This window comes from Hymenobacter miniatus, from assembly GCF_016427455.1.
In the GTDB taxonomy this organism is placed as follows: Bacteria; Bacteroidota; Bacteroidia; order Cytophagales; family Hymenobacteraceae; genus Hymenobacter; species Hymenobacter armeniacus.
Genome location: NZ_JAELXR010000003.1, coordinates 1 through 115,343 on the forward strand (window position 1 = coordinate 1; position 115,343 = coordinate 115,343).

General features: G+C 63.1%; 79 protein-coding genes and 3 tRNA genes. 38 read left to right on the forward strand and 44 right to left on the reverse strand.

Annotated features, from left to right (window positions below; translation table 11 throughout):
• The 4 genes from JAO73_RS05340 to JAO73_RS05355 all read right to left on the reverse strand — a co-directional run.
• Nucleotides 1-487, reverse strand: a 487-nt coding sequence (locus JAO73_RS05340; RefSeq protein ID WP_198976122.1) for a TMEM175 family protein, incomplete at its 3' end; no start/stop codon positions are given.
• A gap of 105 nt (nt 488-592) precedes the next feature.
• On the reverse strand, nt 593-1,318 hold the full coding sequence (locus JAO73_RS05345) for a DUF4142 domain-containing protein (protein ID WP_198976123.1): 726 nt from the start codon (nt 1,316-1,318) through the stop codon (nt 593-595).
• 224 nt (nt 1,319-1,542) lie between these two features.
• Nucleotides 1,543-2,136, reverse strand: a complete 594-nt coding sequence (locus JAO73_RS05350; RefSeq protein ID WP_198976124.1) for a DUF4142 domain-containing protein — start codon at nt 2,134-2,136, stop codon at nt 1,543-1,545.
• 74 nt (nt 2,137-2,210) lie between these two features.
• The gene (locus JAO73_RS05355) at nt 2,211-2,819 is read right to left on the reverse strand and encodes a DUF4142 domain-containing protein (protein ID WP_198976125.1); all 609 of its coding nucleotides are present in this window, start codon (nt 2,817-2,819) and stop codon (nt 2,211-2,213) included.
• A 185-nt stretch (nt 2,820-3,004) separates the two neighbouring features.
• On the opposite strand from JAO73_RS05355, the gene JAO73_RS05360 reads away from it, so the two are divergent.
• Nucleotides 3,005-3,859, forward strand: a complete 855-nt coding sequence (locus JAO73_RS05360) for a hypothetical protein (protein WP_198976126.1) — start codon at nt 3,005-3,007, stop codon at nt 3,857-3,859.
• 179 nt (nt 3,860-4,038) lie between these two features.
• Here JAO73_RS05360 and JAO73_RS05365 read toward each other — a convergent pair whose 3' ends face one another.
• The 3 genes from JAO73_RS05365 to queA form a co-directional block, all read right to left on the reverse strand.
• Nucleotides 4,039-4,839, reverse strand: a complete 801-nt coding sequence (locus JAO73_RS05365; RefSeq protein ID WP_198976430.1) for an enoyl-CoA hydratase-related protein — start codon at nt 4,837-4,839, stop codon at nt 4,039-4,041.
• A gap of 70 nt (nt 4,840-4,909) precedes the next feature.
• Complete coding sequence (locus JAO73_RS05370; RefSeq protein ID WP_198976127.1) at nt 4,910-5,647, reverse strand: 2-C-methyl-D-erythritol 4-phosphate cytidylyltransferase; 738 nt, start codon at nt 5,645-5,647, stop codon at nt 4,910-4,912.
• A gap of 83 nt (nt 5,648-5,730) precedes the next feature.
• The gene (queA, locus tag JAO73_RS05375; RefSeq protein ID WP_190925969.1) at nt 5,731-6,780 is read right to left on the reverse strand and encodes a tRNA preQ1(34) S-adenosylmethionine ribosyltransferase-isomerase QueA; all 1,050 of its coding nucleotides are present in this window, start codon (nt 6,778-6,780) and stop codon (nt 5,731-5,733) included.
• A gap of 258 nt (nt 6,781-7,038) precedes the next feature.
• Between queA and JAO73_RS05380 the strand changes: the two genes are divergently transcribed.
• Together JAO73_RS05380 and JAO73_RS05385 are read left to right on the forward strand one after the other, a co-directional pair.
• Nucleotides 7,039-8,298 carry an ABC transporter permease gene (locus tag JAO73_RS05380; RefSeq protein ID WP_190925374.1) on the forward strand — a complete coding sequence of 420 codons (1,260 nt, stop codon included), beginning with the start codon at nt 7,039-7,041 and terminating at the stop codon, nt 8,296-8,298.
• 78 nt (nt 8,299-8,376) lie between these two features.
• On the forward strand, nt 8,377-9,495 hold the full coding sequence (locus tag JAO73_RS05385; protein ID WP_198976128.1) for a mechanosensitive ion channel family protein: 1,119 nt from the start codon (nt 8,377-8,379) through the stop codon (nt 9,493-9,495).
• Nucleotides 9,496-9,675: 180 nt separating this feature from the next.
• Here the strand turns inward: JAO73_RS05385 and JAO73_RS23195 are convergent, their stop codons facing one another.
• A complete protein-coding gene (locus tag JAO73_RS23195) occupies nt 9,676-10,572 on the reverse strand; it encodes a TerB family tellurite resistance protein (protein WP_198976129.1) in 897 nt (298 codons plus the stop codon).
• A 248-nt stretch (nt 10,573-10,820) separates the two neighbouring features.
• Between JAO73_RS23195 and JAO73_RS05395 the strand changes: the two genes are divergently transcribed.
• Nucleotides 10,821-10,895: transfer RNA gene (locus JAO73_RS05395), tRNA-Val, on the forward strand.
• Nucleotides 10,896-10,995: 100 nt separating this feature from the next.
• Nucleotides 10,996-11,070, forward strand: a tRNA-Val gene (locus JAO73_RS05400).
• 561 nt (nt 11,071-11,631) lie between these two features.
• Here JAO73_RS05400 and JAO73_RS05405 read toward each other — a convergent pair.
• From JAO73_RS05405 to JAO73_RS05420, 4 genes are all read right to left on the reverse strand, one after another.
• On the reverse strand, nt 11,632-13,245 hold the full coding sequence (locus JAO73_RS05405) for a RagB/SusD family nutrient uptake outer membrane protein (RefSeq protein ID WP_198976130.1): 1,614 nt from the start codon (nt 13,243-13,245) through the stop codon (nt 11,632-11,634).
• Nucleotides 13,246-13,268: 23 nt separating this feature from the next.
• The gene (locus tag JAO73_RS05410) at nt 13,269-16,499 is read right to left on the reverse strand and encodes a TonB-dependent receptor (RefSeq protein ID WP_198976131.1); all 3,231 of its coding nucleotides are present in this window, start codon (nt 16,497-16,499) and stop codon (nt 13,269-13,271) included.
• Nucleotides 16,500-16,843: 344 nt separating this feature from the next.
• Nucleotides 16,844-17,884: a FecR family protein gene (locus JAO73_RS05415; protein ID WP_198976132.1), complete on the reverse strand. Its 1,041-nt coding sequence runs from the start codon at nt 17,882-17,884 to the stop codon at nt 16,844-16,846.
• Nucleotides 17,885-18,008: 124 nt separating this feature from the next.
• Nucleotides 18,009-18,548, reverse strand: coding sequence for an RNA polymerase sigma factor (locus JAO73_RS05420; RefSeq protein ID WP_198976133.1), 540 nt, complete (start codon nt 18,546-18,548; stop codon nt 18,009-18,011).
• Nucleotides 18,549-19,548: 1,000 nt separating this feature from the next.
• On the opposite strand from JAO73_RS05420, the gene JAO73_RS05425 reads away from it, so the two are divergent.
• On the forward strand, nt 19,549-19,929 hold the full coding sequence (locus JAO73_RS05425) for a hypothetical protein (protein WP_198976134.1): 381 nt from the start codon (nt 19,549-19,551) through the stop codon (nt 19,927-19,929).
• An 80-nt stretch (nt 19,930-20,009) separates the two neighbouring features.
• On the opposite strand, the gene JAO73_RS05430 is transcribed toward JAO73_RS05425, so the two are convergent.
• Nucleotides 20,010-28,418 carry an FG-GAP-like repeat-containing protein gene (locus JAO73_RS05430; protein ID WP_198976135.1) on the reverse strand — a complete coding sequence of 2,803 codons (8,409 nt, stop codon included), beginning with the start codon at nt 28,416-28,418 and terminating at the stop codon, nt 20,010-20,012.
• 137 nt (nt 28,419-28,555) lie between these two features.
• A complete protein-coding gene (locus JAO73_RS05435) occupies nt 28,556-29,017 on the reverse strand; it encodes a hypothetical protein (RefSeq protein WP_198976136.1) in 462 nt (153 codons plus the stop codon).
• Between the two features lie 159 nt (nt 29,018-29,176).
• Here JAO73_RS05435 and JAO73_RS23200 point away from each other — a divergent pair, with 159 nt between their 5' ends.
• Nucleotides 29,177-32,641: a class I SAM-dependent DNA methyltransferase gene (locus JAO73_RS23200; protein ID WP_198976137.1), complete on the forward strand. Its 3,465-nt coding sequence runs from the start codon at nt 29,177-29,179 to the stop codon at nt 32,639-32,641.
• Between the two features lie 170 nt (nt 32,642-32,811).
• Here the strand turns inward: JAO73_RS23200 and JAO73_RS05445 are convergent, their stop codons facing one another.
• Nucleotides 32,812-34,746, reverse strand: a complete 1,935-nt coding sequence (locus JAO73_RS05445; RefSeq protein WP_198976138.1) for a hypothetical protein — start codon at nt 34,744-34,746, stop codon at nt 32,812-32,814.
• Between the two features lie 427 nt (nt 34,747-35,173).
• Here JAO73_RS05445 and JAO73_RS05450 point away from each other — a divergent pair, with 427 nt between their 5' ends.
• From JAO73_RS05450 to JAO73_RS05480, 7 genes are all read left to right on the forward strand, one after another.
• Nucleotides 35,174-36,298, forward strand: a complete 1,125-nt coding sequence (locus JAO73_RS05450; protein ID WP_198976139.1) for an efflux RND transporter periplasmic adaptor subunit — start codon at nt 35,174-35,176, stop codon at nt 36,296-36,298.
• A 182-nt stretch (nt 36,299-36,480) separates the two neighbouring features.
• A complete protein-coding gene (locus JAO73_RS05455) occupies nt 36,481-39,672 on the forward strand; it encodes an efflux RND transporter permease subunit (protein ID WP_198976140.1) in 3,192 nt (1,063 codons plus the stop codon).
• Nucleotides 39,665-41,119: a TolC family protein gene (locus JAO73_RS05460; protein WP_198976141.1), complete on the forward strand. Its 1,455-nt coding sequence runs from the start codon at nt 39,665-39,667 to the stop codon at nt 41,117-41,119. The genes JAO73_RS05455 and JAO73_RS05460 overlap by 8 nt, the downstream gene beginning before the upstream one ends.
• A gap of 190 nt (nt 41,120-41,309) precedes the next feature.
• The gene (locus JAO73_RS05465; RefSeq protein ID WP_198976142.1) at nt 41,310-41,771 is read left to right on the forward strand and encodes a hypothetical protein; all 462 of its coding nucleotides are present in this window, start codon (nt 41,310-41,312) and stop codon (nt 41,769-41,771) included.
• A gap of 76 nt (nt 41,772-41,847) precedes the next feature.
• Nucleotides 41,848-42,414, forward strand: a complete 567-nt coding sequence (locus JAO73_RS05470) for a 2'-5' RNA ligase family protein (RefSeq protein ID WP_198976143.1) — start codon at nt 41,848-41,850, stop codon at nt 42,412-42,414.
• A gap of 135 nt (nt 42,415-42,549) precedes the next feature.
• Nucleotides 42,550-42,852, forward strand: a complete 303-nt coding sequence (locus JAO73_RS05475) for a hypothetical protein (RefSeq protein ID WP_198976144.1) — start codon at nt 42,550-42,552, stop codon at nt 42,850-42,852.
• Between the two features lie 630 nt (nt 42,853-43,482).
• Nucleotides 43,483-44,652, forward strand: coding sequence for a hypothetical protein (locus JAO73_RS05480; RefSeq protein WP_198976145.1), 1,170 nt, complete (start codon nt 43,483-43,485; stop codon nt 44,650-44,652).
• Nucleotides 44,653-44,747: 95 nt separating this feature from the next.
• On the opposite strand, the gene tamL is transcribed toward JAO73_RS05480, so the two are convergent.
• Entirely contained in the window at nt 44,748-47,108 is a 2,361-nt protein-coding gene (tamL, locus tag JAO73_RS05485) for a translocation and assembly module lipoprotein TamL (protein ID WP_198976146.1), read from the reverse strand.
• Between the two features lie 14 nt (nt 47,109-47,122).
• Entirely contained in the window at nt 47,123-52,342 is a 5,220-nt protein-coding gene (locus JAO73_RS05490) for a translocation/assembly module TamB domain-containing protein (protein WP_198976147.1), read from the reverse strand.
• Between the two features lie 364 nt (nt 52,343-52,706).
• On the opposite strand from JAO73_RS05490, the gene JAO73_RS05495 reads away from it, so the two are divergent.
• The 3 genes from JAO73_RS05495 to JAO73_RS05505 all read left to right on the forward strand — a co-directional run bounded on the left by JAO73_RS05495 (nt 52,707) and on the right by JAO73_RS05505 (nt 65,030).
• A complete protein-coding gene (locus JAO73_RS05495; protein ID WP_198976148.1) occupies nt 52,707-55,532 on the forward strand; it encodes a 4-alpha-glucanotransferase in 2,826 nt (941 codons plus the stop codon).
• A gap of 914 nt (nt 55,533-56,446) precedes the next feature.
• Nucleotides 56,447-63,961, forward strand: coding sequence for a T9SS type A sorting domain-containing protein (locus JAO73_RS05500; protein ID WP_198976149.1), 7,515 nt, complete (start codon nt 56,447-56,449; stop codon nt 63,959-63,961).
• Between the two features lie 148 nt (nt 63,962-64,109).
• Nucleotides 64,110-65,030: an NAD(P)/FAD-dependent oxidoreductase gene (locus JAO73_RS05505; protein ID WP_233168747.1), complete on the forward strand. Its 921-nt coding sequence runs from the start codon at nt 64,110-64,112 to the stop codon at nt 65,028-65,030.
• Nucleotides 65,031-65,036: 6 nt separating this feature from the next.
• Here the strand turns inward: JAO73_RS05505 and JAO73_RS05510 are convergent, their stop codons facing one another.
• Nucleotides 65,037-65,591 carry an RNA polymerase sigma factor gene (locus JAO73_RS05510; RefSeq protein WP_198976151.1) on the reverse strand — a complete coding sequence of 185 codons (555 nt, stop codon included), beginning with the start codon at nt 65,589-65,591 and terminating at the stop codon, nt 65,037-65,039.
• Nucleotides 65,592-65,949: 358 nt separating this feature from the next.
• Here JAO73_RS05510 and JAO73_RS05515 point away from each other — a divergent pair, with 358 nt between their 5' ends.
• Entirely contained in the window at nt 65,950-66,660 is a 711-nt protein-coding gene (locus tag JAO73_RS05515; protein ID WP_198976152.1) for an alpha/beta fold hydrolase, read from the forward strand.
• A gap of 9 nt (nt 66,661-66,669) precedes the next feature.
• Here JAO73_RS05515 and JAO73_RS05520 read toward each other — a convergent pair whose 3' ends face one another.
• Nucleotides 66,670-68,979 (reverse strand): patatin-like phospholipase family protein, encoded by a 2,310-nt coding sequence (locus JAO73_RS05520; RefSeq protein ID WP_198976153.1) that lies wholly within the window; start codon nt 68,977-68,979, stop codon nt 66,670-66,672.
• A gap of 178 nt (nt 68,980-69,157) precedes the next feature.
• Nucleotides 69,158-69,532 carry a DMT family protein gene (locus tag JAO73_RS05525; protein WP_190925506.1) on the reverse strand — a complete coding sequence of 125 codons (375 nt, stop codon included), beginning with the start codon at nt 69,530-69,532 and terminating at the stop codon, nt 69,158-69,160.
• Nucleotides 69,533-69,633: 101 nt separating this feature from the next.
• On the opposite strand from JAO73_RS05525, the gene JAO73_RS05530 reads away from it, so the two are divergent.
• Nucleotides 69,634-70,545 carry an ion channel gene (locus tag JAO73_RS05530; protein ID WP_198976154.1) on the forward strand — a complete coding sequence of 304 codons (912 nt, stop codon included), beginning with the start codon at nt 69,634-69,636 and terminating at the stop codon, nt 70,543-70,545.
• 27 nt (nt 70,546-70,572) lie between these two features.
• Here JAO73_RS05530 and JAO73_RS05535 read toward each other — a convergent pair whose 3' ends face one another.
• From JAO73_RS05535 to ruvX, 3 genes are all read right to left on the reverse strand, one after another.
• Entirely contained in the window at nt 70,573-71,508 is a 936-nt protein-coding gene (locus JAO73_RS05535) for a zinc dependent phospholipase C family protein (protein ID WP_317191204.1), read from the reverse strand.
• 194 nt (nt 71,509-71,702) lie between these two features.
• On the reverse strand, nt 71,703-72,311 hold the full coding sequence (gene def, locus JAO73_RS05540) for a peptide deformylase (RefSeq protein WP_190925511.1): 609 nt from the start codon (nt 72,309-72,311) through the stop codon (nt 71,703-71,705).
• 105 nt (nt 72,312-72,416) lie between these two features.
• Nucleotides 72,417-72,842: a Holliday junction resolvase RuvX gene (gene ruvX, locus JAO73_RS05545; RefSeq protein ID WP_190925513.1), complete on the reverse strand. Its 426-nt coding sequence runs from the start codon at nt 72,840-72,842 to the stop codon at nt 72,417-72,419.
• A gap of 415 nt (nt 72,843-73,257) precedes the next feature.
• Between ruvX and JAO73_RS05550 the strand changes: the two genes are divergently transcribed.
• The 3 genes from JAO73_RS05550 to JAO73_RS05560 all read left to right on the forward strand — a co-directional run bounded on the left by JAO73_RS05550 (nt 73,258) and on the right by JAO73_RS05560 (nt 76,898).
• Entirely contained in the window at nt 73,258-74,934 is a 1,677-nt protein-coding gene (locus tag JAO73_RS05550; protein ID WP_198976155.1) for a S41 family peptidase, read from the forward strand.
• Between the two features lie 157 nt (nt 74,935-75,091).
• The gene (locus JAO73_RS05555; RefSeq protein ID WP_198976156.1) at nt 75,092-76,297 is read left to right on the forward strand and encodes a homogentisate 1,2-dioxygenase; all 1,206 of its coding nucleotides are present in this window, start codon (nt 75,092-75,094) and stop codon (nt 76,295-76,297) included.
• 76 nt (nt 76,298-76,373) lie between these two features.
• Nucleotides 76,374-76,898 carry a hypothetical protein gene (locus JAO73_RS05560; RefSeq protein ID WP_190925519.1) on the forward strand — a complete coding sequence of 175 codons (525 nt, stop codon included), beginning with the start codon at nt 76,374-76,376 and terminating at the stop codon, nt 76,896-76,898.
• 79 nt (nt 76,899-76,977) lie between these two features.
• On the opposite strand, the gene JAO73_RS05565 is transcribed toward JAO73_RS05560, so the two are convergent.
• The 3 genes from JAO73_RS05565 to JAO73_RS05575 all read right to left on the reverse strand — a co-directional run bounded on the left by JAO73_RS05565 (nt 76,978) and on the right by JAO73_RS05575 (nt 80,175).
• On the reverse strand, nt 76,978-77,712 hold the full coding sequence (locus JAO73_RS05565; protein WP_198976157.1) for a hypothetical protein: 735 nt from the start codon (nt 77,710-77,712) through the stop codon (nt 76,978-76,980).
• Between the two features lie 130 nt (nt 77,713-77,842).
• Nucleotides 77,843-78,580, reverse strand: coding sequence for a hypothetical protein (locus tag JAO73_RS05570; protein WP_198976158.1), 738 nt, complete (start codon nt 78,578-78,580; stop codon nt 77,843-77,845).
• 32 nt (nt 78,581-78,612) lie between these two features.
• Nucleotides 78,613-80,175 carry a hydroxymethylglutaryl-CoA reductase gene (locus tag JAO73_RS05575; protein WP_198976159.1) on the reverse strand — a complete coding sequence of 521 codons (1,563 nt, stop codon included), beginning with the start codon at nt 80,173-80,175 and terminating at the stop codon, nt 78,613-78,615.
• Between the two features lie 510 nt (nt 80,176-80,685).
• Here JAO73_RS05575 and JAO73_RS05580 point away from each other — a divergent pair.
• From JAO73_RS05580 to JAO73_RS05590, 3 genes are all read left to right on the forward strand, one after another.
• Nucleotides 80,686-81,501, forward strand: coding sequence for a phytanoyl-CoA dioxygenase family protein (locus JAO73_RS05580; protein WP_198976160.1), 816 nt, complete (start codon nt 80,686-80,688; stop codon nt 81,499-81,501).
• 93 nt (nt 81,502-81,594) lie between these two features.
• On the forward strand, nt 81,595-82,374 hold the full coding sequence (locus JAO73_RS05585; RefSeq protein WP_198976161.1) for an SDR family NAD(P)-dependent oxidoreductase: 780 nt from the start codon (nt 81,595-81,597) through the stop codon (nt 82,372-82,374).
• A gap of 154 nt (nt 82,375-82,528) precedes the next feature.
• Nucleotides 82,529-82,711, forward strand: coding sequence for a hypothetical protein (locus JAO73_RS05590; RefSeq protein ID WP_198976162.1), 183 nt, complete (start codon nt 82,529-82,531; stop codon nt 82,709-82,711).
• Nucleotides 82,712-82,785: 74 nt separating this feature from the next.
• Here the strand turns inward: JAO73_RS05590 and JAO73_RS05595 are convergent, their stop codons facing one another.
• Nucleotides 82,786-83,670: an alpha/beta fold hydrolase gene (locus tag JAO73_RS05595; RefSeq protein ID WP_198976163.1), complete on the reverse strand. Its 885-nt coding sequence runs from the start codon at nt 83,668-83,670 to the stop codon at nt 82,786-82,788.
• Between the two features lie 198 nt (nt 83,671-83,868).
• Here JAO73_RS05595 and JAO73_RS05600 point away from each other — a divergent pair, with 198 nt between their 5' ends.
• Nucleotides 83,869-84,639, forward strand: coding sequence for a tetratricopeptide repeat protein (locus tag JAO73_RS05600; RefSeq protein WP_198976164.1), 771 nt, complete (start codon nt 83,869-83,871; stop codon nt 84,637-84,639).
• An 82-nt stretch (nt 84,640-84,721) separates the two neighbouring features.
• The gene (locus JAO73_RS05605) at nt 84,722-85,462 is read left to right on the forward strand and encodes a hypothetical protein (protein WP_198976165.1); all 741 of its coding nucleotides are present in this window, start codon (nt 84,722-84,724) and stop codon (nt 85,460-85,462) included.
• Nucleotides 85,463-85,544: 82 nt separating this feature from the next.
• On the opposite strand, the gene JAO73_RS05610 is transcribed toward JAO73_RS05605, so the two are convergent.
• Both JAO73_RS05610 and JAO73_RS05615 read right to left on the reverse strand, forming a co-directional pair.
• Nucleotides 85,545-88,007 (reverse strand): M4 family metallopeptidase, encoded by a 2,463-nt coding sequence (locus tag JAO73_RS05610; protein WP_198976166.1) that lies wholly within the window; start codon nt 88,005-88,007, stop codon nt 85,545-85,547.
• A gap of 221 nt (nt 88,008-88,228) precedes the next feature.
• Nucleotides 88,229-89,563: an amidohydrolase gene (locus tag JAO73_RS05615; protein WP_198976167.1), complete on the reverse strand. Its 1,335-nt coding sequence runs from the start codon at nt 89,561-89,563 to the stop codon at nt 88,229-88,231.
• 169 nt (nt 89,564-89,732) lie between these two features.
• On the opposite strand from JAO73_RS05615, the gene JAO73_RS23325 reads away from it, so the two are divergent.
• Complete coding sequence (locus JAO73_RS23325; RefSeq protein ID WP_198976168.1) at nt 89,733-90,410, forward strand: phosphatase PAP2-related protein; 678 nt, start codon at nt 89,733-89,735, stop codon at nt 90,408-90,410.
• Nucleotides 90,411-91,275: 865 nt separating this feature from the next.
• On the opposite strand, the gene JAO73_RS05625 is transcribed toward JAO73_RS23325, so the two are convergent.
• The 6 genes from JAO73_RS05625 to JAO73_RS05650 all read right to left on the reverse strand — a co-directional run bounded on the left by JAO73_RS05625 (nt 91,276) and on the right by JAO73_RS05650 (nt 97,193).
• Entirely contained in the window at nt 91,276-91,890 is a 615-nt protein-coding gene (locus tag JAO73_RS05625; protein ID WP_198976169.1) for a cupin domain-containing protein, read from the reverse strand.
• 77 nt (nt 91,891-91,967) lie between these two features.
• The gene (locus JAO73_RS05630; protein WP_198976170.1) at nt 91,968-92,798 is read right to left on the reverse strand and encodes a helix-turn-helix domain-containing protein; all 831 of its coding nucleotides are present in this window, start codon (nt 92,796-92,798) and stop codon (nt 91,968-91,970) included.
• A gap of 602 nt (nt 92,799-93,400) precedes the next feature.
• Complete coding sequence (locus JAO73_RS05635) at nt 93,401-93,892, reverse strand: methylated-DNA--[protein]-cysteine S-methyltransferase (RefSeq protein WP_198976171.1); 492 nt, start codon at nt 93,890-93,892, stop codon at nt 93,401-93,403.
• Between the two features lie 52 nt (nt 93,893-93,944).
• Nucleotides 93,945-95,144 carry an amine oxidase gene (locus JAO73_RS05640; protein WP_198976172.1) on the reverse strand — a complete coding sequence of 400 codons (1,200 nt, stop codon included), beginning with the start codon at nt 95,142-95,144 and terminating at the stop codon, nt 93,945-93,947.
• Between the two features lie 102 nt (nt 95,145-95,246).
• Nucleotides 95,247-96,185, reverse strand: coding sequence for a cation diffusion facilitator family transporter (locus JAO73_RS05645; protein ID WP_198976173.1), 939 nt, complete (start codon nt 96,183-96,185; stop codon nt 95,247-95,249).
• A gap of 75 nt (nt 96,186-96,260) precedes the next feature.
• Nucleotides 96,261-97,193: a cation diffusion facilitator family transporter gene (locus JAO73_RS05650; RefSeq protein ID WP_198976174.1), complete on the reverse strand. Its 933-nt coding sequence runs from the start codon at nt 97,191-97,193 to the stop codon at nt 96,261-96,263.
• Between the two features lie 115 nt (nt 97,194-97,308).
• Between JAO73_RS05650 and JAO73_RS05655 the strand changes: the two genes are divergently transcribed.
• Complete coding sequence (locus JAO73_RS05655) at nt 97,309-98,712, forward strand: APC family permease (RefSeq protein ID WP_198976175.1); 1,404 nt, start codon at nt 97,309-97,311, stop codon at nt 98,710-98,712.
• Nucleotides 98,713-98,779: 67 nt separating this feature from the next.
• Here the strand turns inward: JAO73_RS05655 and JAO73_RS05660 are convergent, their stop codons facing one another.
• From JAO73_RS05660 to JAO73_RS05695, 8 genes are all read right to left on the reverse strand, one after another.
• A complete protein-coding gene (locus tag JAO73_RS05660; RefSeq protein ID WP_198976176.1) occupies nt 98,780-99,868 on the reverse strand; it encodes a glycosyltransferase family 4 protein in 1,089 nt (362 codons plus the stop codon).
• 148 nt (nt 99,869-100,016) lie between these two features.
• The gene (locus JAO73_RS05665) at nt 100,017-101,018 is read right to left on the reverse strand and encodes an NAD-dependent epimerase/dehydratase family protein (protein ID WP_198976177.1); all 1,002 of its coding nucleotides are present in this window, start codon (nt 101,016-101,018) and stop codon (nt 100,017-100,019) included.
• Nucleotides 101,019-101,174: 156 nt separating this feature from the next.
• Nucleotides 101,175-101,681 carry a GNAT family N-acetyltransferase gene (locus tag JAO73_RS05670; RefSeq protein ID WP_198976178.1) on the reverse strand — a complete coding sequence of 169 codons (507 nt, stop codon included), beginning with the start codon at nt 101,679-101,681 and terminating at the stop codon, nt 101,175-101,177.
• A gap of 12 nt (nt 101,682-101,693) precedes the next feature.
• The gene (gene hemB, locus JAO73_RS05675) at nt 101,694-102,680 is read right to left on the reverse strand and encodes a porphobilinogen synthase (protein ID WP_198976179.1); all 987 of its coding nucleotides are present in this window, start codon (nt 102,678-102,680) and stop codon (nt 101,694-101,696) included.
• 102 nt (nt 102,681-102,782) lie between these two features.
• Nucleotides 102,783-103,046, reverse strand: a complete 264-nt coding sequence (locus tag JAO73_RS05680) for a hypothetical protein (protein ID WP_198976180.1) — start codon at nt 103,044-103,046, stop codon at nt 102,783-102,785.
• Between the two features lie 341 nt (nt 103,047-103,387).
• Complete coding sequence (locus JAO73_RS05685; RefSeq protein WP_198976181.1) at nt 103,388-104,527, reverse strand: NAD(P)/FAD-dependent oxidoreductase; 1,140 nt, start codon at nt 104,525-104,527, stop codon at nt 103,388-103,390.
• Nucleotides 104,528-104,596: 69 nt separating this feature from the next.
• Nucleotides 104,597-105,850, reverse strand: a complete 1,254-nt coding sequence (gene rocD / locus JAO73_RS05690; protein ID WP_198976182.1) for an ornithine--oxo-acid transaminase — start codon at nt 105,848-105,850, stop codon at nt 104,597-104,599.
• A gap of 65 nt (nt 105,851-105,915) precedes the next feature.
• On the reverse strand, nt 105,916-106,416 hold the full coding sequence (locus tag JAO73_RS05695; protein ID WP_198976183.1) for a hypothetical protein: 501 nt from the start codon (nt 106,414-106,416) through the stop codon (nt 105,916-105,918).
• A gap of 81 nt (nt 106,417-106,497) precedes the next feature.
• On the opposite strand from JAO73_RS05695, the gene JAO73_RS05700 reads away from it, so the two are divergent.
• The 9 genes from JAO73_RS05700 to JAO73_RS05740 all read left to right on the forward strand — a co-directional run bounded on the left by JAO73_RS05700 (nt 106,498) and on the right by JAO73_RS05740 (nt 113,897).
• Nucleotides 106,498-106,680, forward strand: coding sequence for a C1orf53 family protein (locus tag JAO73_RS05700; RefSeq protein WP_190925576.1), 183 nt, complete (start codon nt 106,498-106,500; stop codon nt 106,678-106,680).
• A gap of 85 nt (nt 106,681-106,765) precedes the next feature.
• Nucleotides 106,766-107,005, forward strand: a complete 240-nt coding sequence (gene rpmB, locus JAO73_RS05705; RefSeq protein WP_196285946.1) for a 50S ribosomal protein L28 — start codon at nt 106,766-106,768, stop codon at nt 107,003-107,005.
• A 199-nt stretch (nt 107,006-107,204) separates the two neighbouring features.
• The gene (locus tag JAO73_RS05710) at nt 107,205-108,905 is read left to right on the forward strand and encodes an aminopeptidase P family protein (RefSeq protein WP_198976184.1); all 1,701 of its coding nucleotides are present in this window, start codon (nt 107,205-107,207) and stop codon (nt 108,903-108,905) included.
• A gap of 165 nt (nt 108,906-109,070) precedes the next feature.
• Complete coding sequence (gene rpmG, locus JAO73_RS05715; protein WP_046245291.1) at nt 109,071-109,253, forward strand: 50S ribosomal protein L33; 183 nt, start codon at nt 109,071-109,073, stop codon at nt 109,251-109,253.
• A gap of 8 nt (nt 109,254-109,261) precedes the next feature.
• A complete protein-coding gene (locus tag JAO73_RS05720) occupies nt 109,262-109,426 on the forward strand; it encodes a DUF4295 domain-containing protein (protein ID WP_196295226.1) in 165 nt (54 codons plus the stop codon).
• Nucleotides 109,427-109,515: 89 nt separating this feature from the next.
• Nucleotides 109,516-110,487 carry a signal recognition particle-docking protein FtsY gene (ftsY, locus tag JAO73_RS05725; RefSeq protein WP_190925584.1) on the forward strand — a complete coding sequence of 324 codons (972 nt, stop codon included), beginning with the start codon at nt 109,516-109,518 and terminating at the stop codon, nt 110,485-110,487.
• Nucleotides 110,488-110,622: 135 nt separating this feature from the next.
• Nucleotides 110,623-111,072 carry a Rieske (2Fe-2S) protein gene (locus JAO73_RS05730; protein WP_198976185.1) on the forward strand — a complete coding sequence of 150 codons (450 nt, stop codon included), beginning with the start codon at nt 110,623-110,625 and terminating at the stop codon, nt 111,070-111,072.
• A 110-nt stretch (nt 111,073-111,182) separates the two neighbouring features.
• Nucleotides 111,183-111,256: transfer RNA gene (locus JAO73_RS05735), tRNA-Asn, on the forward strand.
• Nucleotides 111,257-111,716: 460 nt separating this feature from the next.
• The gene (locus JAO73_RS05740; RefSeq protein WP_198976186.1) at nt 111,717-113,897 is read left to right on the forward strand and encodes a bifunctional alpha,alpha-trehalose-phosphate synthase (UDP-forming)/trehalose-phosphatase; all 2,181 of its coding nucleotides are present in this window, start codon (nt 111,717-111,719) and stop codon (nt 113,895-113,897) included.
• A gap of 42 nt (nt 113,898-113,939) precedes the next feature.
• Here JAO73_RS05740 and JAO73_RS05745 read toward each other — a convergent pair whose 3' ends face one another.
• Nucleotides 113,940-115,331 (reverse strand): chloride channel protein, encoded by a 1,392-nt coding sequence (locus JAO73_RS05745; protein ID WP_198976187.1) that lies wholly within the window; start codon nt 115,329-115,331, stop codon nt 113,940-113,942.
• Between the last annotated feature and the right edge of the window lie 12 nt (nt 115,332-115,343).

Genomic DNA, 115,343 nt, shown 5'->3' on the forward strand with positions numbered 1-115,343 from the left:
GGGAGCGGGCCTCGGGGTGCACGTAGCCGCGCCTGGGGTTGGCTAGGCTGCGCTGCATCAGCAGCTGGAGCAGGCCCGTAGCGATGACGCTGGAGCAATACAGTACAAACGGCACGTGTAGCTGCGGGTACTCGCCGTAGTACGCCGACGTGAACGGCATGAGCACGATGCTGAGCAGAAAAAAGACGTTCAGCCATATCAGGCCATCGTCGTAGCGCCGCACAAACCGGAAGATGCGGTGGTGCGCGGCCCAGTAGGTGGCAATGACAAAAAAGCCAATAAAAAAGCCCACGAACTTGGGAATCAGCCGCAGCAGCGATACCAGTGCCGCGTGGTTGGTGCGGTCGTGCAGCTCCGGTACCTTGATTTCGATGATGAGCAACGTGATGGCGATGGCAAACACGGCATCTGAAAACAAGATGATGCGCTCCAACTGAAATTCGGTACGGTCGTGGTGGTCGAGGGCGGTATCGGTGTGGGTCGACATAGGTATATTTCGATGGGTACCAGATTCTGGAACTCAAGAAACGCAAAAAAGCCCATCCGCGCGGGCGGATGGGCTTTGGGGCTAGCTGTGGGCCAGGGCCCGGAACTACATCTTCATGTCGGAGCTTTTCATGGCCATGCCGAGGTGCTGCTCCACCACGGGCACGGTTTTGCCGATGAAAGCCTTCAGGTCGGGGTCCTGGGTCATTTTTTCGTGGGCGCGCATGGTGTTGGCCGTCTTCTGGTGGTCGGCCTGCATCCGCGAGATGTACTTGGCTTCAAATTCCTTGCCCGAGAGCTTTTCCATGGCGGGCGCCATGGCCTTGTGCTCGGCGTCCATATCGGTGGGTAGCGTCACGCCTTTTTTGGCGGCAATGGCTTTCAGGTCATTCGTCGACTTGGTGTGGTCGGCAATCATCTTGTTGGCCATGTCCTTGGCCATGCCGGTCACGCCCTTGGCCAGGGCCATTTTGCTTTGCTGAATCTCATTCTGGTCGCTGTGGGCGGCCGTCATCATAAATTCTTTGTCGTCTTTGTGAGGGCCGGTGGGGCCGTTGGGGTCGCCCATGGCCTGGCCGCTGCTCGCCGATTCGGTGCCGTTCATGGCGCCGTTGCCATTGTCGCTTTTGGCCGAGCCGGCCGCGCCGGGCTGGTTTTCGGGGTTTTCGGAGCCGGCCGGCATGGTGGCCGACACGGTGTCGCCGCCCGTGGCCGAGCTGGTCATGGTGTTGTCGCTGGCGTTGCCGTTTTCGGCGCTGGCGCCTTTGTTATCGCCGCACGAGGCCAGCGCAAACAGGCCCGTGGCCAGCAAAGGAAAGAGGATGCGTTTCATGGAAGGGGAGTTGGATGTGGAAAGGAAGATGAGTCTGCCCCGGATACCTGGGAAGAGGACCCGGGCAGGTGGAAGTGCAAGTAATACGGGGCGTTACGGGCAAGTTGTTGCGCGCTGGCCCGTATTTTATCCGCCGCGGTTAGTTAAGCAGAACCGTTGCCGGGCGTAAAAAAAGCCCGCTTTGGGAAGCGGGCTTTCAAGGCGCGGTCGGCGGTGGGGCCGGCTTATTTGCGGGCGTCCACAGCTGGCTTCATTTTGGTCACCATGTCGAGGTGCATTTGCAGCACGGGCACGTTCTTGGCCGCGAAGGCCTTGATGTCGGGGTCGGAGGCTTTGATGGAAGCGTCGGTGAATTCCTTCACGTCTTCCTGGTGGTCTTTCAGCATCTCCTTCAGGTATTCCTGGTCCATTTTGATGCCTTTTTCCTCGGTCACATCCTTCAGCACCTTGGCGTGGTCGTCGCCGAGAGCAGTGGGCAGGGTGAGGTTCTTTTTGGTGGCCAGGGCCATCAGCTCGGCGTTCGATTTGGTGTGGTCCGACACCATTTGCTGCGCAAACTGCTTGGCTTCGGGCGTGAGGGCACGGGCGGCCACCTGCTTGCCCAGCTCCACTTCCAGCATGCCGCCGCTGGCAGCCTTGGTGAGGAATTCGGAGTCGTAGTTCATGTTTTTCTCTTCCAACTTGCCGGTTTCGGTGGCGGCCGTGGCGGCGTCGGCCTTGGCTTCGTTGGCTTGTTGGGCCTGCTTCACCGAGTCATTGGAGTTGCAAGCCGTGACGGTGAGCAGTGTGGCGCTGAGCAACACAAGGAACTGTTTCATGGCGAGGAAAGGGTTCGTGAATAGGCAAAGAGCAAGCGCTGAGTGAAATGCAGATGAAGCGCCCCGCGCAGGCGCTAGGGCTGCTTGTCCACGGCGTCGGCCACGTCCTTGGCGCGGTCCAACAGTTCTTCCACCGCCGGGTGGTACTTGGCCGCAAAGCCGCGAATGTCGCCGTCGTACGCGTCGTCCTTCATGTCGTCGAAAGCGTCCTCGTCCTGGCCCTGGGCTTTCACCAGCAGCGCCACGGCGCGCTTCTCAAGCTGCGCGCCCGGCTGGGCGCTGGCCTCGTGGTAGGCGGCCTGCTCGTCGCCGCCCAGGGCCGGCGGCACGGCCAGCTTTTTGGTGGCCGCCAGCGCGCGCAGGGCCGTCAGCAGCTCCAGGCGCTGCTGCACAATGGCGGCGCCGTAGGCCCGCGCGGCCGGCACCGTGGCCCGGGCCTGCAGCAGCTTGCCCAGCTCCACTTCCAGGAGCGAGCTACTGGTGGCGCGCACCAGAAACTCGGCGTCGGCCTCTTGTTTTTCGGTGGTGTCGGCGGCGTCAATTTTCTGTTCGTTCTGCGCCGTTGCGGAGTTCACGGCGTCTTCGCTGCCCGAGGGCGAAGAGCAGCTCACGCCGAGCATCGGCAGGGCCAGGCCCAAAAAAAGCCGCCGCAGGGGCGCTAAAGCAAATGGCAGCGTGAGCATGACGAACGGGTGAGGTGTAGTGGTTGAATACCAGTGGCCCGCTATACGAGGGCTTGTGGGTCAGGTTCTTTTACGCCGCGACCGATTTTTTTTGCAGGCCATTTAAACTTGTGCCCCCGCGGTTCTTCCAACCGGCCAAACACGCAGTTCACATATTTAATATTCCTATTTTTCTCACCTTCGCCATGCGTACTTTTTCATTCCGCTCCCTCACGTTGGCCTGCCTGGCCAGCGGCCTGCTCCTCACCGCCGGCTGCAATCGGAAATCCGACGACGCCACCCCCGACGACATCACCACCGCCGAAGACCGCAGCGAAGACAACATCGAAACCGCCATCAGCACCGATGCCATGAACCTGGCCGGTCCGGCCGATTTCAGCTCCACCGCTCCCGCCTTCGCCATTCCCGACGCCGACTTCCGCGCCCGCTTTGGCTCCTGCGCCACCCGCACCTACGACGCCCAGGCCCGCGTGCTGACCATTGACTTTGGCACCACCAACTGCCTGTGCGCCGACGGCCGCTACCGCCGCGGCCAGATTCGGGTGGCCTTCACCACCGACGTGCTCAAGCGCCGCGCCGGCGCCGTGGTGACCCGCGTCAACTACTTCGTGAACGACAACCAGCACACCGCCACCCGCACCTTCACCGACCTGGGCCAGGGCTCTTTCTCCGTTGACGTGACCGGCGCCAGCATCATCCGCGCCAACAACGGCGGCACCCACTCCTGGACCGCCAACTGGACCTTCACCCAAACGGCGGGCTACGGCACCGCCACCTTCGCCGACGACGTGTTCACGGTGACGGGCTCGGCCGCCGGCACCAACCGCAAAAGCGTGGGCTACACCACCACCATCGACACGAATAACCCGCTCATCAAGCGCGGCGACTGCCCCAAATACTACGTGCAAGGCAGCATGACCCTGACCAATACCAACGGCAAAACGCTGGTGCTGAACTACGACCCCAGCGGTACCCACGACTGCGACAAGATTGCCAGCGTGACCGTGAACGGCCGCACCCGCACCATTACCCTGCGGTAATGTCTGAACCACGGATTCGTGCGGATTTTCCGGATTGCACGGGTTTTGTGGACGATTGCAGTCGCAGAAACAAAAAAGGCCACTCTCCCGAGTGGCCTTTTTTATGCGTAGCGTGCAATGCAGTCGACCGCGCCATTCACAAAATCCGTGGAATCCGAAAAATCCGCCGAATCCGTGGTTCAGACACCCTTGAACGCCGGCTTCCGCTTCTCACTGAAGGCTTTAACCCCTTCTTGATAGTCCGCCGACTCGCCGGCAATCTGTTGGCAATGGGCTTCGTAGTCCAGCATCTCGTCCAGGGTGGCGGCGCCGGCTTTGTTCAGCATCTGCTTGATGAGGCCAATGGATTTGGTGGGCGCCGAGGCGTAGCGAGCTGCCAGCGCATAGGCGGCTTCGTCGAGTTGCTCCGCCGGCACTACCTGGTTTACCAGCCCCAGGCGCAAGGCTTCGTCGGCCGGCACTTTCGAGCCCAGGCTGCACAGCTCAAAGGCCTTGAGCGTGCCCACCAGCCGCGGCAAAAACCACGACGAGCCCGAGTCCGGCACCAGCCCAATGTTGATGAACACCTCAATCAGCGAAGCCTCGCTGCTGGCCACAATGGCGTCGCAGGCCAGCGCCAGCGAGCATCCCGCGCCCGCCGCCACCCCGTTGAGCCGGCAAATAATGGGCTTGGGCAGCCCGCGCATGGCCCGGATGATGGGGTTGTAGCGCTGGTGCAGCGAGTCGTAGAAGGAGCGGGGCTTGCCTTCGGCGGCAGCGGCTTCTTGCGCCGCTTTCAGGTCCTGGCCCGAGCAGAAGGCCCGGCCGGCACCCGTGAGCACCACGGCCCGCACGGCGGCATCGCGGCCCACTTGCTTCAGGGCATCCTGCAGCTCGTAGCTCATGGGGTCGTTGAAGGCGTTGAACACCTCCGGACGGTTCAGGGTGATGGTGGCGACGCCGTTGGGGCGCATGTCGTAAAGCAGGCTGGTGTATTCCATCGGGTGGGTTAGCGGAATAATGGAGTGGTGCTGCAAATAACGCAGGTACGGATAGGTTGGGAACAATTCACTAACCCGCTGCCCCACCGCCCAGCAGGGCTTCGGCCACCACCAAGTCTTCCGGCGTCGTGATTTTCAGGTTGCGGTAGTCGCCGTCCACCAGTTGCACGCGGCACAGGTCGTCCACCACCGTGGCGTCGTCGGTGAACGACGCCAGCTCGGGCATGGCGTAGGCGCGGCGCAAGAGGTCGATTTCAAACGTCTGAGGCGTTTGCATCAGGCGCAAGCGGTTGCGGTTCTGGGCCGCCGAGCCGTGTTGCGACACCAGCCGCACCGAGTCTTTGGGCATGACGGCGGCGGCGGCGGCGGCGTGGGTGGCCGCGGCGGCGTAAGTGCGCTCCACCACCTGGCGCGACACCAGCGGGCGCACGCCGTCGTGCACGGCCACCAGCCCCTCCGGGTACTCGCTCAGCGCGGCCAGGCCGGCCTTTACCGAGGCCCAACGCGTGGCCCCGCCCGCCACCAGCCGGTGCGGAATGCTCACCCGGAACTCGGCGCACAGTTGCTGCCAGGTGGCCAGTTGGTCGGCCGGCAGCACCAGCACTGTTTCGTGCACGCCCAGCGCCGGCTCGGCAAAGCGGCGCAGGGTGTGCAGCAGCACGGGCTCGCCACGCAGCAGCAGAAACTGCTTGGGCCGGTCGGCGCCCATGCGGGTGCCGCTGCCGCCCGCCACCAGAATGGCGAGCCGCGGCGCCTGGGGGCCGGGAAGTTCGGGGGCTTGGCGCTTGGGAAGGGTAGGGGCTTTCATTGGCGCGAAGTTCTGTTAAAAAAGAACGCCGGAACCCCTGACAAGGAATTCCGGCGTTCGCGAAGCCTGACGGCTTGAACTGCTTACAGAATCAGCATGGCGTCGCCGTAGCTGAAGAATTTGTACTTCTCTTTAATGGCTTCCTTATAAGCTTCCATCAGCAAGGGGTAGCCGGCGAAGGCCGAGGCCAGCATGATGAGCGTGCTCTCCGGCATGTGGAAGTTGGTGAGCATGCAGTTGGCGATTTTGAAGTCGTGGGGCGGGAAGATGAACCGGTCAATCCAGCCCTGCGTGGGCTTCATGCGGGCATTGGCCGACACCGAGGCCTCCATGGCACGGATGGTGGTGGTGCCCACGGCGCACACTTTCTTCTTGGCGTCGAGGGCCTTGTTCACCACTTCGCAGGCCGGAGCCGTCACGATGAAGTTCTCCGAGTCCATCTTGTGCTTGGTCAGGTCTTCCACGTCCACGGTGCGGAAGGTGCCCAGGCCCACGTGCAACGTCACAAACGCCGGCTCCACGCCCTTGATTTCCATGCGCTTCATCACCTCGCGGGTGAAGTGCAGGCCGGCCGAGGGAGCCGCCACCGCGCCGATGTGCTCGGCGTAGATGGTCTGGTACCGCTCTTTGTCGGCGGGTTCGGTTTCGCGGTTGATGACTTCTTTCGGAATCGGGGTTTCGCCCAGCTCGTAGAGCGCCTTGCGGAACTCCTCGTCGGTGCCATCAAACAGGAACTTGATGGTGCGGCCGCGCGACGTGGTGTTGTCAATCACCTCGGCCACCATGTCCGACTCGCCGAAGTACAGCTTGTTGCCCACGCGGATTTTGCGGGCGGGGTCCACCAGCACGTCCCACAGGCGCAGCTCCTTGTTCAGCTCGCGCAGCAGGAACACTTCAATCTTGGCGCCGGTTTTTTCTTTGTTGCCGTAGAGGCGGGCCGGAAACACTTTGGTGTCGTTAAACACCAACACGTCGCCCTCGTTGAAATAATCGAGAATATCTTTGAAGTTGCGGTGCTCAATTTGGCCGGTGGCGCGGTGCACCACCATCAGGCGGCTCTCGTCGCGGTTGCGGGCCGGGTGCATGGCCACCAGCTCCTCGGGGAGTTCAAATTTGAACTCGTGCAATTTCATCGCCATAGGGCAGTATTTGGGGGAAGTTACGGAAATTTGGGGAGGCAAAAGTACGGCTTTTTCCGGGAGAATCTACTTTTCAGTGAACGTGCCGTTGCCGGGCGTGCTTTCATCGTCAGCAACTTCCCCGCAGTTTTCCGTCTTTTGAGTCCGTAAAACCGCTTTACGGGAAAGCGCCGCCGTTGGCGAAAATCTTCCGATGCACTTTTGCAGTTGCTGCCCGCTGCGCTCCACCTTTTCTGCACCCGTCTCTTTCTCATGCTAGCCCTGCGCCTCACATTCGAAAGCTTTCGCTTCGCCCTCGACGCCCTCAAAGCCAATTTGTTGCGCACCATCCTGTCGCTGCTGGGCGTCACGGTGGGCATTTTCTCCATCATCGCCGTCTTCACCGTCGTCGACTCGCTGGAAGCCAGCATTCGCCACAGCATGGACTTTGTGGGCGACAAAGTGATTTACGTGGCCAAATGGCCCTGGACCTTCGGGCCCGATTACCCGTGGTGGAAATACGTGAAGCGCCCGGTGCCCAACCTGCGCGAGTTTCAGGCGCTGCAGCGGCAGCTGGGCCCTAACCACAAGGGCGTGGCCATTTTTGCCGCCAATGGCAGCAACACCCTCACGGCCGGCTCCAATTCGGTGGGCGACTGCGCCGTGCAAGGCATCAGCTACGAGTACCGGATAGTGAGCAACGTGCCCATTGCCGAGGGCCGCTATTTCACCAATCTGGAGATGGACGCCGCACGGCCGGTGGCCATCATTGGGGCCACCATCGCCGAAAACCTTTTCCCACAGGGCGGCGCTGTGGGCCGCGAATTCAAGGTGCGGGGCCAAAAATTCATCGTCATCGGCGTGATGGAAAAGGAAGGCAAAAAGATTCTTGACACGCCTAGCAACGACTCCAACTGCCTGATACCGTTCTCCATGTTTACCAAAATGTTCGCCCTGAGCACGAACGGAATGGGCGGGCCGAGTGCCTCGCTGGGCGTGAAAGGCCGCGACGACGACCCGGGCCTCATGGACTTGGAGTACGAAATGCGCGGCGTGATGCGCAACATTCGCGGCCTCAAGCCCCGCGAGGAAGACAACTTTGCGCTGAACCGACCCGAAATGTTTGCTTCCGTCATCAGCACGCTGTTCAGCCGCATCGGCGTGATTGGGGCCATCATTGGCGGGCTGGCCACGCTGGTGGGCGGCTTCGGCATTGCCAACATCATGTTTGTGTCGGTGCGCGAGCGCACCAACATCATTGGCATTCAGAAGTCGCTGGGGGCGAAGAATTTCTTCATTCTGTTTCAGTTTCTGTTCGAGGCCATTTGCCTGTGCCTCATCGGGGGCGGAGCGGGCCTTTTCCTGGTCTGGCTCATTACCCTGCTTCCGCAGGACGCCTTGCCGCTCACCATGTCGGCCGCCCGCATTGTGCTGGGCCTGCTCATTTCGGTGGCCATTGGGGTGGTGGCCGGCATTGTGCCCGCCGCCGTGGCCGCCAACCTCGACCCGGTTATTGCCATTCGGGCCAAGTAGGAGCCGCCGGCCCGGCCAGCGGGCCCAACAAGGCGGCGCGAAGTTGCGTCTTACCGGCGTTCACCATTGCTTTTGTTAATGACGTTTCCTCCTTTTCTGCACCGCGAAGTGCTGGGCAATGCCCTGAGCCAATACCTCATTGCGGCGCTCATACTGCTGGTGGGGGCGGGCCTGCGCCAGCTGCTGTCGCGCCTGCTCAGCAAGGTGCTGTTTCGGCTCACCAAGCGCTACACGGCCGGCGTGACGGAGCGCGAGCTCCACGATTTGCTCATTCAGCCGCTGTCGGTGCTGTTCCTGCTGGCCACGCTGTACCTCGCGTTTAGCGTGCTGCGCTACCCCTTGCCGCCCGATGCCGTGCCCGGCGTGGAGCCCTGGCCCAAGGTGGCGCTGCTGCGCTTGTTTCTGCTCGGCGTCATTGCCACCATCACCTGGGTGGCGCTGCGCCTGGTCGATTTTGCCCTGCTGGTGGTGCAGCGCCGGGGCGAGCTACGCGAAACTCCGGCCATTCGGCGGCTCGACCATCAGTTTCTGCCCTTTGCGAAAGACTTGCTCAAAGTGCTGGTCATCATCATTGGGCTGATGGTGGTGCTGGGCGAAGTGTTTGGGGTGAACGTGACGGCCCTGATAGGCGGCCTGGGCATTGGCGGGCTGGCGGTGGCCTTTGCCGCCAAGGAAAGCCTGGAGAATCTCATTGCCTCGTTCACCATCTTTCTTGACCAGCCCTTTGGCGTGGGCGACCTCGTGACGGCTGGCGACGTGAGCGGCACCGTCGAGAAAATTGGCTTCCGCAGCACCCGCCTGCGCACCGCCGAGAAAAGCTACGTGACCGTGCCCAACAAAAGCATGATTGACAAGCCCCTCGACAACCTCTCGCTGCGCACTTCGCGCCGGGTGGGCTTCACGCTCGTGTTCGACCAGAAAACCACCAGTGCCCAGCTCCACGCCATCATCGCCGGCTCGCTGGAAGCCATGCAGGCCCACCCCCTCGTCACGCAGGACGTGCAAATGAAGTTCAACGCCCTCACGCCCGCCGGCAAGGAGGTTACGGTGCAATACTTCGTGGATACCACCAGCTACGATGAATACCTCAACGTGAAGGAAGACCTCAACTACCGCATCATTGAAGTGGTGGAGCAGTACGGCGGTGCGTTTGCGGGCACAGCCCCCGCGTCCGCGCCGGTGGTTGGTAAGGTCTGAACCACGGATTCGGGCGGATTTTTCGGATTTCGCGGATTTTGTGGACGGCACCAGCGGCAGGCCGAAGGTTACTAAAAAAGGCCACTCTGACGAGTGGCCTTTTTGCATGTAGAGAAATAGGGTATCCGTCCACAAAATCCGCGAAATCCGAAAAATCCGCCCGAATCCGTGGTTCAGACCTTACCGGCCACCGAACAGGCCGCCGAGCATGCCGCCCAGGCTGCTGCCGCCCAGCAAGCCACCCAGGCCGCTACCGCCTGCGCTGGCTGGCTGCGAGTTGGGACGCCCGCCCAGGCCGCCGAGGATGGACATCATCGAGCCCAAGCCGCCGCTGCCAATGGCCGAGCCCTGCTGCGGATAGTTGGCAGCCTGGCCGCCGCCCATCAGGCCGCCCAGCATGCCGCCGCCCAGCAGCCCGCCGAGCATGCCACCCAGGCCGCTGTGGGCCGCGCCGCCCAGCAGGCCGCCCAGGGTTCCGCCGCCGCCCATGCCACCCAGCAGCCCGCCGCCACCTTGGTTCTGGTTGTTGCCGCCGCTCATCACGCGCGAAATCACCATGGGGGCCACCACGCCGAGCAGGCCGGTCATGAGGGCCGTTTTGGGAATGCCCGCGCTGGAGAGCTTGTCGCCGATGCGGTCGAAAAATCCTTGTTTGGCGGGGTCTTGCGGGTCGTGAGCCACGGTGGCGGCCTGGTCGACCACGGTTTCGAGGGTTTGCTTCTGCTCGGGGTTAATGCCCAGGTACTGCGACATCTTGCCAATCATGGCTTCTTCGTCGTTGGCGTAAGCACCGTCGGCGCGGGCAAAGCTGATGAGGTCGGTGACAAGGGAAAAGCGCAGGTCACTGCCCTTGAGCACGTCCAGGTTCTGCTGAATGCTTTGGTTGTTGGCGTCCTGCGCGGCGGCAAGCACCTGCTGGGTGGCCCCGCCCGAGAGGCCCGCCTGCTGAGCCAGGGCCTGCAGGAACTGGGTTTCTGCTCCTGAGGCTTGGCGGTCGGCGGTGGCAAGGCTCGCAATGGCGCTCAAATACGCAGTTTTTTCTTCTTCGGAGTAGTTTTGGAGGAGTTGGGTGTCCATAGGAGGGAAAGGTTGGTTGAAAAGAGGTTTCGGAGCTTAACGGGAGCGGCCTGAATACGTTGCTTGCTAACCAGCGGCCGTCAATGCCTTTTTTCTGCCCATCCTGCATAAAAATTCTTGTCCTGAAAATGAAGGAATTGCTGCGTTTGGGCTGAGGCAAATGCAAAATTCTGCGCCCTAAATCAGGATTTCGTTTGGAGCTTCCAAAAACACCCCCCATCTTTGCAATCCCAAACGGGAATACCCACGGGGGATTAGCTCAGCTGGTTCAGAGCATCTGCCTTACAAGCAGAGGGTCGTAGGTTCGAACCCTACATCCCCCACACTAAAAGACAGCCACTTAGCTGCAAAGCCAGGTGGCTGTTTTGATTTGAATTACACGTTAGATTACTCAGGTGCGCTTAGCACTTGTACTTAGTCATTGGGAGGTTAGCTCAGTTGGTTCAGAGCGCTGCTTTCACACAGCAGAGGTCGAAGGTTCGAGCCCTTTACTTCCCACATCCATCAACAGCCACCTAGCTTCACCGCGGGGTGGCTGTTTTGCTTTTGGGTTAAACGGCGGGTTAAATCCGTTGTGCCAAATACGCGGCTAAGAGAGATGAGTGCATTGCTTTGCAATGCTACAACCAACGAGGGTAGTATTATGAGCATAAACCCTCCGCTGTGTCTAACCAAATCTGATTTTGGCGTTTCCCATTTCCTATGCGCTTGATTCTAGGCGGGTTGTTGCTTGCTGGTACTAGCCGGTCCGCTGCTTCAGGCCCAAACGTTTGACTTTGCCGCTGAGGAGGCCATTGGGGCCTCAGCAGCTACAGCAGTCACGATGCGGCAATGCTTTGAAACACACGGCGGTGTAGACCTCTACATTTTTAATGAGAAGTACGCCCCCGTCCCCGTCTTCAATGTGCTTCAGCGGTCGCAGAAGCAATTTATTCACGGCCTGTACTTTTTTAGGTGGGGCGCGCTCAACGCACGAGCGCCTCATTCCGAATTGTGTACTAAAAAGCCGGCTCGCTACTTCTCAAGGTAGCGAGCCGGCTTTTGCGAAGCGGCTATGAATCAATAACCGGGGTTTTGCGGCAGCTTCCAGGTTTGCGCGTCGTTCAGGGAAATGGGGAGCAGTGGGAACGGATTAACCGACGGCTCGGTGGCGAGGTGCGACTGGGCCCGGGCCCGCACGTCGGCGGGTAGGGTAGCTAGGTAACGGCCCGTGCGGATGAGGTCCCACAGTCGAAGCGACTCCTCGGCAAATTCTACCCGGCGCTCGTGCCAGATGGCATTCAGCAAGGGTTGGCCCGACAACCCGACCGCCAGGTCCGGCAACGTGCCGGCCGGCGTGTTGGCCGGGGCGTAGGTCAGCGTGCCCAGTGTGGTGCCCGGCGGGCGGGTCGACAAGCGGGCGCGCTGCCGCACCTGGTTGACCAAGGCGATGGCCTCCGCCGACTTGCCGGTTTGGGCAGCGGCTTCGGCTTTCATGAGCAAGATATCGGCGTAGCGCAGCTTGCGGATGTTTTGGGGGCCAGCCTCCGGGGCGGGCGGACGAATGATGGCAACCTTGCGACTGAAGTAGCCCGTGGCATTCTCCGAGAGGTTGACGGGGTTGAGGATGCCCAGCACGATGTCGTTGTTCTTGATAATCGTGACTTCGCGGCGAGGGTCGTTGGCCTCAAACTCATCGACCAGATTCTGGGTCGGGTTGTTAAAGCCGTAGCCAAACGTCCCGCGGTTGTTCTGGAAAATGTTGTTGGTTGTGCCTATCGAGATGGGGCCGTAGGTGTTGTTGTCCGTGCCGAACTGAATCTCGAACAACGACTCGCTGCTGTTTTCGCCGATGTCCTGATGGATGGCGGCATAGTTGGCCAGCAGGCTGTACTGGTTGGAGGCGATGATGGTGCTCGTGAGGTCGTAGACCTCCTGCCAGGTGTGGTTGTTGCCGTTCACGGTGCCCAGCTGGTACATGATGGCGCGGGCCAGGTAGCCGTTGGCCGCGCCCTTGGTGGCGCGGCCCGCGTCAGCAGCAGGGTAGCCGCTTTTTTCGGGCAGCATGGTGGCCGCCGCCCGCAGGTCTTTTTCGATGAAGGCATAGGTCTGGGCGATGGTGGCGCGCGACACGTTGGGCGCCTCGGTGGGGGTCACGCTCTTTTCAAACAAGGGCACCCCGCCGAAACTCTTCACCAAATTGAAGTAGAAATAGGCCCGCAAAAACAGCGCCTCCCCCTTCAGGCGCATTTTCAGGCCCGCATCGATGGTGCCGGCGTCGATGTTGTTAATTACCGTATTGGCCCGGGCGATGCCCGTGAAGCTGTGCACCCACAGCGTGGTAACGGGCGGGCTGGAGGGTGGGATGGTCCAGTTTTTGAGCTCAATCAGGGACTGAAAATCGCTGGGGCCGCCGCCTCCTTTTTCAGCATCATCGGTCATCAAATCCCCGAACATCCATTCGTATGTCTGGGCCACGTACTGGCCGTTGGGGTCGCCCCATTTAGGGCCCTGGTCCCAGGCAGTCACGTCGTACACGGCGTTGATGGCCTGAATGGAGTTGACAGGGTCCCGGAACAGGTTGTCCTGGGTGGTGGTGCCCAGGGGCTCTTTTTCCAGAAAGTCTTTGCACCCTGGGGCCAGGGTGGTCGTAAGTAGCAAGCCGAGCAACACGGCGGCGCGGGTGGGTTTCATATGAAGGATTGGGAAATAGCGGGTTAGAACTGCACGTTGAAGCCTACGCGATAGGTGCGCGCCTGCGGATAGTTGCCGTAGTCCACGCCGTAAGCCAGGGGGTTGTTGTAGGAAGCAACCGTCGAGATTTCCGGGTCGTAGCCCGTGTACTTGGTGATGGTGAACAGGTTATCGACTGACACGAACACGCGCGCGCCCCCCACCTGATAACGGTCCAGAAAGCCCTTGGGCAGCGAGTAGCCCAGCTCTATGTTGCGGGCACGCAGGTAGCTGGCATCTTCCACGTAGCGGCTGCTGAAACGGTCGTTGCCATTGTTGTCAGTCGCCGTCACGCGGGGCTGGTCACTGTTGGGGTTGCTGGGTGTCCAGCGGTCCAGGCGGCTGGCGTAGAAGTTGCTCCACACGCCCACCAGGTTGGAAGACTTGTTCAGGTTGAAACCCGCGCCGTTCACGGCCTCCGCACCCTGCACCCCGTAGAGCAACACCTTGAAATCGAAGCCTACGTAGCTCAGATTCAGCGAGGCCCCGTAGCTAAAGCTGGGCGTAGCACTGCCCAGGTACGTGTAGTCGGCGGTCGTGATTACACCGTCGCCGTTGGTGTCCGTGTACTTCACGTCGCCGGGGCGGGCATTGGGCTGTATGAGCGCCCCGGAAGCGCTTTTGTAAGCATCAATCTCGCCTTGGTTGTGGAACACGCCCTCGGCCTGCAAGCCGTTGAAGTACGCTACCTCGCGGCCCACGTCGGTGAGGGTGGTGTTGTTGATTTGCGTGAGCACGTTGCCGGCGGCAATGGCGTTGCCGCCCCCCAGGCTGGTTACTTCGTTGTTGATTTTCGTGAAGTTGACGCCCACGTTGTACTGGAGTTTGCCCACTGCATTGCGATAGTTCAGAGCCAGTTCCAGGCCGCGGTTGCGCAGCGAGCCCACGTTGGCGCTGGCAGGAGCCTGCCCCACGTAGTCGGGCACGGGCAGCAGGGCAATCATGTCCTGGGTACGCCGCTCGAAGTAGTCGGCCGTGAAGACCAGTTGATTGTTAAAGAATTCAGCATCGATGCCCACGTCGGTGGTGACGGCCGTTTCCCACTTCAGGCCCGGGTTGTTAATCTGGGTGATGGCCAGGCCAGGGGCGGGCGTGTTGTTGAACACGTAGGTCTGGTTGCCATTGGCCACGGAGGCATAGCCGTAGTTCGGCGCAGCGTTCTGGTTGCCCACCTGGCCGTAGCTGGCCCGCAGTTTCAGCACCGACAGGTAGCTGACGCCCTTGAGAAAATTCTCGTTAGAGATGTTCCAGGCCGCCCCCACTGATGGGAAGTACCCTTTGCGCACGGGGCCCAGAAACTTGGAGGTCTGGTCCAGTCGCAACGTACCCGTCACGAGGTAGCGGTCGCGAAAATTGAAGTTGGCCCGCCCAAAATAAGAAGACAAGCTGCCGTCGTACTGGCTGCTCCGCACCACGTTGTTGGTGCTGCGCGAAGCCGATAGGTACTGCAGCGAGGCATCGGCTGGTACGTCGAAGGCCGTGCTGGAGATGCCGTTGCCGTAGCCGCGCTGGGCCTCCTGGCCCAGCGTAGCCGAGAAGGACGTGTTGTTGTCGAAGGTTTTGGTGTAGTTGGCGTAGTTCGACCACACCCACGAAACGTTCTCGGTGCGCGTCTCGACGAGCGCACTCTGGGCACGCTGGTCCGTCGGCCCGATGTAGTACTGCGGCAGGAAAACTTTGGGGTGGTTGTTGAAGTAGTTGACGCCAAACGTGGACCGGAAGGTCAGGCCCTTGAACAGCGAAATGTCCAGGTAGCTGCTGCTGAACAGGTTGTTGTTGATAATCTTGTTGTACTTCTGTTCATCGAGGTAGCGCGGCACGTTCGGCGCATTGCGCGTGATAATGTCGTCGTTGTAGGTCCCATTGGGGCCATAGGGGTCGAGGAGCGGGTTTTTTTGCAAGGCGTATTGCAGCACCAGGTAGGGCTGCGAGCCCCCCTGGCCGTCGCCGCTGCCCGTTTGGTTGTTGTTGGTGAACGTAGCCGCTACGCCCGCCTTGATGCGCTTGGTGAGCACCACGTCGTCGTTCACCCGAACGACGTACTTCTTGAAGCCCGAATTCTTGACGATGCCGTCTTGCTGAAAATAGCTGCCGCTCACCAGGTAACGGTTTTGCTCGGTGCCGCCCGAAACCGACAGGCTGTAGTTGGTAATCAGCCCCTTCTGAGTCACCAAGTCTTGGTAATCAATTCCCTGAGCGTTGGTGTCAATGGCGTTTTGCAGCTGCGAGCCATAGTCGGCGGGCAGTGGTTGCCCGGCGTTGGTGTAGGCCTCCTTCACGAGCGTGGCGTACTGGGCGGCGCTGGCGAGGGGCAGCGTGCGCCGAATCTGCTGGAAGCCGGTGTAGCCGGAAAGGTTGAATTGCGTGGCCCCGGCCTTGCCGTGTTTAGTAGTGATGAGCACCACGCCGTTGGCCCCGCGCGAGCCGTAGATGGCCGTGGCCGAAGCATCCTTCAGAATCTCGGTCGATTCGATGTCGGCGGGCAGCAGGAAGCCGATGTCGCTGGTCTGGATGCCGTCTACCACATAAAGCGGGTCGCTGTTGTTGATGGTGCCCACGCCCCGCACCCGAATGCGGGTGCCCGAACCGGGCTGCCCGCTGTTGGAGGTCACCTCCACGCCGGCCGCGCGGCCTTGCAGTGCCTGCACGGCGTCCGAGGTGGCCACCTGCGTCAGCTGTGCGCTCGTTACCGAGGCCACGGCCCCGGTGAGGTCGCTCTTGCGTGCCGTGCCGTAGCCGATGACTACCACCTCGTTCAGGGCCTGCTTGTCTTCCACAAGCGTCACCGTCAAGTTGCCGGTGGCCCCGGTCACGGTCACCTCCTGCCGGGCGAAGCCCACAAAACTGAACACCAGCACGCTATTCTCGGGGGCCTGCACCGTGAAGCTGCCATCCGGACCGGTGCTGGCACCGGTGGAAGTGCCTTTTACCACCACGGTCACGCCCGGCATGCCCTCCCCTTTGGCATCGGTCACCCGCCCGGACACGGTGACGTCCTGCCTACCGGAATCGATTGCGGAAATGGCCTCGGAAGGCGCGCGCAGCACCACGCGCTTATTGTCCACTTCGTACTGAACCTTGAGCGGAGCCAGCAATTCATCCAGCACGGCCAGCAAGGGCGCATCCTGCGCGTTGATGCTTACCCGGCGCTCGGCGCCCACGAGCTGCTGGCTGTAAACGAACCGGATGTTGGCCTGCTTTGCAATCTGGCTCAACGTCTCCTTAATCGTTTGTGCTTCGACCCGTAAAGTAATTTTTTGCTCGAGCACGCCTTGTGCCACGGGCAGGCGCGAAGTGGCGGCGGGCTTCGCACCTACATGTGCGCTCGCCGCGGCCGGCAAGCTCACCAGAGCTGCCTGCAGCAAGAGAACCTTCACGGCAGACCAGGAAGGCGGCGGAAACTGTACTGTTTTTTTCATGGATTGATGTGGGGTAGTTTGTGGGAATTTGAAACTGGAAAAAGACGCGGCTAGTAGTTCCGCAATCGATTGTGAAAGGGTTGATGAGGCAGGCTTCTGCCGCCGCCACACGGGGCTCGGGCAGAATCAACCGGCCTGCCCTATTTGCCTAGCTGGCCTTGGCAGCCAGGGCTGTGAATGAGGATGCTGGCATCGGCAAGGGTGTAGTAGGCCCCCAACGACTTGCAGAGCAAGCCCAGCTTTTCGAACAGGGGCTCGTCGTAGAAAGTGATGCTCACCGTGCAGTTGGCCAGCGTGGCCTTGTCGTACACGATGTCCACGCCGTAGGCCTTTTCCAGCGCGGCCAGCACTTCAACCACGGGGCGCTCTTCAAACTCGAAGGGCTGCGGCGCCAGCACCACCGGCCGGTCCACCAGCTCCTTTTTCAGGCGCCGCTGGCTAGCCGAGTACACCACCTGCTGGTTGGGCAACAGCACCACTCCCGCCGCCGCCGGGTGGGCCGGCGAGGCATCGAGTTGCGCGCCCTCGCGGGCCTGCACCGACACTTTGCCTTCGCGCACCGACACCGACGCTTCTTTGCCGTCGGCGTAAGCTTTCACCCGGAAACTGGTGCCGAGCACGGTGGTGACGACTTCTTTGGTGAACACCAGAAAGGGACGGCGGGGGTTCTTGCTTACCTGAAAGAAGGCTTCGCCCACCAAGTGCACTTCCCGCCGGGGGCCCGCAAAGGCCGTGGTGTAGCGCACGCTGCTGCCCGGATGCAGACTGATGCGGCTGCTGTCAGGCAATTGGAAGGCCTGCACTTGTTGGGTCTGGTTGCTGCGCCGCGTCCACTTGCCATTCGTTGTGGCCACCGTATTCTGCTGGGAAGGCTTGGTAAAACGGCTGGTGGAAAACACCAGCCAGCCAATACCAAACGCAAGTAGCGCCAGCACCGCTGCCCACCGCAGCGGCGCCGACGACCACATGGCTACCACCCGGGGCTCCGGTTTGGCAGCACGCTTGCTCATGAGCCGCGCCCAGATGGCCTGCTCTATTTCTTCCTGGTTTTGGGTGCGCAGGGCAGGGCCTTCGGCTTGTTCCAGCCGGTCGTACCAGCGTTCGACCACGGCTTGCTCCTCGGGCGTACATGAGCCGGTGAGGTAGCGTTCAAGTAGCTTGTGAAATTCGGATTCCGTCACGGCTGGGAGAGTTGGGCTGGCTGCTGATTAGGAAGTCAACCAAGTCGCCATTTACCCTCAACCACCCCACATTTATTTTTTCCCGCACATCAGCGTCCGCAACAACATATTGCTTATTAGCAACTTATTTCATAAAGAGTAACAGCGGCCACACCGTTAGCAGGAAATTGCGCAGGTAGGAGCGCATGAGCTTGAGCGACTTCCGGAGGTGATACTCCACTGTTTTTTCCGATAAGTTCACACGCACCGAAATCTCGGGGATGGTGCACTGCTCCAGTCGGCTCAACCGAAAGACTTCTTGGGTCTTTTCGGACAGGTGCTGCATGCCCGCGGCCAGCGCCTCGTTCAGGTCGTTGAGCGCCACCGTGGCCTCCGTGCCCGTGTCGGCGTCGGTGAGGGTGAGGCGGCAGAACAGCTCGTAGCTCGTCCGGACTTTCTCGGATTTAATGTAGTTGATGACGCGGTAGCGGATGGCCGAAAACAAGTAGGGCTTCAGCTGCTGAATTTGGGCGCTGCGGCGTTTCTCCCACAGGTTTTCGAACAAGTCTTGAGCCAATTCTTCGGCGGCCTCTTTGCTTTTCAACTTCCCGTACGCCACGGTAAAAAGCTGGTAGCTGTACCGCGTGTATATCTCTGCAAAAGCCCGTTCGTCGCTCTCCTGCATTGCCTCAAGTAAAGCAGCATCTGGCCAGGAGGCATAATGGGGTAGCGCGGCAGGCTTCACACAAATCAAATTTTAACAGACACTCGGAGTAATAGCCAATATACAGTTGGATGTCAGATAAGTTCCACTAGTGAGCCAGTCCATGCATCTGGATTTTGAACTTGCTGTTGCGATTCACATAATGCGTTTTTGGGTCCAACGGATGCGCATACGAGACTGACAAGGTGTTATTGCGGGTGGTCACTATCGCCCCGGGCCACCATCTGGTTGATGAGCCGCCCAGATTCGGGAGTAGCCGATACACCATGAACGCGTTTCCGTCCGCCTCAACCCCTACGCCCCGGCAGTGCTCACCGGTTCGGTGGCCGCCGTGTGCGCCGGGACCAACGCCGGCCCCCTTACGCTGATGCGCCGGTGCGCTGTGGCCGAGGCGAAATCCGCGGGTTCGGGGCCAGACGCGAGCCCGCGGAATCATGCGGGTCTCGCGAAAACGGACGCGTGCTGGGCTTATCGCAGCGGGTGGCGCCGCCGGCTGAGTCTTCTACAACGGGCGCGCGGTATCGTGTTTTGTCAGCCATGCCATTGCCTGGCGTAAATTGGAAGTATTTCGAACCGGGTGCTCTTCCTGGGCCTTCGTTAAGACGCGGAATGTATATGTAGGTCCCTCTTGCGCTCGAAAGAATTCAGGGTAGGCGTCGGCGTATGAGCTGCATTCTACATAAAGAAAATCGCCCAGGCGCAAAAGGTCGCATTCCACCACCAAGCCGGCGAAGAAAGGTGCGAAATCATGTACACACTGCAAGCACCATCTTATGCTACACTACCGGGTTAGTTCGGTAAGTCGTTTGGACCTTAAGTCGAAGTTGCTACAGGGGGCATACGAGTAAGAAGCATAAGGCTAGTCTGCTGAGATAAACAAAAGGTGGTACTTTGCGACGCTAAATGGCAGGAAAGTCATAAGCATTCTTTCAAGCATCCACAATTCTTGGTCCCAGGCACTGTGAAGTCCTTTTCTACCCTCTCTTTTTTTCTGGCACTAGCTGCGGCTGGCTGCAATGCCGAGCGCGTCAGCAGTAGTCCGTCTTCACTGCGTGAGCAGGAAATAGTTCGTTTTCGGTCTGCGCCGGGCAAAGCTCCCGTGCTGTTTGGGCAGGTGCAAGCCGTGGATGATGCCGGGCGTTACCCTATGGCCACGTCATCGGTTTCGGTAGATGGCAACGTGTACTACACTAATGCCTTGGGAATATATCGCGTGCCGGTATCCGTGGGCAAACACCAGCTGGTGGTGGAGCACACAGGAGTACGTTCCTCGCGCGCCTCCGTGAAAGTAGAGCCAGGCGATTCCATGCAAGTCAACTTTTACCTGCGCTATACCGATTGAAATATTGCCTCCTAGCAAAAGCAAAAAGGCCACCCGATACATCGGGTGGCCTTTTTGTGGGAGGAATTTCCATTGGTCTGCTATTCCACCTGTAGCGTGCGACTAAGCTGTCGGTCGGGGGCCGTCAGGCGGAGGAGGTAGGTACCGGCTGCCAACAGAGGCAGGTTGAGAGTAGTGCTGCCAGCGTTGGCAGCGGGCATTTCCTGCTGATACACCAACTGGCCGAGGGCATTGTATACCCGTACCGAGGCGGCCTGGCGGCCCAGGCCCGGCACCTGTACCTGCACGCGCTGGCTGGCGCCAGCCACGGGGTTGGGGTAGAGGCGCATTTCGGCATTGGCTTCGGTGCTGGTGCGGGCGGCCAGCACCGTGCCGCCGTTCAGGCGCAGGTTCAGGCCCGGAGCGGTGCCAGTGGAAAGGCTCACGAAATCCAGGTCGCCGTCGGTGTCGAAGTCGGCCAGGAGCAAAGGCCCGGGCGTGCCGCCCACCGCAACGGGCGTGCCGGCGCTGAAGCCAAAGCTGCCGCCGTTGAGGCGCAGCTGCACGGTGCCCGCCGTGATGGCCAAGTCGAGGTCGCCGTCGTGGTCGAGGTCGCCCACGGCGAGGGCACTGGGGGCGGCCGTCAGGGGCAGAACGACCGGCGCGGCGAACGAGCTCGCGGAGCCGGCGTTGCGGTAAAGGCGTGCCTCGCCGGTGGCGGCGCCGGTGGTGCCGAGCACGGCCAGGTCGAGGTGGCCATCGCCGTCGAGGTCGGCTACTTTGAGGTCCTTGGCCGCGAAGCCGGTGCCCGGGTTCAGGTTCAGGGCCACCATTTGGCCCGACAGGCCGGCGGCGTCGTTGTTGGCGTTGTACCACACGCTCACGGCGCCGGTGGCGGCATCGGCCACGGCCAGGTCGAGGCCGCCGTTGCGGTCGAGGTCGCCCACGGCCAAGCCCACGGGCAGGGCAAAGCCGTGCGTGAACGTGAAGGGCTTGTCGACGAAGAAGCCGCGGGCGTTCAGGTAAATGTCGATGGCCTGCGGGCGGGTGAGGGCAAAGTCCTGGTCGCCGTCGCCGTCGAAATCACCAAAGGCAATGGCATAGGCGCCCGTGGCCAGGTCGAAGGAATAGTACATGTTGGTGCTGAACGAATTGCCGGTGTTGAAGGCCATGTTCAAACGCGCTTGAATGGGGCCACCGTAGTGGTCCACGATGGCTGCTTCCAGGTCGCCGTCGTTGTCAAAGTCCACGGCGGCCATGTGGGCGGTCGAGGAGTAGGCGTAGGGAATCAGGGTGGAGTGGTAGGTGAAGGCGCCCGTGTGGTTGGGGGTGCCCATCCACAGGTACATCTGCGTCACGTCGATGTTGGAAAACGGGCCCGGGCCGCCGGCGATGATGTCGGGCGCCCCGTCGTCGTTGAAATCGGCGGTGATGAAGTCGCGGGGCGGGCCCAGGTTGATGCCGAAGGCATTGGGCGCTTGTGGCGCCACGCCAAAGTTGCCGACGCCCGTGCCGCCCACGGCCGCCGTGTACTGAAACACTTCGGGCTTGGCCCGCGCCCCGGCCACGCCGGCCGTGGTGGAGGCGGCCTGCAGGAAGGAGGGCACGCTCACGCTCACCTGCTCGCCGGGCAGCAGCGCGTCCTGGGGCGTGAGCTCCGGGGTGGCCGTGCCCACCAGGCCGTAGGAGGAGCGGCGCTTGCCCTGACGCATCGCCGTGTGGGCGTTCCAGGCGTCGAAGTTGGCGGCGGTCAGGGCTTGGTTGAAGTTGAGGCGCACGGCGGCGGTGCGCGACACGTTCAGGGCATTGGTGGCGGGGGTGTGGCTCAGCATCTGCAGGGGCGGCGCTATGGGGCCGTTGCGCAGCAAGCGGATGCCGGCGTTGGCGGTGAAGAACGACGTGGTGAACACGTCGAGGTCGCCGTCGCCGTCGAAATCAGCCAGCGCGATGGGGGCCGACAGCGTGGTGGCCACGGTCATGGGCTGGGAAAAGCTCATGTTGCCGGTGTTGCGCAGCACGCTCAGGCCGGTGTTGTAGTTGCCCACCAGCACGTCGAGGTCGCCGTCGGCGTCCATGTCGCCCACGGTCACGCCGTCGGAGGTGGCGGTGGGGTAGCCCACGTAGCGCTTATACTGGCCGAAACCGCCGGCGCCGTCGTTGGCGTAGAAAGCCAGGCCCGCCCGGTAGTTGTCCTGCAGCATCAGGTCCAGGTCGCCGTCGCCGTCGAAGTCGCCCAGGTTCAGGTTGGCGTAGCCGTACTCGTAGCGCGGCGGCGTGGCCGGCGCCACCAGCTGGCCCTCCCCGTTGTTGAACAGCACCGACACCACGCCGGTGTAGTAGTTGGCCTGCACGTAGCCGTAGGTCAGCGCATCGAGGTCGCCGTCGTTGTCGAGGTCGGCCAGGCGCAGCCCGTCGAGCGGGGTGCTCCCGGTGGCAATGGCCGGCAGCGGAGCCGCGAAGCCGCCCCGGCCCGTGCCCGGATACACGCGCAGGCCGGAGTCGTCGCGCAGTATCAGGTCGATGTGGCCGTCGCCGGTGATGTCGCCCAAGTCGTAGCCGACGGGGTTGTACCAGGTGCTGCTGGCAAGGGCGGCCGGTGCCTGGAAGTTGCCTTGGCCGTCGTTAATCAGCGGCTGCACGATGCCCGGCGAACCGTTGAAACGGTTGGTGCCCACGATGTCGAGGTCGCCGTCTTCGTCGAGGTCGGCCTGGCCGAGGTAGTTGAATTCCCCGCTCCCAAAGGCCAGTTGGGCCGTAAACCCGCCCTGGCCGTTGTTGCGGTAGAGCGTGCCATAGTTGTTGCCGCTGCTGGGGTTGGAAATGGTGAGCAGGTCTACCGCGTTGTCGCCGGTGAAGTCAGCCGCCAGGTAGCGGCGGGTCTGGCTGGGCGGGGTTATCGGGGCATCGGCCACCAAGGCGCCGCGGCCGGTGCCGCCGGTAGCCGCCCGGAAGGTGAGCACCCGGGCCGTGTTGCCCAGCACGGTGTTGCCGTTCTGGTCGAGCAGGCCGGGCAGCACGCTCAGGGCCAGTTCTTCGCCGGGCAGCAGGGCCGCGGTGGGGCGGTAGGTGAGGGGCGTGCCGCCGCTCACGGCACCGCTGCGCTTACCGCGCAGGTTGCTGGTCAGCAGCAGCTTGCTGGCGCCCGAGGCCTGGTCGATGGGCTGCGAATAGGTGAGGGCCAGCGCCGCGCTGGGCGCCGCCGCAATGGCGTGGCGGGCCGGCAGCGAAGCAAGTTGCACGGGGTTGGGCACCACCACAAACGCCGTGGGGCTGGTGGCCGTGCCGCTGGGCGTGGTGATGCTGATGGCGCCCGAAGTGGCCCCCGCCGGCACGGGCACCGTGAGCTGGGTGCCGCCCTGCACCGCAAAGCCCGGCGCCAGCATGCCATTGAAGCGCACCGCCGTGGTGCCACCGAAATACAGACCTGCCACCGTGACCACGCGCTGCACCGCACCGCTGGCCGGCGTGAAGCTGCTGATGGCCGGCACCGGCACCGTGAACGTGGCGCCCGTGGCCGTGCCCGCCAGCCCCGCCACCACAATGGGCCCCGTGGCCATGGCCGCCGTGGTGGTGATAGTAATTTGGGTAGCCGACACAATGGTGAAGGGCACCGACACGCCGCCGATGGTGACGGTGGTCACGCTGCCCAGCGAAGTACCCGTGAGGGTGATGACCGTGCCCACCGGCCCGTTGGTGGGCGTGAAGCCGGCAATGGTGGGCTGCAGGGGCCGGTTGAAGTAACTGTAGAGCCCGCTCTTGTAATTGCTGCCGTTGGCGGCAATGAGGCTGTCGCCGCCCACAATGATGTCGAGGCTGCCGTCGAGGTTGAAGTCGGCCACGGTCATGTCGCGCGGCACGGTGCTGGGCGCCAGCGTGAGGGGCGTGGCAAACGTGCCGGCCCCGTTGTTGAGCAGGATGTTGGCGCCGGTGTAGGACATGGTCTGGCCGGTGGCCAGGTCGAGGTCGCCGTCGGCGTCGAAGTCGCCCACGCGCAGGGCGCCGAAATAGCCGTTGGGACCCACGGCCGTTGCCGTGCCGAAGTTGCCCTGGCCGTCGCCCTTGCGCAGCTTCAGGCTGCCCTGCGCGGAGGACGTGGCCGTGCTGGCCACTAGGTCGAGGATGCCGTCGGCGTCGAGGTCGCCGGTGTCGAAGATGAGCACGGGCTCGGCGAAGGAGAGGGCGGCCACGGGCACGAAGTCGCCGGTGCCGGTGCCCATGTTGCGGCCCACTTGCGCCGAGGTGAACTGGCCGCCGCCCGTGAGCAGGTCGAGGTTGCCGTCGTTATCGAGGTCGGCCAGGCGCAGGGTGTTGCTGCTGCGCACGGCAGCCACGTCGGCACGGCGCTGGAAGGTGCCGTTGCCCACGTTTAGGGTCACCATCACGCTGTCGGCGGTTTGTATCAGGGCGGCCAGGTCGGAGGTACCGTCGGCGTTGAGGTCGCCCACGGCCAGGTCCAGCACCGTGCCGTTCACGACGTGCACGGGCTGGGCGGTCCCAAAGCTGCCCGTGCCGGTGCCGGCCCGCCACCACACGCGGTTGATTTCGCGCCCCGAGCGGTAGGCCAGAAACTCAGCCGTCACCAGGTCGAGGTGCGAGTCGCCGTTGATGTCGGCCACGCGAATGGCGCGCACCAGCGACGTAGTCAGGGTTTGGGTGCGGGCCCCAAACCGACCTTGGCCGTCATTGAACAGAATGCGCAGGCGGTTCTGGAAGGACTCCTGCGTAATGATGTCGACGGCGCCATCCTCATCAAAGTCGCCCACGGCGCTGCTCAGGTAGCCGGTGTAGTTGGCGTAGCCGCCCCAGCGCAGGTTGCCCTGGCCCGCGCCGCCGGTGGCCGCCGTGAAGTCGTACACCTGCGGCGGCGCGCTGCTGGCACCCACCGGGGCCGGAATCGTCACCTGCACCCGCTCGCCGGCCGCAAAGTCCACGGCGGGGTCGAAGCTGAGGGTGCCGGTGCCGGCCCCCGTGGCCGTGCCGGCGCGCCGGCCCTGGTAAAGGTTGCTGCGCACCACCAAGTTGGTCGCCGTGGTCCCTTGGGCCAGGGTGAGGGTTACGTTGCCGTTGCGGGCCGCACTGTTGGAGTTGCGGGCCGGCGCCAGACTGCTGATGGGCAGCGGTGCCGTGATGGCGAAGCTGCCGGCACTGGTGGCCACGCCGCCCGGCGTGGTGAGCGTGAGCGGGCCCGAAGTGGCGCCGGCCGGCACCACGGCCGTGCACTGCGTGTCCGAAAGCACCGTCACGCCGCTGGCCGGGCTGCCGTTGAAGGCCACGCCGCGGGTGCTGCTGAAGCTGGTGCCGGTGATGATGACGCGGGTGCCCGCCGCGCCGCGCGTGGGCGAGAAAGCGGTGATGGTGGGAGCGGGGCGCCCCTGGTTGAGGCGTAGCTCCATAGCGTTGCCGCCAGCAGGATAAAGGATGTCGAGGTCGCCGTCGCCGTCGAAATCGGCCAGCTCGCCGTTGTAGAGGGCGGCGCCGGCGGTGCTCACCGAGTAGTCGGTGGGCAGCTGCAGCTGGCCGGTGCCATTGCCCAGGCGCACGCTTATTTTGGGCAGCGCGGTGCCCCCGCCGCTGCCGCTAAACGACACCGCATCGAGGTTGCCGTCGCCGTTCACGTCCACCAGGTTCAGGCCAGTGGGGTCGCTAGGTACAGTGGTCGATGCCACAGCCGAAGCAAACTGGCCGTTGCCCAGGCCTGCCCAAAACAGCACCGGCACGGGGTTACTGTTGAACACATTGGTGGTGGTCACCACGTCGAGGCGGCCGTCTCCGTTGAGGTCGGCGAGGTCGATGTTGGCACCGTAGGTAGTGCCCAACGACACGCGCGGCAGCAGTGTGAACTGTCCCTGGCCGTTGTTGAGCGCCGCGTGCAGGCCACCGCTGTAGGAAGTGGACACCACGTCGAGGTCGCCGTCGTTGTCGAGGTCGCCGAGGCGCAGCTGGCTGGGGTTGTTGAGGTCGAGCGGCGAGCCGAATAAGCTGAAAGTACCCCCGCCGTTGTTCAGGGCCACGCGCAGGTATTGCGAGTAGTCCAGGTACGCCAGGTCGAGGTCGCCGTCGCCGTCGAGGTCGCCCACGCGCATCGGGCCCGATACATTGTTGGCGCTCAGTGGGCTGCCCATCGAGAACTGCCCCCGGCCGTCGTTCAGTAGCACGTCCACGCGCACGGTGGTGGTGGTGCCGGTCACGGTTTCGGCCACCAGCAGGTCGAGGTCGCCGTCGCCGTCCACGTCGGCCGGCAGGGGCTCGCTTTGCACCGAGCCCGCCAGCGTGGGCAAGCCCGCACCGGTCGTGAAAGTGCCCGTGCCGTTGTTGAGGCGCACCATTAGGCCAAAGGTGCTGCTGCCCGTGCTGAGGGTGCCCACCACGTCGAGGTCGCCGTCGTTGTCGAGGTCCACGGCGTGTAGGCCACCGGCCGTGCTGCCCATGGCCGTGGAGCCGGTTACCGTGGAGTACACCCCCTCGCCGGTGCCGCCGGTAGCGGCCCGGAACTCCACCACCTGCGGCTGCACCGAGCCGCCCGACGTGCCCGTGAGCGTGGCCGGCAGCAGCAGCGAAACCCGCTCGCCGGGCGCAAAGGCCGGGCTGGGCGTCAGGCTGAGCGTGGCGGTGCCCGCACCGCTCACGGTGCCCAGCTGCCGCCCCCGGCGCTGCGAGCCAAACACGCGCATCTCGTTGGCCGAAAGCGTGGAAATGGGACTGGCAAACGTGGCCTGCACCGCCGCGGTGCGGCTCACACCCAGGGCGTTGCGGGCGGGGGTGGTGCTGGCCACCAGCACGGCAGGCACGGGCCCGGCGGTCACCACGAAGGTTTGGGAGGAAGTGGCGGCCCCGCCCGCGGTGGTCACGCTGATGACGCCGGTGCTGGCGCCGGCCGGTACGGTGGCCGTTACTTGCTGGTTAGAATTTACCACGAAGGCGGCCGACACGCCATTGAAGCGCACGGCCGAAGTGCTGCTGAGGGCGGTGCCCGCAATGCGCACTGACGTGCCCACCGGGCCCGCCGCCGGCGAAAACGCGGTGAGCGTGGGTGCCGATACCGGGGGCGCCAGGCCGTCGCGGCCCATTATCACGCGGTTGGAGGGGCCGGCGGCGGTGATGACGTCCAGGTCGAGGTCGCCGTCCACGTCGCCCAGCGTCACGCCCAGCGAGTAGGGCGTGCCCTGCTGGGACTTCAATTCCAGGGCGCCAAACTGGAGCGCGAAGCTGCCGGCGCCGTTGTTGATGAAGGTGATGACCTGGCCGCCGGTGCCCTGGGCCACTGCCAGGTCCATGTCGCCGTCGGCGTCCACGTCGCCGGTGCTCAGGGCGTTGGGCGTGCTGCCGGTGGGCAGGGCGAGGGCGGTACTGCCCACGAAGCTGCCCAGGCTGTTGAAACGCACGCTCAGGGTGCCGGCCGTGGCGTTGGTGGTGATGAGGTCGAGGTCGCCGTCGCCGTCAATGTCGGCCAGCGCCAGGTCCGACGGTGCGGCGCCCACGGCCACGCTGGTGCTGCCCGAGAAGCTGCCGCTGCCGTTGTTGACGCGCACGCTCACCGTGTTGCTGCCGCTGTTGCTGGTGATGATGTCGAGGTCGCCGTCGTTGTCCACGTCGGCCAGCTGCACGCTGGTGGGCTGGCTGCCCACGGCCACCGTGACCACGCCCGTGAAGACGCCCTGGCCGCCGTTCAGGCCTATGCTCACGGTGTTGCTGTTGTAGTTGGCCGAGGCGAAGTCGAGGTCGCCGTCGCCGTCCACGTCGCCGGCGGCCACGCTCACGGGGCGGTTGCCCACGTTGAGGAGCTGCCCGGCCAGGTTGGCCACGCCGAAGTGGCCGTCGCCGTTGTTGAGGGCAATGGCCACGGTGGCGTTGTCGGCGTCGCCGGCCAGCAGGTCCAGGAAGCCGTCCTGGTTCACGTCGGCCAGCACGGCGCCGCTGGGCGTGTTGCCCACCACGGTGTTGAAGTTGGGGGTGAAGGCGCCCTGCCCGTTGTTCAGAAACGAATACATGCCGAACAGGCCGATGTTCGAGAGCAGGTCCAGGTCGCCGTCGTTGTCAATGTCGCCGAGCAGCATGTCGCGCGAGTTGGTGTAGGTCACCTCCGTCGTGTCGAGGAAGAAGCCCTTGCCCGGGCCGCCCGTGGCCGCCGTGAACTGGTACACCTGCTTGGCCGCGCCGGTGCCCGCCCCGCTGGTGAGGGTGTTGGGCACCGTCACGCTCACGCGCTCGCCGGCCGCGAAGGGCTGCGTGGGCGCGAAGCTCAGGATGCTGGTGCCGCCCCCGCTCACGGTGCCGGGCCGCTTGCCGCGCAGCTGGCCGCCGTACACCTTCAGGTTGGGGGCCGAGGCGGCGCTGATGGGCTGCGAGAAACTCACCGTGACCGGCCCCGAGCGGGGCGCGGCCACCGCCTGCCGGGCCGGCTGCAATGACGTGACCGTGGGCGCCTGGGCCAGGGCCGGTAGCTGCCCGGTGCCAAGGAAAAGAAAGAAGCCAAGCGCGAGCTTGGAAAGATGCGTAAAGCGTTGGGGCATACCTGGAAATAATGGATAAAAAGAACGGCAGTAAAGCTACTCTGCAATAGTTCTTTTCTCCGCATCACAGGCCCTGCTTTGTTTGCTGCGCGTGCATTCGGGGGCAGCGGTTTGTCGGCCGCAGCCCGGCCCGGGCGCTAGTCGCCTTTCTTCACCACCTTTTGCCTGATTTCGGGAGGCAGTGGCTTGCCTTGCTCGTAGGCGGCCAGGATGGCCTTCTCCCGGCCCCGGCCAAACGAGGCGAACTTGACGGTGCCGACCGTGACGGCCACTGCCGCGGTGCTGGCGCCCACAATGAACGGGGTGTCGTTGGGGGCGTGGGTGCCGCTGGGCACCACGCCGTTGCTCACCAGCCAAAAAATAAACGACACCGGCACCAGCAGCGCCCCGCCCAAGACGAAATACCCGCCCGTTGCCCGCTGCTTTTTGAACAGCCGGTGCACGGCCTGGGCGGTGTCGGCGTGGGCCTGGAGCGCCAGTGGCCCTGGCGCCACCGCCAGGCGGGCGGTATCGGGTGCGGTCTGGGCCTGGGCCGCGCAGCTACCGGCCAAGAACAGGGCAACAAACAGGAAGCAGCGCATCGAAACGGAGTGAAGCAAGCTGAAACCCTAATAGGAAGGCATTTTCCAACAGGGGCCGGAAGCTAATCATAAAAATCCTATAAATATTTTTATTGCTATGTATTGGGCTTGTGGGAGGGAAGGCGCCTGCTCCGGGAGGCTACGCCCTATCTTCCGCCCTGATTTCTACCCTGAACCATGACCTACCCCGACTTCGCCGCCCGCTGGCGCAACTCCGGCGGCGCCGAGCGCGCCAACTACGGCCTCTTCCTGCAAGACCTCTGCGACCTGCTGGGTGTGCCGAAGCCCGACCCCACCACCGACCAACCCGCCCAGGACCAGTACGTGCTGGAACGCGCCGTCACGTTTCAGGACGGGCCCAAGAAAAGCACCGGCCGCATCGACCTCTACAAGCGCGGCTGCTTCATCCTGGAAACCAAGCAGGGCACCGACTCGCCCGATTCGCAGCAGCGGGCCGAAAGGTCGGACCGCGCCGAGCTGGGCCTGGCCGCCGAGAAGCGCCGCAAGGGCCACGCCCTGCGCGGCTCCGTGAAGTGGGAGCAGATGATGCAGGCGGCCCGCCAGCAGGCACTGGGCTACGTGCGCGCCCTGCCGCCCGAGGAGCCCCGGCCCCTGTTTGTGCTGGTGGTGGACGTGGGCTACTGCATCGACGTGTACGCCAACTTCGCCGGCGTGGGCGATTCCTTCGTGCCCTTCCCCGACCAGGCCCGCTTCCGGCTGCCGCTCGCGGCGCTGGCCGACGAGGGCACCCGCGCGCTGCTGCGCCAGGTGTGGGCGGCGCCCCGCGAGTTGGACCCCAGCCGCCGCGCCGCCCGCGTCACGCGGGAGCTGGCCGGCTACCTGGCCGGCGTGAGCGCCCAGCTGGAGCGAGCCGGGCACGCGCCCGAGGTGGTGGCCCAGTTCCTGATGCGCTGCCTGTTCACGATGTTCTCGGAAGACGTGGGGCTGATTCCCAAAACCAGCTTCACGGGCATGCTGCGCACTTACTCCACGCCCGAGCTGCGCGAGTTTTTGCCCGATGCCCTGCGCGGCCTCTGGGCCATCATGGACACCGGCGGCTTCTCGCCCGACCTGAAGGCCCGGCTGCGGCGCTTCAACGGCAAGCTCTTCCACGACGCCACCGCCCTGCCCCTCACCCCCGACCAGATGGCCCTGCTGCTCAAAGCCGCCGAAGCCGACTGGACCGAGGTGGAGCCCGCCATCTTCGGCACCCTGCTCGAACGCGCCCTCGACCCCCGCGAGCGCCACAGTCTGGGCGCCCACTTCACCCCGCGCCGCTACGTGGAGCGCCTGGTGCTGCCCACCGTGCTCGAACCCCTGCGCCGGGAGTGGACGGCCGCCCAGGCCGCCAGCGCCCGCCGCCTCGACGAAGGCCAGCCCCAGCAGGCCCGCCAGGAGCTGGTGCGCTTCCTCACGCGCCTCACCTCGCTGCGCATCCTCGACCCCGCCTGCGGCTCCGGCAACTTCCTCTACGTGACGCTGGAGCACCTCAAGCGGCTGGAGGGCGAGGTGCTGGCCGCCATCAACGCCTTCGGGCAAACCGGCCTGCTCGACCTCGGCGGGGGCACCACCGTGAGCCCGCGGCAGCTGCTGGGCCTGGAGCTGAACCCGCGCGCGGCGGCTATTGCCGACGTGGTGCTGCGCATCGGCTACCTGCAGTGGCACCTGCGCACCCACGGCATCACCCAGCTGGCCGAGCCCCTGCTCGACGAGTACCAGAACATCCGCCAGCAGGACGCCGCCCTGCGCCACGACGCGCCCACGCCCCGCCTCGACGCCCACGGCCAGCCCGTGACCCGCTGGGACGGCACCACCCGCCCGCACCCCGCCACCGGCCAGCCCGTGCCCGACGAAACCGCCCGCACGCCCGTGCTCGACTACCCCAACCCCCGGCCCGCCGAGTGGCCCGAAGCCGACTTCATTGTGGGCAACCCGCCGTTTGTGGGGCCGGCCCGCATGCGCGACGCCCTCGGCGATGGCTACACCGAAGCCCTGCGCAAAGCCTACAAAGGCCGCGTGCCCGACTCCGCCGATTTGGTGATGTACTGGTGGTACAACGCCGCCGCGGCTGTGCAGCGCGGCCCCGCCGAGCGGTTCGGCTTCATCACCACCAACAGCCTCAAGCAAACCTTCAACCGCCGCGTGATGCAGCCCTTCCTGGAAGGCGACCCGGCCCCGCTCACCCTCACCTTCGCCATTCCCGACCACCCCTGGGTCGATGCCGCCGAAGGCGCGGCCGTGCGCATCGCCATGACGGTAGCCGAACGCACCCCCACCGTGGCCGCGCCCGGCCAGCTCTGGATTCTGAAAACGGAATCCGTAGCGGAAGGCGACGAAGCGGCTGAAGTGACTTTTGAAACGCAGCAGGGCCAGATTCTTTCTGACTTGTCGATTGGCGCTGCTTTAGATTCTGCCGCTGCATTGAAGGCAAACGCTGGTATTTCAAATCCTGGCGTAAAACTTCATGGCGCTGGCTTCATCGTAACGCCTTCACTTGCTTCAGAATTAGGCCTTGGACAGATTGATGGGCTTGAAAACCATATCCGTCCTTATCGCAATGGCAAGGATTTGACAGACAAGCCACGCGGCGTACTGGTCATTGATTTATTGGGTCTTTCTTCTAAAGATGTGTTGGAAAAGTATCCAGCCGTCTATCAGCACGTTGTCGAAACCGTTAAGCCCGAAAGAGACCAAAACAACCGAGCTACTTATCGTGACAACTGGTGGATTTTTGGCGAAGCACGGAGCAGTTTCCGTCCAGCTTTGCGGGGCTTGTCTCGTTACATAGCCACGGTTGAAACTGCAAAACACCGTTTCTTTCAGTTTGTAGATGAGCAAGTTTTGCCGGACAATATGCTGATTGCAATTGCCCTTGATGATGCCTATTGCTTAGGCGTACTGTCAAGTAAGATTCATCAGACTTGGGCATTAGCAGCAGGCGGCACTTTGGAAGACAGACCGCGCTATAACAAAACCCGCTGCTTCGACCCATTCCCCTTCCCCGCCGCCACGCCCGCGCAGCAGGCCCGCATCCGGGAGCTGGCCGAACAGCTCGACGCCCACCGCAAGCGCCAGCAGGCCCAGCACCCCAGCCTCACCCTCACCGACCTCTACAACGTGGTGGAGAAGCTGCGCGCCAACCAGCCCTTGTCGGCCAAAGACCAGACCGTGAACCAGCAGGGCCTCGCCTCCGTGGTCCTCAGCCTGCACCAGCAGCTCGACACCGCCGTGGCCGAAGCCTACGCCTGGCCCCCCGCCCTGCCCGACGCCGAGATTCTGACGCGCCTCGTGCGCCTCAACCACGAGCGCGCCCGCGAGGAAGCCGGCGGCCACGTCCGCTACCTGCGCCCCGCCTACCAGGCCCCCGGCCAGCAGCAAGCCGCCCTGGCCCTGCCCGCCGAAGCCACCGCAGCCACCGCAGCCACTACCGCCGCCACCGGCCCGCAAGCCTGGCCCGCCGAGCTGGCCCAGCAGATGCAGGCCCTGCGCGATGCCCTGCAGCAAGCCGCCCAGCCGCTGAGCGCCGCCCAGGTAGCCGCCGGCTTCAAGCGCGTCAAGGCCGACAAGGTGGAACCGCTGCTGGCTACGCTGGCGGCTCTGAGCCTGGTGCGCCAAACACCGGAAGGCACCTACGCCGGCTAGGGCGTGTGGACAGTATAAAAGCCCGTCATGCTTCGACTGCGCGGACGCCAGATGAGCATGACGGGCTACCTGTCGGCAGACCCTGCCAGCGCGTTGGGAAGTTGCCCAACCTTCTCCAGCACGTCGTGCAGCGCGCCGTCGGCGCACTTCTGCCACGTCGTTTGCGTGTTTTAACGAAGCGGTAAAGATGCTTCGGCGGGCTGCTGCTGCACGTCCTGCTCAAACATCTCGACAGGCCCTTTATCTACCGGCGGCGCCGTCTCGCGGGCCTGGTCTACGGGGCTGGCGGCGCGCGTGGCAAAAATCCGCTCCCGAATGGCCGTCGCCAGAGCCTCGTTTTTCCAGTACTGCACGTGCGCCGCCAGCGGGGTGCGGGCGTCTGCGTCTATCCGGTTTTCTACCGGTTGGTAGCCCGGCACCTGGGTGTCCGCGGGGGCGTCGTAGAAATCGAGGCCGCCGCTCACCACGTCGTTTTTCGAGTAAATGTTAATCCACTTCACGTAGTTGCGCACGCGCCAGGAGCGCAGCAGCGGCTGCACCGAAGCCATCAGGGGCGGCCGCACCGAGGTGTCGTCGGATTGGGTGTGGAAGAGGTAGGCGGTTTTGTCGAGCGGCGAGCCGAAGGTGATGAGGCCGCCGGTCCGCACGTCGGCCTGCAGGGGCCGGTCCATGCTTTCGTCGAGATGCAGCGTGGCGTTGAGGGCATCGTAGGTCACCACCGAGCCCAGCGAATGCCCCACCAGCACCAGCCGGTCGTAGGCAAAAGGCAGCTTCACGGCGGGGTCGGGGCTGGTGGCGGCGCGGGCCCCGTAGAGGGCACAGGCCATTTGGGAGGCCTGGCGCTTCACCTCCTCGCGCACCTTATGAAACTTGTCCACTTTGTACGCGTCCAGGTAGATGGCCACGTCGCCCATGTACTGCACCAGAAACCCGCGCAGGTACAAGCTGATGCCCACCGTGAGGCCCCAAACGCCGCCAATGAAAGCCATGCGCAGCAGCACGGCCCAGTGGGGTTTGGTCAGCCCGTCGGGCAGGGCGCGCAGCCAGGCATTGTTCTGCTCCAGCTGCCAGATGTAGCTGAGCACGGGGCTGGGGTCGGGGGCCTTCGGGGCCAGGGTGTGCGCGCTGGTGAAGTAGTCCCAGGCCATGATGCCGGCCATGCCCACCAGAAACCCGCCGGCCACCCCCAGCAGCCCCCACACGGCCCAGTGCACCAGCTTATCGGCCCGCCAGTCGGCCCCTGCCCGGGCTTTTTCCTTCGAAATCCCGCTGACCTTGCGCACCACCTTGCGGTCGAGCTTGCTCAGGTTTTCGACAATCTTCTCGCTCCACAGCAAAAACAGCCCCGCCACCACGGCCGGGAGCAGCAGCCACACCAGGTCCATCGTGAGCCGGTCGACCAGCCGGGCCGGCATTTTAGAGAAGCTGGAAAAGCTCAGCAGGTTGGCCCCCACCACCAGCGTCAGCAGGGTGTTGATGGCCACCAGCGCCAGCACCAGCACCAGTGCCGCAAACAGCCCCAACACCGTTTTGCGGGGAATGGTAAACTCCCGCGTTTTCCCAAAGAGCCAGCGCTGAAACGTGCTGCCCTTCAGCAGCCGCGACCGCACCCCGCGCCACCCCGCCGAGGCCATGAAGCGCACCACTTCCGACAGCGAGATGTTGCCTTCGGTGAGGGGCGCCCAGTAGTTTTCGTACACGTGCACCGTGCGCTTTTGCTGGCTGCGGGCGTCGGTCAGCTCCACCTCGGCCCGCGCGAGCCAGGTTTCGCGCTTGCTGTCGGGGTCCAGAAAGCGCACGTGGGTGACCACCGGCGCGGGCCCGGTTAGGTCGGTCCTGGTGGGCTGCTGCAGCAGCTTCACCACGTCTTCCAACGTGGCGAAGGGCACTTGCTGGCCCATGCCGTGGCTCACCAGCAGGGCCACGGGCTTGTCGGGGGCTTCGGTGTGGGTGCCCGTGGTGGGGCGGGTCAGCGAAGTGGCCACGGTGGTAGAATTCGCCAGGTCGACAGCAGGTAAGCTCGGGCTCATCAGTAGAGGTAGATTGAGGTGATGAATGCGGGTATATACCAGCGCAATGATATAGGTTTTTCTGGAATAAGTCATTTCATTCTCAAAAAAATCTAGGCCGATTGGGCAAATGCTTTGTCCAAATGCCGAAATCAGCGCGAGGCCGCACTGCATACAGCCGGTGAGCTGGAGAGCGGGACGGAGCCGGCGCTGCCCGGCGCGGGCGGGCGTAGCGGCGTGAGAATGAATTCGGCGCTTCATATCCGCTTCATGCGGTTGGCCGTTGGTTTGTGCCGTGAACCCCTCACCCGGGCGGTGCTGCACTGGTCTTCCCACCCGGCCGCAGCTTTCCGCCGCCCGGCCTTTGGTACCGGCCGGTGGCCGGCCACCAACGGCTTGCTGCTGCTTGAGCCAGGCCGAACGCGCATGTACGAACCCCACCACGCAACCACGGGCAGTCGATGAACGGGAGACCCGGCCCCGGTTGGCGTGGCCCAGCCACTACACAATCATCATTTAGACAATGCATTACCGAACTCCCACGCTATTCTCCGAGGCTTACCTAAAAAAAACGCTGCTGCTGCTAAGCGGCAGCGCGCTGCTGTACACCACCGGCTGCAAGGAAGAGAAGAAGCCAGTCGAAGAGCAGATTAGACTGGTGGCCACCAGCCCCTTGCAGAAGGACACCACCATCACGAAGGAGTACGTGGCCCAGATTCACTCCTACCAGCGCATCGAGCTGCGGGCGCTGGAGAAGGGCTACCTGGAGAAGATTTTCGTGGACGAAGGCCAGAAGGTCGCGCAGGGCCAGACCATGTTCCAGATTAAGCCCACCGTGTACCAGGCCGAGCTGAAGAAGTCGCAGGCCGAGGCGCACTACGTGCAGATGGAGTACCAGAACACCAAGAACCTGGCCGACAAGAACATCGTGTCGAAGAGCGAGCTGGCGCTGTCGCAGGCCAAGTACGACAAGGCCAACGCCGACGTGTCGCTGGCCCAGGCCCACCTGCAATTCACGACGGTGAAGGCGCCGTTCACCGGCATCATGGACCACTTTCAAGCCCGACTGGGCAGCCTTGTGGACGAAGGTGACCTGCTGACGACGCTGTCGGACAACAGCAAAATGTGGGTGTACTACAACGTGCCCGAGGCCGAGTACCTGGCCTACAAGCAGCACGCCAAGACCAACGACAAGGCCGCGCACGTGAAGCTGCGCATGGCCAACAACGAGGTGTTCGACCAGACCGGTATCGTGCAAACCATTGAGGCTGATTTCAATAACGAAACCGGTAACATCGCCTTCCGCGCCACCTTCCCCAACCCCGACGGCCTGCTGCGCAACGGCGAAACCGGCAGCGTGCTCATGACCGTGCCGCTGAAACACGCCCTCATCATCCCGCAGAAAGCCACCTTCGAAATCCTCGAAAAGAAGTACGTTTTCGTGGTCGACAAAAACAACGTGGTGCACCAGCGCGAAGTCGGCATCGCCTCCGAAATGCCTGACCTCTATATCATTGGCTCCGGAATCACGCCCAACGACCGCATCCTCCTGGAAGGCCTGCGCAAGGTGAAAGACGGCGACAAGGTGACCTATGACTACAAGGCGCCGCAGGGGGTTCTCTCGAATTTGAAGGTGACGGCCGAGTAAGCGTCAGGGCGCAGCCAAAAAGCCGTCATGCAGAGCGCAGCGAAGCATCTCGCTTGTGCCAGCAATCAAAAATGCAGAACGATTGATTTAGTGGCGGCACGCAAGATGCTTCGCTGCGCTCTGCATGACGGCCTTTTGGGTTCTACCGCCCTTCCAATTAATATCCACACAGCCAGAAGAATATGTTTAGTAAATTCATTCGCAGGCCCGTATTTGCCATTGTTATTTCGGTGTCCATTCTGCTCATGGGCGGGCTGGCCATCATGCAGCTGCCCACGTCGCAGTTTCCGGAGATTTCGCCGCCCCTTGTGATGGTGAGCGCCTCCTACCCTGGCGCTAGTGCTAAAGTGCTGACGGAGTCGGTACTGATTCCGCTGGAGCAGGCGGTGAACGGGGTGCCGGGTATGAAGTACATGACTTCCGACGCCGTATCGGCTGGTGAGGCCAACATTCAGATTGTGTTCAACCTGGGCACCAACCCCGACCAGGCGGTGGTGAACGTGAACACCCGCATTGCGCAGGTGCTCAACCGCCTGCCGCTGATTGTGCAGCGCGAGGGCGTGATTGTGAACCGCGTGGTGCCTAACATGCTGATGTACGTGAACTTGTACTCGAAAGACAAGAACACGGACATGAAGTACCTGTTCAACTTCGCCGGCGTAAACATGATACCCGAGTTGCAGCGCCTCGGCGGCATTGGCCGGGCCAGCATCCTGGGCAGCCGGCAGTACGCCATGCGCGTGTGGCTGAAGCCCGACCGCATGCGGGCCTACAACATCTCGGTGGACGACGTGATGAAGGCGCTGGATGAGCAGAGCGTGATTGGCTCGCCGGGCCGCATTGGCCGCGCCGATGGCAAGAACGCGCAGTCGCTGGAATACGTGCTGAGCTACCAGGGCCGCTTCAACGACGTGGAGCAGTATAAGAACGTGATTCTGAGGGCCAACGCGAACGGGGAAAGCCTGCACCTGAAGGACGTGGCCAACGTGGAGCTGGGCTCGGAATACTACGACATCTACTCCAACCTGAACCAGTATCCTTCGGCCGCTATCGTGCTGAAGCAGACCTACGGCTCGAACGCTTCGGACGTTATTAAAGAGGTGAAGGCCAAGCTGGAAGAGCTGAAAAAGAGCAGCTTCCCGCCCGGCATGGACTACAAAATCACCTACGACGTGTCGAACTTCCTCGACGCCTCGATTGAGAACGTGATTCACACCCTGCGCGATGCCTTTATTCTGGTGGCGCTGGTGGTGTTCATCTTCCTCGGCGACTGGCGCTCGACGCTGATTCCGGCGCTGGCCGTGCCGGTGTCGCTGGTGGGCTCGTTCATTGCGATGCAGGCGTTCGGCCTCACCATCAACATGATTACGCTGTTTGCGCTGGTGCTTTCGATTGGTATTGTGGTCGATAACGCCATTGTGGTGATTGAGGCGGTGCACGCCAAGATGGACGAGCATCATCTATCGCCTTATAACGCAGTCCGACAAGTGGTTGGGGAAATCAGCGGCGCTATTATTGGTATCACCATCATGATGACGGCCGTGTTCATTCCGGTGTCGTTCATGAGCGGCCCGGTGGGCATTTTCTACCGCCAGTTCTCCATTACCATGGCCACGGCCATCGTGATTTCGGGCCTCGTGGCCCTGACCCTGACGCCGGTGCTTTGCGCCATGATTCTGAAAAACCACCATGGCCAACCCAAGAAGCAGACGCCGCTACAGCGCTTCTTCGACTGGTTCAACCGTGGCTTTGAGAAGCTGACGAATGCCTATGTGGGCCTGCTGCAGCGCATCGTGGCCAACCGCATTGTCACTTTCGTGATGCTGGTGGCCTTCGGGCTGGGCATCTGGGCCATCTCGGCGGGTCTGCCGGCCGGCTTCATTCCAAGCGAAGACCAGGGCCTGATTTACGCCATTGTGCAGACGCCCCCCGGCACCACGCTGGAACAAACCAACGCCGTATCGAAGCGCCTGCGCGACCTGGCCAAGGACGTGCCCGGCATCGCCAACATCTCGACGCTGGCCGGCTACGAAGTACTCACCGAAGGCCGCGGCTCGAACGCTGGTACTTGCTTGATTGACTTGAAGCCGTGGTCGGAGCGCAAGGAATCCATTGCCGAAATTGTGGAGAACCTAGAAAAGAAGGCCCACGAGATTCCCGGCGCGACCATCGAATTCTTCGAGCCGCCGGCAGTGCCGGGCTACGGCGCGGCGGGTGGTTTCCAGCTGCAGATGCTCGACAAAACCAGCACCGGCGACTACAAGGCTCTGGAACGGGTGAACAACGAGTTCATCGCCAAGCTGAAAAAGCGCAAGGAGCTGGCGGGCGTGTTCACCTTCTTCTCGGCCAACTACCCGCAGTACGAGCTCAAGATTGACAACGAGTTGGCCATGCAGAAGGGCGTGAGCATTGGCAACGCCATGAACACGCTGAGCATCTTGGTGGGCTCGACTTACGAGCTGGGTTTCATCAAGTACCAGCGCTTTTTCAAGGTGTTTGTGCAGGCTTCGCCGGAGTACCGCAAGCTGCCCGAAGACATCCTGAACATGTGGGCCAAGAATGACAAAGGTGAGATGGTGCCATTCTCGGCCTTCATGAAAATCGTGAAGAGCCAAGGCGCCAACGAAATCAACCGCTACAACATGTACCCCACCGGCTCCATCCGGGGCGGTGCCGCGCCGGGCTACAGCTCGGGCGAGGCCATCAAGGCGGTGCAGGAAGTGGCCGAGACCCTGCCCCACGGCTACGGCATCGACTGGGGCGGCTTGTCGAAAGACGAAGTGGGCCGCGGCAACGAGTCGACCGTGATTTTCCTCATCGTGCTGGTGTTCGTGTACCTGGTGCTGGCCGCGCAGTACGAAAGCTTTCTGCTGCCGCTGGCCGTTATTTTCTCGCTGGTAGCGGGCGTGTTCGGCTCGTTCCTGTTCATCAAAATCTTTGGCCTGGCCAACGACATCTACGCCCAGGTGGGCTTGGTAATGCTCGTCGGTCTGCTGGGTAAAAACGCGGTACTTATCGTTGAATTCGCGGCCCTCAAGCACGAGGAAGGCATGAGCGTCCGCGACGCGGCCATTGAAGGTGCCAAGACCCGTTTCCGCCCGATTCTGATGACCTCGTTCGCCTTCATCGCCGGCCTGATTCCGCTGGTGGTGGCCACCGGCGCCGGTGCCATCGGCAACCGCACCATTGGGAGCTCGGCGCTGGGCGGCATGCTGTTCGGCACTGTGTTCGGGGTAATTATCATCCCCGGCCTGTACTACTTCTTCGGCACCCTGGCCGGCAACAGCAAACTGATTAAGGATGAGAATGAGTCGCCCATCCTCGAAGGCGTAGAGCCCCGCGTTACACTAGAAGAAATGGAGCCTTATGCTTAAGAAACGAATTTATCAATACCTCGGTGCTGCCGGTTTGGCTCTCGCGGTGGGGGCCTGCAAAACCCCGGAGCTAGTGGTGAAGAACGAAACCCGCAGCACCCCGGCCAGTTACCCCACGGCTTCGGCCGCGGCCCCGGCCACCGCCGACAGCGCCAATCTGGCCCGCGTGCAGTGGAAACAGTTTTTCACCGACCCCAACCTGAAAGCCCTGATTGAAACGGCCCTGCAAAACAACCAGGAGCTGAACATCACGCTGCAGGAAATCGAGATTGCCAAGAACGAAGTGCGCGCCCGCAGCGGCGAATACCTGCCCTTCGTGGGCCTGGGCGCCCGCGCCGACGTGGAAAAAGTAGGCCGCTACACCCTGCAAGGCGCCACCGAGGAGCAGGTCGACATCAAGGAAGACCGCCGCACGCCCGACCCGCTCACCAACTTCCAGCTGGGCGCGTTTGCCACCTGGGAGGTCGACATCTGGCACAAGCTGCGCAACGCCAAAAAGGCGGCAGCCCTGCGCTACCTGGCATCGGTGGAGGGTAAAAATTTCATGGTGACCAATCTGATTTCCGAGATTGCCAACTCGTATTACGAGCTGCTGGCGCTGGACAACCAGCTGTCCATCGTGAAGCAGAACATCGGCATTCAGAGTAATGCGCTGGAGCTGGTGCGCCTGCAAAAGGAATCGGCTCGCACCACCGAGCTGGCCGTGAAACGCTTCGAGGCCCAGGTGCAGCACACCCGCAGCCTGCAGTTCAAGCTGCAGCAGAGCATCACGGAAACCGAGAACAAGCTAAACTACCTGGCCGGCCGCTACCCGCAGCCGGTGGTGCGCGACGACGCCACGTTCAACGACCTGCAGCCCTCCGTCATCACGGCCGGCCTGCCCACCCAGTTGCTTAGCAACCGCCCCGACATCCGGCAGGCCGAGCAGCAGCTGGCGGCCGCCAAACTCGACGTGCAGGTGGCGCGCGCCAACTTCTACCCGTCGCTGAGTCTGGCCGGGGGCGTGGGACTGGCGGCCTTCACGCCCGGCCTGCTGGTCTCGACGCCGCAGTCGATGCTCTATTCGCTGGGTGCCGACCTGGCCGGCCCGCTGTTCAACCGCAACGGCATCAAGGCTACCTACTACAGCGCCAATGCCACGCAAACGCAGGCCGTGTACCGCTACGAAAAGACGGTGCTGAACGCCTACGTGGAGGTGAGCAACCAGCTTTCCAACATCAGCAACCTGGAGAAAAGCTACGACGCCAAAGCCAAAGAGGTGGCCGCCCTGAACCAGTCGGTGGACATTTCCAACAGCCTGTTCCGCTACGCCCGGGCCGAGTACACGGAGGTGCTCTTCACCCAGCGCGAGGCGTTGGAGTCGAAGTTTGACCTCATCGAAACCAAGATGCAACAGCTAAACGCAACGGTGAATGTGTACCGCGCTCTGGGTGGCGGCTGGCAATAGTACCTGCGCCGCATACCATTTAGGCTACGTTCCCGCTGATTGAAACGCCCCGCACGAATCTGTAGCGGGGCGTTTTTGTGTTTAGCCCCGGCGGTGTTGGCCGTTCGCGGTAGGGGAGGGCGCGGCCGTTGGGCCGGGACTGGGGACACTCACGTATCTTGGGCGAGCCCATTGACTCCTGTGCCCCGCCATGCCTTCCGGCAACAACGCCCCCACGCCCGCTGAACGCCCCGCCGACAGCCGCCCCAACCACCGTCTCGAACCGGCAGAAACGCCGGAGACTCCGCTAGCCGAGGCCAGCCACCGGCAGCGCCTCAGCGACGCCGTGCTGCTCACGGCCACCCGGTGGCGGCCGCTGGTGGCCGTGCTCGATGCCGTGCAGTCGCACACAGCCACTGATTCTGTGTTTCACACCCGCCGCCTCAAGATTAACGCCCAGATTGCCCGGGTATACGCCGAGCTCAAAACCGAAAAGCCCAGCCGCCAAACCCTGCTGCACGCCTTCCAGACCATGGGCGAGCTGGTGAAGGAAGAAGCGCGCGACATCAGCAAAGACGAGCTGAAGCAGGCCGCGAAGGAAGTGGTGCTGGCCACCCTCAAAAATGCGCCGGGCCTGATAAGCGCCGCCCACCAGGCCCGGCTGCTCTCCTGAGCAGGGCGGCACCCCGGGCGCCGGCGGCCGGGCGGGGCTTTTGCGTACAGCAAGGCCGTCTTGTTCGTTGTGCGCCATGAAAACGCTCTACCTGCTGGCCGTGCTGCCGCCAGAACCCGTCTATTCCGAAACCTGGGCCCTGAAGCAGGAGGTGCATCGCCTCACGGGCAGCCGCAACGCCGTGCGGCTGCCGCCCCACATCACCCTGCTGCCACCCCAGCGCCAGCCCGATTCGTTTGAGGCCCGCTGCACGGTGGCGCTGACAGCTTTCGCGGCCACGCAGGGCCCAGCCACCGTGGCCCTGAACGGCTTTGCCTGGTTTGGAGAACGCACCCTGTTTGTGCGGGTGAGCGAGCCCGGCGCAATCGGGGCCTTGCACGCCCGGCTCGTGGCCTGGTGCGCCGCGCACTTGCCCGAAGTGCCGACCGAAAGCCGGCCCTTTACGCCGCACCTCACGCTGGCCACCCGCGACTTGCCCCCTGCGCAGGTACCGGCGCTGCGCGAGCTGTTTGCGGCCCGCCCCTATGCCGCCGAGTTTGTGGTGAACCGCCTCACGCTGTTCCGGCATAGCGGGCAGCTGTGGGAGCCGCGCGCCGCCTTCGACCTGCGCGGCACCGAAGCAGCCGCGCCGCTGGCCGGCTGAAAGCTTCCCGGGCAGGCACCCGCGCCGCCAAGCTGTGCCGCAAGCCGAGCCAACCCTTTTGCCTTGTTTGCGTTAAAAGCCTTCAGATTGGCGTTTTGCGACGCAAATATGGTTTCACTAACTCTTGTAGCCGCTATGAAAAAGCAATTGTTTCTGCTCGCGCTGTTGGTTACCACGGCCGGCTATTCGGCCAGTGCCCAGACCAGCACCACCACCACTACCCGCCAAACCACGGTAACGCCGGCCACGCCTGCTTCGCCGTCGTATCCAACGGCGGTACCGGCCCCGGCCACCAACACCACCGAATCGACCACTACTACGGTAGAAACGGCGCCCGCTACCTCCACCACTACCGTTGTAACGCCTGCTCCGGCAGTGCAGACCGACGCTAAGGTGAAGGACAAGCGCAACAAAACGAAGGTGAAACCCAAGGATTAGGTATAGCCTGTTTCACTTAGTCGGAAAATGCCCGGCTGCAAGCACTTGCAGCCGGGCATTATTGCTTGCATTTGTTTGACATCCATGATGTAATGCCTAATTCACTGCGAAACCGGAACCGCTTTTTGAGTTTGACAATGATTCCGTTACAAAATGATAAATATCATTTTTGCGTGTATAAAAAATAATGTTGGTTCGTTTAGTTAAATATTATATATTATTTGTACATTTATTGCGTTTCGAAACGAAACAGCATGGTTCCGCCTTTCCCCTTTTATTCCAGTTTGCCGGGCAAAGCGGAGTCCACCGTTTACCACACCCACCCGCGGTGCAAGGTGGCGTTGGGCATAGCCGAAACGGCGCGCGTGCTGGGAATGGGGGAGGGCAGGAACGAGTGTCCATTTTGCTACCTGTTGGGGCAGTTCAAAACCAGCCGCCTGGCTACGGGTGACGCCGGCCGCGAGCCGGCCGGGGGCCATGCCAGCAGCAGCCCGGCCCGCGAAAACGCGTATTCGACCCCGTCGCGCTGAAGCCCGCCGCCGGGCCGGAGCAGCCGCCAGCCCGTTTCTTTGCGGCGGTGCCGGCCTCGGGCAGCTAGTGGAGCTGCCAGACTAGGCACCGCCTTTGCCTATGCCGCTTCTTGAAGTTGTTGACGACCGCCTGGCGCGGTTGTTTATTGAATTGCCGGCCCGCCTGCACGCGGCCGTGCCGAACTACATCGGCCCGCTCGAAAACGAAGTGGAAGCCGTGTTCGACCCCGCCAAAAACCCCAAGTTCAAAAATGGGGAGTGCGCCCGCTGGGTGCTGACGGACGCTTCCGGCCAGGCCGTGGGCCGCGTGGCCGCCTTTCTGAACCGCGACGCGGTGGACGTGCAAAACCCGGACCTGCCCACCGGCGGCATGGGCTTCTTTGAATGCACCGACGACCAGGCGGCCGCCAACCAGCTCTTCGACGCGGCCCGGCAGTGGCTGGCGGCCCGCGGCATGCAGGCCATGGACGGCCCCATCAACTTTGGCGAGCGGGACCGGTTCTGGGGGCTGCTCATTGAGGGCTACGACCTGGAGCCCAACTACGGCATGTTCTGGCACCCGGCCTACTACCGGCCGCTGTTTGAGCACTACGGGTTCGAGCTGTATTTCAAGCAGTACACCTGCTACCGCACCACGGCGGCCGAGCTGCACCCCAGCTTTGCCAAGCGTGCCGAAGAGCACGCCGGCACCTACCGCTTTGCCCACGCCCGCAAGCAGGACGCCAAAAAGCTGGCCCAGGACTTCCACCACGTCTACAACCTGGCCTGGGCCCGGCACTCGGGCGTGAAGCCGATGACCCTAGACGAGGCCCGCAAGATTGTGCAGCAGATGAAGCCCGTGCTGGACGAGCGCCTGCTCTGGTTTGCCTACCACGGCCCGGAGCCGGTGGCCTTCTTCATCAGCCTGCCCGAGCTGAACCAGATTTTCAAGCACGTGGGCCGGCGCCTCAACCTGCTGGGCAAGCTGCGCTTTTTGTGGGAGCAGCGCCGCTACATGCAGCGCCGCGACAAGAAGCTGTTCGGCATCATCTACGGCGTGGTGCCCGAGCACCAGGGCAAGGGCGTGGACGCGGCCATGCTGGTGTATGCTCGCCAGGCATTTATCGATGCGGGCTACGCCGACATCGAGATGAACTGGATTGGCGACTTCAACCCTCGCATGCTGGTGACCACGCGCTCCATCGGCGCCAAAATTCTGAAAACCCACGCCACCTACCGCTACCTGTTCGACCGCGAAAGGCCGTTTGAGCGCATGCCGATAATTCGGTGAGGTGGTGGGGATGGTTAGAATCCTAGCTGTGCTAGCTGCGCAATTGGCACATCACACTTCCCATCTCCCTTCCTCTTTTTCTCCCTACCTCTCCACTAGAACGGATACCCAATGGCCAAGTTGAACCGGCCCGCGGGGTTATCGGGTGTGCCGTAGGGGGCTTTAAACGGCAGGGCGTAATCGAAGCGGATGACGAAGAACTGCACGTCGATGCGCAGGCCCGCGCCGTAGCCCACGGCCAGCTGCTTGAGGAAGGAATTGGCTTTAAACTCGCCGCCTTCCCGCTCCGGGTCGGGGTTGGCCAGCCAAATGTTGCCGGCATCTACGAACAGGGCGCCTTTCACGTAGGGCACCAGGTCCTGGCGGTATTCCACGTTGCCTTCGAGACGGATGTCGCCCACTTGGTCGTAGAACTGGTTGAGGCTCTGCTCGGTGGTTTGGGGGCGGTAGGTGCCGGGCCCAATGCCGCGCGCCGCAAAGGCCCGCACGCTGTTGGGGCCGCCAATGCCGTACTGCTTGGGGTAGGGGAGCACCACGGAGTTGCCGTAGGGCATGCCGATGCCGGCCTGCAGGCGCGCCACAATGCGGTTGCCGGACGTGGGGTTCTGGCTGATGCGGTAGTACTCGCGCAGCTCCAAATCAAACTTCAGGTACTGGCTGAACTGCTGGCCCAGCACGGTGTAGCCCTGGTCGGGCAGGTTGCGGCTCTGGCCCGTGGCCTGGGCAATGAGGCTGGCCACGTTGCCGCTGCCCTCCACCTGGCCGCTGAAATAAATCTGCTGGCGGCGCTGCTCCAGCACCTGCTGGTTGTAGGTGTAGCGGTACGAGCTGGCCAAGATGAACTGCTGCTCGAAAGCGCTGCGCAGGTAGCGGCGGGTTTTCAGCAGGTCGTTGAAGGCCTTGGTGGTGTCGGCCAGGCGCACGTAGGTGATGTCGATGGGTCGGATTTCCTGCTCGTTGGTAATCTTGGTTTTGAAGGTGTAGCCGTAGTTGAGGTTGAAAAAGTCCTCGCGGAAGTAGTTGGCGCGCGTGACGGTGCGGTAGCCGGCTCCGATGGTGGTGCGCGGCTGAAAGTCGGAGTTGGGCAGCTTGATGTCGAACAGCGGCAGGTTGGGCGCCACCAATCGCGGAAACACCAGCTGCGCATTCAACCCGAACTCGTAGCTGGTGAGGCCCAAGGCGCCGTTGCCGTTGCCGCTTTGGGTTTCGGTGCTGGCCACGGCGTTCACCAGCAGCTGCTCGCCGCCGCGCAGGGCCGAGCGGTTGCGAAACGACAGCGTGAGGCCGGGGCCGGTGAAGCCGTTGCTCTTGCTCACCAGCTGCAGGTCGGCCCGCAGGCTCTTCTTCTTGAGCTGCGTCATCAACACGTCGGCGTCGAGGCGGGCGCGGCCAGCCGAGTCGCCGGCCGCCGAAGGCCGCAGCCGGATTTCCACGAACTTGAACGTGTTCAAGCTCATCAGGCGGCTGATGGTCTGGTCGCGGCGCCGCCGGCGGTACAGGCTGTCCGGGTACAGGAAGGTGGCGTTGGTAATGGCCTTGGCCTTGAACACCTTTTCGTCGGGGTAATACTCGTACTTCTTGTACAGGATGGGCTGCCGGGTGGTCGTGTCCGTCAGCACGTAGTTGGTGTTCAGTCGAATACGCTCGAGCCAGTACGGCTTGGTGGCCTTGTCCGGCGCCTTGGCCTTCACCCGCAAATACACGTTGATTTTGTTGTTCAGCGTGCTGTCGACCTGAAACAGGATGTAGTCGGGGTTAAAATAAAAATAGCCCGAGTTTTTCAGGTCGTTGTCGATGCGCACCCGCTCGGCCGTGAAGGTGTTGAGGTTATAGGCGTCGCCCACCTTGAGCAGGCTGCCCGCCTGCGTGGCCCGAATGTCCTTATCGACCAGCGTGTCGCGGTCGGGGAAATGAATTTCCTGAATGGTATACACCCGGCCGGTATTGGCCGTGTAATTCACCTGCGCGGTTTTCTCCTGGGTTTTCACTTCGTTGGTCACCGTGCCCTTGAAGAAACCGTTGTTGTAGAGCCGGTTGGTGATGAGGCCGCTGGTGGCGGCAATTTTCACGTCTTTCAGCAGCACCGGCGCCTCCCCAAACTTGTCGGCCAGGAAGTGGCCCAGGCCCTTGGTTTTGCCTTGGCCCAGGCCCCAGAAGTACAGCTTGGGCCGCAGGCCCAGAAACGAGGCATTGGGCTTGGGCCGGATGACCGATTCCAGCTCCGTTTGCAGGGCCGCTTCGTTGGTGATTTTCTCCGGCGACTTGATGATGACCTTGCTGCCGGTGTACAGCTTCTGGCCTTCGGGCACGTATTTCAGCCCCGAGCAGGCCGACAGGCCCAGCAGCGCCAGCGCCGTCACGGCCCAGGCCCCAAGCCGGCTGCCCGAGTTGCCCGCGCGCCCGCGCAAGGGCGCGGCGCAAGGCTCAGCAGCAGAACGGCGGTAGTGAATAAGCATACTCTGATTCGGTATTAGCGTCCGGTGGTGGACTTGTCACGCGTGGAGTCAACCCGCGCCGCGGGCTGGTTTTGCACGGAGTCTTTTTCGGCTTTTTTCTCGGCTTTCACCTCTTTGCGCTCCGCCTTGCGCTCGGCTTTCACGTCCTTGGGTACCTTCGAAAACAGGTCTTTCAGGTCGCGGTAGTCGCGCTGGAACACCAGCGCCGCGCCCGTCCGGATAATCTGGCCGTCGATGTCCTCGTAGCCGTTCTGGCGGAACACGCGCACCCGCAGGCGGCCGTCGGCCAGCACCCGGTATTCCAGGCTCACGTCGCCGGCCAGGTTGCTGGCGCTGTTCTGGCCCTGGGTGGCCTGCGTGCCCGAGCCGCCGCTCAGGTTGATGTCGGTGCCCACGCGCACGGTCAGGCGGTTGTTGAGCAGCTGGCGGCGCACGGCCACGTTCAGGTCGGTGCGGCTGCGGGCCTCGCCGGTGCTGTAGTCGGCCTGGTTGGTCACGCCCAGGTCCAGGCCCAGGCCGGAGAGGTATTTGTCGGTCAGGTTGGTGAGCTGGTCGGTAAGCACAGCGCTGGCGCTGCCGCGCAGCTGCGTGGCCACCAGGCCCTCGCCGCTGCTGGTCTGGAAGGGGTTTTGGGCCACAAACCGGCCCAGAATCAGCAGCGAAAACACCTGCTTGCTGAGCTCCGACGTCTGGCTGGGTTGGCGCAGCTGGGCCAGCTTGGTGTCTACTTGTCCGCCCAGCGCACCACGCTGGTTTTCGGGCAGCGTGATGTCGAAGCCGATGGTGGGCTTGCTCAGTTGGTCCGTCACCTTCAGCAGCACGTTGAAGGGGAGGCGGTTGCGGGCCACGGTGTTGGCCGTTTGGTCGTCGATGCCCTGGCCGGCCAGCAGCTCGGCCGGTGCGGCCTGCACTTTGTAGATGGCCGTGAGGTCGAGGGTGGCGTTGTAAGGGTCGCCGTCCCAGGTGATGGACGAGCCGCGGGCCAGGATGAAATCGCGCTGCGCCAGGTCGTAGAGCGACATGTGGTACTGGCCGCGGGCCACGTCTAGGCGGCCGCTCAGGCTGATGGTGCCATCGGGCGCAATGTTGGTGTTCAGCGTGCCGGCGGCCCGCACTTTCAGGTTGTCGCCGCTGGCCGGGTCGATGACGATGGTAAACGGCGTGCGGTTGGTAATGGTCACCACCGCCGTGATATCGTAGCCCGTGGCGTTCACCTTGGTGGTGTCGAGGGCCACTTTGCGGGCCAGCATGGTGTCGAGCGGGGCGCTCTTGTCGATGAATTCCACGATGCCCGTGCGTTCCTGGGTGGTGGGCGTGGCCGCCGGCGACTCCACCGTCAGGTTCGAGCCTTCGACCACCGTCACCCGCGTGTCAATCTTGATGAGCTCCACCGGACCGGTCAGGCGCGTTTCCGAATCGAGCACCAGCCGGCCGTAGAACAACTCGTTGTTTTCGCGGGTACTGCGCACGGCCAGGAAATTGTTGGTCGTGGCGTTCATGTCGAAGGAATAATTGATGAAGTCCTTCGTGAGCAGATAGCCGTTCACCACGGCCTTATTCGAGGCCGAATCCAGTACCGTGAAGTTGTTGAACGCAATGCCCCGGTCGTCAAACGTGAGCGCCTGGTTGGGCAGCCGGAACGGCGAACCCAGCTGCGGCACAATGAACCCGGCATCGGCCGAGGTATTGAGCGTGCCGCGCACCACCGGCGCCGCGGGCGCGCCCGTCACCGTCAGCCGCCCGCTGATGTATCCGTTGGCGTTGCGCACCTGGCCCACCGAGAAGGGCTCCACCAGTTTCAGGTTGAGCCGGTTGGCGTCCACGTTCAGGTTGAGCGGGGCGGGGCTGTTGGCCAGGTAGGTGCCGCGCACCTGCACGTCGTTGCCGGCGCCGCCCACCGTGCCGGCGGCCCCGCCGGTCAGGCGGGCGTCCACGTCGTAGCGGCCGGCGCTAGGGTTGGTGGCGTTGAAAGCGATGTCGCCGATGAGGGCTTTCTGAAACACCAGGTTTTTGACGGTGGCATCGGCCGTGAAAGCTTGGTTGGGCTTGCCCAGGTTGTCGATGCGGGCCGTGCCGTTGAGCTGCCCGGCCACCAGCGAGTCCTGCTGCTGCACAATCTTGGCCAGCTCGGCCAGCTCAAAATTGGTAAACGTGACGCCCAGCGGCGAGGTGGGCACCTGCGGGTTCTGGCTTTGCAGGGCCAGCGTGCTGCGGCCGTTCGTCAGGTTGAGGCCGTTGGCCACCACCGCGCCGGTGGGGTAGTAGCGCACGTAGTTGTTGGCGCCGGCGGTCCAGGTGTCGTAGTTGAGAATCTGCTCCGGCGCGGCCTCAAACTGGTAGGCCACTTCGCCGCGGGGCTGGGCCAGGGCCTGCACGGTGCCGGCCAGCGCCAGCCTTTCGCGGTTGGCCGAGTCGCCCAGGATGGCCGCACGCGCAAATACCTTGTTGTTGGCCACGTTGCCAATCACGCTGGGGCGGCGCAGCTTCAGGGTGGTGTCTTGGGCGGCCTGGGCCAGGCGCAGGGCGTAGTCCAGCTTGCCGGGGTCCGAGTCCACGTTCAGCCGCAGCGAATCGAGCCGGTAGTTGTTGTACTGAATGAGCGGAATGCTGGTGGTGGCCGTGAGGCGGGCGGCTTGCCGCGAGTAGTCGCCGGCCAGCGTAAACGGCGAAATTTTCTTCAGGCCCGGCACCAGCTTGGTGGCCAGCTTGGGGTCTTTCAGCTTCAGCGAATACGTGAAATGGCGGTCGGCCGCGCTGGGCACGTACTGCACGCCGGGCACGTCGAAGTAGCGGTCGAGGTGCTGCTGCAGCTCCGTGGCCAGGTCGCCGAGGTGCACGTTGCCGTCGAGGTTCACGTTGGCAATGTCGGAGGTGATGACGGCCGTGGTGCGCGTGGCCGTCTGTACAATGCGGCCGTTGAGCGAATCGAGCGCGAAGGGCTGGTTGTCGCGCACTATCACAATCTTCTGCCCGCTGAAGGTGCCGTTCAGCGAGTTCAGGTCCGAGCCGCGCAGGTTGGCTTTCAGGTTGCCCTGCACCCGCAGGTCGCCGCCGGTGTAGAAGCCCAGCGCCGTGAGGTTGGCGCCGCGCAGGTTCAGGCTGGTCACTTCGTAGGTGGGGTTGCGGGCGTCGCGCAGGTTCACCACGGCCTGCAGGTCGAGGTTCAGGTTGGGGTCGCTCTTGCTGCTGGCGTTGATGACGTAGCGGTTGCGGTCCAAGTCGACCGTCGCCACCACGCCGCGGTAGGTGTAGCCGTTGTAGCGGGCGCTTTGCACGGTGCTTTGCACGCGGCCCACCAGCGTGCCGGGGTCTTTCAAATTGCCCGTGGCGTTGATGCGCCCCGAAGCCGTGACGCGCCCAAGCTGCGGGTTCTTCAGCAGCCGGCCAAAGTCGAACCCGCCCACCGCGAAGGTGCCCACCAGCGGCTGCCGCCCGTTGGCCTGCGGCGCGCCCACGTTGCCGCTAAAGGCCAGGTCGCCGTAGGTGCTGCGCAGCTTCAGGTTGGTGTCAAACGCCAGCGTGGTAGGCCGGCCGCGGAAGGTGCCGCTCAGCGCCAGCGAGGGCGGAATGCTGATGGTGTTCGGAATGCTGCCCTTGGGCGCGAGGCTGCGGATATCGGCCTCGGTGGTGTGGAAATCCTGAATGTCGAGGTCGGCGTACAGCCGCGCATCGGTGTTGGGCAGCCCCTGAATGCGGCCGCGGCGGGCTTTGAGCACCGTATTCCGCAGGCCCACAAATTCCAGGTTGCGCACCGTGAAATCGCCCACGCGCCCGGCAATCTGCCCGTTCAGCAGCACGCTCTGGTTGGGGCCGGTATTGAAGGGCGGCGTGCCCGCCAGGTCCGGCGCCAGGTACAAGATGTCGCGGAAGCCCAGCCGGACGTCGCGCAGGTCGCCTTCAATCTTCAGGTTCGGCAGGTTTTTGGTGTCGCCCAGCGCGGCCAGGCTTTCGTAGCCAATGGCCAGCGTGCGCCGAATGCGGGTGTGCGGCGTCACCAAATCGAGGCTGTCGAGGCGAATTTGCACCGAGTCATACACCACGTTGGCCCGCCATTTATCTACGCGGAAGCCGCTTTGCTCTTTGCCAGCCAGGTTCAGCACCCGGCCGGTGGTGCGGTTTTCGGAATAGCGCAGGTCGCGCGTGTTCAGCACCAAGTCCGTAAAGTGCAGGTGGTTGTAGTCCATGGCCGGCACCTTGGTGCGCTGCTTGGGCTGGTTGAAGTTGTCGAAGTTCACGGCCAGGCCGCTGATGTCGGACTGGTCGAGGGCCACGCGCCAGCCGGGGGCCGCGGCGGTTTGGCCGGTGGCGGCCTTGGCCTTATCGGTGGCTTCGTCCAGCTTGCGCACAGTCTCGGCGGGGTTCACCACCCGCTCTTCCACCGGCACTTGTTCGTTTTGCGCGTAGGCAAACGTGGTGTTTTTGAGGGTGAGCTTGCCCAGGCTCACGCGCTGCCGCTGCAAGTCGATGTCCTTGGCGGTGATGTCGGCCAGGCCAATGGTGGTGTTGATGTACTGCGCCGCCGGGGCGTTCTTGTAAGTGAACTGCACGCTGTCGAGCGTGGCCCGGTTCAGGCCCAGCTGCAGGGTGAGCGGCTCGGTGGGCCCGGGGTTTTCCACCTCCGGCGCCGTTTTGGTTTGCACAATGCTGATGGCCGCGCGCCGCAGGGCCGCGTTATCCACCTTATAGATGGAGTTGTCCACATCCACCTCGTCCATGTTGGCCGTGAACTCGCCAATCCGGGCCCTGATGTCGGAGCCGGTGATTTGGTCGTTTTGGGTGAAGTAGATGTTGGTGAGCCGGGCCTTGCCGATGTCGTACTTCAGGCCTGAGGCCGTGGTATCGACCGGCGCCGTGGGGTCGGTGAAGGCCGCGATGATGAAATCGTAGTTGTTCACCGAGTCGGGTTCGGTGCGCGTGAGGCGCACCCGGCCGTCGTTCAGCTCCACGTTCGACACATTCACTTGGCTGTGCAGCAGGGCCCAGATATCAAGGTCGACGCCGAGGTGGCCTACTGACAGCAGCGTATCGCGCTTCTGGTCCTCCACGTACACGCCATCAAGGTTGATGGCGTGGCGGAAGTCGGTGCGGAACTTGCCGATGCGCACTTCCGTGCCCAGCTTGCCACGCAGGTAGCTTTCGGCGCGTTTCGCCACAAAATCTTGTCCCGCAGGAAATTGCAAAACCACCACCACCGCGATAACGAGTAGCAGCACCAGAGCAATTAACCCCAGCAATCCGTAAAGGGCACGACGCAGAAAAGTGGACAAAGCAGGAAGGAATTAGCAGCAACACGTAGCAAGGCAGCCCTTCCAAACGCAAAACCATGAGCCGGGGTTGGAAACCGGTGCCGTACCGAATGGGGATGGAATGCCGTGGGATAAATCCGGGCGTCGGAATTACTCCATTTAAGAACCGCCCAAGCAGCCCGCGGGCACTAGAATTCAGCAACTGAGTACAATCGATTGCACAAATGCCGTCCGGATATTCCTATTCCGTCTTGCACAACGGGTTGCACAGGGCCATTCCTCCGTCGCGGTTCCTCCGTCTTCACTCCGCAAGGCGTTATCTTTCGCCCCCAAATCCCACCAAGCTTCCTGCATGACAATACGTTTTTCCCTTCCTTACCGCACCGTGTTCGGCCAGCGCTTGGCCGTGTGTGGCTCGCGGCCCGAGCTGGGCGGCTGGCAGTTGGCCAGTGCCGCGCCCCTGCACTACGACGAAGCCACAACCTGCTGGAGCCTCGACCTGGAAGTGCCCGATGCCGCTGGCAGCCTCTCCTATAAGTACGTCCTGCTCGACGCCAACACCGGCGCTCAGCACTGGGAGCACGGCCCCAACCGCGTTTTGGCCTACGACCCCGCCCGCGCCCAGCGACTGCGCCTGGCCGACTACTGGCGTGCCCCCGCCCAGCCCGAAAACGAGCTGCTGACCGCCGCCTTCACCAAGGCGCTGTTCCGCCGCCCCGGCGCCCCGGCGCCCGCCGAGGCCCCGGCTGCCAAACCCAAAAAGCCGGCCGCCAAAGGCGCCAAAGCCGCGAAGGCCCCCGACACTGCCGCGCCGGCTAGCCCCCCGCAGCCCACCAGCCTGCCACCCGCGGCCGGCGAAACCGTGTTTCAGCTGGTAGCGCCCCGCGTGGCGCCGCACCTTGGCCTGTGCATTCTCGGTTCCGACCCCGCCCTCGGGGCCTGGGACAACACCAAGGCCCTCGTGCTGACCGATGCTGCCTACCCCACCTGGAGCGGCCGCATCAAGCTGCAAAGCCCCGGCGAGGACTGCAACTACAAATACGCCATGTGGGACCCGGCCGCCGGCCACGCCCTCGGCATGGAAGGCGGCGACAACCGCGTGGTGCCCGCCAGCCAGGACCGCACCGCCGCGCGCGTCTTCAACGACGAGGGCTACCGCTACCCCGACGCCTGGCGCGGCGCTGGCGTGGCGCTGCCCGTGTTTGCCATGCGCTCTGAGCAGGGACTTGGGGTAGGGGAGTTTTCCGATTTGAAGCTGCTGACCGATTGGGCCGTGCAAACCGGCCTGCAGCTGATTCAGATTCTGCCCATCAACGACACCACGGCCACCCACACCTGGGTCGACTCATATCCCTACGCCGCCATTTCGGTTTTTGCCCTGCACCCGCAGTTCATCCACCTCGAAGGCATTGCCGCGCTCAAGGACAAGAAGGCCGCCAAGGAATTGGCCCAACTCAAGCAGGAGTTCAACGCGAAGGACTTCGTGGATTACGAGCCGGTGATGAACGCCAAGTGGAAGTTTTTGAAGCTGCTCTATAAGCAGGAGAAGCAGAACTTCCTGGCCGATGCCGGCTACCGCGCGTTCTACGCCAGCCAGGCCGAATGGCTGGTGCCCTACGCGGCCTTCTCGGCCCTGCGCGACCGGTTTGGCACCGCCGACTTTCAGCAGTGGCCCGAGGAGTTCCGCACCCCGCAGAACCTGGAAGCCCTCACCGCCGAAACGGCGGCCGACTACGACGAGTACGGCCTGTTTTTCTTCGTGCAGTACCATCTCGACAAGCAACTGCTGGCCGCGGTGGACTATGCCCGCGCCCACGGCGTGGTGCTGAAGGGCGACTTGCCCATCGGCATCTACCGCCATTCGGTGGATGCTTGGACCCAGCCCGAGCTTTACCACATGGACCGCCAGGCCGGCGCCCCGCCCGACGACTTTTCCACCACCGGCCAGAACTGGCGCTTCCCCACCTACAACTGGGAGCGCATGGCCGAGGACGACTACAAATGGTGGAAGCAGCGCATGGGCCACCTCGCTCGCTACTTCGACACCCTGCGCATCGACCACATCCTGGGCTTTTTCCGCATTTGGGAGATGCCCATCGAGTCGGTGGAGGGCCTGCTGGGGCACTTTTCGCCCGCGCTGCCGCTGCACCGCCACGAGATTGAGCGTCGCCTGGGCTGGTTCGACTACTCGCGGCTGTGCGAGCCCTACATCCGGTGGCACATGCTGCAGGATATTTTCCAAGGCGAGGCCCAGAACGTGTTCGACGAGTACATGTACGACGCCAGCTACGGCCGCATCCACCTGAAGGAAGGCGTCGACAACCAGCGCAAAATAGAGGCCTACATTGCCCAGAAAATAGCCGACTACCCCGAGCATACGGCGTACTTCCAATGGCTGCAAACCGGCCTGTTCAAGCTCGTGAACGAGGTGCTGTTTGTGCCGGCCGGCAACGACTTCTACCACCCGCGCATCACGCTCAACAAGAGCTATTCCTTCCGCGAACTCGACAGCGACGAGGACCGCCGCCGCCTCTACGACGACATTTACATCGACTTTTTCTTCCGGCGCCACGAGGAGTTCTGGCGCCAGCAGGGCCTCGTGAAGCTGCCGCCCGTGCGCTACGCCACCGACATGCTCATTTGCGGCGAAGACCTGGGCATGGTGCCTGCTTCGGTGCCCGGCGTGATGAAGGAACTCGGCATCCTGGGCCTCCATATCCAGCGCATGCCTTCCGACCCCGCCACCGAGTTCGGCCACCCCGACCACGCGCCCTACCTGAGCGTGGTCACGACCAGCAGCCACGACATGAGCACCGTGCGCGGCTGGTGGGAAGAAGACCGAGTGCGTACCCAGCGCTTTTTCGAAACCATGCTCGGCCACTGGCGCGAGGTGGCCCCTTTCTACTGCGAGCCCTGGGTGGCCCGCGAAATCCTGGTGCAGCACCTGCACTCGCCGGCCATGTGGGCCATCTTCCCGCTGCAGGATTTGCTGGCCATCGATGGGCATCTGCGCCGGGCCAACCCGCACGACGAGCAAATCAACGTGCCCAGCAATCCCACACACTTCTGGAAGTACCGTCTGCACTTGCCCCTAGAAGAACTGGTGGGGGCTGTCGGCTTCAATGAGCCTTTGCGGGGACTGGTTACCGCCAGCGGACGTTCGCAAGCCATCGCATAGCCAGCAACCGGTAGCATTACATCACGCCACAGGCCGGGGGCTCAGCATATTGGTGCTGAGCCCCCGGCCTGTGGCATTTTTTAACAAGACTATACTCCTGCATGAAGCGGATTGCCAGTCCATTTCGTGCCTGTTTTCGGAGCGTGAAAGTTGTGGGTACAAGTGCGGGTTGAGCTGAGTGATTTTCTAAACCATCGTTACAGGTGGTGTTTAAATTAATGATTTATCACTTATTAAAGTTAAAATTTAACATCAATTTGCGCTTTATTAGATTAGTTAAACTTTTGATTTAAAACGGTCATTAATATCAGTTGCATTTTTTTGCATGTTTATATAACATAAAAAAATATTGTGCCCAAGCTAAATCCCGTTTAATCAGATACTGCGTAGGTATTCGCCTTTATTATTTTTTTACTAAATCAAGAAATACGTAGTCAATTAGTGTAAAGCATTGGGTAATTTTGCCAATGGAATAATGCATTCTATTCAAGTGAAGGTTTTGCCTTGTGATTGTACTTTAATCATTATTATATGTGTAAGCTGCATAATGTGCCTCACGGTGTCGCCTGCTTCGCCTCGCAAAAGCACTTCATTCACCGGGCCAATTGGCTTATTAGTCGAATACCGCACAGCGCGCTTATAGGGCCCGGTAATTTTACGCTCGGATTAGCTGGGTCATACTCATTTTAGATGACTCAACGACTTGTGTTTCGTCAACTAACATTTTAAATTTTTTCACCCAAGTTCCTCATTACATGAGACAAACATTATCCATCTCTACATTCCTGCTGCTGGCATTGCTGGCTTTTGTGCCGATAGGCGCATGGGCTCAGACTACGCCTGGCGGGGCTTTTTCCTGCGATGGCACCTTCTTTCAGGTGCGACAGTCGGGTTCCGGTGCAACGGCCTTTTCCGTGTTGTACCGCGTGGACCGCACCACGGCCACCTATACCACGGTGCCCATCACCGGTGGCACGTATGGCACCACGGGCAAGCTAAGCGTTGGCAGCACCAACATCGTGGTGAACGCCTTGGCTTATAATTCGCAGGATGGCTACCTGTATGCACTAACGTTCCCGGCCGACAATGGCACTGCCGTTGTGGTTCCCCGCCTATATAAAATGGGATTGGGCGGAGTACAAGACTTGGGCGCCACCAACCTGCCGGTGGCACAGTTTGCCACGGGTACCTTCGACAAGACGGGCCACTACTACGTGTCTACCCGCAACAGCAGCGACGCGACTTACCGGGGCAACCTGTACCGTTTCGACCTGAACAGCGGCACCCCCGCTACTTCGGCCACTATACTGCCGCTGCGCAATGCAGCCGGTACGGGGGCCGCCAGCAATGCCGCTTCCGACTACTTCGACTTGGCCTACAATCCGTCGGACAACAAAATGTACGGCGTCTACGCCGATAACATTCTCTATCGCCTCGACCTCTACGACGCATCGGGCAATCCCACGCTGGGTAACACGTCGAACACCGTGCCCACCTCGGCCCGCGTTACCACCATCACCTCTCCGAACGCAACCACCAACCAAACCATTGGTACGGCCTTCTTCGACGTTGCCGGTAAGCTGTACGCCTACGCCAACGGCACGGCCGGGTCGGCCAACGGGGGGACTTTTTACATTGTGAACACGTCGACCGGTACGTACACGCAAATCAGCACCATTGATGGGGTGAGTAACTCCGATGGCGCGAGCTGCATCAACCCCAACCAGCGCATCGACGTGACGAAAGAGGTGACCAATGTGGTGGCCGTCAACGCTACTACGTTCAACGTCACTTACACCATTCGGGTGCGCAACACGGGCACCGTTACCGACAGCTATGTTCAGGTAAGCGACCTGCTGCGCGGCACCACCACCGCCACCCGCAACAACACCACTTTCCCGACCGCTACCTCCACGACCATCACCGCGGCTCCCACGGTGACCAACCTCGACGGCAGCTCGCTGGTGGCAAACGCTAGCTTCACCGGCCTAACGGGCGGTGCTTCGCTTTTGAGCGGCACCCAGCCCCTCACGGCGGGCCAGCGCGCCGTCATTACCTACACGGTGCAGGTTGTATTCCCGGCCGGCAACGTGCCGTCGACCGCGCAAAACAACACGGCCTATGCCACCAGCACCGACACCAGCCCGAACAATGGCTACACGCAAGCCAGCGCCGACGGTTCGCTGCTGAGCCCCAACGAACTGCAGGCCTATGATGCTTCGACCAACTCGGCTACCTTCCCGGCCCTGCGCGCCGACCTCTCGGACGTGGGCGATACGCCTGCGCCCACGCCGGTAACCTTTGCGCCCAGCATCTCGGGCACCGTGTTTGAAGACGTGAACTACGGCGGTGGCCTTGGCCGCTCGCAAGGCACCAGCAGCGGCGTAGGCCGCAGCGGCGCCCGCGTCGAGCTCTACAACGTGACGGGCGGGGTCGCCACTTACAGCACCGCCACCACGACTGCTGCCGACGGCAGCTATTCCTTCATCGGCCTGACCGCCGGCAACAGCTACGTGGTGCGCGTGGTGAACAACACCGTGACCAGCAGCCGCACCGGCTACACGACGGCGGCGATTCCGGTGCAGACGTACCGCACGCAGGTAACCGCCGCGGGCGGAACCATCCCCGATGGAAACCGCGTGGGCGGTGAAGACCCTTCGCGCTACGATGCCGCGCAGGGCGGTGCTGGCACCACGTTGGCATTCCTGGCGTCCGTAACCGGCATCATTGCCGAATCGCAGGCACCGATAGTCTTGGGCACGGCCGCAGCCGGTGCTCCGGCCGTGAACGTGGATTTTGGCTACAACTTTGATACTGTGGTGAACACCAACGACGTTGCCACGGTATCGGGTAACAACGCCCAGGGTTCTTTGCGTCAGTTCATTACCAACAGCAACCTGTTGGGCGGCGAAAGCACACTGGCGCAGGTGTACACCGCCACAAATGGCGCCACCACGGCCCTGACCACGGGCTTGGAGACGAGCATTTTCATGGTACCAAATGGCTCGGCCGTAGCTGGCCAAGTGGCTGGCTTGACCTCGACCTTCACCGGTGGTGCAGCTCCCATCAGTTTACTATCGGCACTGCCGACGGTTTCGGGTTCGCTCACTGCCATCGACGGCAGCACGCAAACCCGCTCGACTGGCAACTCCAACGCTGCCGTGACTACGGCCGGCTCGGAATCGACAGGTCCCGAAGTAATCCTGAACTTGAATGGCCAAACCGGCTTGGCTTTCTCCGGTGCCAACGAGCAGCTCCGCAGCTTGGGCATCACCGGCTCGGCAGCAGCTAGCAGCGGCGTGCTGGTAAATACCACTGCCACGAGCCTAGACATTGTCAACAACACAATTTACAGCAACGGTGTCAACGTGACTTTGCTGGGTAACGCAACCGGCACGGCCATCACCAGCAACGTCATCCGCAACTCGACTCGTGCTAGCGGTGGAGGCATTGTGGCCCAGAATGCCACCAGCAGCAACGTCTTCTCGCAAAATATTTTTGGCGGCAACAACGGCTTGGCCATCGACCTCACAAATGGTACTACCACGAACGGCGACGGCGTGACCCTGAACGACAACGGCGACGCCGACACCGGCGCCAACGGCCTGCTCAACTTCCCGGTGATTACATCGGCTACCATTTCGGGCACCAACCTGATTGTGGCCGGCTATGCCCGCGGCACCTCGGTCATTGAGTTGTACCGGGCAGCCGTCGACCCCACTGGCTTCGGCGAAGGCCAGGCCTACTTAACCACCGTGACGGAAGGAAGCGGGGCGGACATCGAAAGCAGCTCAGCCCAGAGCTACTCAGGCCTGATTAATGGCCTCAACCAAGGCTCGGACAATTCGGCGAACGGGTTTAGATTCACAATTCCGCTGGCCTCTCTGTCCGGCGTGTCCCTCGGTACGGTGCTCACCGGCACCGCAACGCTGAACAACGCTACCTCAGAATTCTCGGGCAACGTGACGGTGAATCTGGCCCCCGTGGCCAATGACGTAACCAACAACCCCTTGCCCACCAATAGCTTGGCCACGGTGCTCAACCCCAACCTTTCGGCCACGGCCGACGGTGCCGGCAACTCCATTGTGTTGTACCGGGTGTTTGCACCTACCACGGGCGGCACGCTCGTCTTCAACGGCACGACTGTAACGGCCGCCGGCCTGAATGTTAACGCCAATCAATTGAACCTGCTCACGTTCCAACCCACGCCAGGATTTACGGGCAACGCGGTTTTCAACTACTCGGCCTTCGATAACAACTTTGTACTTTCGAACACTGCCACTTACACCGTGCCAGTAACGGCTGTGGCCAATGTGGCCACCACAATTACGGGTGCCAACCCCAACGCGGGCGGCGCCTTGACCCTGACGGCTACTTTCCGCAACCTCGGCCCGAACGACGCCCTCGGGGTGACGCGTTCCGTGCAGTTGCCGGCGGGTCTTACTTCGAACGGGGGCACGGTGACGGTTGCAGGTGGCACATATAATAACCTCACGGGCCTGATAACCTTCGCGACAGTGTCTCCACTAGCTCTAGGTTCTACGGCTCAGGACGTTTCCATTACCGTGACGAACCTGCCGGCAACCTATTCTTCCATCACGGCCGTATCGCGAATTGCCACCACCAGTGACGAAAACGGCGCGACAGCCGATAACGTGGCGCGGGTTAGCCTGACGGTGACGCCGCAGTCGGACCTGACCACGCGCCTCGCTGGCCCCGCCAGCACGGTGACCAACGGCTTGGCTACGTACGTCGCCACCATGACCAACAACGGCGTGTCGCCCGCCGACGCTGTCGTGCAAACAGTGCAACTGGCCACGGGCCTGAGTGGTGTGTTTGCCACCAACGGCGGTACCTACAACGCCAGCAACGGCGTGGTGACTTTCCCGGCGGTGCCCCTAACGGTGGGCCAAGTGGTGACCAATTCAGTTTCCTTTACGACACTGGCTGGCAGTTTTTCGCCCTCAGCCACGGTTACTCTAGTTTCGGGCACTGACACTAATCCAGGTAACAACACGGCCTACCTCAACGGAGCCGGTAGCCTAACGCCCGTCACCTCTTCGGCTGCCACCGGCTCGAGTGTGAATGTATACACCACTGTGACGGGCCCGGCGCAAGTAGCTACTGGTGGTCCGCTTACATACGTTGTGACACAAGGTAATCGCGGTCCTGCTACCGCCAGCAACGTGCAATCGCAGGTGATGCTACCCCTGGGGCAAACGACGCAGACAATGACTGTGGACGGCACGTTCGGCACACTGAACAGCGGCATCATCACTTTCCCCAGCGGCGCGACGTATTCACAACTTACGGGCGTACTAACGCTCCCGGTTATTACTTCGCAAGGCAGTGCCGCAAATGTCTCTTACAGCATTGTGCTCGAAGGTCCCAAATCCGGTGCTTCGCTTGCAGTGAGTGCCAGCGTGACGACGACCTCACCCGACCTCGTGCCGGCCGATAACGTGGCGACCACAGAAACGGAAATCCTTCCGGTGACGGACGTGGCCATCAGCATCTTCAACACCCGCGTCAATGGCGGTGGGCCGGCCACGAACAACGAAACGGCTGGCCAAATCGTGACGTACGGCGTGCAAACGGTTAACAACACGACCATCACAGCGCAGAGCGTGCAGCAGTCTGTGAACCTGTCGGTGGGCTTCGACCCCGCCACGTTGCAGGTGAACGGTGCTACGGGCACGGTGGGCGCCACCACCGTAACGTTTGCTTCGGGCGCGGTGTACACCATCGCCACCGGCACGCTGGTGCTGCCTGCCATCGCCAATCTGGTGGGCAACGGCACGGCGTTCACGACGGTGAGCTACGAAGTAAGCGGCAACGGCCCCCTGCGGGCCTCTGCTCAAGTTTCGACCACCACCACGGAGTCGAATTTGACCAACAACGCCTCGCAGTTCAACCCCGCCAACGGCAATACCGTGACGCTGGCAGTGGATGCCACCGTGCAGATTGCGGGCCCCGCGCAAGCGGTGGTGGGCAACCCGGTGCTCTACACCGTGACGACCTCTAACAACGGCCCGTCCACTTCGGGTACTACGGCCACCAGCCTCGTGCTGCCGGCCAACTTGGCTCCGGCTACCTTGTTGCTGAACAACGCCACGGGCACCTCAAACGGCACCACGGTGACGTTTGCCAACGGCAGCGTATACACGCTCAGCACCGGCGCCCTCACGGCTCCAACCGCCAGCCCCACGCTTGCGCGCCCCGACGCGCCCGGTACCAGCTTCACGGTGCAGTTCCTTGCCCCCGACGTGACCTTGCTGCGCGTGACGGCGGCCGTTACTTCTTCGGTCACCGACGTCAACTCGGCTAATAACGCGGCCCAAATCATCACGCCGCTCAGCACCTCGGCCCTGACCGGCCTGGACCTGGCCACCACCCTGACGGGCCCCACGACCCCGGTAGCCGGCTCCACCGGCCGCTTCACCGTGACGACGACCAATGGCACCGTGCAAGCAGCCACCAACGTGGTGCAAACCGTGTCGCTGCCTTCGGGCCTGCGCAACAACGGCGGCACCGTGACGGTGAGCGGCGGCGGCATCTACGACAACGCCACCGGCGTGGTGACCTTCCCGGCCACGGCCAGCCTGGCCACCAGCGGCAGCATCGTCAACACCATTGACGTCACGCTGCCGGGTACTTCGTTCACCGCCACGGCCACGGCCACGCTCGACAACCCCGATACGAACCCGGCCAACAACACGGTCGCCGTGCCGGTAACTCCGGCTTCCCGCGCCGATGTAACGACGGCCATCAGCGGGCCGGCTGCGGCCATGGCCGGTGCCACGGTGTCTTACGCCATTGTGACGACCAACAACGGCCCGTCGGCGGCCGGCAACACCACCCAAACCCTGAACCTGCCCGCCGGCGTGACGGCGTACAGCATCAACGGCGCTTCGCCTGTCGGCGGCAGTGGCACGGTGACCATTCGCGCGGCTGGCACCCTGGTAGCGGGCGCTTCGGAAACGGTGATTGTCTCCTTCGCAGCTCCCACGGCCAACTTTGTGGTGCGCACCGACGTGACTACCACCACCACCGAAACCACTCCCAACGCCACCAACACCGCTTCGGTGTCGACCAGCGTGCTGAACCAGCGCCCGGTGGCCTACGACGTGGTGAACACTTCCATGACGCCCGAAGGCAACACGGCCGACCGCCAGTCCATCTCGCCCTTCGTCGTGACCGACGCCGAAAGCACCGTTAACTCGTTCCAGTTGGTGACCATCCCGAACGCCACCACGCAGGGTACCCTGTACTACACCAACGGCGGCACCCCCACGGCCATCACCACGGCCAACTTCAGCAGCCTGAATCTGTCGCTGACGCAGATGCAGAGCCTGTCGTTTGACCCGGTGAGCAGCTACGTGGGCACGGTGGCCTTCACCTACACCGGCACCGACCCCCAGGGTGGGGTGTCCAACGTCGCCACCTACACGCTGGCCGTGGGCCAGGACAACAACTCGGTATACACCCGCACGGCCACCAAAGGCGGCAACGCCAACAAGTACGCGGCGGGCGATGTGCTGGCTTTCGGCATCGACATCAACGGCGCCCAGTACAACACGGCCGGGTTGATTTACGACCCCACGACCGGTGCGGCACCCGCCACGGGCACCGGCACGGTAAGCAACGGCATCATGTCGGCATCCATCAGCGCGGCCGACGTTACGCTGCTGGCCACCTACGGCATTGTGTTCAACACCACGACCGGCCAGTTCATCGTGTCCGACCCCACCAAGCTGCCGCGCTTGGGCATCACCCTCCCGGCTATCACCGTGACGACGATTGACACCAAAGGCGGCACCAACACCAACGCCGTGACGATAATCACGGGAGCGGTGCCCCTGCCCGTCGAGCTGAAAGAGTTTGCCGTGACGGCCGTGAAAAACATCGACGCCGCCCTGACTTGGACCACGGCTTCGGAGAAGAACAACGACCACTTCGACGTGGAGCGTAGTTTCAACGGTTCCGACTTCGTGAAAATCGCGCAGGTGAAAGGCCAAGGCACGACTTCGGCCGGCACCAGCTACGCCCTGACCGATGCCGGCGCTGGTGCCAAAGCTTCGGGCCAGGTGTACTACCGCCTGCTGCAGGTGGACGCCGACGGCACGAGCACCTACTCGCCGGTGCGCACGGTGACCTTCACCAAGAGCACCGTTGAACTGGGCATCTCCCTCTCGCCGAACCCCGCTTCGGGCCGCACGCAACTCGACCTGACCTCGCTGCCCACCGGCACCTACCAGGTGAGCGTGCTCGACGCCACGGGCCGCACGGTGCTGAGCAAAGTGCTGCCAGCTGGTCTGGCGCACGCCCTCGACCTGAACACCATCGCCAGCGGCACCTACGTGGTGCTGGTGCGTGGCCAGAACGGCGGCCAGGTGGTGAACCTGACCAAGCGCCTCATCAAAGAATAACGGATGAGCGACTGCCGGCCTACCGGCGCATGAAAAAGCCCTCCCCACGCCGGGGAGGGCTTTTTTTATGGCTGTGGCGGCGGCCAACGCAACCCCGGGCCCTCCCGGCCGGTTAGACCAATCCGGACAAGGACTGATTTTGACTTTGATGCAATACGACGTGTTGATAATTGGCGCGGGCAGCGCCGGGCTGGCGGCGGCCCTCACGCTGGGGCGCTGCCTGCGTCGGGTACTGCTGGCCGATGGCGGACGCCCGCGCAACGAGTGCTCGCCCGGCGTGCACGGCTTTCTGACCCGCGATGGCGTGACGCCGGCCGAACTGCTGCGCCTGGGCCACGAGCAGCTGCGTCCCTATGAAACCGTAGAAGTGCAGTGCGTGCGCATCGAGCGCGTGGTGCCGGAGGCGGGCGGCTTTCGGGCTACCGGCCGCGGCACCGCCGACGACGCACCGCTCAGCATCACGGCCCGGCGGGTGCTGCTGGCCACGGGCGTGGCCGATGTGCTGCCGCCGCTGCCGGGCTTTCGGGAGCTGTGGGGGCGGGGCGTGTTGCACTGTCCGTATTGCCACGGCTGGGAGGTGCGGGAGCAGCCCCTGGCCGTGTACGGGCAGGGCCGCACCGTGACGGGCCTGGCCCTGCTGGTGAGCCGCTGGAGCCCCGACGTGGTGGTGGTGACCGATGGCCCCGGCCACCTCACGCCGAATGCCCGACGCCGCCTGCGCCGCCAGCACATCCGCGTCAACGAGGAGCCCATTGCCCGGCTCGTGGGCACCGACGAGCGGGACTTGCACAGCATCGAGTTTGCCGATGGCAGCCAGCTGGCGCGCGCCGCGCTGTTTCTGCACGCGCCCCAGCTGCAGCGCAGCACGCTGGCCGAGGAAATGGGCGCCCGCATCACCAGCAAAGGGGCCGTGTGGGTCGATTCGGGCCTGCAAACGTCGGTGCGCCACGTATACGCCGCTGGCGACACCACGCCCGGTGCCCAGCAGGCCCTAATCGCCGCCGCCGAAGGCAACCGGGCCGCCATCCTTATCAACGAAAGCCTGACGCGCGAGGAGTGCCCGCGCTAAGGCGTGCTACCGCACGAGCTGCGACAACGCCTGCAGGGCGGCGCGGGCCCGCGTCTTGACGGTGGCCACCGGGATGCCGAGCTGCTCGGCGGCCTCGGCCTGGGTGCAGCCGCCGAAATACAGCAGGTCGATGACCTCGCGCTGGCGCGGCTTGAGGCGCAGCACGAACTCGCGCAGGCCAATGTGCTCGGGGTTGAACGTTGCGGGGGCCAGGGCCTGCTGCGCCCCGCCCACTTCCAGGGAACGATTGCCGCTGTGAAAACGGTGGCGCGGGCTGCGCAGGGCGTCAATGGCTTGATTGCAGCACACCCGCACCATCCAGGTGAAGAGGCGGCCGCGGCCGGCGTCGTAGCGGTCAATGCTCAGCCAGACCTTCAGGAGGCCTTCCTGCAACACGTCCTGGGCGAGGTTTTCGTCGCGCACCAGACGTAGAATGACCGTGAACAGATTGCGCGAATACCGGTCGTGGAGGAGTTGTAGAGCTTGTTCGTCGCGGGCCAGGAGGCGCTGCACCAGCACTTCCTCGTCGGCCGCCGCTAGCAGCGCCAGGGGTGATTTCATACAGGACAACAGCCAAGGCCAGCCCAAGCCTAGGCGGCATCGGTGTTAAGGATAAAGAATGTGGACTTGAATAGTAGGGATTTAGAACAGATAATGGCGAGGTTAGGCGAGGGCCGCGAATAAATAATTTGGGCTTAAAACCGGCAATGCGTAAGGATAGTTAGTCAGGATGTTGGGGCAGACGTACGACAGGACGCGGGCAAGTGGATTTGGGGAGGTAGAAAAGCCGGAAGCGGTGGGCAGTTCACTCAATACGAGCTACCGAATTTCCACGCCCTGGCAAACAAGTAGGGGCAGGTGCTGCTTACGCTCTGGCCCGCGCCAACTCAACCGTAGCGCGGGCGTGGCCATTCTGCTTATGACTCCTACCATCGTTGCGCTGCATTGCTGGGCCAGTTCCGGCCGCGAGTACGACCTGCTCGGGGCGCTGCTGCCCGCCGGCGTGCGCTTGCTCGCGCCCAGCCTGCCGGGCTTCGGCGGCCAGCCCGTGCCGGCCGATTTTGATTATTCGGTGCGGGCCTATGCCGACTGGATTGCTGGGTTCATCGCGCAGCACGAGGTGGGCGAGTTCACGCTCATTGGCCACAGCATGAGCGGCAAAATGGCTTTGGCGCTGGCTGCCCGGCGCCCGGCGGGCCTGCGCCGGCTGGTCCTGCTGTCGCCCTCGCCGCCGCCGGGCGAACCCATGTCCGACGAAGACCGGGCCGCCTCCGTGGCCGCGCACGGCAAGCCCGAGGAGGCCGCCAAAACTTTCGAGAAGATAACCCGGCGCCCCATTGCGCCCGACCTGCGGGCCCACGTCATTGCCGACAACCTGCGCACCACGAAAGCCGCCTGGACCCACTGGCTGCTGGAAGGCGCTCGCGAAGACCTGAGCGCCCTCATGTCCCAGGTGGCGGTGCCCTGCCACCTGCTGGTGGGAGAGGCCGACCCCGCCATTACGCCCGATACCCAGCGCCGGCTCACGCTGCCGCTGCTGCCGGCGGGCACCCCCTTTCAAGTTGTGGCCGGCGCCGGGCACCTGCTGCCCCTAGAAGCCCCGGCCGAAGTGGCAGCCGCCCTCAACTGAGCCCCTCGCTTATTCCAGCGCCCGGCTCCGAAACAGCAGGAAGCCCAGGTGCCCGTAGACGCCGAAACGTTCGGCCGGGTCGTCGTAGAAGCGGGCGTGCACGGCCAATGGGCCCACCGGCGTCTGGAAAATCAGGCCCGTGCTGGCTGTCACGCGCGGGCGGTCGAAGCCGGCGCGGCGAACGGGCGCCTGAAGCTCGCCCTGCCGTAGCGGCTGGGCGTTCATGTGCGCGTACACTTCGGTGCGCCATTCCAGCTTTTTCAGGAAGGGCTGGGTGTAGCGCAGGCCCACGGCGCCGTAGCGCGCCGAGCGGTAGGCGTCCAGAAACAGCGTACGCGAATCGGGCAAGGGCGCAAACACCGGCGCAATGGTCTGCGACGAGCGGAAGGTGGTGAACAGCGGCTGCGTGCTCACCATCAGCTCGCCGAAGTAGCCCCAGGCGTGGCGTTCTTTTTTCAGGGGGAAAAACCGTTCTACCGTGGCCCGGAACTGCAGCCACTCGCGGTGCTGGGTGTTGGCCATCTGCTCGGCCGTGGAGCCGGGCGTGTAGGTGGCCGAGCCCGTGACGGCGCGTAGCGTGTACACGTAGCGGTGGCCGCTGGTGGCGTACTGCTTGCGGTTGAGGGTGTTGCGGGCCAGGCGCAGGGCCGCCGTGGCGCCCCGAAACACGGTGGCATCCAGCACGTCGGCCGATTTGATTTCGGTGGAATTGGTGTACTCGTCCTTGGTCACGAAGGTGGCCACGTCGAGCAACAGCCGGCTGCGGTAGGTGGGGCTGATGCCGAACTGCCCGCCGAGCTTGGTGTCCTGCTGGCGCACCTGCGTGTTCAGCACGTCGCGCCCCAGCACGCCGCCCGTGTTCTGGTAGTCCCACTGGTTGTAGGTCACTTCGGGCTCGAAGAAATAGGCAAACTTGGCCGGAATATTGACGCGGAACGAGCCATGCGCGCCGTTGTAGAAGCGGCCCAGGCTCACGTCGGCCGAGGCCGTGTAGAGCAGCCGGCGCAGGTAGCGGTATTCCACCCCAAAAAAGAGGTTATCGATGGGCCGGTTCGAGAGCACGAAGCCGACCTCGGTGCTCACGTTGTTGTTGCGCTGGGCATCCACGCTGAACACGTAGCCCTGGCGCGCCGCGTCGTAGCGAATGCGCGGGTAAATGTTCTTAAAGTAGTCGTCCGACGCCAGCCGGTAGTAACCTTCCTCGATGTCGTCGAGTGAGTATTCGCGGCCGCTTTTTCGGAAAAACCGGGCCGCGTACTCGTTCTGGTCGGGCCGCAGGCCGTTCACCTTCACCTGAATGAAGCGCGGCTTCGGCGCCAGCGCCTGGAACGCCAGCCGCCGCCGCTGCAGCGAAGTAGAATCGACGCGGCGCCCGATGCGCTGCTTTATCTTGTCCATGTTGCGCAGGGCGGCCGTGTCGCCTTCGGCAATGAAGTCCTTCACCCGGTCAAAGTCGCCCACGCCCATGCCTTCGAGGTCGGGCTGGATGTAGATGCCGTTGCGGCCCACGCTGCCCGTGTCGGCCACGCTCGTGCCCAGGAAGGCCACGGTGCTGGCCAGCAGCTGGTCGTCGTTTTTGGGGTACTTCTTGAAGGCCACGTCGCCCACGTTCACCCCAATGATGATGTCCGGGGCGAAGGTCTTCTTCATGGCGCTGGTGGGAAAGTTGTCGTACACGGCGCCGTCGTAGTAGTACTTGCCGTCGAGGTTGCGGATGGGCCGAAACGCCAGCGGAAACGACATCGAGTTGCGAATGGCGTCCGAAAGCGAGCCCTTGCTCTGCTCCACCACCTGCCGCGTAAATACTTCCGACGCCATGCAGCGAAAGGGCACAAACAGCTTGTCGAAATCGTAGCCGCTGCTGGCCGAGGCCGGCGCCAGCAGGCGGGTCAGGGCCAGGTTCAGGTTCAGGTCGTTCACCAGGTTGGTGCTCACGCGGGCCTTGAACGTGGAGTCGATGGCAATGCCGAGGCGCAGGGCCGAAGGCGAGGGCTCGGCCGTGAGGAAGTTGAACGTTTTGCTCTCCAGCGGCTTGCCCGAAGTCCAGTTCTGAAACTCGGGGCTGAGCACGATTTGCTCAATCTCGGCCGGGGAGTAGCCGGCCGCGTACATGCCGCCCACCACCGCGCCCATGCTCGTGCCCACGATGTAGTCGATGGGAATATGGTTCTTTTCCAGCTGTTTCAGCACCCCGATGTGGGCCAGGCCCTTGGCCCCGCCGCCGCTGAGCACCAGCCCCACCTTTTGGGCCTGGGCCGGCAAGAGAGCAAAAGCCGCCAGCACCAGCGCCGGCAGCATTCGAGAGGAGAAAAAATTCATACACGAACAGAAAAGTAAATCCCGGGCTCGGCCCGTGCCGCTGGTACGCCGCAGCCCACGGCGAGGTTTTAAGCTAACCCAATGCCGGTGCGTCGCTTTGGCTATCAGGTATTTGAATTGCAGAGAGAATGAGCCTTGGCCGCCAGTAGCCGTGTGAGGCGGGGCCGCGGGCCGTCGCTCACCACTTCTTGAAAATGACGTACACCGCCGCCACCAGCAGCCCGAAGCCCACGAGGTGGTTCCAGCCCAGCTTGTCGGTTTTGAACACGAACACGGCGCACACCGTGAAAACAGTCAGCGTGATGACTTCTTGAATGACCTTGAGCTGAAACAGGCTGAACGGCCCGCCGTTTTCCTCGAACCCCAGCCGGTTGGCCGGCACCTGGAAGATGTATTCGAACAAGGCCAGCCCCCAGCTCACCAAGATAACCCCAACCAGCCCCAACTTGGCAAACCAGGCCATTTTTTTGAATAAGTGCAGGTGCCCGTACCAGGCAAACGTCATAAACAGATTGGAAATGGTGAGCAGCACTAGGGAAAACACGCCTTTCATGGGGGGAAACAGGGGGTAGGGACAAGAAACTATGTCCAGTACGTGAGGTCGAGCTTTCTGAGCCATGCCGTTCTTTTGCTTTCTCACTCTTGCTTCTTTGCATGCGCACCCTCGACCCCGGCATCGGCGAAAAATTTTCGCGGCGCACCAAGCGCGCCATCAACCACGACGGCTCGTTCAACGTGCGCCGCCGCGGCGGCCCGCACCGCCACGACCCCTACCAGTGGCTCACGCGCATGGACTGGTGGCCGTTCATCGGCTTGCTGGTGCTGTTTTTTAGCGTGCTGAACGTGGTATTTGCCCTCATCTACCTCGCCTTGGGCCTCGAAAGCCTGCCGGGCGTGATGGCCCCGCGCGGCTGGTGGCAGGACTTTCTGAGCGCGCTGTTTTTCTCCATTCAAACCTTCACCTCGGTGGGCTACGGGCACGTGTACCCGGCCACCAACGGCTCGGGCTTTGTGTCGAGCATGGAGGCGCTGGTGGGCGTGCTCTCCTTTGCGCTGGCCACGGGCTTGCTCTACGGACGGTTTTCGCGGCCCACGGCGCGCATTTATTTCAGCCGCACGGCCATCATCAGCCGGCGGGCCGACGGCACGCCCTGCCTGCAGTTCCGCATTGCCAACCAGCGCGCCAACGTGCTGATTGACCTGCAGGCCCGCGTGCTGCTCAAGAGCGTGAACGAAACCACCAACGACCAGACCTACGCCCTGCTGCCGCTGGAGCGCAACGCCATCAGCTTCTTCCCGCTGAGCTGGACGCTGGTGCACGACATCACGTCCGACAGCCCGCTCCATGGCCTCCAGCCCGCCGACTACGCGCGCCTCGACGTCGAAATCATCGTTCAGCTCAAAGGCTACGACGACACCTTTGCGCAAGACGTGCACGCCCGCAACTCCTACACCCACGACGAGATAGAGTGGCACCGCCGCTTCGTACGCGCCTATGAGGTCGACGACGACGGCATTGCCGTGCTCGATTTAGACCAGCTGCACACGACGGAGGCGCTGGGGTAGCCTGTTTTGTTGTTGCGAAAGCGCACCTCACTCGTCGTGCCCCGGCGCCGACACCACGGGCTTGGCCGCGGCTTCCTTGGCTTCGCGCTCCAGGCGCTGCTTCTCGGTTTCGGAAGGCGTGCGCGGCAGCTGGCTCAGGTCCGGCGAGCCGCCGTCGACCCAGCAGGTAAACCAGAAGTCGCCAATCAGGGCCGCGGCGTAGCGCATCTGGCGCTCTACCTGGCCATTCAGGCGGGCGTGGTAAGCCCGGCTGAATTCCCGCGAATACGTCCGCACGGTGTTGTTGCCGCGCTGCTCGTAGCCAAATTTCTGGTCGCCGGCCGACTGCGCCGTCAGCTGCCGCTCAAACAGCAGCACCGAATCGACGGCCGCGTGCGAGCGAATGACGGCCGCCCAGATGGCATCCGTGGGGTTGGCGAGGTATTCGGCCTTGCCGGTAAACAGGTCGTAGTCGGCGCTCAGCAGCTCGGGCAGCCGCGATTCCCACAGCCCGTGAATGCCGCGCTGCCCGGTGAGCTGGCCGTTGTAGTTTTTGGTGGTGTGCAGCGGCACGCAGGCGTCGGCCACGTAGTGCCCCATGTCGGCCGAGAGGCGCAAAATGCGGTCGGTGTCCTTGGCCTTGAAGGCAGCGGTGAGCTGGTTTTTCATGGCCACCACGTTCCAGGGCACAATGCCGTGGCGCTGCAGCGAGTCTTCGCCGTAGCGGGCCACGGCGTCGGCGTACTTGCGGGGCAGCTTGTACTCGGCGCTGTCGCCGTAGCGGTCCACGTCCAGGAAGTGCTTGGGGGCCTCGTCGGGCACCACGGTGCGGCGCGAGTCGGGCCGCGTGGCGTTCACCGTGAGGTACTCAATGTTGGCCTTGTAAAAGCCTATCATGCCCGGCGGCAGCGTGTACACGGCCAGCCGGTTGAGCAGACGGTGGCCAAAAAAGCCCCACGCCTGGGCCCGGTAGGCCACAAGCACGAGAGGCAGACAAAACAGTAAAGCGTAGCCGTATTTTTTCACGGCAAACAAGGTACGGCGCCGGCTGCGTAACTAATCAAAGAAGTAATGTAAAAATCTGTCATCCTGAGCGCAGCGAAGGACCTTATCACGTCAGGACAATAGCTGTTCCTCCGTGATAAGGTCCTTCGCTGCGCTCAGGATGACAGATTTGCCTAGCGCCGCCGGCCCTCGCCGGCAAACTTCATGCGGTAGTCGTGTTTCACGTCGCCCTTGCTGATGCGGGCCAGCTTGCCTTTCAGCAGCTGCTTCTTGAAGCCCGACAGCTTGTCGGTGAACAGGATGCCCTCCAGGTGGTCGTATTCGTGCTGAATCACACGCGCAGCCATGCCCGAAAACGCCTCTTCGTGCACCTGGCGGTTTTCGTCCTCGTAGCGCAGCACGATGTCGGCGTGGCGCGTCACCAACTCCCGCACGCCGGGTATGCTCAGGCAGCCTTCCTCGAAGCCCCATTCCTCGCCGGTTTCGCTCACCATCTGCGGGTTCAGAAAGGCGCGCTTGATGCCCTGCTCGGGCACTTCGCCTTCTTCCAGCTCGGCCAGGTCTTCCTCGTCCAGCTCCACCATGGGGGCGGTGTCAATCACGAACAGGCGCACGGCCTTGCCAATCTGGGGGGCCGCGAGGCCCACGCCGTTGGCCGAGTACATGGTTTCGTACATGTCACCAATCAGCTGCTTGAGCTCGGCGGCGGGCAGGTCGGCGGGCAGGTTCTTGGCTTTGGTTTTCAGCACGGGGTCGCCGATGGCGACAATGGAGTAAATCATAGTAGTGGTCAGTTGTTCGTAGTCAGTTGTCAGGAGGCAGCCGCCGGTCGGTCGTTGTCGGCTGCCGACGCAATGGCCCGACAACCGACAACAAACAACCGACCGCTAAACTTCTCGCATCAGCGGCGATTCGAGAAAAGATTGCAGAATCAGCGTGGCGCTGATGCGGTCCACGGTGGCTTTGTCGCGCCGGGCTTTCTGGCCCAGGCCGCCGGCCAGCATGGTGGCGTGGGCCATGCGCGAGGTAAACCGCTCGTCGAGTTCGTGCACGGGCACGTCGGGCAGCTCGCGGCGTAGCGTGCGCAGCAGGCCCACCACGGCGCTGGTCACGTCGGTGGGCTCGTTGAGCAGCGTGCGGGGCATGCCCACCACGATGGCGCGCAGCGGCTCGCGCTGGTGGTAGGCCTTCACGTACGTCAGCAGGTCTTTGCTGTGAATGGTCTCGAGCGGCGAGGCAATGAGGCACAGCGGGTCGGTGGCGGCCAGGCCAACGCGCTTGTTCCCGTAATCGATGGCAAGAATGCGGCCCATGTGCCCGGTGTGCTTATGCGGAAAGGAAACGGCCGCCGTGGCCGCTGGTGCAAAGATACGGCAGGGGGCAGGGCCTAATCCGAAGCGCACCCGTTGCCGTACCTACCCGTCCTTCGGCGCTGGCATCGAGAAAGGCAGTACTGAACGGGTTTTTGCCTTGACTCATCGAAATCACGTCAATGACGGATTGGTAAAATCCTAAATTGCATCGTTAAAGAAGATGCACTTAAACATGTTTTTTAATTGCAATATCCCGTAAGTATTGTCGGTTTATTTGATTTTTGAATCTAAAATACTGTATTTATTAAAGAAATTGCCTTTTTGGGGTATGTTTGAGATGCTAACTAAGAAACTTTCAATAGTTTTGATTTCAACTTACGGTTTATTCTATACGCTAACATCTATACTCTAATTAATGTCCGCTACCCTTCCCGATGCTTCGGAACCCGTCCGGCCGGCTGCCCGGCAGCGGCTGCGCGGGTGGCTACGCCAGGGCGCGCTGCTCACCCTGACCCTGGCTTGTGGCGTGCTGGTGGCCAATAATCCCTTCCGGCCTTCGTCGGAAAATCCCGACGCCACGGCCCGTGGCTACCTGCGCTTCAAGGAAATTCTGAGCTACGTAGACCGCGACTACGCCGACTCCGTCGACACCGAGGGCTTGGCCGACTATGCCGTGGTGCAAATGCTGGAAAAGCTCGACCCGCACTCGGTGTACATCCCGGCGCGTGACCGCGACAAAACCGACGCCTTCCTGCAGAGCGACTACGACGGCGTGGGCATTGAATTCAACGTTTTCCGCGACACCATGACCGTGGTGGCCCCGCTCAGCGGCGGCCCCGCCGAGCAAGCGGGCGTGCAGCCCGGCGACCAGATTCTGAGCATCGGCGGCAAGCGCGTGTCGGGCGCCCACCTCACCACGGGCCGCCTCACCGAGCTGCTGCGCGGTCCGCGCGGCAGCAGCCTCACCGTGGAGCTGCGCCGCCGGCACCTGGGCCAGCCGCTGCGCCTGAGCATTGCGCGCAGCCGCATCACCAATTCGTCCATCGACGCGGCTTACCTGGTCGATGACCAAACCGGCTACATTAAGGTGAGCCGGTTTGCCTCGAATACTTACGACGAGTTCAAGGCCGCGCTGGTCGACCTGCGTCGCCAGGGCCTCACGCGCCTCGTGCTCGACCTGCGCGGCAACCCCGGCGGCTACTTGGACCGCGCCACCCGCCTGGCCGACGAGTTCATCGCCGGCTCGCGCAAAATTGTGTACACCGACGGCAAAGGCGAGCAATACGACTCGCAGACCTACGCCAAAGTAGCCGGCGAGTTTGAGGAAGGCGCCCTGGTGGTGCTCGTGGACGAAGGCAGCGCCTCGGCCGCCGAAGTGGTGGCCGGCGCCTTGCAAGACCACGACCGCGCCATTCTGGTGGGCCGCCGCACCTTCGGCAAGGGCCTCGTGCAGCAGCCCATCTCGCTCAGCGACGGCGGCGAGCTGCGCCTCACCATTGCCCGCTACTACACGCCCGCCGGCCGCTCCATTCAGAAGCCCTACGGCGCCAACTACGCCGAATACAGCGCCGACGTGGCCAACCGCGCCGCCCGCGGCGAACTGCAGTCGGCCGACAGCGTGAAGTTTGCCAAAGGCCTGCGGTTTCGCACCGACCACGGCCGCACGGTGTACGGCGGCGGCGGCATCATGCCCGACGTGTTTGTGGCCCGCGACTCCATTGCCCACTCTGCCTACTACACCCGGCTGATGAGCCACGGCGTGGCCCGCGCTTTCGCCTTGAATTTCTACCAGGCCCATAAAGCCGAGTTGGAAGGCTTGCGCTTCGAGCAGTTCAACGCCACGTTCCGCATCTCGGACGCGCAGTTGGTGAGCCTGGCTGCCCAAGCCGCACAGGATGGCGTGAAGGCCGACGCCAGCACCGTGCGCCGCTGCGCCGCCCTGCTGCGCAACCAGCTGAAGGCCTACATTGCCCGCAGCGCCTACGGCACGGTGGCCTACTACACCGTGCTGCGCGAGCAGGACCAGGAGCTGCAGAGCGCCCTGCACGCCGTGAGCGACAGCTCGGCGCAGCTGGCGCTGCTGGGGAAATAACGTGGCCCCAAGCGGTGCTTGGGTTCGGTTGAAATCGTTCGCTCTCGCACTGTCCGTGCCCAGGCACCGCTTGGGGGGACGGCTGCCGGGTACGCGTTTTTCGTAACTTCACGGGCCCAACCGCAGGTCAGCGCAAGCTAATCCCACCCCCTGAGTTATGTCGTATTACCACCGCCTCGGCCAGATTCCGCGCAAGCGCCACACCCAGTTCCGCCAGCCCGACGGCTCCCTGTATTCGGAGCAGCTGGTGGGCACGCTGGGGTTTCACGGCGTGTCGTCGCTGCTCTACCACGTACACCCGCCTACGCAGATTAAGCACGTGGGCGAGCCCAAACCGTATGCGCCCAAGCTGCTGAAGGACCGGCCGCTGCAGCCCGAGCACCTGCGCACGCTGGCCCAAACCACCACCGGCGGCGACTACCTGGCCGCCCGCCAAACCCTGCTCGGCAACGCCGACGTGACCATGAGCATCTGCAATCCCACGGAAAAGCAGATGGGCTACTACTACAAAAACGCCCAGGCCGACGAGGTAATTTTTGTGCACGAAGGCCGCGGCGAGCTGTGGAGCCAGATGGGCAAGGTGGCCTTCGAGCCCGGCGACCACGTGGTGGTGCCGCGCACCATCATCCACCAGCTGCATTTTGAAGAAGGCCCCGTGCGCCTGATGATTGTGGAGTCGTTCAGCCCCGTCGAAACGGTGCGGCGCTACCGTAACCACTTCGGGCAGCTGCTGGAGCACTCGCCCTACTGCGAGCGCGACATGCGCCCGCCCACCGAACTGCTGCCGCACGACCAGCCCGAGGGCGACTACCTCGTGCAAGTGAAGAAAGAAGGCATGCTACACCAGCTCACCTACGCCCACTCGCCCTTCGATGTGGTGGGCTGGGACGGGTATTTCTACCCCTATGCCTTCAGCATTCACGATTTTGAGCCCATCACGGGGCGCCTGCACCAGCCGCCGCCCGTGCACCAGACGTTTGAGGGGCACAACTTTGTCATCTGCTCGTTCGTGCCGCGCTTGTTCGACTACCATCCGCTCAGCATTCCGGCGCCCTACAACCACGCCAACGTGGATTCCGACGAGGTACTGTATTACGTGGCCGGCAATTTCATGTCGCGCAAGGGCGTCGATTTGGCGTCCTTCACCTGGCACCCCACGGGGCTGCCGCACGGCCCACACCCCGGCACCGTGGAGGCCAGCCTCGGCAAAAAGGAGACCCACGAGCTGGCCGTGATGGTCGACACCTTCCGCCCGCTCTACCTCACCGAAACCGCGCTGCCTTACGTGGACGCCCGCTATCCCATGAGCTGGAACCCCGGCTTCGTGCCCGACCCGCCCCGCTCGGCCGACCTAATGGACTAGGCCCGCCGGCCCCGTCCGGAACTTCCACCCCGGAATTTTTCGTATACTCGGTTCTTCTAATTCAAATATGACGACCATGAAAAGAATCTTCCTCCTGGCGCCCTTGGTGCTGTTTCTGGCCGTAGTGGGCTGCAAGAAGATTGACCAGCTGCTGACGTTCACCGTCGACACGTCGCAGAGCGTGGTCATTCCGGGGCTGCCGGGCTCTACGCAGCTGCCCGCACCCGTCACGGTGACAACCAACTCGGCCGCTTCGTTTCAGAACAACAAGACCACCAAGGACAAGGTGAAGGACGTGTACCTTGAGGAGATGGTGCTGACCATTACCGACCCGTCGGGGGCCAACTTTGACTTTCTCGACAAGCTGGACGTGTACATCAACACGCCCAACACCAACAACAAAATCCTGCTGGCCAGCATCAGCAGCGTGCCCCGCGGCACCAACACCATCAAGCTGACGCCCACCACCGCCCGCCTCGACGAATACCTGAAAGCCGAGACGTATGAGCTGACCGTGGATTCGCGCTCGAACCGGTTCAGTGCCAGCAACTTCACGGTGAAGGCCGATTCGCGCTTCAAGGTGACGGCCAATCCGCTTTAGTGCTGCCCACGGCTACCCAACAAAACAGCCGGCTCCGCAAGGGGCCGGCTGTTTTGTTGGGCGCTGAGGCCGGTGTTTCTTATTTCACCACCGCAATGCGGTTGTAGTGGTCCATCATCCGGGCGATGTCGGCGGGGCGGGTGTAGTCGAGGTGCTGACCCGTGGCGAAGGTGCGCACGGCGTCGGCGCGGGCACCGAACAGGCGCAGCACCGATGCCTCGGAGGGCTCCAGCGGGCGCAGCGGCTCGGTGCCCACGGTGCCGGGGCCGGCCAGCAGGGTGCCCACCAGCGGGTGCTTGCCGTTGGGCGTGGCGTCGGGGGCGGGGGCATAAAACCAGGCCAGTAGCTGCGGGCCGGCGTCGATGGCGGTGAGCACCTCCACGAATTCGCGGCGCGTGCCGGTGCTGCCTTCCTTCACCAAGCGCGAGCGAAAGCGGCGCAGGGGCTGGTCGGGGTTGCCGGCTTCGCCGAAGTCGAAGCCACGCAGGCTGCTGGCGGGCCAGAAATGGGTCGAATCCAGCTCCACCGAGTCCTGGGCTTCGAGCAGGTGCAGACCGGCGTGGTAGCGCAGGCCCGGCACCAGCAGGTTGCGGCCGTCGAAGGTGCGCAGCGAGCCCGGCTGAAACGCATTGCCCCCCAGAAAGCCGGCGGGTTGCTGCCCCATCGCGGCGCGATATGCCCGAGCCGACGCGCCGGTGTTGGCCTGCTGGTAGGCCACGCGGGCTTCGGCGGCGTCGCGGGAGGTCTGGGCCGCCACCGGGCGGGCAAAAGCACTCAGCAGAATTGCAAAAAAGAAAGGCGTAAAGTTCTTCACAAATGAATAGCGGTAAAGTGATTTGCGTAAGGGGAAACAAATTTACAACAACTCGCTCAGCTGCAGCGAGTGCGTTTCAGCCTTTTCGACCCGCCTCATCAAATCCTGCTTGGAGAAGGTGGTGAAGCGGCTATTTTCCCTGCAAATTGTAGTATTCCACCATTCTTAGTACCTGCGCCAGGTCGGTATAGCTAAGGTGCTCTTTGGCCGCGTACGCTTCTACCTGCGGGGCGCGCGTGCCAAACAGGCGCGGAATCTCGCGCTGGTTGAGCGACACGGCGCGCAGGGGCTCCTGCGGTTTCACGCCCGGTCCGGCCACCACCACCTGGCCGATTTCGGTGCGGGCCGGCCGGGTCATGGTCTGCAGCACGGGGTCGTACTGGGCGTCGTCGTGCACGTAGTGGTGCAGCACGGCCAGCACCAGGAAGGCGTTGTCGTCGCGGGTCAGCACCTCCACAAACTCACGCCGCGTGCTGCCATCGCGCACCATGTAGGTGCGGAAATGCCGCGCATCGGCGCCCTGGCCCAGGTAAAAGCCGTCGAGGCTGCCCGGCGGCCACACGTGGCTGCCGGTCGAGTCGCGGGCTTCGAGCAGGTGCAGGGCCACGTTGTAGCGCATGGCCGGCACCCGCACGCGGCGTTTGTTGGGCAGCACCAGCACGCCGGGCTGCTCCACGCTCACGAGGTAAGCTTCGGGGGCGTTGATGAGGTCTTTGCGCATGCGCTCCAGCGCACCGGGCGAGTTGGCGCGTTGGTAAAGCTGCAGGCCGATGTCGCCAAGGTCGGGCTGCGACTGGGCCCGCGCTGGCGCCGCCAGCCCAACCGCCACCAGCAACCCAGCCAGCAGCGCGGTAATCGAGGGTTTCATGCGTAAATCAGCTGAAATGCGTTGGTAGAGGCTTAGCGGTTGCGGCCGTATTGCTCGTGGCTGCTCACCCAGTCGGAACTGCTGATGGCGGCGCCCAGGCTGAGCTCGCCGGCCAGCACCACGCCGGCCACTATCTCGGCAAACTTGCGCACCGTGCCGCGGCCCACGCAGCCCAGCATCTGCAGGCACTCGTTTTGGGTGGCCAGGCCGGTGCCGCCGCCGTGCGTGGCCACAATGAGCGACGGAATGGTGATGCTGATGTATAAATCGCCTTCCGGCGTCACTTCCGAATACAGGATGCCGGCCGACGACTCGCTCACGTTGGCCACGTCCTGGCCGGTGGCGATGAACATGGCCGTGATGCCGTTGGCCGAGTGGGCGCCGTTGTTGTTGGCGCCCGAAATGAAGGCGCCCACGTTGCTCACCTGCCCGTGGTAGGCCAGCTGCTCGGGCGTCACGCGCATGCGCTGCTGCAGCACGTCGCGCTTCACCACGGCCTCGGCCACCACGCGCTTGCCGCGGGTGCGCATCACGTTGATTTGGCTGGCTTTTTTGTCGGTGGCGAAGTTCGATTCGAGGTAGAAATGCTCGATTTTGACGTCTTTGTAATTTTCCAGAATCCAGGAGCAGGCCGCGAAGGTGGCGCGGCCCACCATGTTCTGGCCGGCCGCGTCGCCGGTGCTGAAATTGAAGCGCAGGTAGGCGAACTTGTTGCTCAGGTACGTGTCGATGTACTGCAGCTTGGCCACGCTGGACGTGCTTTCGGCCTGCGGCCGAATCAGGTCAATGTTGTCTTCCACCCACTTGCCGAAGTCGCGGGCGCCGCGGGCATCGGCAAACACAAACACCGGCGCCCGCTGCATGGCGTCGCCGATGACGGTGCACTTCACGCCGCCGCACAGGTTCAGCACCTGCATGCCGCGGTTGTAGCTGGCCACCAAGGTGCCCTCGGTGGTCGCCATCGGGATGAGGAAGTCGCCTTGGGCGTGCTCGCCGTTCACGGTGAGCGGGCCGGCCAGGCCCACCGGAATCTGGGCCACGCCCATGAAATGCTCGCAGTTGCCCTGCAGCTGGTGGGCATCGAAGGAGTAGTGCTTGAGGTGGGTGAACTCCTTGCCTGAAAACTGCTCGGCGAAGCGCTGGCGGGCGGCCACGGCGGCTTCCGAATAGTCGTCGTCGGCGGCGCGCGGGATGCGGGGCTTGTGGTTGGCGGCGCTCACAATGGCGTCTTCTACTTCCACGTGCAGGTCGCCAAAGGCATCGGTCGAGAACCAGGCCTGCACCGGGTGCATGCCTTCGGGCAGGGCCGGCGTGTCGAGCACTATCATCAGGGAGCGGCCCACGGGCAGGTCGATGGCCTGGCCGTCGGCGTTTATCTGGCTGGCGGGGCGGCGCTCGCCGTCGCCCAGGTCCACCAATATTTTTTCGGCCGGCACCACCACGTCCCCAATCTGTACCTGCCGGAAGCCGGTGACTTTCACGGTGTCGAGCCGGTTTTTGATGCTGAAGGCCACGCCCGCGTTGTCGGGCAAGTTGTGCAGGCTGCCGCGCGTGTAGAGCAGCTTCAGGAGCATGGGGCTGGGGGTGAAAACCATTGGGGCAGGGGCTGTAGTGAACGTGTGGGAATTACGGCAGCATAAAGCGCCGCGGTGAAGGTGGGGAATTTTGGCCGAAATCGCCAATTAATTGACCTGAACCGTCATTGGAAATGGCCAGTGCCCCTACCTACGCTGGCCGCCGGGCTTGCGCGCCGCTGCCGCCGGGCGTTGCGCACTGCGCCGGCAGAAATATTTTCGAGTGGCTGCGCGAGGTTTTCTGAGGGGCTACCAGACAAAATAGGGGCCGCTGCTCCAGTGCTGCCGGAGCTAAATCGAAATCCGTAAAGTATTTAGGCCGGCAGGCCGTCGGCAGATGGCGGCGGCGCCCCGCGTTCACCCGGAATTCACCCGGCCGGCGCGAGCTTCAACCACTAAAACCCCCGCGCGGCGGGCCGGTTGTTAGCCGCCGCGCGCCGCGCGGAGGGCCCGCCACACGGCCGGGCGCTTCGCCGGGCGTATTACCTTTGTGCATCGCTGGAAGCCCCTGGTGGCTGCCCTTTTTCTGCTATGGCCTTATCTCCCGACTACCCCCGCTTCACCCTTGGCCATGCCCTCACGGCCGAGCAACGAGCCTTTTTTGCTAAATACGGCTTCCTTCATTTTCGCCCGTTCGCTTCGCCCGAGTACGTGCAGCAACTCCTCAAAGCCACCCAGGAGGTGCAGGCCCGCTGGCTGGCCGAGGGCGTGGAAAAAGTGAACGGCGTGCCCATCAAATACGGCCACGACGTGGACGGCTCGCGCATTGTACAGCGCTTCGCCTTTGCCTCGCAGCACCACCCCGTGCTGCACGAGCTGCTGCAAGACGAGCGTTTTAAAGCCCTGTTTCCCTTGCTGGAAGCCGAAGGCGGCCGCGTGGGCGAAAACGAGAAAGACGGCCTCGTGGTGAACCACTACGTGAACGTGGAAGGCTCCGAATTCAGCCAGATGGGCTGGCACACCGACTCGCTGCGCGACGTGTTCTACGGCAAGCGCATCGGGCCCATGCTCAACGTGGGCCTACACCTCGACGGCACCAAGGCCACCAACGGCGGCCTGCGCATCATACCTGGCACGCACCGCCAGGGCCTGCACAAGATGCTGTTTCGGAAGAAGTACTACAAAGACGTGTTCTACGACCCCAACGAAGTGGCCGTGGAAACCGAGCCCGGCGACCTCACCGTGCACGACGGGCGCATGTGGCACCGGGTGGCGCAGTCGCCGCTGGTGGGCGATGCCAGCCGCCGCCGCGTGATGTACGTGCCCATCCTCGCGGGCAAGTACCAGCCCAAAAGCCAGGACAGCCCCACGCCGTTCTACCTGCGCTTTCTGCACTTGGTGAAATAATTTAGTGAACAGTTAGCAGTGAGCAGTGAACAGTGTTGTTCGGTGAACTCCTGGCAACTGTTCACTGCTCACTGCTCACTGTTCACTGATAAGATGTACGCTCTCGTTACCGGCGCTTCGCGCGGCATTGGCCGGGCCATCTCCCTCTTGCTGGCCCGGCGCGGCTACGACCTGCTGCTGGTGGCCCGTTCCGAAGACCAGCTCACTATGCTGGCCCAGGAGGTAGCCCAGAAGCATAAGCGCCAGGCCCACGTGCTGGCCCTCGACCTGGCCGCGCCCGGTGCCGCCGACGTCGTGGCTGCCTGGGCTACCCAACAAACCAACCAACTGGCCATTTTGGTGAATAACGCCGGCTACGGCCTCTGGGGGCGGTTCGAGCAGCTCGGCCTGGCCGAACAGCAGAACATGCTGCAGCTGAACATGCACCTGCCCGTGGCCCTCACGCATGCGCTGCTGCCGGCCCTGCACAAAGCACCCAAGGCGTACATCCTGAACGTGTCGAGTACGGCCGCCTACCAGGCGGTGCCGTCTCTGTCGCTCTACGCGGCCAGCAAGGCGTTTTTGCTCAGCTTCAGCCGCGGCCTGCGCTACGAGTTAAAGTCGAGCAACGTCTCGGTGACCTGCCTGTGCCCCGGCGCCACCACCACTGCCTTCGCCGACCGCGCCGGCATGGGCGCCGAGCTGCAAGCCACCGCCAACAAGGTGTCGATGACGCCCGAAGCCGTGGCCGAAGCCGCCGTGGCAGGCCTGCTGGCCGGCGAGGCCGAAATCATTCCCGGCGTGCTCAACAAAGTATCGGCCGGCCTCACCAGCGTAGTGCCCAAGGGCATTGTGGAAAAAATAGCGGCTGGCATTTACGAGAAGTATTTGTAAGGCTTGGTTGTCATTTCGAACCCAATCTCGGAAAGCAGAAAGCCCTGAATGCATTCGGGGCTTTCTGCTTTCCGAGATTGGGCGTTTTGCGGAGGCCAGCGAGCAGGTGGTGCCCGCGGGCGTGGCGTTACCCGACTCGTTAAATTTGGAACTCATGAGCGACGAGGCCATCCAACAGCTGCCCCTCGAGCGGTATAACCCGTGGCACGCCCAACACGCGCAGCCCGATACGCGCATGCACTACCAAGTGGGGTGGCGCGTAATAGACCCGACCTCCATGCGGGTTGAATGCAACGGCAAGGGACGAGTAAAACAGTTCTGGGTGGGCCTACACTAGCTTCATCGAACACTCTGTGTCTAGGTTTAGCGAAAGGCTCCAATTATAAAAACGAGCAAAAAAACCATTTCGCCTCAGGCCCCTACAAACTTCAGCAGCCCCTGATAGATGAGGTTGTGCTGCCAATACAGCTGCAGCACCATGGGAATGTGGTGCCGGCCGGGCACGATGGTGTAGAGCGGCGCCTGCCCCGTCGCCTTCAGCTTGTCGCGGAAGCGCCCCGAGCTGCCGCTGATGCTGGGGTACGTCTCGCCGCCCAGGTAAAAGATGAACGGCGGCAGGCCCGGCTTGATTTTGTAGATGGCCGACATCTGCTTCCACACGGCGGGGTCTTTGCCGAAGGGCACGAGGTACTGTTCGTCGTTGCTGTACTTCATTTCCCGGAGGTAGCTGTACATGTCGAGCCCGGCCGGGTCGTCTAGAATGGCGCCGCGCACGGGGTTGTGGGGCAGGCCGTGGGCGGCCAGCAGTTCGTCGTCGGTGGCGAGCAGGGCGGCCAGCCCGCCGCCGGCCGAGTGGCCCATCACGAACACGCGGGCGGGGTCGCCGCCGTACTGCCGAATGTGCTGCACCGTCCAGGCCAGGGCGCGGGCGCAGTCAGCGGCCTGCTCGGGCACGTGCACGGGCGGCGCCAGGCGGTAGTTGATGACCACGGCCACCACGCCCTGCTTGGCCAGGCGGCGGCCAATGAATGTGTAGATGTTTTTGTTGCCGCTGGTCCAGCTGCCGCCGTGGATGAACAGCACCACTGGGAAGCCAGCCGCGTGGGGCGCCGCCTTCTTGGGCGAATACACGTCGAGTACGTGGCGGGCCGGGTCAACATCGGGGGCATTGGCGGGCACGTACGCCACGTCTTTGGCCCGGCGGCTGGGGCGGGCCACCACGTATTCGGTGGCCAGCACCACTACCGCCACGACCAGCAACGCGGCCACCGGGACCGCCAACAACAAACGACGCATACACAACGAGCAAGGAAAAGCCACGGGCAGGCGCCCGCCGCGTGGCTCACCTACGCCCCGGCGGCCGCCGCAGTTTGCCCACGGGCAAAGGCTGCGGCGCGGCCCGGCCTTGCCGCGGTTGGCTTTATCTTTGTCAGCATCCGTAGCTGGCCCATTTTGATGGGGTTACGCTTTCTTTTTATTCATTACCGCATCCACGTGTTTCTCTCCGCTTCTTTCAAAACCGTTTTGCGGGCCGTGGCCGCCGCTGGGCTGCTGGGCCTGTTGGTGGCCTCCCCGGCCCACGCCCAACGCAAAAGCAAAGGCCAGGCCACCAACGCCGACGGCAGCCTGGCCGCCACCACGGCGGCTCCCGGCAAGCCCGCCCGCCTGCTGCCGCTGTTCGGTGGCCTCAGCCCCGCTCAGGCCACCCAAATTATTGGCGAGGCGCAGCTCAAGGCCATTGCGGCCAGCTTTGCTTCCACCAGCGAGGCCAGCACCTTCTTCGCCACCAAAGGCTTCGAGTACCTGCGCGAAAACAACCCCGACACCGCCGCCTACCGCTTCAACCTGGCCTGGCTGCTCAACCCCCAAAACCCCGATGCCTACCGCGGCCTGGGCATTGTGGCCAGTGCCGACGCCACCCCCGACGCGGCCATTGGCCTGCTGAACAAAGGATTTGCGCTGGCGCCCAACAACTCGCTTATCATGAGCGACCTGGGCACGAGCTACCTCATTCGCTACAGCCAGACCAAAAAGAAAAAGGACCTCGCCACCGGCCTCGACCTGCTGCAGCGCGCCACCGCCGTCGACCCCGCCAACGCCATTGCCTGGCAGCAGCTCGCTCGGGGCCTCTATTACCAGGAGAAATACGCCGAGGCCTGGGCCGCCGTGCACAAAGGCCAGAACGCCAGCGTGAGCAGCCTCGACCTCGACCTCGTGACCGACCTGCTGGCCAAGCTGCCCGACCCGCAAGGCACCTTTAAATAAGCCCGCCGCGTAGACACGGATTTCCGCCGCGTGGTCGTTAGGGGCCATCCGGGGGATTCCTCCATTTTTACTTAGACTACCTATGCGGTTTCGTTCTTGGATATTTAAGGCCCTGGTGGCGGGCGTGGGCGTGGCCGGCGCCCTGCCGGCGCAGGCCCAGTTTCACCGAGAGGTGCGGCACTACAACCGGCAGGGCCGCCCTTACTACCGCGGACCGTTGCACGTGACGCTGGCCGGCGGCACCACGTTTTACGACGGCGACCTGGGCAACGCCCTTGGCGACAACTTCCTGGGCCCGGCCGTGAGCGCAGGCGTGCGCTACCGCCTCACGGCGCACATGCACATCGCCGGCGAGTTCTCCTACTTCGAGATGGGCGCCCGCGACAAAGCCAAGGAGCGCGGCCTGGCCTTCACCAGCACCAACGGCCTGGGGGCCGTGTTCCTGCGCTTCGACCTGTTGCCCGACGAGTCCATTTTTGCGGCTTCGCTGGCCGAGGCGCCGGTGTTTCAGGTATACCTGCAAGGCGGGGCCGGGCTGGTGCTCTACAACCCCAAGTCTTACCTGGGTACCACGCGCGCCGGCGGCCAAACCGTTTTTCTGGCGCCCGAGCGCAACGACTACCCGGCCCTGACGGGCGTGTTTCCGGTGGGCGCCGGCTTCGCCGTGCGCCTCACCGACCGGCTGCGCGCCGGCCTCGAAGGCAACTACTATTTCTCGGCCGGCGACCAGCTCGACGACATCAGCAAGCGCCTGAACGGCGCCTCGCGCAACAACGACGGCTTTGCCACCGTGATGCTCAAGCTGGATTACGAGCTGAAATAACCCGGCTGGAATTTTGCAAATAAAAAAGCCCTTCCGCTGCAGCGGAAGGGCTTTTTTGTGGCTCAGTGGAGCGCCGAACGGGCTACTCTTTCACGAAGCGCTGGTGGAACACTTTCTGGCCGTCGCTGGCGCTCACGGTGTACATGCCCTTGGCCAGGCCGCTGATGTCCAGCGTGCCGTTGCGCAGGGTGGCGCCGGCCACGCGGGCGCCGCGAACGTCGGTCACGGTCACGTCCTGGGCTTCGGCGTTGCCGGGCAGGGCCAGGCGCAGGGCGTCGGTGGCGGGGTTGGGGTACACTTGGAAGGTGCTGGCGGCCTCGTTGCCCAGCGGCGTGGAATTGCCGGCCAGGGTGGCCGGAGCGGTGAGGGCCGCGCCGCCCGTGATGTTGAGGGTGTAGTCCTCGGCCTCGCCGTAGCTGAAGGTGCCGCAGCTGGTGGTGGCTGAGTTGTCGCTCATAATCACGCGCATCACCGTGGTGCCGTTGCGGGCGGTGGTGGGCACGGTGAAGGTGCTGCTGAGGGTGCCCGCGCTGGCGCTGCTGCCGCTCACCACCAGTTCGCCGGCGTCGGTAAACACGCCGTTCTTGTTGTAGTCGATGTAGATTTTCCAGTACTCGGTATAAGCTGTGCTGGTGAAGCCGGCTGAGAAGTAGATGGTCTGGGCCGAGCCGGCGGTGACGGTGGTGCTCAGGGCCGTGCCGTTGTAGTAGCCGGCGTCTTTGCCCGAGGTGCGGTTGATGCTGCCCAGTTGCACGAGGTCAATCCACTCGTAGGACTGGCTGGTGCCCTTGATGGTGCAATACGTGGTGGTGGGCGGCGTGGTGGTGCCCCCGCCGGTGTACGACGCGCCCACGCCCACGGCGTACCAGGCGTTGGTGACGGCAATGACCTGGGCCGAGCCGGCGCCGTACAGGTCGGTAGCGGCTTGGATGGCGTAGGTACGGGCCTGGGCGTAGGTCGACGAGGCCGTCATGTACACGCTTTCCATGCGGTAGGTGATTTTGGCAGCGGCATCAATGCCCTGGCCGGTCACGCTGTAAGTATTGCCGCCTTCGTTGGTGCCCGACTTGCCCACGGCCAGGATGTAGAACCAGTGGTTGAGCACGCCCGAGTTGGTGTGCACGCCGCCCTGGTCGTTGGCGTTTGAGGGCGACGACGAGAGCGGCGCCCAGTACTGGCCTTTGTAGTACGCCGGCTGGCCCAGCGACTTGGGGTCGCTCATCGAGCGCAAAGCGGCCTGCTGCTTGTCGATTTCCTCGCCAATCAGCCAGGTCGACTTCGCTTTCACGCCGCCCGAAGTAAAGCCGAGGTTGGCGACGGCATAGGCCTCAATTGAAGCGCCCCAGATGTCGGACAGGCCTTCGTTCATGGCCCCCGATTCGTTGGCGTAGGTCAGGTTGGCCGTCTTTTCGCACACAGCGTGGCCGATTTCGTGGCCGCACACGTCCAGCGCCGTCAGCGGGCGGAAGCGGGTAGCGCCGTCGCCGTAGGTCATGCGCACGCCGTCCCAATAGGCATTCTCGTAGCCAGCGCCGCCGGGCACGTCGTCGAAGTGCACGTAGCTTTTGATGATGGCCCCGGCGTTGTCGTAGGAGTTGCGGCCGTGCACGTTTTTCCAGTAGTCGTACGTGGCCTGGGCGCCCACGTGGGCATCGCCGGCCACGTTATCGAAGTTGGCGTTGTTGTATTCGGCCGACGTCCAGTTGTTGTCGGCGTCGATGAAATCGGTGGCCGAGGTGTAGCTGTTGCTCTTCTTGCAGTTAAATGTTTGAATGCCCAGGCCGCGGGTGGTTTCGCGCAGTAAATAGCCGCCCGTGGTAGTGCCATCGGCAATGGTGCGGCTGCCGCTGTAAGCCGTGGCAAAGGTGCCGGTGGCCGCCGCGTGCTTGATGATGTTGTCCTGCAACACCACCTGTCCGCTGCGCGCATCCACGTACACGAAGGAGCGGCTGATGGGCTGGGCGGCGTACACGTTGAACTTCCAGGCCAGCACCAGGGGGCCGGTTTCGGCGTTCTGGCGGCCGTCGCGCACTATCACCAGCTCGCCCTGCGGGGCAAATTCGGCGGCGTTGGCTTCGGTGGTTTGCCACATGTACTTGCGGGCGCCCACGTGGGCCAGGGCCTTGGTCAGGGCCGCGCTTTCGCTCAACGAAGGCGTGGTGCTCAGGCCCGAAATCTTTTCAAAATCGCCGCTGATGCTTTCCACGGTGCCGCCCTTGCTGTGCACGGTGTAGGTGGCGTGCTCCACGCGCACGCCCTGGTAAAACTGGGCAAACTTCTGGTGGGTGTAGCCCACTTGGTCGGTTTCCAGGGTGCGCTGCACCATTTGGTCGGCGGTGGTGAGGCCAAGCTGCTGGCGCAGCACTTGGTCGCCGCTCAGGCCGCGGTAGGCCATTTTTCCTTCGGGGCTGAATTGTACCAGCACGGGCTGGTTGTCATTGCCCAACACTTTGGTTTGAATGCGGGCCGCATCCTGTGCCTGTGCCGTGGTAGCGGCCAGTGCGCCGAGCAGAGCTACTGCTACAGCTGAGTATTGTTTTCTCATGTAAAAAGGGTTGATGGTGGGAAATTTGGCCCGCTGCAAAAGTTGAATATTTCGCAGTGAATCCGCCGCAACCTAACCATTTTTACATTCCGCAATCGATGTCGATTAAAAATTTTAATGCTTATGACAAAATTTTGTACGAATCATGAACGTTTGGTGAAGACGATTTTGCACTCTAACAAATAGAATTATTCCTTTCGCCCGAATCGGCCAAAACGGGCCTATTTTTGCTTGCGCTTGCTACTGTCGAGGTAGTCCACGGCGAGGGTGGCCAGCGTTTTCACGCCCAGCGTGAGGCCGCTCTCGTCGATGCGGAAGCCGGCCGTGTGGTGGTCGGCCGCGGTGGCGGGGTCCTGGCCTTTGGTCATACCGCCCACAAACAAAAACAGGCCGGGCACCTTCTCCTGGTAAAAGGAAAAGTCTTCGGCCCCGGTCACGGCCTTAATTTCGCGCACGTGGCCGGGGCCGGCGGCGGCTTGCAGCGTGGGCAGCATGCGCGTCGTGAGGGCGGGGTCGTTGCTGGTGACGGGCACGTAAGGCTCGATGGTGACCTCGGCGGTGGCGCCGGCGCTCTCGGCAATGTTGGTGGCAATGCGGCGGATGGACGCCCAGATGCGCTGCTGCACTGCCGGGTCGAGCGCCCGGATGGTGCCGCTGAGCTCCACATCGGCCGGAATGACGTTGTAGCGCACGCCGCCGTGCACGGTGCCCACCGTCACCACGGCCGCGTCGTCAATCAGCTTGGTTTCGCGGCTCACGATGGTTTGCAGGCCCATGATAATCTGGGCGGCGGTCACCACGGGGTCCACGCTGTTCCAGGGGTAGGCCCCGTGCGCCCCCTTGCCCCGCACCTTGATGGCAAACCGGTCGGAGCTGGCCATCTCGCCGCCGGGGCGGTAAGTGAGGTTGCCCACCTCGGTCTGGGCCTGAATGTGCACGCCAAACACGGCGTCGACCTTGGGCTTGTCGAGCACGCCTTCTTTCACCATGAGCTTGGCGCCGCCCTCCACGCCGGGCAGCGAGCCTTCTTCGGCGGGCTGAAAGATGAATTTTACGGTACCGGGCACATCTTTTTTCACCTGGCTCAGCACCTCGGCCGCGCCCATGAGCATGGCCACGTGGGTGTCGTGGCCGCAGGCGTGCATCACGCCCACCGGCTGGCCCAGGTAGGTCGATTTTACTTTGGAGGCGAAGGGCAGGTCGTTGTTTTCGGTGAGGGGCAGGCCGTCCATGTCGGCGCGCAGGGCCACCACGGGGCCGGGCTTGCCGCCGCGCAGAATGCCCACTACGCCGGTGCGGCCCACGCCGGTTTGCACTTCCAGGCCCAGCTTTTTGAGGTGGGCGGCCACGATGCCGGCCGTGCGGGTTTCCTCGTTGCCCAACTCGGGGTGCTCGTGAAAGTCGCGTCGCCAGGCAATCACCTTGGCTTCTTCCTGGGTGGCCAGTTGGGCAATGCGGGCGTTGAGGGCCGCGTTTTGCGCCTGCGCCGGGCGGCTCAGCGCCGCCAGTGCCACGCCGGCCAGAAGAGAACGAAGAAGAGTAGCGGAACGGCGCATAGAAGAGCGAAAAAAGTGAAATGAAAATCAGGGCCCAAGGCACGCATGCCCGGCCCGTAATGTTACGTCCCGGTTATCAAACATCTGCACGGCTGTGGGGCCGCCGCCGTATTTTTGCCCGTTGAGTTATCCGCAGCTAATTGGCTGACGGGCTTTCTTCTGTCTGATTGTGGCCAATCTTCTTTCTTCCGCTACCACCTCTCCCCTTGAAACGGCCCCGGCGGTAGCCCGCCGCACGGGTTGGGCTGCGGCCTGGAGCCGCCCGGCGTTCCGGCTGCGTCTGGCGTTGGTGCTTGCATTGCTGGTGGGCCTGCTGCCGGTGGTGCCGGGCTTTTACCATTTCATTCAGGCACGGCCGGGGCGCCTGCTGCCCGACCCGCTGCTGGCGCTGCTGCCGGTGCACGACGTGTCGGTGCCCACGTTTGCCATCATCTACGGGGCCATTGCGGGCACCGTTGTCTACCTCCTGCCTCGGCCCAACCTGCTGCTGCGGGCGCTGTGGGGCTATTATTTCCTACAGGTGTTGCGCATGGCCACGCTGTGGCTATTGCCGCTGGAGCCGCCCACCGCCCTGGTGGTGTTGCACGACCCAGTGATGGACCGCATTTTCGAAGTGACCACGCAGCCCATTGTGCGCGACCTGTTTTTCTCAGGCCACACGGCCACCATGGCCCTGCTGGTGCTGGCCGTGCGCGGCCGCGCTTGGCGTCGTGCTTTGGTGCTCATGACCGTAGCCGTGGGCCTGTTGGTGCTGGTGCAGCGCGTGCACTACACCTATGATGTGCTGGCGGCGCCGCTCTTTGCCTGGCTGGCCTACTGGCTGGCGGGCCGGATTACGAAGCGGTAGCTCTCCGTTCGCGCGCCCATTCTTATTCGACCGTCGTTTGCAATACACCCGAAAGCCCCGAAAACGCAGATTTTCGGGGCCTTCTTATGGTAGTGGCCTGAACGCCCCCGCCTTTTGGAATAACCACCGTTTTCTTGAACAGCGCGGTATATTTCTCTATCAACCCCGAGCACTACTGTACGGCCTCAAATTTTCTTATTGCTCGCACAACGGCCGTGTCCAGCACATAGTGCACATCAGCCCGTAGTGTAACTGACACGATAATGAACAGGACGTTAGGGTAACTGGCTGACAAAACACCAGTTAGTCGCGCGAATGGTTATCATTGCCGCTTGGCCAAGCAGGTCCAGTGCGCGGCGGATGGAAGGAAAACCAGTCATTGGACCGCGGGAAAAAGTGAAGTGAGGCTTTTGTGCCAGTTTTGGCAGGAAGTGTAGCCGGCGACGGCGCACGTTAAAAAAGGCATTTCAATTTCAAAATGCCAACCAAACACCCGTTGACCCGACAAAGATAGAACGATGGGCAACAACCGCGGGGTACGGAGAAAATGCACGGGCGGCCCTAGCCCTGCTCGCAGTTATCGGAACTTTCCTCGCGCGCCGAAAAGGACAGGCGTGAGCCAAGATGCTGCTGGTGCTTTGCCGGGGCCGTGGCGCTTTGGTTTGGCAACCCAGCCGCCCAGCCAGGAGTTGAGTCAATGACCCAGAAAAAGCCCGAGGTGTAGACGGTGCCGCTTGAATACGCGCACCACGGGCAGGCGCCTACCGTGAGGCATGAACCTCCTCCTTCTTCGGACCGGTTTCGTGAACCGCTTGCCCCCGCGCTTGTTGGCCCCTTTCTCGCCGTACGCGGGAGGGACAGCCTGTTATTTCAAGCCGTACTGCCGCATAAGCGGTGCGCGCCGGTCATGAAATTCCACGATGCCGTAGCGGGCATTGAGGGCGTCGAGCCGCGCCCGCAGCTGCGGGGACCCGGGGGCCCAGCCCCGGCGTTCGGCTTCGGGCAGCAGTTGGGCGAAGAGCTCCTCGAGGTAATCTTCCAGGTTCTGGTGGAAAAACATGTCCACGAACCGGGCCGGGGCAGTGGGGTGGCTGTTCCAGAACGTGTGGGGCACCCCGTGCGGGCGGAAGTGCCACCCGCCCGCTCGGACTTCGCAGACCTCCGTGCCGACTAGTACGTGCACGGTGCCCTCCAGCACGTGCATCAGCTCGTCCAACTCCCGGTGCACGTGGGGCGCGGGGCCCATGGTTTTCGGCGCGAGCACGCCCTCAATGCAGGAAAACTGCCCGCGGGTCTGCCCGTGGCGCACGCGGGTGCGCACGGCGACGCCGGCCGGCCCGGGCTGCAGAGCCGGGCCCGGCGGCAGGTAAAACGGGGGCAGGGAGGCGGCGGGGCCGGGCGCCTGCTGGCCCAGGGCCGCGAGCACGGGGCCGCCGAGGCCGGCAAGGAGGGTCGAGGAAAGAAAGGTGCGGCGTTTCATGATGGCGCAAACCTCGCGCCGACCGGGGCCGGATGGGTGGTAAAAAACCGACAACTTGCGGGCGCCCGTTTTCCCTCTTAGCTTTCCCGCCAGCCAAAAGCCCGCTCCGGGGCGCGTTCGTCCTGCGCGAACAAGGCCGTGGGGCCGGCCCCGGCCAGGGCGCGGAAGTCTTTGGCCAAGTGCTGCAGGTCATAATAGCCGCAGGCCAGCGCGGTGCTGAGCCAATCTTCCTGCGGGCAGCGAAACCGCCGCTGGTAGGCGTGGTGCAGGCGGGCGATGCGGGCAAAGGTTTTTGGGCCCACGCCCAGCCGCTCCCGGCACTGGCGTTCCAGTTGGCGCGGGCTCAGGCAGCTGCGCCCGGCCAGGTCGACCACCGACAGGGCGTCCGGGGCCGTCACCGCTCCGCCGGCGGCTCGGTCGACGGGCAAGGCGGGGCGGTGGCTCCGGCGGACCGTCGCCAGCAGGAAGTGTTCCACCAGCCGAATCATTTCGGCGTAGTCGGCGGCGCTGCTCAGTTGCTCGCTGACCCTGCGCACGTGCCGGGAAAGCACGCTTTCGGCGTCGACGTGCGTGCCGGTGAGTTCGCCAGTTGGCAGGCCGGTGAGCCGAAAGAGCGCGCCGGGACGAAACACGACGATGAGGGCCAAAAAGTCACGCCCGACGTGCAGGTTGACGCGTTGGGTGGGCTGGCCGACGAGCACGGCGCGGGGCTGGGTCACCCAGCGCTGCTCGGCGGGGTACTCCACGCGTTGGGCGTCGCGGGGAAAGAAGCTCAGGCACTGCTCGGGGCGCGGCGGGTAGGGCTTGAAGGGCACCGCTTCCCCGGGCCGGAACACGAAGTGCCGCAGGTGGTAGCACGCCACGTACTCGCGGAGCTCCGGCCGGGGAAGGAAATCCTGAAAAATCATGCTCCAAGATACGGTGCCGGGGGGAGGGACCGAATTTGCGATTGGTTGGGACAATAGCTCGTTTGGGGGGTGGAGACTCTTTGCCTGAGCTATAAACCGCTGACGCGCTGCAAAGTGCAAGTACTGTTCCCGTGCACCTGAACCTGTCCTGGGCCTTCTCCCATTGGCTAACCCTATGCGCCCGCCTTTGCTTTTGTCGTTCGTGCTAGGCTTGCTGGTAAGGTGTTGCCACCCCGTGCCGAAGTTGCGCGAAGCCGACTTAACGAACCAGGGCACGGCAAATACTGGAACAAGCAGAGGGCGCAAGCAGCCGCACAGGCTCGCACGCGTGAGCGGCTGCTCTTGCTGGTCTGTTGCTCGTTTCCGTCGCGTTGTAGGTAGCGTTGCTATACTGAGTCGGGTGAAGGAGCGAAAGCGTTTCCGCCAGCGAATGAGCAGCAGGGGGCGACATGGCTAAACGACTGTTGGCATCCTCGTAATCATTTTGAGGCAAACGGGTGGGAAAGGCATTGGCTACGACCAATGTTTCACGCGGTACTCGTGCCCTAAGCTGCACCGCCGAAGCATCAGCCTCGCTAACTCCGCCCTCACTGTTTTGCTACTCACCCAAACAGCCCGCCCTGGCGCACGGGCTGCTCAAATTCCAGCAGCCACTGTTTGCGGTGCATGCCGCCGGCATAGCCCGTCAGGCTGCCGTCGGCCCCGATGATGCGGTGGCAAGGCCACACAATGGCCAGCGGGTTCTGGCCATTGGCCGCGCCCACGGCCCGCACCGACTTGGGGTTGTTCAGCCGTCGGGCCACCTCGAGGTAGGAAGCCGTGCGGCCGTAGCCGATGCCCGCCAGCGCCTGCCACACCTGCCGCTGAAAATCGGTGCCGTAGGCGGGCGCATAGGTCAGGCTGAAGTCGCGCAATTCGCGGCCGAAATATGCCCGAAGCTGCTCGTGGGCCGCACGCAGGCACGAGGCCACGGCGGCGGGCGCGGTAAGCTCGGCCGCTTCGTTGAGGAACGTGACGGCGCTCAGGCCCGCATCGGAACCGGTGAGGGCCAGTGGGCCGAGGGGCGTGAGCAGCGTGGCGGTGGCGACGTTCATGCCCTAAAAATAATAGGCATCGGACAGTGCCGCGCCGTAAAGCGCCGCGCGGCTACAGCAGCTCGGGTAGGCGCCGGCGCCGGCGGGGCGGCCGCGCGGCGCTCACCAATGCCTGGGCCTGCAGCAGGGCCTCGGCGCTGGGCTGGTGCAGCACGCGGGCCGGGCCGGGCTGCGAGAGGTCGGCGTCGAACAGGCCCGACTGGTGCCAGTGGTGCAGGTGGTCCCAGTCCGGCCGGTCGATGAAGGGGTAGATGCACACGCCTTGCAGCGGCAGGCCTTTGCGCAGCACCTGGGCGCATTCTTCGGCTATCATGCGCCACCAAATGGGCCGGTCCACGCCGGGGTGGCTGGTTTCGGTGATGGCGAAAGGGCGGCCGTAGCGCTTGTAGGCTTTGTGCAGCAGCTTGTGCAGGGGCACCCAGTTGGGGTCGGGCACGGGGTCGTTCCAGCCCAGCTTGCGGTAGGGGTGCAGCTGCCACTGGTTGTCGTAGTAGTAGTTGAAGCCCACAATGTCAAGTAGCTCGGGGCTGCCGCCCAGTTCGGGCGACATCCGACCGCACAGCATATCCGTGGCCTGAAACTGGTTGTTGTGGGCGTCGCGGGCTTCGCGGCGTTGCTGGGGCCAAGCGTTGGGCGGCGGCACGATGTTGATGAGCGGCTCGGTGGTGAGCAAGCGGATGCTGGGGTCGGCCTCGCGCAGGGCGTAGCTGCCTTCGATGTAGGCGCGCATCAGGCCGTACTTCACGCGCCAGCCCTGGCCGTGGCAGTAGGGCGAAGTGCCGTTGGCGTCGCCGCCCAGCCAGCTGATGAAGCTTACCTCGTTGATGGGCGTCACGATGAGCGTGCCCTCGGGCCGCACGGAGCGATAGAAATCGACGAACGCGCGGCACAGCGCGGCAAAGCGCCGGGCAAACATGGGGTGTAGCGGCGTGAGGTCGTCGGGAAAGCCGAAGTGGCACAGGTCCCAGATTTGTTGAATGCCGTGGCGCGCGCCGGCGTCCAGCATGGTTTGCACGGTGCTGAAATCGTACTGATACGGCGTTTTCTCGATGTGCGCCCAGCGAATGCCCTCGCGCACGGTGCCCACGTTGAAGGGCTTTTGGGCGGCGTAGTCTTCGTCAATCAGCTGCAAATGGCCGGTGAGGGGCAGGAAGTCGACCCGGTTGCCGAAGGCGTTGAGCTGGTCGGTGCATTCGTAGCCGCCCCACCAAAAAGACTGAAACGGGCTGGATTCGGGGGTAAGTATTGCCATAGCTGGAAAAGGGGGAATATGCCAGCGCCCGCGTCAGCTGTTGAGCTAGCGCGGGCACCGCTTCTGTGTACCGCAAAAAGAGGCCTCGGGTTAAGGTCGAGCTTATTTTGCGGCGGTGGGCGCTGCTTGCACCAGGTTTTTGGCCTCGATGAAGATACGCTGCACCTCGGGGTGCTCTTCTCGGATGGCGTCCTGCAGGTGCTCCACGGCCGCCGCTACCTGCGTGGACGTCAGGTTGTCGGCAAAATCCACGTCCAGCGCCATGATGACGTCGTTCGGGCCCAGGTACATGGTGAGGGGCGAGCGGATTTCGCGCACCTGCGGCTGGGCGCGGGCAATGCGCTCCAGGTTGGCCAGCGTGTCGGCATCCACGCCGGCGCCCACCAGCAGGCCCTTGGTGCGGCCCACCAGAAACACGGCCACCAGCATCAGCAGCAGCCCAATGGCGATGGAGGCGCCCCCGTCGAAGTACGGATTGTTGAGCAAATGCCCCAGAAACACGCCAATGCCGGCCAGCGCCAGGCCCACCAGCGCGGCCAGGTTTTCCATCACCGACGCAAACACGGCCGGGTCGCGGCTGGTGCGCAGCATTTTCACAAAGCCCACGTTGGCTTCCGATTGCGCCAGCAGCGCCTTCACCGACAAGTAAAACGCGATGCCCTCGAACAGGAAGGACAAGCCCAGCACCACGTAGTTCCAGCCGGCGTCTTCGAGCGGCTCCGGATGCTGAATGTGCTTGATGCCCTCGTAGAACGACATGCCGCCGCCGATGGCGAAAATCAGCACGGCCACAATCAGGCCCCAGAAATACAGCTCTTTGCTGTGCCCGAATGGGTGCTCGGCATCGGGCGGGCGCTGGCTTTGGGCCGTGCCGTAAAGCAGCAGCCCGCTGTTGCCGGTGTCGACGAGCGAGTGAATGCCCTCCGACAGCATGGCCGAGGAGCCCGTGAAATACGCCGCCACAAACTTGCTGACGGCAATGGCGATGTTGGCGGCAATGCCGCCGTAGAGGGAGAGTTTGGAAGCGTTAGCGTCGGCCATGCGGCGGGGAGTCTGTTTGGATAGAGGGGCAAAGAACGCCCGATGAGCAAGACGAGCTGTTTGGGGTGAATGTGCCTAGGCGGTCTGCTCGCGGCTCGACAGCGACTTGGCTTCCACAAAAATGCGTTTCATTTCCGGGTATTGGGCCCGAATAACGTCCTGCAGCGCGTCGATGGCATGTTCGATTTCCTCGGCCGTGAGGTGGTGGGCAAACTCCACGTCGAGGGCCAGAATGACGTCGGCCGGGCCGAGGTAGGAAGTGAGGGGCGGGCCCACCTGGTCGATGTTGGGCTGGGCGCGCACCAGGGCCTCGATGGCATCCAGGGTTTCATCGTCGACGCCGGTGCCTACTAGCAGGCGCTTGGTTTTGTAAATGAGGAACAAGGCCACGCACACCAGCAGCAGGCCAATGGCAATGGAAGCCGCGCCGTCGAGGTAAGGATTGTTGAGTAAATGCCCGAGGAAGACGCCCACCAGCGCAAACACCAGCCCCAGCAAAGCGGCCAGGTCTTCGAGCAAAATGGCAAACACCGAGGGGTCTTTGCTGCGCCGCAGCGTGTCCCAAAAACCGGCGTCGCCGCGGCCAGCATTGAACGCCTTGAATGCCAGGTAGCAGGAAATGCCCTCAAACACCAAAGACAGGCCCAGCACCACGTAGTTCCAGGTGGGGTCGGAGAGGGGCGCCGGGTGTTTGAGGTGCTCAATGCCTTCGTAAAACGACATGCCGCCGCCCACCGAAAACACCAGAATGGCCACAATCAGCGCCCAGAAATACAGCTCCTTGCTGCGGCCGAAGGGATGCCGTTTGTCGGCGGGCTTCTCGGCCTGGCGCACGCCGTGCAGGATAAGCCCGCCGTTGCCGCTGTCCACGAGCGAGTGAATACCCTCCGACAGCATGGCCGAGGAGCCCGTGAAGTACGCCGCCACAAACTTGCTGGCGGCAATGGCGACGTTGGCGGCAATGGCCCCGTAAATGGCCAGTTTGGAAGAAGAACCCGGTGAACTCATGCCCGGGCTTACGCGGGGGCTGCGGCCGGGGTTGGTGAAACGTAGCGCGGACTTTTAGTCCGCGAGTTGTTACGGTTCCTCTCGCGGACTGAAAGTCCGCGCTACTTTCGCCTCTATGTCGCAACCCTCTTTGCAGCGCCGCCTGGGCCTGGTGCAGGCCACCGCCCTCAATATGATTGACATGGTGGGCATTGGCCCATTCGTCACGCTGCCGCTGGTCATGGGCTTCATGGGGCCCAATTTTCTGCTGGCCTGGCTGGTGGGCGCGGCGCTGGCCTCGGTCGACGGCCTCATCTGGAGCGAGCTGGGCGCCGCCTACCCCGAAGCCGGCGGCAGCTACCGCTTCCTCAAGCTGGCCTACGGCGAGCAGAAGTGGGGGCGCTACATGTCGTTTCTCTACGTGTGGCAAACGCTCATTCAGTCGCCGCTGGTGCTGGCATCGGGCGCCATCGGCTTCGCCCAATATTTCGGCTACCTCGTGCCGATGACCGAGTGGTGGCAGCCCAAAGCCGTGGCCGGTGGCGTGGTGCTGCTGCTCATCGTGCTCCTCTACCGCCGCATCGAGGACATTGGCAAGCTGGGCGTGGCGCTGTGGGTGGGCGTGCTCGGGCTCATGGGCTGGCTGATTTTCGGCGGCGTCACGCACCCCAACCACCACGTGGCCATTTTTCCGGAAGGCGGCTTTCCGGCCTTGCCGGGCCTACTTATTTCCGTCGCCATGGGCCAAGCGGCCGTCAAAACCATCTATTCCTACCTTGGCTACTACAACGTGTGCCACCTCGGCGCCGAAATCAAAGGCCCGGAGAAGGTCATTCCGCGCAGCATTTTTCTGAGCATTCTGGGCATCGCGGCGCTCTATCTATTGCTGAACTGGAGCGTGGGCACGGTCATTCCCTGGCAGGAAGTGCAGGGTTGGCAGGCCAGCGCCGGCGACAAGTCGCAGTTCATCGTGAGTGTGTTCGTAGAGCGGCTCTACGGGCCGGCGGCTGCCACCTTTGCCACGGCGCTGGTGCTGCTGGTGGCATTTGCCTCGCTGTTTGCGGTGCTGCTGGGCTACTCGCGCATCCCCTACGCGGCGGCGGCCGATGGCGAGTTCCTGCCCGTGTTCGGCAAGCTGCACCCCACCAAGAATTTCCCCTACGTCTCGCTGCTGCTGCTGGGCGGCGTCGGCTTCGTGTTCAGCCTGCTGTTCCGGCTGGGCGAGGTGATATCGGCCATTCTGGCCATGCGCATTCTGGTGCAGTTTGTGGGCCAGGCCGTGGGGTTGGTGCTGCTCCGGCGCCGGCGCGGCACGGCGGCCCTGCCGTTCAAGATGCCGCTCTACCCGCTGCCCGTCATCGTGGCCATCGTGGTGTGGCTGTTCGTGTTCGTGGGCATCGCGCCGGCCGAGGTGACGTGGGGCGGCGTGCATTTCAAGCTCTATTTCCAGTTCGCCGCGCTGGGCATGATGGCGCTAGGTACCGTAGCATTCCTGCTCTGGAGCCGCAGTTTGAAGCGGTGGCCGTTTAGTCAGCCTTAGAGGTTATAACAACAAAAAAGCCGCCTGATATTTCTCAGGCGGCTTTTTTGTTGCTTTCGAAGTGACGTTACGCCGTCAGCTCGCGAAACAGCTGCAGGTAGTGCCCGCGCTCCGAAATGACCGAATACTTATCCACCACCGTCTGGCGGCCGGCGCGGCCCATTTCCAGGCGCAGGGCTTCGTTGTCGATGAGGCGGCTGATTTTGTCCACCCACTCGTCGGGCTGGTCGGCCAAGTAGCCGTTCACGCCGTCCTGAATGATGGTCGAGTTCACGCCCACCGGCGACATCAGCGTGGCAATTTCCAGGGCCATATACTGCAAGCCTTTCAGGCCGCACTTGCCCTTGGCCCACTCCGTGTCGGGCAGCGGCATGATGCCCACGTCGATTTCAGACAGGTCCTCAATCTCGGTGTTTTTGCGCCAGGGCAGGCCCGCAATGCCGAGCTCCTCGTTGCGGTAGGAGCCGTCGCCGATGACTTTGAAGTACACCTTGTCGCCGTACTTGGCCTTGAGCTTGCGTAGCGCCGGAATGGCCGTTTCGAAGTGCTCGATGGTGGTGAAGCTGCCGCTCCAGCCCACGCACACGCGGCCCGGGTGCGGCGGCAGCTTGGCGCGCTGGTACTCATCGGTGTCGATGGTGGTGGGCACAATCACCACGTTCTTGTTGAACTGCCGCGAGTAATTGGCCAGGTACTCGTTGCCCGCAAAAATCAGGTCCGACGCGGCAATAATGTCCTTCGTCTTGTCGGGGTTCTTCAGGAACAGCAGCTTGGTGTTGGCGCCCACGGCCTCGCCCTGGTTGCGCCAGATGGAATCGTCGAAGTCGAACACCACCTTGGCCTTCGACTTCGCAAACAGCTGTTCAAAAATGGTGGTGCCAATCATGAACGCCTCGCGCTGGATAAACACGATGTCGTATTTGCCCAGGTCCAGCACGTTGCCCAGGCGTTTGGCCGCGCTCTTGAGGAAGATTTTCAGCTTGCCGAAATAGTTGCCGGGGCTGTAGAGCACCTTGTCGTCTTCGGCCGAAATCAGGTACGAGTAGTCGCTGTCGAAGCCGTTTTCGCGCAGGTAGTCGATGTATTGCTCAAAGCGGAACCGCTGCGAGGGCGAGCGGTCGGGCCGGTGCATGGCCACCCAGAGGATGCGTTTCATTCGGGGAATCAAAAGGATAAAAACTGAACGTCATGCAGAGCGGAGCGAAGCATCTCGCGTGCAAGAGTAAATGATTACTACCACACGCGAGATGCTTCGCTCCGCTCTGCATGACGTTCTCTCAAACGATACTTAAAAATGCATCAACCTAGTCTTCCAGCCACACCGGGGGCAGCTTCTCCAGCACTTCGATGTTCTCAAACTTGCTGCTTTTCTTGATGCCGGTGCGCTTGGCCCAGTCCACCATCTGGTCGAGTCCTTCGCGCAGGGTGGTGGCGCGGCCCTGGCCGAAGAGGCGGTGCGCCTTGGAGTGGTCGGCCCAGGCAATCTGCACTTCGTTGCGGGCTTCCACGTGGCGAATCATGCCTTCGAGGCCCATGCTTTCCATTACGGTGGTGGCCAGCTCGTTCACGGTGTACTCCTGGTCGGCGCCGATGTTAATCACCTCGCCGTAGCTCTCCGGGATGTTCACGCAGTTGGCAATGTGGGGGGCAATGTCGCCCACGTAGGAGAAGGCGCGCTTCTGCTCGCCGTCGCCGAAAATGGTGAGCGGCTTGCCCTGCATGAGCTGGTTCATGAAGATGCCCACCACGTTGCGGTACCGGTCGCCGAGGTTCTGGTACTCGCCGTACACGTTGTGCGGGCGGAATATCACGTAGTTCAGGCCGAACATTTCGTGGGCGCACTTCAGGTCGAGCTCCACGGCATACTTGGCCACGCCGTAGGGGTCTTCGGGCTCGGGCGTCATGTCCTCGCGCATGGGCGGGGTGAGGGCGCCGTAGGTGGCAATGCTGGACGTAAACACGAAGCACTTGATTTTGTGCTTGATGCTCTCGTTAATCAGGTTCACGCTGCCCACCAGGTTGTTCTGGTAGTTGAAGCGGCGAATGAAGTGGCTCAGGCCCTCGGCGGCGTAGGCCGCGAGGTGGTACACGTAGTCGAACTTGTGCTCGTCGAACAGGCGGGCCAGCAGTTCGTGGTCGAGGATGGAGCCGTGTACAAACGTCGACTCGGCCGCGTGGGGCAGGTTTTCCTCAAAGCCGCCGCTCAAATCGTCCAGCACCACCACTTTGTGGCCCAGTTTGAGAAGTTCGCGGGCCACGTGGGCTCCTACGAAGCCGGCCCCGCCGGTAACGAGAGATGTAATCATATCAAAGAAATGGCGCCCGGTTGCAACGCTGGCCCGGCACTAACGTGGTAAAGTGAGGTATTTCAGGGGGCAAAGTTCGGGCATTTTTGTTGCCCGGCCAACCGGGCCTCCCGGTGGCACTGGTCGGAGGCGTATACTGCCTGGACGCCGCTGGGGTTAGTCCAGCCGTTTTTCGTAGCAAAAAAACCGCAGCCCCGGCCGAAACGCCAGCGAAATCTCGCCCGCAAAGCGGTAGCCCAGCTTCGGAAAAAGTCGCTGCGTGGCCGCGTTTTCGGAGTTGGTGTCCACCCGCAGCACGCGCAGGCCTTGCACCGCCGCCTGCTTTTCGGCTTCTGTCATCAGGGCCAGGGCCACGCCCCGGCCTTGGGCAGCGGGGTCCACGGCCAAGCGGTGCGTCACCAAGGCCGGTTCGGTCACGTCCCAGTCGGCCTGGGCATATTCCGCGTCTTGGTCCTGGGTCAGGGCCGCCACCCCCACCACCGCGCCGTCAAGCTCCGCCACCCAGAGGTTGTTTTGTTTCACGTCGGCCGTGAAAACGGCTTCGTTCGGATAGTCAGCCGACCACTGGAAGTTGCCGCTGGCGTTCATCAACGGCACCACCCGCCGCACCAGGGCGAGGATGGCAGGCACGTCGGCCAGAGTAGCGCGGCGGGTAGTAACCATCGGGCGAATGCGTTAGCCGCGGCGCAGCACGGCGGCGGCTTCCTTGGCGAAATAGGTCAGAATGGCGTCGGCGCCGGCGCGCTTAATGCTGGTGAGCACCTCCATCATGGTGCGCTCGCCGTCGAGCCAGCCGTTTCGGGCGGCGGCCTTCACCATGGCGTACTCGCCGCTCACGTTGTAGGCCGTCACGGGCAGGTGGGTATGCGCTTTCACTTCGTGAATCACGTCCAGGTAGCTCAGCGCGGGCTTAATCATCACCATGTCGGCGCCTTCAGCCTCGTCCAGGGCCAGCTCGCGTAGCGCCTCGCGCTTGTTGGCGGGGTTCATCTGGTAGCTTTTTTTGTCGCCTTTCTTGGGGGCCGAAGCCAAGGCGTCGCGGAACGGACCGTAGAAAGCCGACGCGTACTTGGCCGTGTAGCTCATGATGCTCACGTGCTGAAATGCATTCTCATCGAGCACCCGCCGAATCCAGGCCACGCGGCCGTCCATCATGTCGGAGGGCCCGATGATGTCGGCGCCGGCGCGGGCCTGGGCCAGGGCCATCTGGCCGAGCACTTCCAGGCTGGCGTCGTTGAGAATTTCGCCCGAGTCGGGGTCCACCACGCCGTCGTGGCCGTCGGAGCTGTAGGGGTCCATGGCCACGTCGGTCATCAGCACCACTTCCGGAAACTGGCGCTTGATGTCGGCCACCGTCTTCAGGTAGAGGCCTTCCATGTTGGTGCTTTCGCGGGCCATGGGGTCCTTCAGCACTTCGTTGATGTTGGGGAAGGGCGCGAAAGCTTTCACGCCCAGCTCCACGCAGGCCCCGATTTCGTCCATCACTCGGTCGGCCGTGAACCGGAAGATGCCGGGCATCGACTTGATTTCCTCGGTCTGATTCTGCCCTTCGGTGATGAAGATGGGGTAGATGAAATCGTGGGCGGTGAGGCGGGTTTCCTGCACCATGTCGCGGATGACGGCGGACTTGCGGTTGCGGCGGGGGCGGTGAGTGGGGAGCATAGGCGCGGGCCGGCGCGCCGGCGCCGGCTTAAGATATTTAATTAAGGAGAAACGTGTTCTACAAAGCAGAATCGCCGGGCAAAGTTCGCCCCAAACCCCGGACTACCGCCCAAACGGGTCGATGTAGGCCACCAGTACTGCTATAGCCGCCAGTCCAGCCAATACGCCCCATACCAACCCTGCGCCACTCAGCAGTAGGCCCACCAGAGCAATAGGCAGCACCACCAATCCCAGCACGCCCAGCACCGTGGTGCCCAGGCCTGCCTCGGCCGTGGCGCGAGGCCGCGCAAGCCAGACGTGCCGGCGCCCGGTCGGGGCCGGGGTTATTTCGGCCGTGGCAAGGGTTAATGGCGCGGCTTTCGCCATCGGTTTAATGCGCGGAAGCCGCCGCGCCGGCTTTGCGGCTCTAGGCACCGCCGCCACGTGAGCCTGACTATTCGCCCCTGGTATCGCCGCTGAAGTCATGGCCGCAGCAGAATCCACCGATTTCACGGGCGCTGTGGCTTTGTGTTCGGGCGCTGACGAAAGGCGTACCGGTTGAAACGAAAAGCTGGCCCGGCTGCTCTGGCAGCTGCTAGCCCCGGCGGCCACCGCCACCAGCGCCAGCAGGTGCAATCGGAACGAGCGAAGTCGCGTAGCAAAAAGCATAGGGCAAAAGCTAAAGGATGGGATTGATGGAGGGCTGTACGAAAGTCCGGGCCTTTTCGCTATGCCCCGGCCAGCAGCCGGGCGGCCCGCCAGCCCGTGCCGGCGCCCATGGCCACGCCCATGCCGTTGCAGCGCACAGCAGCCAGCACGCCGGGCCGGGCCCATTCCACAATGGGCGCCAGCGCCGGCCCGAACCCCATCACCCCGCTCCACCGAAAGTCGATGCGCGGCCATTGGCCGGGCACAATGACGTGATGCAGCAGGTTTTCCAGGTAGGCCTGCACCGGTTCGGTGAGGCCCGGCGTCGTGGTGGCTTCGGCCGCAAAATCAAGGTTGCGGCCCCCACCCAGCAGAATTCGGTGGTCGGGCAGTTGGCGGAAATAGGCATAGCCGTGGTCATAGTGAAATGTGCCTGGCAGCGCAACATCGGGTAGTGGCTCCGTCACCAGCACTTGGCCCCGGCCGGGCGCCACGGCCACGCCGGGCAGCAATTCACCCGCGAAAGCATTGGTGGCCAGTAGCACCTGGGCGGCTTCGAGCGTCGCGCCATTGCCCAGCTGCAAACGATGGTTATTCGCTGTCATTTCAATGGATTCGACTGCGCAGCCGGTGAGTACGGGCACATCGGCGGCCCAGACGCGGGCCAGCAGGGCGCGCATCATGCGGCCGGCGTCGAGGCTGCCCTCGTGCTCGTTTTTGAGGAGCGTACCCACACCCCCAAAAACGAAACGACCCGCCTCGGCACTCGCGTCGCGGAAGGTGCGGGCGTGGCCCACCACCGGCGCCAGCAGCGCGTTGTAGTAGTCGATTTTGTCGCGGCATTCTGCGGCCAGTTCGGCTTCCTCGCGCCGAAAAAGCTCGTAGCCGCCCACCGGTTGGTAGTCGAGCCCGGCATCGCCCAGCAGTTCGCGCAGGCGGGCCAGCCCTTCGCAGCGGGCGGCCACCACGGCCTGCAAGTCGCCGCGCTTTTCCTGCTCTATCAATTCTGAAATCGACCCAAAGCAGGCGAAGCCGGCATTTTTGGTGCTGGCGCCGCTGGGCAGGCTTCCCCGTTCCAGCACCACCACGCGCCAGTGGGGCCGCCGCTGCTTCAGGTACAGCGCCGCCGTAAGCCCCACCAGCCCCGCGCCGATGATGGCCACGTCGGCCGGGCCGAAGAAAGACTGGTGCTCCCAGTAGGAGAGGTTGGGGTCGGGCATGCAGCAAATAAAACGTCTGTCACCCTGAGCGCCGCCCAGAATGACAGACGAAGGACTATACCGCCAATTTTAGAAGGCCATGATTACCTCCTCAATCACGTCGCAGGCCTCGTGCAGTTGCTCCTCGGTAATCACCAGCGGCGGGGCGAAGCGAATGATGTCGCCGTGGGTGGGCTTGGCCAACACGCCGCGCTCCATCAGGGTCACGCACACGTCCCAGGCCGTGCGGCCGTCGTTAGTAGGATTGATGACCACGGCGTTGAGCAGGCCCTTGCCGCGCACTAGGTCCACCAGCTCTGGCCGATGGGCCTGCACCCGGCGCATGCGTTCGCGGAAGATTTCGCCCAATCGGGCGGCGTTGTCAATCAGCTTTTCGTCCAGCAGCACGTCCAGCGCCGCGCGCATCACGGCGCAGGCCAGCGGGTTACCGCCAAAGGTGGACCCGTGCTGTCCGGGCTGAATGGTAAGCATAATCTGGTCTTCGGCCAGCACCGCCGATACCGGCAGCACGCCGCCGCTCAGGGCCTTGCCCAGGATAAGGATGTCGGCGTGCACGTCCTCGTAGTCGCAGGCCAGCAGCTTGCCGGTGCGGCCCAGCCCGGTCTGGATTTCGTCGGCAATGAACAGCACGTGGTGGGCCTTGCAAATGGCCGCCGCCTTCGCCAAATAGCCCGCCGAGGGCACCATCACGCCCGCTTCGCCCTGAATGGGCTCTACCAAGAAGGCGCACACGTGCGGTTCCTTCACGGCTTCTTCCAGGGCCTGCAGGTCGTCGTAGGGCACCACCTGGTAGCCGGGCATGTAGGGCCCGAAGCCGCCCGTGCTGTCGCCATCGGTGCTGAAGGAGATGATGCCCGTGGTGCGGCCGTGGAAGTTGTGCTCGGCTACGATGATGCGGGCCTGGTTGGGCGCAATGCCTTTTTCCTGGTAGCCCCATTTGCGGGCCAGCTTCAGGGCGGTTTCCACGGCTTCGGCGCCGGAGTTCATCAGCAGCGCCTTGTCGTAGCCGAACAGCTCGCACAGCTGCTTTTCGGCCGCGCCCAGCTGGTCGTTAAAGAAAGCCCGCGACGTGAGCGTGAGTTGCTGGGCCTGTTTGGTGAGCGCGCCGATGATGCGCGGGTGGCAATGGCCCTGGTTCACGGCCGAGTAGGCCGAGAGAAAATCGTAGTAATGTTTGCCGTCCACGTCCCACAGGTGTACCCCTTCGCCCCGGGCCAGCACCACGGGCAGCGGGTGGTAGTTGTGGGCGCCGTACTGGTCTTCGAGCTGCATAAGCTGCTCGGCGCGGCTGGACGTGGCAGTGGGGGAGGCGGGGCTGTGCATACGGTGTGGGCGGGAATGATGGTGAACCCACGAAAGTACGTTTTTCCAGCCTGTTTGGCCGACTTTTAGCGCAGCGGCAGGTTCTCCAACTGCCGCGAGGTGTCGATGTAGCGGCCCACGTAGTTGCCTTCCTCGCGGCCGCTGGCGCGCAGCAGCGTCCAGTCCACCACGGCGGTTTCGGGGAAGCTCACGGGCACGGGCTCGGCCGGGCTAGCGGCGTCGGGCAGCAGCAGGGCCTGCACGGTATTGCCGTGCCAGCCCAGCACCCGCGCCGAGGCTTGCCGGAAGCTGGTGTCCGTCGCAATCACGCGCACCGAGAGCAGGAATTGGTCGCCGGTGGGCAGGCCGGCCAGAAATTTTTTCTTCGCCTGGGGCAAGGTGCGCAGGGCTTCCCGCACGGGGTCGGCCAGGGCGGTTTCGTCGCGGGTCAGGGCGGGGCGCACACCGGCCGGGGCAGTGGCGGCCGTGAGCACCACCGGCGGGGTGGCCTGCGCCCTCACCAGGTTGCTGTGGGCCATGCTGGCGGCCAGGGTCAGCAGAAGCGCCCGGTAAAAAGGTGTTTTCATGGGAAATAGTAGCATGTTTACCACACCAAGATACCGCTTATAATTCTACCAACGCAGCCGGGCCTAACTTTGATTCACGCAATGCCCGCTCCTCAGCCCCAGCCGCTTCAGCCCGGCGATTTCTATTACACGCCCGAAGGCTACCTCGTGTTTACCGAGCAGTACCACTTGCGCCGGGGCACGTGCTGCGGCAGCGGCTGCCGGCACTGCCCCTGGAAATTTCGGCCCAAAGCAGGCCGTCAGGGCGCATCTGAACAGAAATAAGGGCAGGGGGCTTGGTGAATGCCAGACTTTTGCCGATATTTGCGGCCCGTTTCCCTGCTTAGTAACTAATTAACCCTCCGATATCATGGCCCGTGTTTGTGATTTGACCGGCAAGCGTACCCGCGTTGGCAACAACGTTTCGCACGCTAACAACAAGACCAAGCGCAAGTTCTACCCGAACCTGCAGAAAAAGCGCTTCTACGTGCCCGAGCAAGACGCCTGGGTTACCCTCAAGGTAGCTACCTCCACCATCCGCACCATCAACAAGAACGGCATCATGGCCACCTTGAAGAAGGCCAAGGAGCAGGGCTTCATCGTTTACTAGATTCCGGTAACCAGTAAGGAGTACCAAGTAATAAGACCTGGCTGCCACGGCTGCGGGTCTTGATGCCCGGTATTTTTTACAACTTACTCGACTAAAGCCAGCGCCGATACATTGCCTTTGAGGCAACGTATCGGCGCTGGCTTTGTCTGTTGGCGGCTACCTTGCACTACAGCATGGGTTTATTTAACGGTTGATGAATATGTCGCGCTACTTCGACGCTGTTTTTGCCTCGCCGCTGCGGTGGCGGCGCGCTACTTCGCTTTTCGTCCTGAGCTGCTTTGGGCTAGCTGCTTTGCCCGCAGCAGCCCAGCAGCCCGCCTCGGTGCCCGAACCCATCACCGCCAGCGAGGCCCCTGCCCGGCCCAGCGATTTTTTGTCGCCGGCGTTTCATAAGCAGCGCCGAGAGCTGCTGCGGGCGCAGCTGCCGGCTGGTAGCGTGGCCGTGGTGTTTGCCGCTCCCGTGCGCAACCGCGCCAACGACGTGGACTACGTGTACCACCAAAACCCCGATTTTCATTACCTCACCGGCTACGAAGAGCCCGACGCGGTGCTGCTGCTCTTCAAGGAGCCCCGCGCCGTGGGCGGCCAATCGGGCGTAACCGAGGCGCTGTTTACGCAGCCCCGCAACCCCGCCCGTGAGCAGTGGACCGGTCGCCGCCTGGGCGCAGCCGGGGCCAAAGGCCAGCTCCAGTTGCAATTCGCCGCCGACAACAAAGACTTTGCTGCGGCCGGCATCAAGTGGGCTGATTTCGAGCACGTGCTCTTCAGCGACTTGCCCCTCGACACCCGCGACGACGCCAGCAACCCCGCCGACCTGCACAACCTCGTGGGTACCTTCCGGCAGCAGGCCGGCGTGCCGGCCGACTACAACCCGGCCGTGACCACTGTGGAAAGCATCGTGCGTCGCTACGGCCGCGGCGATTCCAAGCGCATGAGCGACTACCTCAAGCGTCAAGTGCAGGAAAGCCCCGCGCTGGCTAAGTCACCCCTCATCAGCGCTTACCTGGCCGCCGCCACCGATGCCGAGCGACAAGCCGCTATTAATGCCCGCCCGCCCGGCCGCATCGACGACACCACCTTGGGCGAAAAGCTCGACGAACTGCGCGCCATTAAAACTCCGGAAGAACTGGCCTTGCTGCGCCGCGCCATCCGCATCAGCGCCCAGGGCCAGCGCGAGGTGATGAAATTGCTGCGCCCCGACATGGGCGAGATGGAAGTGCAGGGCCTGCACGAGTACGTGTACCGCCGCTACGGCGCCGAATTTCAGGGCTACCCTAGCATCGTGGGCGGTGGCGCCAACGGCTGCATCCTGCATTACGAAACCAACGACCGCCAGCGCCTCGATAACGACCTCGTGCTCATGGATTGCGGCGCCGAGTACCACGGCTACTCCGCCGACGTGACGCGCACCGCGCCGCCTTCCGGCACCTTCAGCCCCGCCCAGCGCCAGATTTACGAGTTGGTACTGGCCGCCCAAGAGGCCGGTTTTGCCGCCTGCAAGCCTGGTGCCGACTTCGACGCCCCCAACAAAGCCACGCAGGAAGTGGTGGCCGCGGGCTTACTCAAGCTCGGCATCATCAAAAAGAAGGAAGAGTTTCGCCGATACTACCCGCACGGCGCCAGCCATTACCTGGGCCTCGATGTACACGACCGTGGCCCGGGCGGGCCGTTGCAAGCCGGCAACGTCATCACCGTGGAGCCCGGCATTTACATCCCCGCCGGCTCGCCCTGCGACCCGAAGTGGTGGAACATCGGCGTGCGCATCGAAGACGATGCGCTGATTACCGCCACCGGCTACGAGAACCTTTCGGCCGAAGCACCCCGCACCGTGGCCGACATCGAGAAATTGATGGCCGAGCCCAGCGCCCTAGAAGGATTTAAGTTGCCGGACTTGAAGTAAGTGAAGCAGCAAGTGCGGCTTCGTTGTGCATCGCAGCCCGTACTGAGCCCCCTGTAAAGCGCCGTTCTGCTTCTCCAACTGAAAGTTGCGCACCAACCCATTGCGTTTTCCAAAAAGACCCGTACCTTTGCAGTCCTAAAATTAAAAACATACACCCCCGTCGAGATGGCCAAGAAAGGAAACCGGGTGCAGGTTATCATGGAATGCACCGAGCATAAAAACTCGGGGATGCCGGGCACCTCGCGCTACATCACCACCAAGAACCGCAAGAACACCCCTGAGCGCATCGAGTTGAAGAAATTCAACCCCATCCTCAAGAAAATGACCGTTCACAAGGAAATTAAATAACCTGAACAATGGCTAAGAAAGTAGTAGCAACTCTGAAAACCACAGAGAACGCCAAGAACTGGGCTAAGGTGATTCGTGCCGTGAAATCGGAGAAGACCGGTGCTTACACCTTCAAGGAGGAAATGGTGCTCCTCGACAAAGTGCAGGAATACCTGGCCACCGGCAACAAGTAATTGTTGGCCGGCTTCGCAAGAATTTAAAAAGTCCCACCTTCGTGGGACTTTTTGCGTGTAGGGGTATCACTCCCCACTATTCTCTCCCTATGGGTCTCTTCGATTTTTTTAAAAAGGACAAGGAAACGCCCGCCCAGCAAGCCTCGCTGGACGCAGGCTTGGAAAAAACCAAAACCAATTTCTTTGAGCAGCTGAGCAAGGCCGTGGTGGGCAAAAGCACCGTGGACGAGGCCGTGCTCGATGACCTGGAAAACCTGCTGGTGCACGCCGACGTGGGCATCGAAACCACGGTGAAGGTCATCGACCGCATCGAGGCCCGCGTGGCCCGCGACAAGTACGTGAGCACCGGCGAGCTCGACCGCATCCTGCGCGAGGAAATCGCGGCGCTGCTGGAAGACAACAAGTCCGGTTCGATGGCCGTGCTCGACAGCGCGGGCAGCACCGGCCAGCCCTACGTCATCATGGTGGTGGGCGTGAACGGCGTGGGCAAAACCACGACCATCGGCAAGCTGGCGCACCGCTTCCACTCGGCCGGCAAGAAAGTGGTGCTGGGCGCCGCCGATACCTTCCGGGCCGCCGCGGTGGACCAACTCATCATTTGGGGCCAGCGCGTGGGCGTGCCCGTGGTGAGCCACGGCATGAACACCGACCCCGCCTCCGTGGCCTTCGACGCCGTGAAAAAAGGCGTGGAAATGAACGCCGACGTGGTCATCATCGACACGGCCGGCCGGCTGCACAACAAGGTGAACCTGATGAATGAGCTGAGCAAAATCAAGCGCGTGATGCAAAAGATGATTCCGGATGCGCCGCACGAGGTGCTGCTGGTGCTCGACGGCAGTACGGGCCAGAATGCTTTCCTGCAAGCCAAGGAATTCACCAAAGCCACCGAAGTCACGGCTCTGGCCATCACCAAGCTCGACGGCACGGCCCGCGGCGGCGTGGTCATTGGCATCTCGGACCAGTTTAGCATTCCGGTGCGTTACATCGGGGTAGGGGAGAAGATGACCGATTTGCAGCTGTTTGACCGGCACACGTTCGTGAATTCGCTGTTCAAGAAATAAACACGACGGCCAGGCGTTGGCCGCCGACGAACCAAATGCGTCGGTATTCGCATTAGGGAAGCAATGGCAGAGCCGTGGCCCTGCTACTGTTGCGGATGCTGCTTTGTCTTCAGCAATTTCTCAATACCGTCTTCTATGCGTCAGTTGCTGCTTCCTTTGGCTCTTGGTTCTGGACTGGTGGTGGCCGCGTGCGGCGGCAAAAACGAAGACCAGCCGCTCATTCCCAACGCCCCCGTCAACCTTAGCCTCACCCTCACCAATCAGGAGTACGTGCGGCTGCGTTTCGATAATGGCGCCGTGATGCTGCCGGTGAAAGGCCCGGCCGGCGCCGGCGGTGTGAAGGGCGTGATTGTGGTGCGGCAAAGCGCCAGCAACTACCTCGCCTTCGAGCGCAACTGCCCATATCGGCCCTACGACGCCTGCGCCACGGTAAGTCTCGACCGCAACTCGGGCTTATTCATGCGGGATTCGTGCTGTAGCTCGCAATTTGATTTGCGCGGCCAGCCTACCGGCGGACCCAATACCCGGCCGCTTAAACAGTACAGTGTCAGCCTGCAAGGCAACATTCTCAACGTAACCAACTAGCCTCGCAGCTAATTTTCTTGAAAAAAATGTTTGACAGACTTGCGCCAATTTAGAGAAAGTCGTAGGTTTGCAGTCCGAAGCAACGCCAACCGGGTTTCGGGCATGAAAATGCTTCCTTAGCTCAGCCGGTTAGAGCATCTGACTGTTAATCAGAGGGTCCCTGGTTCGAGCCCAGGAGGGAGCGCAAAAAGGCCACTCACAGTATTGTGAGTGGCCTTTTCCTTTTAGGCCTTGGTATGGTGAATGCTAGCCAATGTCATTTCCAAGTTCGGGGGCACGACACAAACGCGTTTCGCATTTGAAAGCAAAGCCTTGAGCTTGCTTCTTCATTAAAATAGAAGCCGGTAGCGCCGAGCGCTGGGAGCGCACACTTCGTTGAAAAACGCCTTGGGAACCGCCCGGCTTGTGGGATGCCGGGCAGAATGTGCCCGGCCGGTGGCAACCGCCGCCGAAGGTTTTGCCCATCACTTTCTTCAAGGGTTACGTATTCATGGACGGGCAGCCCCTTTTTGTGGGGCGTTTGAGCCGGGCACAGGTTGCCTGGACATGGTGCGAGACGGTGGCACGTGCGCACTGGCCAGTTGATTTCTCCATTTACTCCTTCGGGACTCTCTGCGCGCGTGGCTTCGCAAGCCAACCTGCTCATGTCGAAAACGATTATTGTTTCTAACCGCCTGCCTACCAAAGTGCTGCGCACTGACGACGGCCTCAGCTTTCAGCCCAGCGAGGGCGGGCTGGCCACGGGGCTGGGCTCCATCTACCGCGAGGGCGACAACCTGTGGCTGGGTTGGCCTGGCCTGCTGGGGTACGACGAGACTGAGGAAGCCCACATTGCCGAGCAGCTGCGGGCCGATAACATGGCCCCGGTGTTTCTGACCGAAGACGAAATCCGGGACTTCTACGAGGGCTTCAGCAATTCCACGCTCTGGCCCACGTTTCACTATTTTACCGAGTTTGCCACGTACCTCGACGAGCATTGGGCCGCTTACGTGGCCGTGAATGAGAAATTTTGCGCGGCCGTGCTGGAACACGCCGGGCCCGACGACATCATCTGGGTGCACGACTACCAACTGCTGCTGCTGCCCGAGCTGCTGCGGCAGGCGCGGCCTCGGGCTACCATCGGCTTTTTCCTGCACATTCCGTTTCCGAGCTACGAGCTGATTCGGGTGCTTCCTTGGCGCACTGAGCTGTTGCGCGGCATGCTGGGGGCCGATTTGCTGGGCTTCCACACGTTTGGCTACATGCGGCACTTCCTCAGCGCGGTGTCGCAGCAGCTGGGCCTGCCCAACCAGAACGGGCAGATTGAAACGCCCAGCCACACGGTACGCGTCGATGCCTTTCCGATGGGCATCGACTACGAGCGCTACGCCACTGCGGCCGCATCGGAAGAGGCGCGGGGCCACGTGGCGGCTTACCGCGAAGCACTACAGGACACGCGCATCATTCTCAGCATCGACCGGCTCGACTATACCAAGGGCATTCCGCAGCGCTTGCGGGCGTTTAACCAGCTCCTGGAGCGCTATCCCGAATGGCGCGGGCAGGTGAGCTTGATTATGGTGGTGGTGCCCTCGCGCGACCAAGTGGCGCAATACGCGTCGCTCAAGGAAGAAGTGGACGAGCTGGTGGGCCGCATCAACGCCCAGTACCGCACCATCAGCTGGAGCCCGGTGCACTATTTCTACCGCTCGTTTCCGCTGGCCGAGCTGGCGGCGCTCTACTCGATGGCCGACGTGGGCCTGGTGACGCCCCTGCGCGACGGCATGAACCTGGTGGCGAAGGAGTACGTGGCCTGCCGCCTCGACCACCGCGGCGTGCTCATTCTCAGCGAGCGGGCCGGGGCGGCGCGCGAGCTGTCCGACGCCCTCATCATCAACCCCACCGACACGCGCCAGCTCACCGAGGCCCTGCACGATGCCCTGGTGATGCCCGACGACGAGCAGGAGCGCCGCATGCGGGCCATGCAGGCGCTGGTGCGGCGCTACAACGTGTTTTCGTGGACGCGTCTTTTTATGAATCAGCTGGCCTACACCAAGATGAAACAGGAAACCCTGGCCACGGCCACCCTCGACGAGTCGGCTACCGCCGCGCTGCTGGCCGACTACCGCACCGCCGAGCAGCGCTTGCTGCTGCTCGACTACGACGGCACGCTCGTGCCCTTCCACCCCGACCCCACCCGCGCCGCCCCCGACCCCGAGCTGCTGCACCTGCTGCGCGCCCTGACCAACAACTCCCAAAACCACGTGGTGGTGATTTCAGGCCGCGACCGCAACACGCTGCAGCAGTGGCTGGGCCATCTGCCGCTGCATTTCATTGCCGAGCACGGCGTGTGGCTGCGCGCCGCCGAAGCCGAGGAGTGGCAGCTCTTCCAGCCCTTGCGCAACGACTGGAAGCGCGAGCTGCGCCCGGTGCTAGAGGTGTACGTGGCCCGCACGGCCGGCTCTTTCATCGAGGAGAAGGACTACTCGCTGGTGTGGCATTTCCGCCGCGCCGACGCCGAACTGGGGCCCGTGCGCGCCCGCGAGCTGCTCAGCCACCTCAGCTTCATCACGGCCAACACCGATTTGCAGGTGCTGGAAGGCAACAAGGTGCTCGAAATCAAAAACGCCGGCATCAACAAGGGCACGGCGGCGGTGCGCTGGCTGAGCCAGTACACGCCCGGTTTCACGCTGGCGCTGGGCGACGACCGCACCGACGAGGACACCTTTCGGGCCCTGCCGCCCGAGGCCTACACCGTGCGCGTGGGCTCGGCCCAACACTCGGCTGCCCGCTTCCACCTGCACTCGCCCAACGAGGTGCGAGGACTGTTGCGCCGGTTGCTGGAGTAGGCCTTGCAGATGTTTTTTCGCGGGGCAGTCGGCCCGGAGCGGCTAGGGGCGGGAAGCTACGGCGGGCGCTGGGGACTCCTGGCTCAGCGTTTCGCGGATGAAGCTCTGGCGCAGGTGTTCGTAGAGGGAATGCGGGTCGACGAGCGCGGCCACGGCCTGGGCCAGCATGGCTCCAATCAGCAGCTGGAAGATGGCGGAGTGTCGGTCCGTCATTTCCAGTACCAGAATGGCGGCCGTGAACGGCGAGCGCACCACCCCCGTGAGGAAGCCCACCATGCTCACCAGAATGAGCAGGTTGCGGTCGGCCACGGCCACCTGTGCCAATTGCGCAATGCCGTCGCCGAGCAGGGCGCCCGCGCTCAGGGAGGTGGCAAACACGCCGCCGGCCCCGCCGCTGCTGTAGCTCAGGGCCATGCCCGCAAACCGCACCGGAAACAGGTAAGCGGCCGCGTGCCCGTCGTTCTGAAACAATAGCCGGTTGATGATGGGCTTGCCCGTGCCCACGCCGTCGGGACCCACCAGGTAGGCCAGCCCGCCCAGCAGCAGGCCGCAGCCCAGCACCCAGCCGGCCTGCGCCTGCGGCGTGGCAAAGCGCTTGCGGTAGGCGTTGAGCCAGAGCAGCGTTTTGGCGAAGTAGGCCCCCGCCAGCCCGCAGGCTACCGCCGCCGCCATCACCAGGGCCTGGTACCAACCGGCGGGCGAAGTGATTTTGGGAAAGCCGAGGTAGAGGTAGGAACCCAGAAACTGCTGGGCCGTGAGCCCGGCAATGATGACGGCGCTGAACACGGCCAGTCGGAAGCGCGACAAATGAATTTGGGTGAGCTCTTCTATCACGAACACAATACCACCCAGCGGCGTGTTGAACGCTGCCGCCAGGCCGGCCGCGCCGCCCGTCACGAGCGCAATCTGGCGCGAAAGCTGCGGCCAGCCCGCTGGCTGCAAGCGGTTGATGGCGCGGAAAATAGCCGCCGAAACCTGAATGGTGGGCCCTTCGCGTCCGATGACCCCGCCGCCGAGCAGTAGTACCACGCTGCTGAGCACCTTCACGCCGGCTACTCGTAGGCTGAGTAGATAGGCCGTATGCCGGTGCTGCGAAGGGTTCGACAGCTCGATGCCGGCCATTACTTGCGGAATGCCGCTGCCCCGCGCCGCCGGCGCAAAGCGTTTTACCAGCCCCCACGACGCCAGAAATGCCAGCGGCGTGAGCCCGAAGGCCAGCAGCGGCTCGCGGCGCAGCCAGCCGAAGCTCACTTCCTCGGCCCAGGCAAACAGCTTTTCGTAGCCCACGGCTCCGAGCCCCGTAAGCAGGGACGCAATCCAGAAAGGCACGCTCTGCAAAATGCGCCGGCGCACCCGCGCCGTGTACAGCGGCTGCACCAAAACGCGGTCAAACCAAGCCAGCACGCGGGCGTAGCGGGAAGAAGAATCGGGCATAAGGAATGGAAA

Bases quoted from the DNA above. Each gene is read 5' to 3' on its own strand.
- JAO73_RS05345 (WP_198976123.1), bottom strand. From the start codon at position 1,318: ATGAAACGCATCCTCTTTCCTTTGCTGGCCACGGGCCTGTTTGCGCTG.
- JAO73_RS05350 (WP_198976124.1), bottom strand. From the start codon at position 2,136: ATGAAACAGTTCCTTGTGTTGCTCAGCGCCACACTGCTCACCGTCACG.
- JAO73_RS05355 (WP_198976125.1), bottom strand. From the start codon at position 2,819: ATGCTCACGCTGCCATTTGCTTTAGCGCCCCTGCGGCGGCTTTTTTTG.
- JAO73_RS05360 (WP_198976126.1), top strand. From the start codon at position 3,005: ATGCGTACTTTTTCATTCCGCTCCCTCACGTTGGCCTGCCTGGCCAGC.
- JAO73_RS05365 (WP_198976430.1), bottom strand. From the start codon at position 4,839: ATGGAATACACCAGCCTGCTTTACGACATGCGCCCCAACGGCGTCGCC.
- JAO73_RS05370 (WP_198976127.1), bottom strand. From the start codon at position 5,647: ATGAAAGCCCCTACCCTTCCCAAGCGCCAAGCCCCCGAACTTCCCGGC.
- queA (WP_190925969.1), bottom strand. From the start codon at position 6,780: ATGAAATTGCACGAGTTCAAATTTGAACTCCCCGAGGAGCTGGTGGCC.
- JAO73_RS05380 (WP_190925374.1), top strand. From the start codon at position 7,039: ATGCTAGCCCTGCGCCTCACATTCGAAAGCTTTCGCTTCGCCCTCGAC.
- JAO73_RS05385 (WP_198976128.1), top strand. From the start codon at position 8,377: ATGACGTTTCCTCCTTTTCTGCACCGCGAAGTGCTGGGCAATGCCCTG.
- JAO73_RS23195 (WP_198976129.1), bottom strand. From the start codon at position 10,572: ATGGACACCCAACTCCTCCAAAACTACTCCGAAGAAGAAAAAACTGCG.
- JAO73_RS05405 (WP_198976130.1), bottom strand. From the start codon at position 13,245: ATGAAACCCACCCGCGCCGCCGTGTTGCTCGGCTTGCTACTTACGACC.
- JAO73_RS05420 (WP_198976133.1), bottom strand. From the start codon at position 18,548: ATGCAGGAGAGCGACGAACGGGCTTTTGCAGAGATATACACGCGGTAC.
- JAO73_RS05430 (WP_198976135.1), bottom strand. From the start codon at position 28,418: ATGCCCCAACGCTTTACGCATCTTTCCAAGCTCGCGCTTGGCTTCTTT.
- JAO73_RS23200 (WP_198976137.1), top strand. From the start codon at position 29,177: ATGACCTACCCCGACTTCGCCGCCCGCTGGCGCAACTCCGGCGGCGCC.
- JAO73_RS05445 (WP_198976138.1), bottom strand. From the start codon at position 34,746: ATGACTTATTCCAGAAAAACCTATATCATTGCGCTGGTATATACCCGC.
- JAO73_RS05450 (WP_198976139.1), top strand. From the start codon at position 35,174: ATGCATTACCGAACTCCCACGCTATTCTCCGAGGCTTACCTAAAAAAA.
- JAO73_RS05455 (WP_198976140.1), top strand. From the start codon at position 36,481: ATGTTTAGTAAATTCATTCGCAGGCCCGTATTTGCCATTGTTATTTCG.
- JAO73_RS05460 (WP_198976141.1), top strand. From the start codon at position 39,665: ATGCTTAAGAAACGAATTTATCAATACCTCGGTGCTGCCGGTTTGGCT.
- JAO73_RS05465 (WP_198976142.1), top strand. From the start codon at position 41,310: ATGCCTTCCGGCAACAACGCCCCCACGCCCGCTGAACGCCCCGCCGAC.
- JAO73_RS05470 (WP_198976143.1), top strand. From the start codon at position 41,848: ATGAAAACGCTCTACCTGCTGGCCGTGCTGCCGCCAGAACCCGTCTAT.
- JAO73_RS05475 (WP_198976144.1), top strand. From the start codon at position 42,550: ATGAAAAAGCAATTGTTTCTGCTCGCGCTGTTGGTTACCACGGCCGGC.
- JAO73_RS05480 (WP_198976145.1), top strand. From the start codon at position 43,483: ATGCCGCTTCTTGAAGTTGTTGACGACCGCCTGGCGCGGTTGTTTATT.
- tamL (WP_198976146.1), bottom strand. From the start codon at position 47,108: ATGCTTATTCACTACCGCCGTTCTGCTGCTGAGCCTTGCGCCGCGCCC.
- JAO73_RS05495 (WP_198976148.1), top strand. From the start codon at position 52,707: ATGACAATACGTTTTTCCCTTCCTTACCGCACCGTGTTCGGCCAGCGC.
- JAO73_RS05505 (WP_233168747.1), top strand. From the start codon at position 64,110: ATGCAATACGACGTGTTGATAATTGGCGCGGGCAGCGCCGGGCTGGCG.
- JAO73_RS05510 (WP_198976151.1), bottom strand. From the start codon at position 65,591: ATGAAATCACCCCTGGCGCTGCTAGCGGCGGCCGACGAGGAAGTGCTG.
- JAO73_RS05515 (WP_198976152.1), top strand. From the start codon at position 65,950: ATGACTCCTACCATCGTTGCGCTGCATTGCTGGGCCAGTTCCGGCCGC.
- JAO73_RS05520 (WP_198976153.1), bottom strand. From the start codon at position 68,979: ATGAATTTTTTCTCCTCTCGAATGCTGCCGGCGCTGGTGCTGGCGGCT.
- JAO73_RS05525 (WP_190925506.1), bottom strand. From the start codon at position 69,532: ATGAAAGGCGTGTTTTCCCTAGTGCTGCTCACCATTTCCAATCTGTTT.
- JAO73_RS05530 (WP_198976154.1), top strand. From the start codon at position 69,634: ATGCGCACCCTCGACCCCGGCATCGGCGAAAAATTTTCGCGGCGCACC.
- def (WP_190925511.1), bottom strand. From the start codon at position 72,311: ATGATTTACTCCATTGTCGCCATCGGCGACCCCGTGCTGAAAACCAAA.
- ruvX (WP_190925513.1), bottom strand. From the start codon at position 72,842: ATGGGCCGCATTCTTGCCATCGATTACGGGAACAAGCGCGTTGGCCTG.
- JAO73_RS05550 (WP_198976155.1), top strand. From the start codon at position 73,258: ATGTCCGCTACCCTTCCCGATGCTTCGGAACCCGTCCGGCCGGCTGCC.
- JAO73_RS05555 (WP_198976156.1), top strand. From the start codon at position 75,092: ATGTCGTATTACCACCGCCTCGGCCAGATTCCGCGCAAGCGCCACACC.
- JAO73_RS05560 (WP_190925519.1), top strand. From the start codon at position 76,374: ATGAAAAGAATCTTCCTCCTGGCGCCCTTGGTGCTGTTTCTGGCCGTA.
- JAO73_RS05570 (WP_198976158.1), bottom strand. From the start codon at position 78,580: ATGAAACCCTCGATTACCGCGCTGCTGGCTGGGTTGCTGGTGGCGGTT.
- JAO73_RS05575 (WP_198976159.1), bottom strand. From the start codon at position 80,175: ATGGTTTTCACCCCCAGCCCCATGCTCCTGAAGCTGCTCTACACGCGC.
- JAO73_RS05580 (WP_198976160.1), top strand. From the start codon at position 80,686: ATGGCCTTATCTCCCGACTACCCCCGCTTCACCCTTGGCCATGCCCTC.
- JAO73_RS05585 (WP_198976161.1), top strand. From the start codon at position 81,595: ATGTACGCTCTCGTTACCGGCGCTTCGCGCGGCATTGGCCGGGCCATC.
- JAO73_RS05590 (WP_198976162.1), top strand. From the start codon at position 82,529: ATGAGCGACGAGGCCATCCAACAGCTGCCCCTCGAGCGGTATAACCCG.
- JAO73_RS05595 (WP_198976163.1), bottom strand. From the start codon at position 83,670: ATGCGTCGTTTGTTGTTGGCGGTCCCGGTGGCCGCGTTGCTGGTCGTG.
- JAO73_RS05605 (WP_198976165.1), top strand. From the start codon at position 84,722: ATGCGGTTTCGTTCTTGGATATTTAAGGCCCTGGTGGCGGGCGTGGGC.
- JAO73_RS05610 (WP_198976166.1), bottom strand. From the start codon at position 88,007: ATGAGAAAACAATACTCAGCTGTAGCAGTAGCTCTGCTCGGCGCACTG.
- JAO73_RS05615 (WP_198976167.1), bottom strand. From the start codon at position 89,563: ATGCGCCGTTCCGCTACTCTTCTTCGTTCTCTTCTGGCCGGCGTGGCA.
- JAO73_RS05625 (WP_198976169.1), bottom strand. From the start codon at position 91,890: ATGAAACGCCGCACCTTTCTTTCCTCGACCCTCCTTGCCGGCCTCGGC.
- JAO73_RS05630 (WP_198976170.1), bottom strand. From the start codon at position 92,798: ATGATTTTTCAGGATTTCCTTCCCCGGCCGGAGCTCCGCGAGTACGTG.
- JAO73_RS05635 (WP_198976171.1), bottom strand. From the start codon at position 93,892: ATGAACGTCGCCACCGCCACGCTGCTCACGCCCCTCGGCCCACTGGCC.
- JAO73_RS05640 (WP_198976172.1), bottom strand. From the start codon at position 95,144: ATGGCAATACTTACCCCCGAATCCAGCCCGTTTCAGTCTTTTTGGTGG.
- JAO73_RS05645 (WP_198976173.1), bottom strand. From the start codon at position 96,185: ATGGCCGACGCTAACGCTTCCAAACTCTCCCTCTACGGCGGCATTGCC.
- JAO73_RS05650 (WP_198976174.1), bottom strand. From the start codon at position 97,193: ATGAGTTCACCGGGTTCTTCTTCCAAACTGGCCATTTACGGGGCCATT.
- JAO73_RS05655 (WP_198976175.1), top strand. From the start codon at position 97,309: ATGTCGCAACCCTCTTTGCAGCGCCGCCTGGGCCTGGTGCAGGCCACC.
- JAO73_RS05660 (WP_198976176.1), bottom strand. From the start codon at position 99,868: ATGAAACGCATCCTCTGGGTGGCCATGCACCGGCCCGACCGCTCGCCC.
- JAO73_RS05665 (WP_198976177.1), bottom strand. From the start codon at position 101,018: ATGATTACATCTCTCGTTACCGGCGGGGCCGGCTTCGTAGGAGCCCAC.
- JAO73_RS05670 (WP_198976178.1), bottom strand. From the start codon at position 101,681: ATGGTTACTACCCGCCGCGCTACTCTGGCCGACGTGCCTGCCATCCTC.
- hemB (WP_198976179.1), bottom strand. From the start codon at position 102,680: ATGCTCCCCACTCACCGCCCCCGCCGCAACCGCAAGTCCGCCGTCATC.
- JAO73_RS05680 (WP_198976180.1), bottom strand. From the start codon at position 103,046: ATGGCGAAAGCCGCGCCATTAACCCTTGCCACGGCCGAAATAACCCCG.
- JAO73_RS05685 (WP_198976181.1), bottom strand. From the start codon at position 104,527: ATGCCCGACCCCAACCTCTCCTACTGGGAGCACCAGTCTTTCTTCGGC.
- rocD (WP_198976182.1), bottom strand. From the start codon at position 105,850: ATGCACAGCCCCGCCTCCCCCACTGCCACGTCCAGCCGCGCCGAGCAG.
- JAO73_RS05695 (WP_198976183.1), bottom strand. From the start codon at position 106,416: ATGAAAACACCTTTTTACCGGGCGCTTCTGCTGACCCTGGCCGCCAGC.
- JAO73_RS05700 (WP_190925576.1), top strand. From the start codon at position 106,498: ATGCCCGCTCCTCAGCCCCAGCCGCTTCAGCCCGGCGATTTCTATTAC.
- rpmB (WP_196285946.1), top strand. From the start codon at position 106,766: ATGGCCCGTGTTTGTGATTTGACCGGCAAGCGTACCCGCGTTGGCAAC.
- JAO73_RS05710 (WP_198976184.1), top strand. From the start codon at position 107,205: ATGTCGCGCTACTTCGACGCTGTTTTTGCCTCGCCGCTGCGGTGGCGG.
- rpmG (WP_046245291.1), top strand. From the start codon at position 109,071: ATGGCCAAGAAAGGAAACCGGGTGCAGGTTATCATGGAATGCACCGAG.
- JAO73_RS05720 (WP_196295226.1), top strand. From the start codon at position 109,262: ATGGCTAAGAAAGTAGTAGCAACTCTGAAAACCACAGAGAACGCCAAG.
- ftsY (WP_190925584.1), top strand. From the start codon at position 109,516: ATGGGTCTCTTCGATTTTTTTAAAAAGGACAAGGAAACGCCCGCCCAG.
- JAO73_RS05730 (WP_198976185.1), top strand. From the start codon at position 110,623: ATGCGTCAGTTGCTGCTTCCTTTGGCTCTTGGTTCTGGACTGGTGGTG.
- JAO73_RS05740 (WP_198976186.1), top strand. From the start codon at position 111,717: ATGTCGAAAACGATTATTGTTTCTAACCGCCTGCCTACCAAAGTGCTG.
- JAO73_RS05745 (WP_198976187.1), bottom strand. From the start codon at position 115,331: ATGCCCGATTCTTCTTCCCGCTACGCCCGCGTGCTGGCTTGGTTTGAC.